The following is a 111,803-nucleotide window of genomic DNA, read 5'->3' as shown; positions in this document are numbered from 1 at the left end:
ATGCAGCGCAAGTATGGAACCACACCTTCTACTGGAACGGCATGAAGCCGGCCGGCGGCGGCGCGCCTGCGGGTGCCGTGGCTGACGCGATCAACGCCAAATGGTCGTCGTTCGACAAGTTCAAGGAAGAATTCACCAAGTCGTGCGTGGGCAACTTCGGTTCGGGCTGGACCTGGCTGGTGCAAAAAGCCGACGGCTCCGTCGACATCGTCAACACCTCGAACGCCGGCTGCCCGCTGACCACCGGCGACAAGCCGCTGCTGACCTGCGACGTGTGGGAACACGCCTACTATATCGACTACCGCAACCTGCGCGCCAAGTACGTGGAAACGTTCTGGGGCCTGGTCAACTGGGACTTCGTTGCCAAGAACTTCGCGTAAGCAGTTCCTGTCAACGTAAGGAGAAAAAGCCTGCGCCGCCCCGCGCGGGCTTTTTTTTGCCTGCTGAAAGGCGAGGCGCTGCGCTACAATCAGCATCTTCCCACCCCACCCTGCCACGATGTCCGTTCGCCTGCTGCGCCGCCTGTCGATTTTGCCCCTGCTGGCGCTGCACCTGCATGCGTGCGCGGCCTCCCCCTCTCCCCTGCTGTCCGACTACACGCATAATGCCTGGGGCGCCCTGCAAGGCGCGCCCGTCGACGTACTGAAATTCGCCCAGGGCCAGGATGGCTGGCTGTGGATCGCCACGGCCACCGGCTTGTATCGCTACGATGGCGTGCGCTTCGACCGCGTCGACAGCGTGTACGGCTACCGTCTGCCGTCGAGCAATGTGCTGGGCCTGGCCACGCCGCCGGATGGCGCCGTGTGGGTCGGCTACCGCTTGGGCGGCGTCACCGTCTTTCGCCAGGGTGGCGCGCGCACCTATGGCGAAGCCGATGGCTTGCCCACGGGCGCCGTATTTCACATCGAGGCAGCGCCCGACGGCAGCATCTGGGTCGGCACGCGCGATGGCGCGGCGCGCCTGGCGCCGGGCGCGGACCGTTTCGAAGCGCAAGCCGCCAACGTGAGCCTGCCCGACAAGCGCGTGTATCAGATCCTGTTCGGGCGCGATGGCACGCAGTGGATGGGGACCATGCATGGCGTGTTCTTCCGCAAGCCGGGCCAGACGCGCTTTTCCCATGCCTGGCCGCGCACCATGCTCACCAGTATGGATGAAGCACCCGATGGCGCCATCTGGGCCGTCGACAACCAGAGCAATTACTACCGCGTGCGCACCAGCGCGCCGCACGGCGATGCGCCCATCCGTCCCGACGCCACGGGCAACGGCATCCGCTTCGACCGCGCCGGCACCATGTGGCTGATGCAGCCCGATGGCCTTGAGCGCAAGTTCGACCCTTCCGGCCCCAGCCTGCCGGCCCAGCGCCTGACGCGCCAGAACGGCATCAGCGGCCCGCTGCCGCAATCGTCGTTCCAGGACCGCGAAGGCAATCTGTGGTTCGGCACGTCGACGGGCCTGGACCGGCTGCGGCCGAACCGCCTGCAGACCCTGCCCGTCGCCGTGCCCTTCGACCATCCCGGCATGCTGCCAGGCCCCGATGGCGACGTGTGGATCGGCGACTATGTGGGCGACGTGCGCAGCTTTACCGCCGACGGGGTGAAAAAGGTGGAGTTGAAAGGAGCGCTGGCGGCCAGCCACTGGGCGCCCGACGGCACGCTGTGGCTGGGGAACGAGCAGGAACTGCACCACCGCGCGCGCAATGGCGCCATGACGCGCGTGGTGCCGCCCGTACTGGGACTCGATCCGCAGGCGCTGCAGCAAGACCGCTCCGGCGCCCTGTGGGCCTCGTTTTCCGGCGGCGGCCTGTTTCGCCTGAGCGAAGGGAAATGGATCGCCAATGGCGGCCTGTCCGGCCTGCCGGCGGTGCTGACCACGGCCATGGCGATCGATGGCGCCGGCACCGTCTGGCTCGGCCATGCCGACAATACAATCAGCCTGGTGGCCGATGGCCAGCGCGCGGGCGCCGTCAGGCGGCTCGGCGCGCCCGACGGCCTGCAGGTGGGCACTGTGCTGCAGCTGTACCGCGATGGCGACATGATGTGGGCCGGCGGCGAAAACGGCGTGGCCCTGTACCGCGCCGGACGCTTCCAGATGCTGCGCGGCGCGCGCGGCGCAGCGTTTCGCGGCGTGTCGGGCATCGTGCGCCTGCCGGACGGCGACCTGTGGCTGCATGGCGCGGACGGCATCGAGCATATCGCCGCCGCCAGCCTGGCCGCGTGGATGCGCGACGGCAGCGCCGTCGTCTCGGAACGCTTCGACGCGCTCGACGGCTTGCAGGGCCATGCCTCGCAGCTGCGCCCCGTGCCGTCGCTGATCCATGCGCCCGATGGCAAGCTGTGGTTCTCCACCTCGGCCACCATCGCCATGCTCGACCCGCTGCATATCCGCCGCAATCGCCTGCCGCCGCCCGTGCAAATCCACAGCTTGCTGGCCGATGGCGTGCGTTACACGCTGGACGACGGCAAGCCGCTGCACCTGCCGCAGGGCAGCCGGAACCTGCAGATCGGCTTCACGGCCCTGAGCCTGTCGATGCCGGAACGCGTGCGCCTGCGCTACCGGCTGGCGGGCGTGGACGCCGGCTGGCAGGAGGCGGTGGGTCGCCGCGAAGCGTACTACACCAACCTGGCGCCCGGCAGCTACCGCTTCGACGTCACGGCCGCCAACGAAGACGGCGTGTGGAACACGCAGGGGACAGGGCTCGACATCGTCATCGCGCCCGCCTTCGTGCAAACGCCGTGGTTCGCGCTGCTGCTGGCGCTGGGCGCCGCGCTGCTGCTGTATGGCGGCTATGTGCTGCGCATCCGCCACCTGACGCGCAATATGCAGGAACGGCTGCAGGAACGCTTGCAGGAGCGCCTGGCCGAACGCTCGCGCATCGCCCGTTCGCTGCACGACACCCTGCTGCAAAGCGTGCAGGGCCTGATCCTGTCGTTCCATGCGCATGCGGACATGCTGCCCAAGGGCACGCGCGAACGGGCGCGCCTCGATGGCACGCTCAACCTGGCCGACCAGTTGCTGATCGAAGGCCGCGACCAGATCATGGACTTGCGCGCCTCGGCCGAACCCGACGAACTGCGGCTGGCGCTGCAGCAATTCGGCAAAGGCCTGGCCGAACACCGCGCGCACGCCTTCACGGTGCATGTCAGCGGCATCTGCCGGCGCCTGCAACCGCGCGTGCATGACGAAATCTACGCCATCGCGCGCGAAGCGCTGTTCAACGCCTCGCGCTATGCCGAGGCGGCAAACATCGTGCTGGAACTCGACTATGCGGAGCAGGCCTTCACCCTGCGCGTGCGCGACGACGGCTGCGGCCTCGATGACGCCGTGGCGCAAACGGGCCAGCGGCCCGGCCACTGGGGCCTGGTCGGCATGCGCGAGCGCGCCGCCGCCATCGATGCCAGCCTGCGTATCGACAGCCGCCCCGGCGCCGGCACGCAGATCGAAGTGAGCGTGCCGGGCCGCCTGGCCTATTGACGGCACGGCGCCGGCGGACGGCAAGCGTCTGCGGCCTCGATGAAAAATGTTGTACGATACGCAAGAGCGCTGCCTGGCTCGCCTATCCCGCCACACCACTTCCTGAAAGCACTCCATGAAAAAATGCCTGCTCGCCCTGCTGCTCTGCGCCTCCGGTTCCGCCTTCGCCAACTCGGCCTGCGACACGCCGCGCAACGACTTCGACGGCCTGTATTGCCTCAACAAGGTGTACCAGGAAGCGGACAAGGAACTCAACGCCAACTACAAGAAACTGAGCTCCCAGCTCGATGCCGGCGGCAAGCAAAAGCTGAAAACGGGCCAGCTGGCGTGGATCAGCGCACGCAACCAGAATTGCTCGAAACGCGAATCGTCGGGCTTCTATGTGAACCTCGATTGCGCCACCCAGACCACCATCGAACGCGCGCAATTCCTGCAGGACCGCGTGCGCGAATGCGTGAGCGCCGGCTGCCAGAACAGCAAACTGTGAGCTGAAGCTGCGCCAGCGCAAACGCGAGCGGGCGGTAATCACCCATACTGGCCACTCGGAGGTCTTTCCGTTTATGCCATGAGCAAACTCATCGATATTTCCCTGGATCAATGGGACGCCAGCGGCAGCGCCACGCAGCAGGCGGCGGCGCTGCAAGCCCTCGAAGACGGGCAAGTACTGCTGCTGCCCCGCCTGGGATTCTCGCTGCACCCGGAAGAGCATGGGCTGCTGAACGGCGCGGCGGGTAACGCCAGCGGCGCCAAGAACATCAGCTGGGAACCGGTACGCGGCGTGCGCGGCCAGGGCGACGCCTGCGATGCGGCCCTGCTGGCGGCGCTGATGCAGCGCTACGCACGCCAGACGCGCAGCCTGCTGGCCGGCTTGCTGCCCAGCTACCAGGCGCATCTGCAGCAAGGCAAGGGCAGCTTTCGCCCCGTGGAAATCGCCGGCAGGGTAACGTCCTGGCGCAAGGACGATACGCGCCTGCATATCGACAGTTTCCCCTCCTCGCCCACGCAGGGCCGGCGCATCCTGCGCGTCTTCACCAACATCCACCCGCGCGACGCGCCCCGCGTGTGGAAACTGGGCCCGCCCTTCGAGCAGGTGGCGCAGCATTTTTTACCCGTCGCGCAGCGTCCGCAACCCGTGCTGGCGGCCCTGCTGCAGTGGCTGCACGTCACCAAGTCGCGGCGCACAGCCTACGATCACTACATGCTGCAGCTGCACGACGCCATGAAGGCCGACCTGGCCTACCAGGCGCAGGTGGAACAGCACACGCATGCCTTCGCGCCGGGCCAGACGTGGATCATCTTCAGCGACGCCGTATCGCACGCGGCCCTGCGGGGACAGCATGCGCTGGAGCAAACCTGGCTGCTGCCCGTGCGCGCCATGGCCGCCCCCGACAAGTCGCCGCTGGCCATCCTCGAGCGCCAGTTGCAACGCCCGCTGGCCTAGCCTGGCCAGGCACTACGCCCCGGCAAAGCCAGGCTCAGGCAAACCGGCTCAGGCAGGCAAACGGGCCGCCTTGAAGCGCCGCCAGGCCTTGTGCATGCGGCCATCGCTGCCCTGCGCCTGCGCGCGCGCCGCCAGGTAGCCGCGCACGAAGGCCGCGTGCTGCCGCAACCCGTCCTGGGCGGACTGGTCAGCCTGGCCAGTCAGAACATCGGGCAATTGCTGCAACAGCCGGTCGGCCACCTGCACATCGTTGAGCCAGCCCAGTTCATCCTGCAGCACCGACAGCCGCCCCACATATGGTTGCACGGCGCGCGAGGCAAACAGCGAGGCAAAAAATTCCGTCGCATAGCGCGTCTTCTTGGCCGCGATGCGCACCCGGTGGCGCTGCAGCGGCGTGGCATGCAGCAGGCGCTTGCCGCGCTTTACCAGGCGGCGCTGATCCTTGCGCAGGGTGGCGCGGGCAAACGGCGAGACGTGCGCGTCCAGGCGCCGCACCTGGCGCGCGGAACAGCTGGCGCGCCAGGCGCGCGCCTGCAGCCAGCGCTGCAAGCCCAGCATGCAAGCCGTGTAGCGCGCCGATGTGACGGCCTGGGCCGCTTGCGCATGCTTGAGGCGCGCCTGCGCGTGCGCCGCCTCTGCCAGCGCCGCCGCATCCGCCTGCGCCTCGCCATCGAGCTGCGCCAGGGTATTGCCAGCCAACACATCCCAGTCGCGCGCCTCGCCCAGCGCGCCGCCCAGCCAGTCGAGTTCAGCCTTCAAGGCGTCCGGCAGCGCCAGCAGGGACTTGAACATGCCCAGCGCCGAGCGCAGACGGCGCAGGCCCACGCGCATCTGGTGCACGCTTTCCACGTCCTCGCCCGCCGCCACGCCATCCTGGTTGCCGCTGACTTGCTCCAGGCAATTGCCGGCGATGGCCAGGAACACTTGCTCCACCGACATCGCCGCGTCCAGCGCCAGGGGCTGCGCCTTGACCGCCTGCAGAGGCTGTGACGCCGCGAGGCGGTAGCCACGTTCCGCCTTGCTCATGTGGCCCAGCTGCAGCGGCACGTCCTGCAGCAGGGCCAGCGCCACGTCGAACAGGCTGGCCGCTTGCCCCTGCTTCAATTCCAGTTCGATCTCGCTGACGGGCACGCTGCGGACGGCGCCACTCGCCCCATCCGTGCCGCTTTCGATGACACCCTGGTCCAGCACGCATTCGATCTCGTCGCCCTGCGGCGTGCGCAGCTGCCATACGGTGCGCTCCATGCGCGTGGTAAACACGGGCTGCAAGGCGTCGCGGACGGCGTCCTGGCGCAACAGCGCGCGGATGGGCTGCTTGCGGCCGATGGCCGAGTCCAGCGCGGCGAGGTCCGGTTGCGGCCCGGAAACTTCGCCCTCCCACTCGTGGCGGCTGTGCAAGCCGCTGTTGACGGTGCCACCGGCCTTCAGGGTTTGCACCCAGCGCCCGTCCACCTGGCGCACGCGCAAGCCCGCCTGGTGGCGGCACAGCTGCAAATCGGGCGTATCGACATAGATATCGTGCATCTGCAGCAACTGCACCTCTCCTTGCGCCTGTTGCGCCAGCAACGGGTGCGCGCGCAGGCGCGCTACATCTTGCTGCGCCAGCAACAATTTCAATTCGATTTCCATGACCGCTCCTCGCGAGACTCCTGAACGCCCATTGTAAGGCGCGTCCGGCCACATACAAGGAGCACGCGCACCGACCTTGATTTTGCGCGAAAATAGGCGCTTCATTCAACCAGGAGATGCCATGACCTACCACGCCGCCGAAAACCGCTACGACACCATGCAATACCGCACGTGCGGGCGCAGCGGGCTGAAACTGCCGCTGTTGTCCCTGGGACTGTGGCACAATTTTGGCGACAGCAACAGCCTGGCCTCGCAGCGCGACATGCTGCGCACGGCCTTCGACCTGGGCATCACGCATTTCGACCTGGCAAATAACTACGGCCCGCCATATGGCAGCGCGGAAAGCAATTTCGGCAAGCTGCTGCGCGACGATTTCTTACCGTACCGCGATGAACTGATCATTTCCACCAAGGCAGGCTGGGACATGTGGCCGGGCCCGTACGGCCAGGGCGGCGGCTCGCGCAAATACGTGCTGGCCAGCCTGGACCAGAGCTTGCAGCGCCTGGGCCTCGACTACGTCGACATCTTTTACTCGCACCGCTACGACGCCGACACGCCGCTGGAAGAAACCATGGGCGCGCTGGCCACCGCCGTGCAGCAGGGCAAGGCGCTGTACGTGGGCCTGTCGTCGTATTCGCCGCAAAAGACGGCTGAGGCGGCCTCCCTGCTGAAAGAGTGGAAAGTGCCGTGTCTGATCCACCAGCCTGCCTACAATATGCTCAACCGCTGGATCGAGGAAGACGGCTTGCTCGATACCCTGCAGCAAGAAGGCATGGGCTGCATCACGTTCACGGCGCTGGCGCAGGGCTTGCTCAGCGACAAATACCTCGATGGCGTGCCGCAGGATGCCCGCGTCAACCGCCCCGGCGGCGGCTCGCTGCTGCAAAAACACCTGAGCGAGGAAAACCTGGCCCGCGTGCGCGCGCTGAACCAGATCGCCGCGCAGCGGGGGCAAACCCTGGCGCAGATGGCGCTGGCCTGGGTGCTGCGCGATCCGCGCGTCACCTCGACCCTGATCGGCGCCAGCAGCAGCGCGCAAATCCGCGAAAACGTGGCCGCGCTGCAGCAATTGTCGTTCACGGCCGACGAGCTGGCCGCCATCGACGTGCAGGCGCGCGAAGGCCATATCAATCTGTGGGAAGGTCCGTCGCGGGCCGTCTGAGCACGCGCTCCCCGGTGCTTGTGAAGCCGGCGGTCTGGCGCTAGACTGCCGGCTTCACAACATCCCTGCCCGCGACCAGACACCATGAAGACCATCACTGCCACGACCCTTTGCCTGCTGCTGTGCGCGGCCAACGCCGGCGCGGCCAATTATTGCGACGCGCCGTCGTGGTCGATTACGCATGGCAAGAGCTACGACGAGGTCATGCAGATCGCCACGAAGCGCGACAAGATCCGCGACGCCGAATGCAGCTTTACGGATGTGATCCTCAGAATCCAGAACGAGGAGGCGGGCATCAGCCGCTATCCGGGCATCCTGCTCATCGCCGACGAGCGCGATGAACGCTTCGTCGTCACCAGCCGCGTCGGCGCCTACACCATCTTCAGCTACCGCTACAACGACAAGCGCCTGCTGCAGTTTGCCATGAAGGATCACAGCTGGAAGGAAGGCGAAGCGTTCCAGGCCGGCGCCTACAAGATCACGGGCGCGAAGGAATTCAAGACGCTCACCGGCTTTCCCACCACCTTGCTGGTGGTACAGACGTTCCAGTTTTACGGCCCGAAGTAAAGGCCAGCTTCCCTCACGGTTCCAGCGGCGGCAGCCAGGCCAGCAACTCCTGCGCCACCTGCCGCCGCCGTTCCGGCGTGGCAAAGGCGCCCACCTCCACATGCGTGCGGCCGCAGCTGATGCATATCAGCTGGCGCGGCCCCTCCGGCACGACGATATGCGTGCACCAGGGACGAAAGCTGCTGCGCTGGCGGCGGCCGGCACTCACCTGCTCGACGACCAGCACGCCGTCGCGCAAGGCCAGATGCTCGTAGTCGCGGGCATGGCGCAGGTAATACAGCAGGGAAATGGCCACCAAGACCAGTTCGGCAAATGAAAAGACGGGGATGTACCAGTAGCCGCGCAGCGCAAAGGCGGCGGCGATGGCGGTGGAAAACAGGCACAGCACACCATAGGCGCGCAGCAACTGGCGCACCGTCAAGGCACTGTGGCGCGTAAACAGCCATTGCGGCTGTTCCCGTGCAGTATCGCGTGGCATCTCGCCTCCCGCAACAGGAAGGACGCCGGCGTCATCGCTGCAGCGGCGCGTCCTTCAGGATATGCTTGCGCCGCTCAGGCGCCCATCCGCACCAGCGCATGGCCCACGTGCTGCCACCAGTGATCGCGCGACTTGACCTGTTTCAGGCAAGACGTGTCGATTTCCGCGGGGAAGACACGATCCTGGCACACCTTCGTTTCCAGCGCGTAACGCTGATTCTCCGCCGCCGCCAGGGCCACGACGAGCCAGAACGCCAGCGCCAGCAAGACCACCAGCGAACTCCAGGCCAGGTGATTGGTGTTACTTTTTTCGCCAAAAAACTCGCGCGGCCGCGTCTCGCGGTACATCGACATCAAGTCTTTTTCTTTCTCTTCCGACATCTGCGTTTGCATCCTCTGACATCCTATCCTGTACCGGCCGGCTGGCCATGGCGGCGCGCACGCCGCCTTGCCTGCATTTTACGCCGATGGCGCAGGAGAGGCGGTAATTCATGGAGGCAATTCGCCACCATCACCCTGCGCCGGCTGCACGGGCGCCACGCTTTCCACATGATCGACGTCGATGTCGCCGCCAGCAGGCGCCGTATTGCGCGGCTCCACGCCGGCCCGCTCGCCCGTGCCGGCCGCATCGCTGTCGTTCTCCAGCGCTTCCGCATCCTGGCCCGGCACGCCCTGCATGTCGCTGCCGCTGTCGGAACTGTCGCTGGGACCGAGCGCCCCCTTGCCATGGCCGCTGCCCAGGACGCGGTCAGGCGTGACGGGCAAATTGTCCGGATCGAGTGTGCTACTGCTCATGGCGGCCTCCCGTTCATAAAAAATCAGCTTACTCCGCTGGCCTAGCCAGCGGCGCACGCCTGCACGGCATTTTCCCAGGAGAAATGCGGCGGCGCACAACTATTTTCAGAAATTACTTCACAAATGTACTATTCATTGCTATAGTTAATTCAAGTAAGCATCTTCTCATCCAGAAACTGCTTCATCGGCGGCACGGCGCCCACCAGCGCCATGCCGCCGAACCGACCGGTACGTGGCGAGCCGGCCCATCCACCCAGCCATCATGCACATATTGGAGTCTTATCATGCAAGCCAAATCACTCATCGCAGCATTGTTTGCCATCACCGCCGCCACGTCGGCTTTCGCCCAGAGCGCCGCGCCTGCCGCTGCCAGCCAGCAACTCACGCGCGCTGACGTCACGGCCGAATACATCCGTGCCCGCAACGCCGGCGAAATCGCCACCAGCGAAGTCGACTACCCGAAAACGCCGGCCACCGCCGCCAGCAAAGTGACGCGCGAAGAAGTCATGGCCGAGTTCTACGCCGCCCGCAAGGCTGGCCTGATCCCGCAAACGGAAGCAGACTTTGACGTCGCGCAAACGACCAAGCACGTCGTGAAATAAGAAACCAGTCAGCCGGTTTCAGTCAGTAACACACCTCAGTTGCGGCGCAGCACTCGGGCCACTCCCGAAGCTCACCGCGGCGAGCTGTCAGCAACACCCCCAACACGATCTTTCCCGGAGTCCCTGCATGTCCCTGCACCGCCGTTTGCTTGCCGCCAGCCTGATCCTTGCCTTGAGCGCCTGTGCCGACATGGGCCATATCGCGCCGCAATCGGCCATGCTCGACGCCAACAAGCTGCAGGCGAGCCAGGCCATGGATGCCGCCGCCAGCGCCGCCATCCAATGGCCGCGCACGCAATGGTGGCAAGACTTGCACGACCCCCAATTGAACCGCCTGATGGAGCAGGCGCTGGCCGACAGCCCCACCCTGCGCGGGGCCCAGGCGCGCGTGCGCCAGGCCGAGGCGCTGGCCGGCGCGGCGGAAGACAAGACCCGCCCGCAGGCCGACGCGAATGTTTCCATCAACCGCGAACTGTATTCGCAGCATGGCAGCACGCCGGCGCCCCTGGCCGGCAATTACGCCTGGCGCAACCAGGCCACCGTCACCGCTTCGTACGACCTGGACCTGTGGGGCCGCAACCGCGCCGCCCTGTCCGCCGCCCTGGGCGACGTGCAGATGGCCTCGGCCGAATCGCAGATGGCCCGCCTGGCCCTGGAAACGGCGCTGGTGCGCACCTATATCCAGCTGTCGTATGAATTCCAGCTGCAGGACGTGATCGAACGCAGCCTGGCGCAGCGCGCCCGCATCCTCGACATCACGCGCCAGCGCAAGCAAGCCGGCATCGGCACCGATATTGATGTAGCGCAAATAGAAACCACCTTGCCCGCCGGCCGGCGCCAGCTGGAACAGTCGGCTGAGTCGCTGGCCCTGCTGCGCAACCAGCTGGCGGCCCTGTCGGGCAAGGGTCCGGCGGCCGGTGCGGCGCTCACGCGGCCCGTGCTGCGCCTGGACCAGCCACTGGCCATTCCCGCCGCTCTGCCGGCCGACCTGATCGGCCGCCGCCCCGACATCGCCGCCCAGCGCTGGAGAGTGGAAGCGGCGGCGCAACGCATCGACGCCGCCAAGGCCGAGTTCTACCCGAACGTCAACCTGGTGGCCTTTGCCGGCTTCCAGGCCTTCGGCTTCAGCCACTTCCTCGATGCCAACTCGGACATCCGCGGCGTCTCGCCCGCGCTGAGCCTGCCGATCTTCGCCGGCGCCCGCCTGCGCGCCCAGCTGGGCAGCCAGACGGCCGTGTACGACGGCGCCGTGGAGCAATACAACGCCACCGTCATCAACGCCATGTCGGACGTGGCCAACGCCGTCACGAAGGCCCAGTCGCTGGCCAAACAGCACCAGCTGACCTTGCAGGCGCTGGCCACGGCGCAGCGCGCGCGCGACCTGGCGGAGAAGGCCTACAAGGCGGGCATGAGCGACGCGATCAACATGCTCAACACGCAAGTGGCGCTGCTGGCGGAAGAACAGCAGCAGGCGCAAAATGGGGCGCGCGAGCTCGATCTGTACGTTTCCTTGATGAATGCACTGGGAGGCGGCATCTGAGCTTGCAATCCTGGCATTGCCCTAGCCCAACAAGATACAATCGGAACTTTATTCACACATGAAGGAATATGACATGACCGCTTTTGACGCCACCTCCAAGCGGCTGCAAAACATCCGCACGCGCATGCCAGGCTTCCCCATGGAACTGATGCGCCTGTTGCGCATGACGTACCACATTCAAAAAGGCATGAAGGATCTGACCAACGCGGCGCTGAAAAAGCACGACCTGGTCGATGCCAGCTACATGGTGCTGGCCGTGCTGTACGGCACGGACGACGAAACCTCGAACGCCTGCACCCTGGGCATGGCGTGCCATGAAAAGCCGGCCAACCTGACGCGCGTGTGCAACGACCTGGAAACGCGCGGCCTGATCCACCGCGGCACGCGCCCCGGCGACCGCCGCTCCGTGATGATCTCGCTGACGGACAAGGGCCGCGCCCTGATCGAGACGGCGCTGCCGGACGTGTACCAGGAAACCTCGGCCCTGTACGAAGGTTTCACGGACGAAGAGCTGCAAGTGCTGGACAAGCTGTACATGCGCCAGTTGCGCAACCTCAACAATCTCAACAACCAGAACTGATAGCCTATCGATGACGCCAGCCACAGCAACAAAACCTATATACGGCCCCCTGACCCGGGCGGCCCACTGGCTGGCGCTGGCGCTGCAGGACTGGCGCTCGACGGAAGGCGAACGCTGGATCTACGTCGGCAAGACCCTCATCGCCTCATTCTGCGCGCTGTGGCTGGCCTACCGCCTGGGCCTCGATTCGCCCAGCACGGCGATGACCACCACCATCATCCTGGCCCTGCCCAGCAGCGGCATGGTGCTGGAAAAAAGCTTTTACCGCCTGTGCGGCACCCTGCTCGGATGCACGGCCGCGCTGACCCTGATCGGCCTGTTCCCGCAGCAACCCGTGCTGCTGTTCGCCGGCCTGGCCCTGTGGGTGGGTCTGTGCACGAGCGGCTCGGCCCTGCACCGCAACGCGCAATCGTATGTGTACGTGCTGGCCGGCTACACGGCCTGCATGATCGTGCTGCCCGCCATCGAGCAGCCGATGCAGGTGTTCGCGCTGGCCGTCACGCGCGTGGCTGAAGTGGGCCTGGGCATCATCTGCTCGGCGGCCGTCTCCAGCGTGCTGCTGCCGCGCCACCAGGGCACGCAGGTGATGCGCACGGTGCAAGCGCGCTACGGCAAATTCCTCGCCTTTTGCCAGGACGTGCTGCAGCAAAAACTCACGCCGGCGCAGGTGGAACTGACGCACCTGCAATTCGCCGCCGACGTGGCGGCGCTGGAGCTGGGCCGCTCGGCCGCCCTGTTCGAAGTCACCAGCAAAGTGAGCCACGTGCGCGCGCAAAACCGCAAGCTGCACGCCTTCAACGCCACCTTCATGACGGCGCTGACCACCTTCTATACCTTCCACCGCCTGTTCGACCGCCTGCAGCGCGACGACGAGACGCAAGTCATGCAGGCGTGCACGCCCCTGTACGCCATCGTCGCCGAAGCGCTGCAAACGACGCCGTCGCAAGACTCGCTCGACACCATGCAGCGGCACCTGCAAACGGCGCTGGGCCAGGCCCGCGCGGACATCGACGGCGCCCCCATCGCGCATGCGCAGCGCATCGATTTCGACACCGTGTGCGAGCTGCTCGAGCGCTTCGCGCGCGACATGAGCCGCTTTCACGAAGTGTATTTCAGCCTGGCGCACGATACGCCGCTGGAAATCAGCACGCCGCAGGCCTACGCGCCGAAGACGCCGCCCGCGCTGGTGATCGCCAGCGGCGCACGCGCGGCCATCAGCCTGGCCTTGCTGGCGCTGGGCGCCTACTTTCTCGCCTGGCCCTATGCCAGCACGGCGATGCTGATGGCGGCCGTGTTCTGCGCGCTGGCCTCGTCCTCGCCGCGCCCCATCCTGATGATCCGGCAAGTGCTGGCGGGCTTCTTGATCGCCATGCCGCTGTCGCTCGTCTGCGTGTACTTCGTGCTGGTGCACGGCGACGGCTTCCCCATGCTGGTACTGAGTTTTGCACCCTTCCTCGCCGTGGGCCTGTATCTGATGACGAATCCGGCCAAGCTGGGCGTGGGCCTGGGCGTGTCGACCTTCATCACGCAGATGGCGCCGACGAATCTGATGCATGTCGACGGCGCTGCTTTTCTCAACACGGGCATGGCGCTGATCGTCGGCCTGATGCTGGCCGCCCTCGTGTTTGCCGTGCTGCTGCCCGAGCACACGATGGGCCACAAGGACCATATCGGCCGCGCCCTGTGGCGCGAAGCGCTGCATGCGTGCACGGCGCCGGCGCGACGCGTGAAACACCGTTTCGACAACCGCGTGCGCGACCTGCTCAGCCAGCTCAACGCGGCGGCCGGCCCGGCGCCTGGCGAGGCCACGCGCGCCGTCGTGCGCCAGGCATTGACCCTGCTGGAAATCGGCCACTCGGTGATCGAATTGCGCGAACTGATCGCGACCGCCCGGCCAGGCGCCACGCGCCACGCGCTGCAGCAATGCGTCGACCACATCGCCGGTTGGCTGCGCACGCGCGGCGACACGGCACTGCAGGCAGCCCTGGCGGCCACCCTGCAGACGGGCGCCGTGGTGCGCGCGGCGCAAAACGAAGCCGGCGTCACGCCCGAGCGCAGCGCGCGCCTGCAGACGGCGCTGGCCGACCTGCATTCGATCTACACCTCTTTACTCGACCACATGGCGCCTGGCGCCGGAGACCACCATGCCGCGTGAATTCGCCCTGTTCGGAATTCTGATTCCTACCCTGCTGCCCCTGTTCATCCTCAGCATCGGCCTGCAAACCCTGCTCGACCGCGTGCTGGGCTGGCTGGGCGTGTACCGCATGGTGTGGCACCCGTCGCTGGCGCGGCTGTGCATCTTCATCGCCATCTTCGGCGCGCTGGCCTTATCGCTTTACAAATAAAAAAAACTGTTCAATCCAATCAAGGAAAGGCTGCCGACATGGTAAGCAAACTGACCCGCTATGCAATCACCCTGCTGCTATTGGCCGCAGCCCTGTGGATAGGCAAGACCGTCTGGGACCGCTACATGGAGTCGCCGTGGACGCGCGACGGCCGCATCAAGGCCGACATCGTCAACATCAGCGCCGACGTGGCCGGCACCGTCACGGACGTGCTGGTGCGCGACAACCAGGTGGTGCAAAAGGGCGACGTGCTGTTCGTCGTCGACAAGGAACGCTACACGAGCGCGCTGGCGCAAGCCGACGCCGTGCTGGCGGCGCAAAAAACGGAGATGGGCCGCCGCGGCAAGGAAGCGCAGCGCCGCGCAGGCCTCGACGCCAGCATCATCTCGACGGAAAGCCGCGAAAGCGCCGCCTTTGCCGCCAGCTCGGCCTCGTCGCAAGTGCAGGCCGCCGTGGCCGCCCGCGCGCTGGCGCAATTGAACCTGGAGCGCACCACCGTGCGCGCCCCCGTCAGCGGCTACGTGACGAACCTGAACGTGCACAAGGGCGATTTCGCCGCCGTCGGCGCAGCCAAGCTGGCCGTCATCGACAGCGCCTCGTACTACGTCGTCGGCTACTTCGAAGAGACCAAGCTGGGCATGCTGGCGCAGGACGACAAGGCGGAAATGAATCTGATGAGCGGCGGCACCCTGCATGGCCACATCGAGAGCATCGCGCGCGGCATCACCGACCGCGACGCCGCCACGGGCCGGGAATTGCTGGCCGACGTCAATCCCACCTTCAACTGGGTGCGCCTGGCGCAGCGCGTGCCCGTGCGCATCCACATCGACGAGCAGCCGAAGGGGCAATTGCTGGTGGCCGGCACCACTTGCACCGTGGTGATCACGCCCCACTCGGCGCATTCCGCACCGGCGCCGAAGCCAGCGGCCGCGCACCCGGCATGAGCCGCGGCGGCGCCGGACGCCTGGCGGAAATCGCCCTGTTCCTCGACGCCGCGGCGCTGGGCAGCTTTTCCGCGGCGGGCCGCAAGCACGGCCTGTCGCCGGCCGCCGCCAGCGCCGCCATCGCGCGCCTGGAAACGGCGCTGGGCGTCACCCTGTTCGAGCGCACCACGCGCCAGCTGCGCCTGACGGAAGAAGGTGTGCACTACCGCCACTACAGCGAGCAGGCGCTGGACTTGCTGGCGCAGGCGGAAGACGGCTTGCCTGCGGGCGCCGCCGCCGTGCGCGGCGTGGTGCGCATCTCGGCGCCGTCCGACATCGGCCGCCAGTTGCTGCTGCCCATGCTCGACCGCTTTGCCGCGCTGCACCCGCAGGTGCGCCATGCGCTGACCCTGACGGACGCCACGGCCAGGCTGGTGCAGGACGATATCGACCTGGCCATCCGCTACGGCGAGCTGCCCGACAGCGACATGGTGGCGCGCCTGTTGCACCCGGGCCGGCGCGTCGTGTGCGTGGCGCCCGCGCTGGCCGCCAAGGTGGGCGTGCCGGCCACGCCGCGCGACCTGGCGCTGCTGCCGACGCTCGTGCTCACGGCGGGCGACGGCGCGCCGCAGGAGTGGCGCTACCGCGAAGACGGCAAGCGCCACAGCCTGCGCCCGCAAGGCGCCTGGCACAGCAACGATGGCGAAATCATCCGCCGCTGGGCCGTGGCCGGCCATGGCTATGCCTACAAATCCCTGCTCGACATCGGCGACGACCTGCGCGCTGGGCGCCTGCTCACGGTGCTCGACGATTACTTTGCCGACAGCGTCCCCCTGAACCTGCTGTACCGGCGCAGCCGCTTCCAGCCGCCGCGCGTGGCCCTGCTGGCCGACTTCCTGCTGCAGCAATTCGCCGCCCTGCCGGCGCAGCGCTAGCGGGCCACGGTCAGGGCGCCAGCACGCCCAACTGGCGCAGCAGGGTCAGATTATCTTCCAGGTGCCAGTTGTCGCTGATGCGCCCCTGCGCATTCACCCGGTACAAATCGAACGCGTAAAAGTCGATGGCCTGCCCCTGCCCCTGCAAGGGGCCCTGCGGCGTGGGGAAGACGCCCGTGAAGCGCCCCGTGAAATGCAGGCGCAAGGAGACACGGTCGCCCGCCACCAGCATGTCCTCGATGGCCACCTGCAAATCCGGCACGGCCGCATGAAACACGTCAGATGCCTGCAGCGGACCGGCCAATCCTTGCGCACGCCCGGCGGGCAAGGTGCGGTCGGTGAAATCGTCGGCCAGCGCCTGGCGCGCCAGGGCCGGGTCGCCGCTCTGCCAGAACGCGGCGTAGCGGCGCGCCGCCAGCACCACCTTGTCGGTGATGGCGGCGCCGGCCAGGTGGGCCGGCATGGGCAGGTGCGTGGCGGATTGGGCGGGCGCTGCGGCCAGCAGAGAAAGGGCCAGGATGGCGGGGGCAAGAACAGGTGCGGGCATAATGAATCCAGATGGGTTGATCGGCGTGCCTGCTGCATAGGGCACCCCGTCATTCTGGACTCGCTTGCCCTATTTGATAATTGGCCCCGCACTTGAATCACTTGCTTGCAGTAGTTGAAAATCAGCGGCCGCCGGCCACGTCGAGGATGCTGCCCGTCACATACGTGGCGCCCGGTCCCAGCAGGTACAGGATGGCGTCGGCGATTTCTTCCGGCTGGCCGCCCCGCTGCATGGGCACGCCGGACGCCAGGCGCGCCACCCGTCCCGGTTCGCCGCCCGACGCGTGGATGTCCGTGTAGATGATGCCGGGGCGCACGCCGTTGACGCGGATGCCCTCGGCCGCCACTTCCTTCGCCAGGCCCAGGGTCAAGGTATCGACGGCGCCTTTCGAGGCCGCGTAATCGATGTATTCGCCCGGGGAACCGAGGCGCGCGGCTGCCGACGAGACGTTCACGATGCGCCCGCCCTGCCCGCCATTGGCCGTCGACATGCGCCGCACGGCTTGCTGGCAGCAGAGGAAATAACTGATCACGTTGGTGCGCAGCACGCGTTCGAGGCGCTGCACGGAAATGTCGGCCAGCCGGCATTTCTGCTCCAGCACGCCCACATTGTTGACCAGCGCCGTCAAGGTCCCCAGGCGCGCGTCGACTTCCGCAAACAAGCGCTGCACGTCCGCTTCATCGCTGACGTCGGCCTGCACGGCGATGGCATCGCCCCCGCCGGCGACGATGCGCGCGCACAGCGCCTCGGCCGCCTGCGCATCGCGCACATAGTTGACGCAGACGGCATAGCCCTGGCGCGCCGCCAGCAGGGCCGTCGCCGCGCCGATGCCGCGGCTGCTACCGGTAATCAAGATCACTTCCTTCATTGTCCCTCCTCGATAGTTGTGGTTCCATCATACGCGGACGAAAAAAAACCCGCGCATGGCGGGTTCTGTATGCAAACACCTTCAGTTCCTGAAGTGCGTCATGGCGTACGTCAAGTGCTGCCACCAGTGTTCGCGCGACTGCACGGACGCCAGGCATTTCGCATCGACCTCGTTCTTGAACGCGGGGTCCACGCACGCCTTGGTGACCAGCGCATTGCGCTGGTTTTCCACATTGACGATGGCAATCGCCAGCCAGGCCACGAGGGCGAGGGCCAATACGCACAAGGTCCAGGGCAGCTGTTTCATGACGTTCTCCGGTTTACTTCTTCGCAGGCGTCGGGGCGCGCTCTTTCAGCACGCGCGCCACCAGTTCATCCATCACGCGCAGGGTCGCTGTCTGGGTTTGCGGCTCGGACTGGCCCGGACGCGACAGCTGCGCCGGCGACGTGACGAAGCGGCCATCGATGACGATGGTCGGCGCGCTGTCGATCTTGCTGGCGGTGATCAGCTGCTCATTGCGTTTCAGCTTGGTCTGCACGCCGAAGGAATTGAACATGTCCAGGTATTTCGCCTTGTCGATGCCGTTCTTGACCAGCAGCTCGAGGATGGCGTCATCGCGGTTCAGGCGGTTGCGCTCGACGTGGATGGCGCGGAAGATCTTGTCGTGGAACTGGTCCAGCTGGCCCATCGCTTCCAGCGTGGCGTAGGCGTGCGCCTGCGCATCTTTCGGGCCATTGAAGGCCAGGTGGATGCGGCGGAAGGCGATCTTGTCGCCCTGCTTCTTGACCCAGTCGTGCATCAGCGGATCGAGCGCATAGCAATGCGGGCAGGAATACATGAAGTACTCCACCACTTCCACCTTCTTGCCCGTGTCCGTGCGCACTGGCGTCGGGAGCGTGGTAAAGCCGGTATCGGCCGCCATGGCGCCGCCGGTGGCCGCCACCAGGGTGACGGCGGCAAACAGGGGACGCAAGAAACGCAGAAAACGCATAATAATCCTTCATCATAAAGTGGTCGTGAACGGGGCGAGATTACCACTTTTTGCGCCTGGCGATGAGGCCCGGGCGGAAAAAAGCCATGTTTATCGCCCCGGTTTGCGCCAGCTTAAGCCGTATTTAAGCCCCGCTGCACCCGCGCCTCAAAAATGGTAGCGCGCCGACACGCGCAGCTGGCGCGCATCCTTGAGGTAAATGCTGGAACGGCAGCCGGGCGCATCGCCGTAATGGCGGCGGTTGGCCAGGTTACTGCCGGCCAGTTCCAGCTCCCAGGCGCCCAGCTTGTGCGCGTAGCGCCCGTCCACGGTGGCAAACGCGGGCACCTGCGCCAGGCAGCTGCCGGCGAAATCGGGGCCATAGCGCAGCGCGCGCAGCCATTGCACGCCCACGTCGGCACTGGCGCCGCCCTGCCCCGTCCAGTACAGGCGCAGGCCGGCCAGGGTTTTCGGCACGAGGGCGATATCCGGGCCGTCATAGGCATAATCGTCGTAGCGCGCATGCACTTGCCGCAGTTGCCCGTCGAGGCGCCAGTCGCGCGCCAGCGCCATGCTGGCCTCGATGGCGATGCCGTCGCGGCGCGAGGGGTCGAGGTTGCCCGCAAAGCCCAGCTGGCCCAGGCTTTGGTCGAAAACGATCTGGTTGCTCAGGCGCTCGCTGAATACGCGCACGGAAGCGCTGCGCGCCGCGTCGCCGACGGTGGCGCCCACTTCCATTTCGCGCCGCAACTGGCCCGCCAGGGGGCGGTAGCCGGCGCGGGTATAGCCATCGTCGTCGATGCGGTAGCTGCGCGCGGCCTTGGCGTAGACGCTCAGTTGCGGGCGCAATTGCAGGCTGCCCTGCAAGTCCCAGGCATTCTGGTTTTCCCAGTCGCTGCCGCCGGCGGGCAGGTCGGCCGGATCGAGCTGGAACTGCTCATGCCGCAGCCCCAGCAGCAGGCGCGGCGCATACGGGCCGCCGAAGGCCAGCTCTTCGCGCAGCAGCAGCGCGCGCGAATACTGGCGGCGCTGCCCGTCGCCGTCGCGGTCCGAGCGCCGCTGCCACTGCATCAGGTCCAGGCCCACTTCCGTATCCGTGCCCACGCCGCCCACCTTGCCGTAATGGCGCAGGCGGGGCGCCAGTTGCCGGCGGCGGCTGCTGTACCTCGATTCGCTGCTGCCGTCCTCGCCCGCATAGTGGGCCGTGGCGCGCTTTTCCCGCTGCGACAGTTCCACGCCCAGCTCGAAACTGCCCACATAGCGCTGCACGAAGGCGCTGGCGCGCCGTACCTCATAGCGGTACAGGTCTTCCGGGCGCGCCGCCAGCAAGGCCAGGAACGGCGCCTCGGGCGCGGGATAGCGGGTCTCCTGGTTCAGCTGGTCGGCGCTGAAGCCGAAGCGGCCCTGGCGCGCCTTCCATTCCGCGCCGCCGTTGATGCCGCGCTGGTGAAACACGCTGCCATCGCGGTAATTGCCATTGCGCAGCCCATCCATGGCCACATCGAGCGTCATGCCGTCCTGCTCGCGCGACAGGGCGCCGCGCACGCTGTGCTGGCCGCCCTGCGCCAGCTCGGCGGACACGTCGCCATGCGTGACGCCGGCCGCGCCGGCATCCACGCCTTCCTGCGCGCACGCCGGCATGGCCAGGGCGCACAGCAGCAAGGCACGCGTGGCGATGGTCAGGACGGGAGGGGCAGGCATCATGGCGGCAGGCTTGAGGCGTCACCGCGGCGCGGATGCGCGCTGGTGGAACGGAGGGATGGCAAAAGCGAATCATTATACGCACGGCGCACGGCGCCGCAAGCGCCAGCCCGGCGGTACTTTCCTTATGCCAATATTTTATTGGTGATTTGGCATTTTTGTAGGTATATTAAGGTGCGCCCGGCGATCCTGGGCGCAGCCGACTGCATTTAAAAATCAACAATAAGAAGTCACTGTGGGAGTCACGCATGGAAAGTCGTAGCACAACGCGCCGGGGGCCGCCAAGTCCCCGCGGCACGCGCCGCAGCATTGGTTTTTTCCCCATCTCGGGCAAGCTCAAAGCCCTTTCCATCACCGCCATGCTGCTGGCCGGCCTTGCTTTGCAGGCCGACCTGTTCGCCCAGCCGGGTCAAGGCAAGCCGGCCGGCGCGCCCACGCCGCTGGCGCCGTCCGCCGACGGCATCGCCCTGGCGTCGCCGCATGCGTCGGCCGTCAGCACGCCCAGCGCCAGCAATGCCTGGGGCGGTGCGCGCACAGGCGCGCAAGCGATCCTGTCGGACCGCGTCGTCGATTACCAGATCGAAGCGACGCTCGATCCCGTCAAGCACACGATCGACGGCCAGCAGAAACTGCGCTGGCGCAACCGCAGCGCGCAAGCCGTCAGCAGCGTCTACCTGCACCTGTACCTGAATGCCTTCGAAGGCGAACATTCGACCTTCTTCACCGAAAAGCGCAAGCTCGACACGGGCTTCCGCTCGGGCGTCGACACGCGCGACGGCGAGTGGGGCTACATCGAACTGCGCAGCATGACGCAGAACGGCGCCAAGGCGCCCTGGCATTTCGTCCAGCCGGACAACGGCCCGGCCACCGACCGCACGGTCGTGCGCGTCGATTTGCCGCAGGCCGTCGCGCCGGGCGCCGAGACGACGCTCGACATCCGCTTCTTCGACCAGTTGCCGCGCGTCATCGCGCGCACCGGCTATTTCGGCAGCTTCCACCTGGTGGGCCAGTGGTTCCCCAAGATCGCCGTGCTGGAACTGCCCGGCGAACGGGGCGCCACCGCGCCGCGCTGGAACGCGCATGAATTCCACCTCAATTCGGAGTTCTACGCCGATTTCGGCAACTACGACGTAAAGCTGACCGTGCCCAAGGAGTACACGGTGGGCGCCACGGGCGAACTGCAGGGCGCGCCGCAGGAAAAGAACGGCATGCTCACGCATCACTATGTGCAGGGCGACGTGCACGATTTCGCCTGGACGGCCGACAAGCGCAGCGCGCAGCCGTTGACGGGCAGTTGGAGCGGCCCGGGCAGCCCGCCGGTGGCCATCAAGGTGCTGTACCCGCCCGAATACGCATCGAACGCGGCGCCCGCGCTGCAGGCGGCGAAGGATTCGCTCACGTATTTCTCGCGCACCCTGGGCCCGTATCCGTACAAGACGCTGACGGTGGTGATTCCGCCGTTTAACGCGGCCGAAGCGGGCGGCATGGAATACCCGACCTTCATCACGGCCTCGAGCTACGCCAACCTGCAGCCGAAGACCATTCCCGAATTCGGCCTCGATTTCGTCACCATCCATGAATTCGGCCATGGCTATTTCTATGGCATCCTGGCGTCGAACGAGTTCGAGGAACCCCTCCTCGACGAAGGCTTGAACGAGTACTGGGACCAGCGCATGCTGCGCGCGCGCGGCCAGGATATCCACGCCACCACGCCCCTGCTCAAGCGCCTGGGCTTCGATCCCGTCTTCAAGGTCTTCGAATTCGAGCGCATGGCCGCGCCGCGCCAGGATGCGGCCGACCCGCTGGGCCAGAACGCGTGGAACCGCCTGCAGGGCGTGGGGCCCGTCTACAGCCGCACGGCCATCACCATGCGCGACCTGGAAGCGCGCATCGGCAGCGACGCCATGGAACGGGGCTTCAAGGCCTATTACGAACAGTGGAAATTCCGCCACCCGAGCGTGGCCGACCTGCGTGAAACGCTGGCCGAGGCGACGGGCCAGCGCCGCATCGTGGAACAGGTCTTCGCGCAGCAAGTCTATGCCAGCGCGAATATCGACGACCGCATCGGCACCTTCACCAGCGAAGAACAGACGCCGCTGGCCGGCATGGCGGTGGTGAACGGCAAGCGCGTGGAACATACGGCCGAAGCGCTGGAAAAAGAGGAGAAAAAGGTACGCGAGGCGTGGGACAAGGCGCATCCGGACGCCAAGCCCGGCACGGGTCCGTATCCTTATCTCACCAGCGTGGTCTTGCGCCGCCGCGGCGCGCCCGTGCCGCAGGTGCTGCTGGTGAAATTCGCCGACGGCAGCTCCGAACGCGTGGTGTGGGATAACGAGCAGCTGTGGCAGCGCTACACCTGGAGCAAGCCCGTGAAGGCCGTCTCGGCCGAACTCGATCCCGACCGCGTGCACTACCTCGACGTCAACAAGCTCGATGACAGCCGCACCCTGAAAGCCGACACCTCGGCCGCGCGGCGCTGGAGCTTCGACCTTGCCGCCGCCTTCCAATACCTCCTTTCCCTGATTGCCACCGTATGAGCGCCACTTCCACGACACGGGCCAGCGGCCTGACCCTGACCACGCGCGCCAGCCGCGCCGCCCTGCAATGGCGCTTGCTGCTGCTGTGGGCGGGCCTGCTGCTGATCCCCGCCATCCTTGCCGTCATACCCCTCTGGCGCACCTTGAGCGCCAGCCTCGATAACGCCGTGCATGCGGCGGCCCTGGCGCACAAGCTCGACCTGATGACCCTGGCCGACCTGGTGGCCAACACGGGACGCAACGGCGCCGCCATCAGCCAGGCCGCCATCACCGGCGTCGTGCTGGCCCTGCTGCTGTCGCCGCTGCTGAGCGGCCTGGTGGTGACGGCCGCGCGCGCGCCAGCGCCACCCGGCTTCGGCCCTCTGCTGACGGGCGCCTTCAGCGAATACGGCCGCATGCTGCGCATGTTGCTGTGGAGCATCGTGCCGCTGGGCGTGGCGCTGGCGATCGGCGCCGGCGCGCTGAAACTGGCCGACAAGCACGCGGCGAAAGCCATCCTGGAAGCGGACGCCGACCTGGCCCGCCACCTGGCCTTGCTGCTCACGGGCTTGCTGTTCCTGCTGGCCTGCGCCACGCTCGACGCCGGCCGCGCGGCGCTGGCCGTCGACCGCCGCCGCACATCGGCCGTCAAGGCCTGGTGGCGGGGACTGGGCATGCTGCGCCGGCGTCCGCTGGCCAGCCTGGCCATCTACCTCGTCATCACCTTGCTGGGACTGGCGCTGTATGCGCTGCTGGGCGTGGCGCGCCTGAACCTGGCCGCGCCCGGCCCGCTGGCCATCGTGGCCGGCCTGCTGGTGACGCAGCTGGCGGCGCTGGTGCTGGCGTGGATGCGCAGCGCGCGCCTGTTCGCCTTGATCGACGTCAAGCGCTCGCTCGCGTAGTCAAGCCCCCAGGCGCCCTTCATCGGCCAGGAAGTCGATGAAGGTGCGCACTTTCGACGACAGGTAGCGGCGGCTCGTGTACACGGCGTACACCTTGCCGCCCGCCAGCTTGAAATCGTCGAAGAGGCGCACCAGGCGCCCCGCCGCCAGGTCCGCATCCGTCTGCCACGACGGCAGCAGCGCGATGCCCATGCCGTCGAGCGCGGCCGCGTGCAGCAGGCTTTCGTTATTGCATTGCAGGACAGGCGAGAACTTCACCGTCTCGCGCCCCTGTGCCCCGTCGAAGGCCAGTTCATTGCCGTTCGCCAGCAAGGAATAGCTGATCATGGCGTGCTGCGCCAGGTCCTGCGGCAGGTGCGGGTGGCCCGCGCGCGCCAGATAGGCGGGCGCGGCCACCAGGTGGAATTCGATGCTGCCGATGGGCCGCGCGATCAGGGCCGGCGATGGGGCCTGGCTCACACGCAGGGCCAGGTCGAAGCCCTCTTCCACCAGGTTCACCACTCGGCCGCTCAGGTCGATGTCGAACGTGACTTCCGGAAAACGTTCACGGTAGACGGCCAGGGTGCGCGTAAAGATGGCGTTGGCGAACCAGACAGGGGCGCTCAGGCGCAGCATGCCGCGCGGCACCACCGTCGTGCGGCCCACGGTCGCCTCCACCTCGTCGAGATTGTCGAGCATCTCGCGGCACTGTTCGAAATACACCTTGCCGATTTCCGTCAGGCTCAGGTGGCGGCTGCTGCGGTTCAGCAAGCGCGCGCCCAGGTGGCGCTCCAGGTGCATCACGTGCTTGCTGACCATGGCCGGCGACAGATCGAGGCGCTCGCTGGCGCGCACGAAACTGTCCAGTTCCACCACGGCGCGAAACACGCGCATGCTGCGCAAAGTATCCATGACTACCCAATCATCAACAAAATGGAAATGATATATCAATAATGGCGATCTTGATCAACTGACCGCGCATGACTATCATCATTCCATCATCAGCCATTCCCACCAGGAGCCGCCATGCAAGAGCACACCTTCCCCACCTATTTCCTGTCGCACGGCGGCGGCCCGTGGCCGTTCATGAAAGACCAGTTCGGCGGCCGCTACGACGTGCTGGAAGCGTCGCTGCAGGCTATCCCGCGCCAGGTCGGCGCGCGTCCCAAGGCCGTGCTGGTCGTCACGGCGCACTGGGAAGGGCCGCAATTCCTCGTTTCGGCCAGCCCCCGTCCGGGCATGATCTACGATTATTCTGGCTTTCCGCCGCATACGTACCAGATCCAGTACCCGGCGCCGGGCGCGCCGGAACTGGCGGCGCAAGTCAAACAATTGCTCGACGCTGCCGGCCATCCGGCGCGCCTGGATCACGAGCGGGGTTTCGACCACGGCACCTTCAGCGCCCTGTTCCCCATCTACCCGCAGGCGGACATGCCGCTGGTGCAACTGTCGCTGAAACACGGCTACGACCCGCTCACGCACGTCGAAGTGGGCCGCGCGCTGGCCAGCCTGCGCCGCCAGGGCGTGCTGATACTCGGCAGCGGCCTCAGTTATCACAACCTGCGCCAGTTCGGCCAGGCGGGCGCCGTCGCTTCGCACCAGTTCGACGCGTGGCTGCGCCAGGCCATGGCCCTGCCGCCGGCGCAAAGGCTGAAACAATTGCTGGCCTGGGACCAGGCGCCGGGCGCGCGCCAGGCCCATCCCCAGGAAGACCATCTGCTGCCGCTGATGGTGGCGCTGGGCGCGGCCGAGCGGGAAGCGGCGCACGTCGTGTACCACGAGGAGGATTTCTTTGGCGCGCTGGCGGTGACCAGCTTCAAATTCGGCTAATCGGCCAGCGCATGCAAAAAGCGCCGCGACATTGCTGTCGCGGCGCTTTTTGCATGGTGAAGCGGTAACTTACGTGCCGCGCTTGCCGCGCGCCGCATTCCTGGCCTTCTCGGCGGCGATTTCCGCCGCCTTGGCCGCTTTTTCCGCCATCTCTGCCGCGTGCTGGGCCAGCAGGGCCGCGCGCGTGTCCGGCGTTTCCAGCGAAATGCGTCCCAGGATGCCGCTGCGGTAGTCGAGCAGCAGGGTATGCGAGGCTTTCTCGAAATCGTAGTCGCCGCCCTTGATGCGGAAGCCGCGCTTGGCGGCGATGCCCTCGACCACGCCGATGGCGTCGACTTCATCGACCTTGGTGCCGTAGCGGGCCGCCAGCAAGTCCGGATAGCGCTTGAGCAATTCCTCGGCCAGGAACACGGCCACTTCCTCTTCGATCAGCGCGTTCGAGCCGATGGCGTGGCTGGCCGCCAGCATCAGGCCGTCGCTGGGGATGGCGATCTTCGGCCACAGCATGCCGGGCGTGTCGACCAAAATCGTGTTCTTGTCCAGGTACAACTTTTGCTGCATCTTGGTGACGGCCGGCTCGTCGCCCACCTTGGCCACGCGCTTTTTCAGCAACGCATTCATCAGGGTCGACTTGCCCACGTTGGGGATGCCCATGATCATGATGCGCAGCGGCTTCGTCGGCACGCCACGGTGCGGCGCCAGCGATTTCGCCAGTTCCGGAATGCGCGCCACGTCGCCCGGCTTCTTGGTCGTCATCGCATACGCGGTCACGCCTTCCTGGGCGTTGAAATAGGCCACCCAAGCGGCGGTGGCGGCAGGATCGGCCAGGTCGGTCTTGTTGAGGATTTTCAGGCAAGGGCGCTGGCGGAACAGGCGCAGCTCGTCCACCATGGGATTGCAGCTGGCTGCCGGCAGGCGCGCGTCCACCACTTCAATCACCAGATCGGTGTTTTCCATGGTCTCGGCCGCTTTCTTGCGGGCCGCGTTCATGTGTCCTGGGTACCATTGTATCGCCATGCTCTTGCTTTCAAAATCGTTCGGTCAATCCGCTATTTTACGTGGTTGCCGCCACGACGTCCCATTTTCCGCCGCCAACACCAGCCGTGCGACACGAACGAGACAATTGGTGATAATTTGGCAGTTACATGAATGATAAGATTCGCAGTCCGTCCATCCTGGACGGTTTCCCATCGCAAGCTTAACCTGGCACGCAATCCATGCACTTTCCCCGCTTTTGCCTCCTCGCCTCCCTTTATGCCAGCCTGCTGCCCGCCATGGCCCAGGAACAAGCGGCGGCGCCGGGCGACGCGGCAAGCCAGGAAATGCAGCAGATTGTCGACGTGCAAAGCACGCGCGATCCCGACCTGCGCCCCTACCGCACCATGCTCAAGGGACTCGATGCGTATGCCGACCACCAGCGCCTGGCGCCGGGCGCGCCGCTGCGCTTCATGCTGATTCCCGTCACGCCGCAGGCCAGGCTCGACGGCGTGACACTGCACCTGTCGGCCGACAACCTGTCGATCCCCGTGCCGCTGGCGGCGGACGGCGGCTTTACCTTGTCGCGCGACAAGACCGCCTACGATGCGAATGCCGACCTGGTCAGCAACAAGAAGCGCGACACCTTGCGCTGGCGCGCCGACATCCACACGCCGGGCCTGCCCCAGAACGTGCGCCGCCTGGGCGACTTGCGCCTGGAATGCGAAATCCGCTGGGCCGTCGAGCAGGATGAGTTGTCCTTTGTCCGGCGCAACCTGTTCCGCCTGGCAGGCGGGCCATGCCACTCGTCGCTGATCCACGTGCCGTTTCCCGTGGTGCACAAGCTGCTTGCCGTGCAGGCGCGCTCGGGCGAGCGCACGCTGGACATCCGCGTCACGCAAGACCGGCAACGTTTCGTGCCGCCGCTGCATGACCTGAACTGGGACGACAATACCCTGCTGACCCTGACCTACGCCGACGACGGGAAAATGGCGGGAGCCGCCCCGGCAGCGCCCTCGCAGGCAGCGCAGCGCCAGTAAAGCGCCGCCCGCGCAGCCAGGTCAAATATTTCCACATGGATTCTTATATTTACTGAAAGAAATAAAGAAGTATGTTCTAATATCGCCTCTTAAATGAAAAGCAATTATTTTCCAGGCTGGCTAGCGCCGGGTGCAGGGAGATAGGCGATAGGGATGGCTCGATATGGTGATGGAACACACTGGCAAGGCGCCAGCGGCACACGTGGAATGCGAACGTGGCAGCGCGCGCCCGGCCAAGACGGCGGCCAAGCGCGTGCCGCGCAATGGCAGCCTGTTGCAGTGGAAGAAGGAATGCCGGCAATTGCAGGGGCAAGTGGCGCAGCTGGAAGAGCGCCTGAAGCGCCAGAGCGCCGACAGCTATGGCTTGCAAGTGCTGTATGACCAATTGGTCAATGAAATCAAGCACCACCGCGACATGTTACAGCTCGACAGTTTTGACGCGGATAAATCATCGCTCGTCTACACGCAAGCCTGGCGCCGCTTCATGGCTGGCGACGCGCTCGACTACCAGACGCACCGCCACACGAATTCCCGCAGCCGCCCCAGCCTGCTGTAGTTCAAGCTCACTCCTTACAGCTCCGCCAGCGCCTTCACGTGCGCGGCCACGCTGCGGCCCAGCGACGACAGGTTGTAGCCCCCTTCGAGGCAGCTGACGATGCGGCCCTTGCCATACTGATGGGCCACGGCCATCATTTGCTGCGTCATCCACGTGTAGTCGGCCTCCACCAGGCCCATGCCGCCCACGTCGTCTTCGCGGTGGGCGTCGAAACCGGCGGAAATGAAAATCATCTGCGGCTGCTGCCGGTGCAGCGCGGGCAGCCAGTGATCGAGCACCAGCTGGCGCACGGCGTCGCCTTTCGAGCGGGCCGGCACGGGCACATTGACGCGCGTGTCCGTGTACGATTCCACGTCGCTGTACGGATAGAACGGGTGCTGGAAAAAGCTGACCATCAGGATGCGCGGATCGTGCGCCACGGACTCGGCCGTGCCATTGCCATGATGTACGTCAAAGTCGACGATGGCGACCCGTTCGAGTCCGCGCACGTCGAGCGCATGCTTGGCGGCGATGGCGACGTTATTGAACAGGCAAAAGCCCATGGGCTCGCTGGGCCGCGCATGGTGGCCGGGCGGGCGGATCGCGCAAAAGGCGTTGCTGATCTCGCCGTCGATGACGGCGTCCGTGGCTGCCACGGCCGAGCCAGCGGCGGCCAGCGCCGCATCGTAACTGTGCGCATTGAGCAGGGTGTCGCCGTCGAGCGGGTAATAGTCGCCCGCGGGCGGCACGTTGTCGCGCACGAGGCCGATGGCCGTGGCGCTGTGGTTGCGCTCGATATCGGACAATTGCGCGCGCACGCCGTCGCGGTGCTCGACCAGGTCGCTGATGTGCGCCAGGATCAATTGATCGTTGATGGCCTGCAAGCGGGCCGGCGATTCGGGATGCCAGTCGCCCATTTCGTGGCGCTGGCAATCGGGATGGGTATAAATGGCTGTGCTCATGCGCTGTACTGGTTACCTCTGTCTCTGCTCTCTATCCATACCGGGAACGCATGCCGGAATCACTGCAGAGCATTCCTGCCTGCCTGGCCCGTTCTCGCATAAAATCACTGGCTGGTCTGTGCCGCCCTTGCCGCCTTTGCTGTCACGCTAATCTACCACGAGCGCGCAGGCGGCGGGCGGCGCGGTTTGACCTGGCCAAAGCGATTGTAAATTAAATAATCCGTCTCACTGTGATAGAAATAGCATGTTTTCGAAAATACACCAGGCCGCACAGCAGATCGGCGAAGTTCTCGTCGGCAAACAGTTACAGATCCGCCAGACCCTCGCCTGCGTGCTGGCCGGCGGCCACCTGCTGATCGAGGACGTGCCCGGCGTGGGCAAGACGACCCTGGCGCATGCGCTGGCCATCTCGCTGGGCCTGCAATGGAAGCGCCAGCAATTCACCAGCGACCTGCTGCCCGCCGACGTGGCCGGCATGAGCGTGTATGACCGGGGCAGTGGCAGTTTCATCTTTCATCCAGGCCCCCTGTTTACCCAGGTGCTGCTGGCCGACGAGATCAACCGCGCCACGCCAAAGACGCAATCGGGCTTGCTGGAAGCGATGGAAGAGCGGCAAGTGACGCTCGATGGCGTCACGCGCGCGCTGCCGCAGCCGTTTTTCGTCATCGCCACGCAAAACTGCGCGCACCAGCTGGGCACCTTCCCGCTGCCCGAATCGCAGCTGGACCGTTTTCTCATGTGCGTCACCCTGGGCTACCCCGATGCGGCCGCCGAACGGGAACTGCTGCTGGGCGCAGACCGCCGCGCCATGCTGCAAACCTTGCCAGCCGTCATGAACGCGGAAGAATTGCTGCAGGCGCAAGCAGGCCTGCGCGCCATCCACGCCTCACCTGCCGTCGTCGACTATGTGCTGTCCCTCGTGCATGCCACCCGCGTGCCGGGCGTGTTTGCCGATGGCCTGAGCCCGCGCGCCGCGCTGGCCTTGCTGCAGGCGGCGCGCGCCTGGGCCGCCCTGGCCGGACGCGACCACGTCACGCCCGACGATGTGCAAGCCGTACTCATTCCCGTCTGCGCCCACCGCCTGCACGCCGCGCAAGGGGTCACGGACAGCCGCATGCTGCTGCAGCAATTGCTGCTGGCGACACCCGTCTGACAGCCGTGCGCCTGCGCACCATCCGCTGGCTGCCGGCGCGCCCCTGGCTGGGCGCGCAGCGCGTGCACATCCGTCCCTCGCGCGCGGGGCTGGCGTTTGCCGCGCTGCTGCTGGCGCTGTGGATCGCGGCCGTCAACTACCGCCTGGGCCTGGGCTACGCGCTGACCTGTTTCGCGGCCGCCTGCGCCATCGCCGACATGCTGTTTGCCAGCCGTAACCTGGCGGGCCTGGCGTTGGCCGCCACCCCGGGCAATCCCGTGTTCGCGGGCAGCCAGGCCACGTTCACCTTGCGCCTGATCAACCGCAGCACGCGCCCGCGCCATGCGATCCACCTGGCCATGCGCGATTCGGCGGCGGCACCCGGCCCGGTCGACATCGCCGCCCACGGGGAAACGGCCGTCACCATCGTCGTTGCGGCGCGGCAACGTGGATGGGTGATTGCCCCGCCGGTGCGCCTGTCCGGCAGTTTCCCGCTGGGCCTGTTTATCGCCTGGTGCCATTGGCAGCCCGAGGCGCGCGTGCTTGTGTATCCTCAGCCAGAGCACAACGCACCGCCGCTGCCCTTGCCGGCCGGCACGGTACAGCAGACACGGCAACAAGCACGGCCACGCATGTCCGATGGCGCCCTGGAACTGACAGTGGAACTGGCGGGCGTGCGCGCCTACCAAGCGGGCGACCCGCTGCGGCGCCTGGCCTGGCGCCAGATCGCCCGCCATGACGGCGAGCATTTATTCAGCAAGCAATTCCAGCCAGCCGCCGACGCGCCAACGGGAGCCGCCCCTGACAGCATCGTGCTCGAGCACGCCGCCCTGCACGCGCTGGCGCCGGAAGCGCGATTGTCGCGCCTGGCCGCCTGGGTGCTGCAGGCGGAACGCACGGGCCTGCCATACGGCTTGCTCCTGGGCACGCTGACCGTGGCGCCGGCCCTGGGCGCCAGCCAGCGCGACGCCTGCCTGCGCGCGCTGGCCCTGCACGATTTGCCACAGGACGAGGCCATGCCATGAGGCAATGGCTAGCCAACTTGCCGCGCGACAAGGCCGACATCCTGCTGCTGTTGCTGGCCGCCGCCATGGTGCTGGCGCCGCACGCGCTGCACCTGCCTGTGTGGCTGTCGGCCGCCGCCGCCGCGCCCCTGCTGTGGCGCGCCTTCATCACCGTGCGGGGCCGGCGCCAGCCGCGGCTGGCCGTGCTCGCGCCGCTGGCCTTGCTCGGCATCGCCGCCGTCTATGTCAGCTACGGCACCGTGCTGGGACGCGATGCGGGCGTGGCCATGCTGGCCTTGCTGCTGGCCTTGAAATCGCTGGAAATGCATGGCCGGCGCGACATCTTCGTCTTAGTCTTCCTCAGTTTTTTCCTCCTGTTGGCGAACTTCTTTCATGCGCAAGGCATCGTCAGCGCCGCCTGGATGCTGGCCACCGTCATCGTCCTGCTGGCCGGCCTGCTGTCGTCCCAGTATGGCGCCGTGCAACCGCGCCTGGCGCACAGGCTGGGCTTGCTGGGGCGCATGCTGGCGCTGGCCATCCCCCTGTCGGCCGTGATGTTTCTTGCCGTGCCACGCGTCGACGGCCCCCTGTGGGGCGCGGCACCAGAAGGCACGCAGGCGCGCACGGGCTTGTCCGACAGCATGCGGCCGGGCGCCATCGCTTCGCTGGCCCTGTCAAGCGAACCCGTCTTCACAGCCCGTTTCAGCACCCCGCTCCCGCCGCAAGACCAGCTGTATTGGCGCGGCGTGGTGCTGGGCGACTTCGACGGCGCAACCTGGACGCGCAGGGGCGCTGGCCAGCGCACGCCTGCCGCCGACAGCCGGATAGACATCGCCCTGGAAGGCCAGCCCAGCCAGTACGAAGTGACGTTGCAAGCGAGCGGCCAGCGGCGCATCTTCGCGCTCGACGTGCCGCGCAGCATCGAACGCTTGCCCGGCAATCCGTACGTCGTGTCGTCCGCGCTGGAAGTGCTGACCATACAGCCCATTACTTCGACCGTACGTTACCGCGTCAGTTCCCAGCCCCGCTACCGCTTGCAGGCCAGCCTGACTTTTGCCCAACAGCAGCCCTGGCTGGCATTGCCTGCCGGCAGCAATCCGCGCAGCGTGGCCTGGGCCCGCGCATTGCGCGGCCATGGCGCGCAGGCGCTGGCGCCCGCCGACGCCATGGCCGCCGTGCTCGAGCACTTCCGCCGCGCACCCTTCCGCTACACCCTGCAGCCGCCGCTGCTGGGCAAGCATGGCGTCGACGACTTCCTGTTTGTCACGCAAGCGGGCTTTTGCGAACATTACGCGGGCAGCTTTGTCGTGCTGATGCGCGCCATGGGCATTCCCGCGCGCGTCGTCACCGGTTACCAGGGTGGCCTGCATGGTGCGGCAGACAACAGCCTGAGCGTGCGCCAGTCCGACGCCCATGCGTGGAGCGAAGTGTGGCTGGCGGGCCGGGGCTGGGTGCGCGTCGATCCCACCAGCGCCGTCGCGCCCCTGCGCACGGAGCGCAACCTCGATGCCGCCCTGCCGCCGGCCCCGTCGCCGCTGACGGCATGGCGCGCCTTGGCCGGCCTCGACGGCGGCGCGCACGGAGCGCTGGCCGCGTGGCGCCAGCAATGGCAGCAAGCCGAGCAAGCCTGGAGCAGCTGGGTGCTCGACACCACGCCGCAACGCCGGCGCGCCATGCTCGATGGCTTGAAAAACGTGCCTGCAAAAAAGCTGGCAGTCGCTTGCGCCTTGCTGGCCCTGCTGTCCGCCTTGGCCGGCGCACTGGTCTGGTGGCGGCAGGCGCGGCAAGGCGATCCGCTCGACGCCCTGTACGCGCAGTTTTGCCACCGGCAGGCGCGGCGCGGCTACAGCCGTGCGCCGCATGAAGGCCCGCACGGTTATGCTGCCCGGTTGGCCGCAGGCAAGGCCACGCCCGAAGCGCACGCCGCCATCGCACAGTTTCTGGCAATCTATGCCGCGATGAAGTATGGTAATGCCAACCCAGACGAACAACTCCGCGCGCGGCGCAGCTTGCGCCGCCTGTTAACCCAATGCCGATGAGACGCTCCTTGTTACCGATCAAAACCTCCGCCCTGTCCCTGCTCCTCTCCCTTCCCCTGTGCCTGTCCACCGCGCACGCAGGCGAAAACAGCAATATTTCCGACGCCGACCGCGCCCGTGCCGTGCGCGCGGCCAAGGCCCAGCCCGTCAAGAAGGTTGCCGGCAAGCCGGCGGCGAAGAAAGTACCGGCGAAATTCGACTTCGAAGGTGAATTTGTCGACTATGCCAACTGGAAAGAAGTACGCGCCTTCCTCGACGACATGTCCGCCAAGCATGGCTTTAACCGCGCCGAACTCGATACCCTGATCGGCAAGGTGCGCTATGTCGAATCGACCGTGCAACTGATGAAGCCGGCCCCGCCGGGCAAGCCGAAGAACTGGCAAGCGTACAGCGCCCGCTTCATCGAGCCGGTGCGCATCAATGCGGGCGTGAAATTCTGGGAAGAAAATGCGGAAGCGCTGGCGCGCGCCGAACGCGAATATGGCGTGCCGGCCGAAATCATCGTCGGCATCATCGGCGTGGAAACGGTGTACGGACGCAACACGGGCCGCTTCCGCGTGCTCGACGCGCTGACCACCCTGGCGTTTTCCTATCCGGAAAGCCCGACCCGCGCCGCGCGCATGGAGTTTTTCAAGGGGGAACTGGAAAACGCGCTGCTGTATGCGCGCAAGGATGGCATCGATCCCTTGACCCTGCTCGGCTCGTATGCGGGCGCCATCGGCTTGCCCCAGTTCATGCCTAGCAGCATCATGAAATATGCGGTGGACTTCGATGGCGATAGTCACATCGACCTGCGCAATTCCACGGCCGACGCCATCGGCAGCGTCGCGCATTTCCTCGTCGAACACGGCTGGCGGCGCGACGATCCGGCCATCAGCACCTATCCCGTCACCGTTTCGGCCAGCCGCGCCTGGGAAAAGTTCATCGGCCAGGGCTTGCAAGCCAAGTACCGGCTGGCGGAATTGCAGGAGGCCGGCGTGAGCGCCGCCCCGTCCACGCCGCAGAACATGTTGTTCGGCCTGATCGATCTGCAAAATGGTTCAGAAGCAACTGAGTATCACTTGGCAACCAATAACTTCTTTGCTATAACTCAGTACAACAGAAGTTATTTTTATGCCATGTCAGTGATCGACTTGGGCAAGGCTATCAGTCAAGTGCGCGCACGCTAACTGAAAGTCGGTGTAAAGTTATAATATTACTTGTAAGAAAGCGTAAGGGATGTTGAAGCGACCAGAAAACAAGTCTATGGTAGGGCCGATAACATGTGCCAGCCTTGCTCGCCAGCCTTTGTGCGGCACGGAATACGGAAATGGTTTTATACTTAACTTTTGTCAAAGTACAATTTTTGTTCTATCATAGAGCATAATAAAGAATAAATAGGTGTTGCAACAAGACAACACCTATTTTGTACAAAGCAAGATTACTGGGCTTTCCGGCCTGAAATTGAATCCTGTTGTACAATTGTGTATATATTATGAAAAACTGTATCCCGGATCGTACCGTGTGTGAATTCGTTCCTTTTAGTAAAGAATGAACATGAACGCAGCAAGAGCGAGCTCCGAGTGTTTTTTACTTTGCAGTGCAACTACAGAAGGAACAATAACATCATGACAAACCAAGTCGGCATTGATATGAACAGCGATTCGGACTCCGACGATCTGCTTCAATACAACCCAAACAGATTGCTCGATACCCTGATCGAAAACCTGCGCCTGAAAAACGACGCAGCCCTGTCCCGCGCGCTGGAAGTAGCGCCGCCAGTCATCAGCAAAATCCGCCACCACCGCCTGCCGGTCGGCGCATCGCTGCTGATCCGCATGCACGAAGTCAGCGACCTGAGCATCCGCGACCTGCGTTACCTGATGGGTGACCGCCGCAACAAATTCCGCATCAGCGACAAGCAATTCAAGCCAAAAGAAGGCGAAACGCCACAAGGCTGATCCTGCCAGTTGCGCAGGTTTTCCCTCCCCGCCATGGGGAGGGGGTATTTCCAGCAGTTCTCAGGCCGTTCTGGCCGATATTATTTTCCCGTATCAACTATCAAGCAGGAAACACGCCGGTCGACAGATAGCGGTCGCCACGGTCGCAGACGACGAACACGATCGTCGCGTTTTCCACCGTTTGCGAGATGCGCAGCGCGATTTCGCACGCGCCGGCAGCCGAGATGCCGCAGAACAAGCCCTCTTCCGCCGCCAGGCTGCGCGCCATGCGTTCGGCCACGCCCTGGCTCACGTATTCCACCTGGTCCACGCGCGACTTGTCATAGATTTTCGGCAAGTACGCTTCCGGCCACTTGCGGATGCCGGGAATCTGCGAACCTTCCTCGGGCTGGGCGCCGATGATCTGGATGGCGGGATTCTGCTCCTTCAAATAGCGCGACACGCCCATGATGGTGCCCGTCGTGCCCATGGCGCTGACGAAATGCGTGACTTGGCCATTGGTATCGCGCCAGATTTCCGGCCCCGTGCTTTCATAGTGGGCGCGCGAATTGTCTTCGTTGGCGAACTGGTCGAGGATCACGCCACGGCCATCCTTCTGCATCTGCTCGGCCAGGTCGCGCGCATATTCCATGCCGCCCGTCTTCGGCGTCAACAGGATGTCGGCGCCGTAGGCGGCCATGCTCTGGCGGCGCTCCACGCTCAGGTTATCCGGCATCAGGAGCAGCATCTTGTAGCCGCGCAAGGCGGCGGCCATGGCCAGCGCGATGCCCGTATTGCCGCTGGTCGCCTCGATCAGGGTATCGCCCGGCTTGATGACGCCGCGCTCTTCAGCGCGCTTGAGCATGGACATGGCGGCGCGATCCTTCACGGAGCCGGCCGGATTATTGCCCTCCAGCTTGCCAAGGATGACGTTGTTGCGCGCAAGCGCATCGGCACCCGGCAAGCGCGTCAGCTGCACCAGCGGGGTATTGCCTATCGTATCTTCAAGTGTCTTGTAAGCCATCGTGTCTGTTTGAGTAGATTCAACAAAGACCCATTCTAATATGAGATGCTGGGTGGCGTATCGCTCATCGGCGCCTGCATCCGGGCCTGCGCGCGCGTCCGGCTGCGCCGCCGCATGCCGCACGGCGCCTGCCGCGCTGCCGTTTCCGGGCGTGTACAAGGGCGATTGCGGCAGGCGCGCGCCGCATGCGCTAGACTCGCCACTGTTAGTTATTTTTGTTATTTGCTTATTCAGCCTCCGAACGGACTCGCCATGGCCAGCAACACACCCGAATTCATTCCCGAAACGACGCAGGACGATCCCGTCCAGTTTGCCACGCTCGACTTGCAGGGCCGCAGCCACCAGATCTCGCCCGTCTTCACTGCACCAGAACTGCAGCGCTTGCAGCGCTATGGCACGCGGCGGCGTTTTGCCGATGGCGATACGCTGTTCGAGGCGGGCAGCAGCAGCTTCGGCATGCTGGTGATATTGTCCGGGCGGGTCAGCATCAAGCGTCACGAAGTGCTGGGGCAGGCGTCGCAGCTGCGCGAAGTGGGCGTCGGCCATTTCATTGCCGAAGTGGCGCAATTGTCCGGCCGCCCCACCCTCGTCAACGGCAGCGCCGTGGGCGCCGTGGAATTGCTCGACATCAGCTCGGAATCCTTGCGCGCGCTGATCGTGGCCGAGGCGGAGATGGGTGAACGCATCGTGCGCGCCCTGATCCTGCGCCGCGTGGCGCTGATCGAATCGAATTCGGGCGGCCCCGTGCTGGTGGGGCCGCGCGGCAACGGCAATCTGTTCCACCTGCAAAGTTTTCTGTCTAGCAATGGCCATCCGCACACGGTGCTCGATCCGGCCACGGATGCGGCCGCCGCCGCGCTGGCCGGGCGTTACCAGCCCACGCCGCAGGAGTGGCCGCTGGTGGTCTGTCCGGACGGCAAGATCATGAAGAATCCCGGCAATGCGGAACTGGGGCGCTGTCTGGGCATGCTGCCCGATTTGTCCGGCGACAAGATTTTTGACGTGCTGGTGGTGGGCGCCGGCCCTGCCGGCCTGGCCACGGCCGTGTATGCGGCGTCCGAAGGTCTCACCGTGCTGGCGCTGGAACAGCGCGCGTACGGCGGCCAGGCGGGCGCCAGCGCGCGCATCGAAAATTATTTGGGATTTCCCACCGGCATCTCTGGCCGCGCCCTGGCGGGACGCGCCTACGTGCAGGCGCAAAAATTCGGCGTCGAAATCGCCACGCCGGCCAGCGCCGCCAACTTGCTGTGCGACACCTGGCCCCTGCGCGTCAACCTGTGCGACGGCACGCAGGTGCGGGCCCGCACGGTGGTGCTGTCGTGCGGCGCGCGCTATCGCCGCCCCTCGCTGGCCAACCTGAAAACGTATGAGGGACGGGGCGTGTATTACTGGGCTTCGCCCATCGAAGCCAAGCTGTGCCGGCAGGAAGAGATCATCCTGGTCGGCGGCGGCAATTCGGCCGGCCAGGCGGCCGTATTTCTCTCCGGCCACGCCGCCAAGGTCCACATGGTGATCCGCGGCGAAGGGCTGGCGGCCAGCATGTCGAGCTATTTGATCGAGCGCATCGCCGCCACACCCAACATCACCTTGCACACGCACACGGAAATCATCGCCCTCGAAGGCGACGACGATGGATTGACGGAGGTGCGCTGGCGCAACAACCGCACGGGCGAGGAAGCCGCTTGCGCCGTGCGCCGCGTGTTTCTCTTCGTCGGCGCCGATCCGAACACGGACTGGCTGCACGACTGCGCCGTGGCCGTCGATGAACAGGGATTCATCCGCACGGGCTTCGACGTCACGCGCGCCGAATGCCGCGCGCATGGCCATGCGTCGCATTTAGCCTACCCGCCGCCGGACTTGCCGGAGCGGGCCGCCCTGGAAACGAGCGTGCCGGGCGTGTTCGCCATCGGCGACGTGCGGGCCGGTTCCACCAAGCGCGTGGCCGCCGCCGTCGGCGAAGGGGCGGCCGTGGTGTCGCAGATTCACGGCTTCCTGGCGCGGCTGCCGGCTGGCTCCGCCTGAAAATCGTGCATTGTAGAAACTGCTACAATCGGCTGTTGCCATCCAGCTGAAAGAGTCCGCATGTCCCACACCGCCAAGCTTTCCTCGCGCCGCAACATGCCCGCGGTCCGCTGACGGTGCGCCGCATGCTCGTCAAACTGTTGCTGCTGGCCACCTTGTTTACCGTGCTCAGCATCGCCGCGCTGTACAGCTACGGGCGTTTCGCCGAGCGGTCGCTGGGTGCGCCAGGAATGGCCTTGCCCGTGGCGGCGGACGCCACCCTGCTCGACCGCGTGCTGGCGCCGCAGCTGGCGCAACGCCCGGGCCACAGCGGCACGGCGCTGATCGACGACAACCTGGAAGCGTTCGCCCTGCGCGCCCTGAGCGCGCGCGACGCGGGCCGCAGCATCGACCTGCAATACTACATCTGGCATAACGACGTCACGGGACGGCTGCTCGTGCGCGAACTGCTGCGCGCGGCCGACCGTGGAGTGCGCGTGCGCGTGTTGCTCGACGATATCAACGCGCGGGGCCAGGACGCCGCCATCCTGGCGCTCGACAGCCACCCGCTGATCGACGTGCGCATCTTCAATCCGGGCCGCAACCGCGACGGCATCTGGTTGCGCGCCATGGAAATGGCCTTGCGCGCCGTCAGCCTGAACCGGCGCATGCACAACAAGGCCTGGATCGTCGACGGCAGGGTCGCCCTCGTCGGCGGGCGCAATATCGGCGATGAATACTTCGATGCCGCAGAACAAGTCAATTTCCAGGATGCGGACTTGCTGCTGGTGGGCCCCGCCGTGCAGCAGACGAGCGACATCTTCGACCGCTTCTGGAACAGCCGCGCTGTCATTCCCATCAGCGCCTTGCACGCTGGCAAGGACGCGGGCGCATCGGAGCTACAGGCCGTGCGCGCCCGCCTCGACGCGCTGACCGGAGAACTGGGCGCCTCGCCCTACCTGCGCCGGCTGACCGATGCGGGCCAGCTGCAAGCCCACCTCGATGGCCGGCTGCGCCTGCACTGGAGCACGCACGTGCAAGTATTGTCGGACCCGCCGGAAAAAGCCGCGCCCGTGGCCAGTTTGCAGCGCAGCGAGCACTGGCTCATGCACAGCTTGCTGCCCCTGCTGACGGACGCGCGCCAGGAAGCGCTGCTGACCTCGCCATACTTCGTGCCCGGCGCGGAACTGACGCAGACCCTGGGTGAAAAGGTTGCCGCCGGCGTCCAGGTCCAGGTGCTGACCAACTCGCTGGCCGCCACCGACGTGGCCCTCGTGCATGCAGGCTATGCGCGCTACCGCCAGGCGCTGCTGGGCGGCGGCATCGAGCTGTATGAATTGAAGACCCTGCACCGCAAGCGCATCAGCCTGATGGGGTCGAGCCGCGCCAGCCTGCATACCAAGGCCGTCGTGGTGGATGGCCAGCGCGGTTTCGTCGGCTCCTTCAACCTCGATCCCCGCTCGGCCCAGCTGAATACGGAGATGGGCGTGCTGTTCGACGATGCCGCCCTGGCGACCGACATGCGCGCGCTGTTCCAGCATTCGACGGCCAGCGACACCAGCTACCGCGTATTCCTCGACAACGGCGCCCTGCGCTGGTCCGACGCTACCGAGGAGCCCGCCAAAGTGTGGACGCACGATCCCGAAGCAGGCTTCTGGCGCCGCACGCTGGTGTCCGTGATGCGCTGGCTGCCGATCGAATCGCAGCTGTAGGCGTGCGCGGCATGTAAAAACTTTAATCCTGGCAAGATTACCATCTAAAAATATTTGTTGTTTTCGAGACATGTTAGATGCCATTTTGCCAAACGCTGCTATAATCGTTACAACAGGACACCACTGCTGTCCCTGAAGTACCCTTCTCGCCCCTTCCGCGATTGAATAAACGTTGGCCAAAAGCTCGCCGACAGACTGCAACACTACCCTGTCACTTTTGGAGCTTTATCATGCGTAAAACATCTACCTTGCTGGTGCTGGCTGTCGCTTCCCTGTGCGTCACCGCCGCCCAGGCCGCAACGACCAACCTGGTCAAGAATGGCGATTTCGAACTGACCAGCAACGGCACCTCGAAACAGTTGAACGAAGGCACGTACGCGCGCGCGGACCGCACCTACCTGAGCGACTGGTCCAGCAAAGGCTATAACTTCGTCTTGAACGGCAACAACATCGACGACACCAACGCCGCGACAGCGCTGGCCTTGTGGGGTCCGAATTCGTACAGCGGCCACGGCCCGCAAAACGGCCTGGGCGCCAGCCCTACGGGCGGCAACGTGCTGGCGGCCGACTGGGATTACTTTCCCGGCCCCGTCACGCAGCAAGTCAGCGGTCTGATCCCCGGCCAGGCCTACACCCTGAGCTTTTCCTACGGCGCGGCCCAGCAGGTGGGCTTCCGTGGCGATAACCTGGTCAATTACTGGGATGTGTCGCTGGGCAACAGCAAACAGCAGACCGCATCCCTGGCCAACGTCAGCCAGGGTTTCACGGGCTGGCACCAGGCCAGCATGACCTTCATGGCCACGGACAGCAGCGAATTGCTGTCGTTCATGGCCAAGGGCAGCCCGTCCGGCGCGCCGCCATTCATGCTGCTCGACGGCGTCTCGCTGGTGTCGGCCGTGCCGGAACCGTCGACCTGGGGCATGCTGATCGGCGGCCTGGGCCTTCTGGGGTTCATGGCACGCCGCCGCAAGGCTGCTGTAGCAGTCTGAGCCGCCAGCGCGCGTGACAGAATCCGGACCAGCCCAGCTTTGTCCGGATTTTTTTGCTTCTTACCTGACGGAATGAAATGAGCCTGCTACACACCCTGCAAACCCACCTGCCCGGCATCGCCATCGATGTGCTGCGCCTGAGCCTGTGGCTGGTGCTGCTGGCCGTGATCTTCGTGCCGCTCGAGCGCTTGTTTGGCGAACGCCACGCGGGACGTTCCCGCACGGAACTGTTCAGCGACCTGGGCTTTTATTTCATCAGCAGCCTGCTGCCGGCCGCCTTGCTGGCCGCGCCGCTGGCCCTGCTCGCCGTCGCCGGCCAGCACCTGCTGCCGGACGCCATCCCCGCCACCTTGTCTACCCTGCCCCTGTGGGGCAAGCTTCTGCTGGGCTTGCTGATCGGCGAAGTCGGCACTTACTGGGGGCATAGGCTCAGCCATGAAATTCCATGGCTGTGGCGCTACCATGCCGTGCACCACAGCACGGAACAGCTATATTTCCTCGCCAATACGCGCACCCATCCCGTCGACATGGTCGTCACGCGCCTGTTCGGCCTGACACCGCTGTATCTGCTGGGCCTGGCCGGCCCCGGTGCGGCAGGCAGCGCGGCACCCGTGCTCTTGCTGCTGATCGGCACCGTCTGGGGTTTCTTCATCCACGCCAACCTGCGTTGGCGCTTCGGCCCGCTGGAATGGCTGGTGGCCACGCCCGCCTTCCACCACTGGCACCACAGCAAGTTCGAGCACATCAACCGCAACTATGCGTCAACCCTGCCCGTGCTGGACCGGGTGTTCGGCACCCATCACTTGCCGCGCACATGGCCCGATGCCTGCGGCATCGAGGCGCACATGCCGAAGACGCTGGCAGGGCAACTGGCTGCGCCATTCCGGCCCACCGACAAGCGGGAAGTTCCGGCCGCGGAATAAAAAAAACCCCGCGCGGCCGGTACCACGCGGGGTTTTCTTCTCGTGCTGCGCGGCACCACCACGCAACACGCTTTACAGCAACACGCTTACTTTTTCTCGGCTTCTGCCTTCTTCGCGTCGGCAGCAGCCAGTTTGGCTTCCTTCTTCGCAGCCGCTTCCGCAGCCTTGGCTTCTTTCTTGGCCGCCGTTGCTGCTTTCTTCGCAGCAGCGGCTTCCTTCTTCGTTTCGGCAGCCGTTTTCACAGGGGCGGCATCGGCCGCTGCAGCAGCGGGAGCCGGCGCGGCAGCAGGCACTGCCTTGGCGGCGGCGGCTTCCTTCTTGGCTGCAGCGGCGGCGGCCTTGGCTTCTTTCTTGGCTGCAGCAGCTTCCTTCTTCGCTTCAGCGGCCGACTTGGCTGGTGCCGCAGCGGTGTCGGTCGCAGCAGCTGGCTTCGGTACGGCTTCTTTCGCTGCAACTTCCTTCACTGCAGCATCCTTTTTTGCCGGGGCAGCTTTCGCCGCCGGAGCGGGTGCCGCTGGCGCGCCGGACTTGGCCTGGCCATTCACTTGCAAGCCCGCTTCCGACAGTTTCACGGAACTTTTCGGGCCGATACCTTTTACGCGGCTTTCGAAATCGGCCCAATCCTTGAAGGCGCCGCCCTTGGCGCGTTCATCGACGATGGCTTTCGACGTGACGGGGCCGATGCCCTTGACGCTGTCGAGTGCCGCCTGGTCCGCCTTGTTAACATCGACCTGGGCAAAGGCAAAGCCCATCGTCGCGATCAGGGTGGCGATGGCCAGCAGTATTTTTTTGAACATGGGTATCTCTCCGTGATGTGGTTTCAAGATGACTCGAACGCAAGGGAGGAACAGCGCCTTAACGGCTTAACGGCTGTAGCGTGATACGGTTGACAAGATGGGACTGCGGAACTGCGGGAAAACCTGCGCCAGATCAAACGGTCCGGCGCAGGCGATACAACATATTACTGCGAAAACAGCTCGTCGCGGGTGACGGTGGCAGTGCCCAGCTTGCCGACGACGATGCCGCCGGCGCGGTTGGCCGTGCGCACGGCGTCGCCCAGGGCCATGCCGGCCCCCAGCATGGCTGCCATGGTGGCGATCACCGTGTCGCCGGCGCCCGAGACGTCGAACACTTCGCGCGCATCGGTCGGCATGTGCAGCACCTCATCGGCCGTGTACAAGCTCATGCCTTCTTCGGAACGGGTCAGCAGCAAGGCGTCCAGGCCCAGTTGCGCGCGCATCTGCTGCGCGCGCTCCGTGAGTTGCTCCTCCGTATTCCAGCTGCCGATCACGCGGCGCAGTTCGGACTTGTTCGGAGTGAGCACTGACGCACCTGAATAGCGGCTGAAATCATCGCCTTTCGGGTCGACCATGACGATCTTGCCGGCGGCCCGGGCCGCCTTGATCATCTCTGCCACGTTCACCAGGCTGCCCTTGGCGTAGTCGGACAGGATCACCACGTCATAATGGGGCAGCAGCGCGTTGAACTGCGCCAGCTTGTCGCGCAGCACCGTATCGCTGGGCGCATCCTCGAAGTCGATGCGCAGCATCTGCTGCTGGCGGCCGATCACGCGCAGCTTGATGATGGTGGAAATGGCTGCGTCGCGCTGCAGATAGCTGTGGATGCCGCCGCCTTCGAGCAGGCGCTCGACCTGGCTGCCGGCCTCGTCATCGCCCACCACGCCGAGCAAGCTCGTCTTCGCGCCCAGCGCGGCCGCGTTGCGCGCCACGTTGGCCGCGCCGCCCAGGCGTTCCTCGCGCTTTTCGATGCGCACGATGGGCACGGGCGCTTCCGGCGAGATGCGGCTGACGTCGCCGAACCAGTAGCGGTCCAGCATCACATCGCCCACCACCAGCAGGCGTACCTGGGCCAATGCGGCCGGCGCCGTCAAGGCGACCACCTCGTGGGCGCTCATGCGCGCGTCAGGATCGAGCGGCCGATCCCGTGGTATTCAATGCCATTCTCGGCCATGACGGCCGGCTCGAACAGGTTGCGCCCGTCAAAGACGACGGCCTGCTTCAGGCGCGCCTTGACCTGCTCGAAGTCGGGGCTGCGGAAGGCTTTCCATTCGGTCACGATGACCAGCGCATCGGCGTCCTGCAGCGCATCCTTCGGGCTGTCGGCAAAGCGTACCTTGGCCAGTTGCTCCGGCGTCAAGTCCAGTTGCAGCACGCGGCGCGCCTCGGCCATGGCGACGGGGTCGTACACGGCCACCGTGGCGCCGCGCCCCAGCAAGTCGGCCAGCAGCACGCGGGCCGACGCTTCGCGCATGTCGTCCGTATTCGGCTTGAAGGCCAGGCCCCACACCGCAAAATGCCGGCCCGTCAAGTCCTCGCCGAAGCGAGCGACCACTTTGCGGCCCAGCACCTGCTTTTGCTGGTCGTTGACGGCTTCGACGGCGCGCAGGATCAGCAATTCCTGGCCGTGGCCGCGCGCCGTGCGCTCGAGCGCCTGCACGTCTTTCGGGAAGCAGGAACCGCCGTAGCCGCAACCGGCATACAGGAAGCTGTGGCCGATGCGCGGGTCGGAACCGATGCCGTGGCGCACGGCTTCGATATCGACGCCCACCTTGTCGGCCAGGTTCGCCAGCTCATTCATGAACGAGATGCGCGTGGCCAGCATGGCGTTGGCCGCATATTTCGTGAATTCGGCCGAGCGCACGTCCATCCAGTAGGTGCGCTCGTGGTTGCGGTTGAACGGCGCGTACAGGCTTTTCAGCAATTCGCGCGCGCGTTCGCCGTCCGGCGTGGCGTCGACGCCGATGACGATGCGGTCAGGGCGCATGAAGTCTTCGACAGCCGCGCCTTCCTTGAGGAACTCCGGATTCGACGCGACGGAGAACGTGGCAGCCACGCCGCGCGCATCGAGTTCGCCCTGGATAGCGGCGCGCACTTTTTCGGCCGTGCCGACGGGCACGGTGGACTTGTCGACGATGACCTTGAAGTCCGTCATGTACTTGCCGATGCCGCGCGCGGCGGCCAGCACGTATTGCAGGTCGGCCGAGCCGTCTTCATCGGGCGGCGTGCCGACGGCGATGAATTGCATCACGCCGTGCGCGGCGGCAGCCTCGACGTCGGTGGAAAAGGTCATGCGGCCGGCGGCGCGGTTGCGCGCCACGACTTCTTCCAGGCCCGGTTCATGGATGGGGATGCCGCCGCTGTTGAGCAAGGCGACCTTCTGTACATCGAGGTCGAGGCAAAAGACGTCATTGCCCAGCTCCGCCAGGCAGGCGCCCGTCACGAGGCCCACATAGCCCGTGCCGATAATGGTGATTTTCATGGTTGTGCCGTATTTGTAATATGGGTTCTGACCTGCAAGTGCACAGCACAGGGTTCAGGGCAAGGCGCTGCAACGCAGCCATGAGCCCTGTGCTGGGCACGACTAATTCATGACGTTGAGTTCTTCCGTGCGTCGTGGCGGATAGGTTTCCCACTTGTTGCAGCCCGGGCAATGCCAATAGAACTGGCGCGCCTTGAAGCCGCAGTGGCTGCACTGGTAGCGGGCCAGCTTCTGCGTATAGCCGTGCACGAGGTTTTTCACCATCGACAGCTCCGACCAGATGGCGGCCGGCGCATCCATCATGCGCGCTTCCAGCAGTTTATCCAGGCCCAGCAGGGTCGGCGTGCGGCGCAGCTCAGCGCTGACCAGCTGTTTCGCCGCTTCCACGCCGTCGAGCTCGATGACGGCCTTGAAGACGACTTCGATCAAGTCGATCGACGACGCCTCTTCCAGGTAGGAGCGCAGCAGGTTGACGCCTTCCTGTGGACGGCCCAGCTTGGTATAACCGTCCATCAGGCGCTGCGCCACCAGGGCCACATGCGGCACGCTTTGCTGCTCCACGCGGCGCCAGGTGGTCAGCGCGCCTTCCACGTCGCCGCGCGCCAGCAGCACGTCGCCCGTCAGGATGGTGGCGCGCACGCTCTTGCGGTCCGTCTGCAAGGCTTTTTCCAGCAGCGGCATGGCTTCGTCCGGCTTCATGTGCACCAGCGCGTCATGCGCCAGTTCGCAATAGAACTGGGCGATTTCCTTCTGGCGCGCGCCGGCGCCCGATTCCTGCAAGCCCACGGCCGCTTCGATGGCGCGTGGCCACTCCTTTTCGCGCTGGTAGATTTCCAGCAGCGCGCGGCGCGCCTGGGCCGCATATTGCGTGTCGACCAGGCTGTTGAAGGTTTCTTCGGCGCGGTCCAGCAGACCCGCCTTCAGGTAATCCATGCCCAGCTCATAGGCGGCATGGCCCTGCTGCTCCAGCGGCAAGTCCGGGCGCGCCAGCAAGTTCTGGTGCACGCGGATGGCGCGCTCCGTCTCGCCGCGGCGGCGGAACAGGTTACCCAGGGCAAAGTGCATATCGGCCGATTCCGGGTCCAGCTTGACGACTTCGATGAAGGCATCGATGGCCTTGTCATGCTGTTCATTGAGCAGGAAATTCAAGCCCTTGAAGTAATTGCGCGGCAGGCTGCGCGATTCGGACACCAGTTGATGAATGTCAACACGCGCGGCAATCCAGCCCAGCGCGAAAAACACGGGGATACCCAAGAGCCACCAGAGTTCAAAATCCATGCGATTGTTTTTATTCGAGTAAGAGAGATAGGAGCGATGGCGCCGCTTACTGCGCGCTCACGCTGTCCGGTTGCGGCTGGACATTGCTGGCCACGCCAACGGTCTGCAGCGCGGCAATGGTGGTTTTTTGCTTGCTCGCTTCGCGGCGGTGACGGAACACGGTCGGCGTCAGGGCCAGTACGCCCAGGCTGGCGCCGGCGACAAAAAAGCCCAGCAGCATCAGGACCAGGGGGCCGCGAATTTCATAATTGAGGAAAACATGCAGGTCGACAACCTGCGCATTCTTCAGCGCAAAACTGAAGAACAGGACGAAGAGAACACAGCCAACGATGGTGGAGATGATTTTCATCGATACGCCCAGAAAGTACAAAAAATGCCCGTATGGCACAACCTTGGAATGCCTGACAGAAGCGTAGCGAGCGTCAGTGAGGCTCGGCGCCCCCTTTGGTCCGAGAAGCGCAACCGTACTGAAGTACGGTGAGCATCGCAGGCCGCAAAGCGCGACGCGCAGTGGCTTATGTCAGGCATTCTCAGCATATTAACAAAAAAAAGCGGCATCCAAGGACGCCGCTCTTTGTGTCGCCTTCCAGCAGACGATTAATCCTCGATGATCGGTTGTCCGACCATCGCGTCCACCCGCTCGCGCAACTGTTTGCCCGGCTTGAAGTGGGGTACCCGTTTCTCGGGAACCATCACCTTGTCGCCGGATTTCGGGTTGCGGCCGATGCGCGGGGGCCTGCTGTTCAGGGCAAAACTGCCAAAACCGCGGATCTCGATACGCTGACCGGTCGCCAGGGCGTTGGTCATCGCATCGAGAATGGTCTTGACGGCATACTCCGCATCTTTCGCCACCAGCTGAGAATAACGCTCAGCGAGGCGGTTGATCAGCTCGGACTTTGTCATCTGCCGTATCCGCAGTCTTAGTTCTTGTTATCGAACTTAGCTTTCAACAAGGCGCCCAGGCTGGTGGTGCCCGAAGCTGCGTTGTTGTCGGTAGCTGCCATCTTCTGCATGGCTTCCTGGGTTTCAACGTTGTCTTTCGCTTTGATCGACAGTTGGATACCACGGGCTTTGCGGTCGATGTTCAACACCATTGCTTCGACGGTGTCGCCGACTTTCAGGTGCGTACCAGCATCTTCAACGCGGTCGCGCGAGATTTCGGAAGCGCGCAGGTAGCCTTCAACTTCTTCGGACAGTTGGATCACGGCGCCTTTAGGCTCAACCGATTTAACGGTACCGGTTACCAGCGAGCCTTTGTCGTTCATGGCTGCGAAGTTGTTGAATGGGTCACCTTCCAGTTGCTTGACGCCCAGGGAAACGCGCTCGCGCTCAACGTCGATGGCCAGAACGATGGCTTCCAGTTCGTCACCTTTCTTGAAGCGACGCACGGCTTCTTCGCCGGTTTCGGTCCAGGACAGGTCGGACAGGTGCACCAGACCGTCGATGTTGCCGGCCAGGCCGATGAACACGCCGAAGTCGGTGATCGATTTGATCGCGCCGCGGACTTTGTCACCTTTCTTATGGGTAACACCGAAGTCGTCCCATGGGTTGGCTTTGCACTGTTTCATGCCCAGCGAAATACGACGACGCTCTTCGTCGATTTCCAGAACCATCACTTCTACTTCGTCGCCCAGTTGGACAACTTTGTTAGGAGCAACGTTTTTGTTCGTCCAGTCCATTTCGGAAACGTGTACCAGACCTTCGATACCCTGTTCCACTTCAACGAACGCGCCGTAGTCGGTCAGGTTCGTTACTTTACCGAACAGACGGGTGCTTTGTGGGTAACGACGGGACAGACCGGTCCAAGGATCGTCGCCCAGTTGTTTCACGCCCAGCGAAACACGGTTTTTCTCTTGATCGTATTTCAGGACTTTGGCGGTGATTTCCTGGCCAACCGTCAGAACTTCCGACGGGTGACGTACACGGCGCCATGCCAGGTCGGTGATGTGCAGCAGGCCATCGATACCGCCCAGATCCACGAACGCGCCGTAGTCGGTGATATTTTTGACGACGCCGGTCACGACCGTGCCTTCTTTCAGCGTTTCCATCAGTTTCTGACGCTCTTCGCCCATCGAAGCTTCGATGACGGCGCGGCGGGACAGAACCACGTTGTTACGCTTGCGATCCAGCTTGATCACTTTGAATTCGAGGGTTTTGCCTTCGAATGGGGTGGTGTCTTTGACAGGACGGGTATCAACCAGCGAGCCCGGCAGGAATGCGCGGATGCCGTTGGTCAACACGGTCAGACCGCCTTTGACTTTACCATTGACGGTACCGACGACGATTTCGCCCGATTCCATCGCTTTTTCCAGAGCCAGCCACGAAGCCAGACGCTTGGCTTTGTCGCGCGACAGGATGGTATCGCCGAAACCGTTTTCCAGCGATTCGATCGCCACGGAAACGAAGTCACCAACTTTGACTTCCAGTTCGCCGTGGTCGTTCTTGAATTCTTCGACAGGGATGAATGCTTCGGATTTGAGGCCAGCGTTCACGATCACGAAATTGTGGTCGAGGCGCACGACTTCAGCGGAAATAACTTCGCCGGAGCGCATATCTTGACGCGACAACGATTCCTCGAAGAGCGCAGCAAAACTTTCCATACCGGTAGATTCGTTAGTTGTAACAGTAGACATAGGGTTCACACAGGTTATCCAGCAGAGATCGCACGATGCGACTTAAACTGGGTTAGGTTTTTGACACACCCGGACAGGCCAGGAGCCGTCAACGGGCACCACATAGCATGCACTACACATCAATACACGCTATTTTGCTGCTTATTTTGCAACTGCGGCATACCATTTCAACACGGTTTCAACGGCATCATCTGCCGTCATGGCCGAGGTATCGAGGACATGCGCCCCTTCCGCAGGAACCAGCGGCGCAATCGCACGGTGAGTATCACGTTCGTCCCGCGCCTGCAAATCCATCAGAAGGTCTTCCATATTAGCAGAAAAACCCTTGTCTATCAATTGCTTGTAGCGCCGTTGCGCGCGCGCCTCGACGCTGGCGGTCAGGAACACCTTCAATGGGGCGTGCGGGAAGATCACCGTGCCCATGTCGCGTCCGTCGGCCACCAGGCCCGGCGTCTTGCGAAAGCCCAGCTGCAAACCGACCAAGGCATGGCGGACAGTTGGCAAAACAGCAATTTTCGACGCCGTATTCCCCACTTCTTCGGCACGGATCTGCTCCGTGACATTTTCATGCGCCAGCAGGATCTCGCCGCCCGCAAAATGACAGGGCAAGTGCTCGGCCAGCTTGGCCAGCGCGTGCTCGTCGCGCAAGTCCGTGCCGCGGCGCAGCGCGCTCAAGGCCGTCAGGCGGTACAGCGCGCCCGAGTCCAGGTAATGAAAGCCCAGCTTGTCGGCCACGCGGTGCGCCACCGTGCCCTTGCCGGAAGCGGTGGGGCCGTCGATGGCGATGACTGGGATGTGGGAGGTCGGCATAGTGTTGGCAATCAATTAAATCAAAGTATCTTTGGCAATCCCCGCGAAGGCGGCGAAATACTCGGGGAAGGTCTTGGCCACGCATTTCGGGTCGTTGATGCGCATCTCGTTGCCGCGGCGCGCGGCGCCGTCCAGCGAAGCCAGCGAAAAGCACATGGCCATGCGGTGGTCGTCATACGTGTCGATGGTGGCGGCAAGAATCTGCGCCGGCGGCGTCACGCGCAGGTAGTCCGCGCCCTCTTTCACTTCCGCGCCCAGCTTGCGCAACTCCGTTGCCATGGCGGCCAGGCGGTCCGTCTCTTTTACGCGCCAGCTGGCGATATTGCGCAAGGTCGAAGTGCCGTCCGCGTACAGGGCGGCCACGGCGATCGTCATGGCCGCGTCGGGAATGTGGTTAAAGTCCATGTCGACGGCTTTCAGCACGCCGTTCGAACGGGCTTCGATCCAGTTCTCGCCCATCGTGATGGTCGCGCCCATCTGCTGCAAGGCTTCGACGAAGCGCACGTCGCCCTGGATGCTGTCGCGCCCCACGCCTTCCACGCGCACGGGACCGCCGCCGATGGCGCCAGCCGCCAGGAAATACGAGGCCGACGAAGCGTCGCCTTCCACGTGGATGGTGCCCGGGCTTTGGTATTGCTGGCCCGGCTGCACGGTGAACGACTGCCAGCCGTCATGTTCGACCGTCACGCCGAAACGGCGCATCAGGTTCAGCGTGATCTCGATGTACGGCTTCGAAATCAGCTCGCCCGTGACATCGATGGTGACGGCATGATCGCGCGCCATCAACGGCGCCACCATCAAGAGGGCCGTCAGGAACTGGCTCGACACGTTGCCGCGCACGGCGATGCGCTGCGCGTGGATGTGGCCGCGGCGGATGCGCAGCGGCGGGAAGCCCTGCTCGCCCGTGTATTCGATCTGCGTGCCGACGGCGTTCAGCGCGTCGACCAGGTCGCCGATCGGGCGCTCGTGCATGCGCGACACGCCATGCAAGGTGTAGTCGCCGCCGATGACGGCCAGCGCCGCCGTCAGCGGGCGGATCGCCGTACCGGCATTGCCCATAAAGAGGTCAGCCTCGTGGTGCGGGAACACGCCGCCGCAGCCTTCCACGTGGTGGATCTGGTGCGCGGTGGCCGGGTCGCCCTGCAACTCGTCCTGCGTCCATTTGACGCCCAGCGACGTCAGGGCCGTCAGCATGACGAAGGTGTCGTCGGAAGCGAGCAGGTCGACGATCTTCGTCGTGCCCTTGGCCAGCGCGGCCAGCAGCAGCACGCGGTTGGAAATGCTTTTCGAGCCGGGCAAGCGCACCGTGCCCTCGGCGTGCATCACCGGTTTCAAGTCGATATGGTGGGGGTAGTGCTTGGTCTGGGTCATGCTGGAATCCTTGAGTATTTATTGTGCGGGCGCGGGAGCTTCCGCCGTCTCGATCGCCTCGATCCATTGCTGCCGCGCGTGCTGGGCGTTCGCGTACACGCCCTCGATGGCGGCGCCGTCGTTCGCGGCCAGGTGGGCGCGCAAGGTCGTCAACTGCGCCAGGTAGGCGTCCAGTTCGTGCAGCAGCGCCGGCTGGTTGGCCAGGCTGATGTCGCGCCACATTTCCGGCGATGAGCCGGCGATGCGCGTAAAGTCGCGAAAGCCGCTGGCCGCGTATTGAAACAGCAGGCCCGCGTGCGGTTTGTTGGCGATGTCGTCGACCAGCGCAAAGGCCAGCAAATGCGGCAGATGGCTGACGGCGGCAAACACCTTGTCATGTTCTTCGGGCGTCAACGTGTGCAGGATGGCGCCGCAGGCACGCCAGGCGGCCGCCACGCGCTCGACGTCGTCCGCGGCGTTTTCCGCCAGCGGCGTGAGCACCACTTTCTTGCCTTGATACAGATCAATGATGGCGGCGTCGGGACCATTCGTCTCGCGCCCCGCGATCGGGTGGCCGGGCACGAACTGGCCGACCTTGCCGCCGAGCGCCGCGCGCGCGGCCGCCACCACGTCGCTCTTCGTGCTGCCCCCATCGGTGACGATGGTGCCGGGCTGCAGGTGCGGCGCGATGGATGCCAGGATGGGACCCGTCTGCGCCACGGGCGCGGCCAGCAGCACCAGGTCGGCGCCATGCAAGGCTTGCGCCATGTCGCCGCCGATTTCGTCGATGATACCCAGTTCGAGCGCGCGCACCATCGACGCGCGTGAGCGGCCCATGCCGACTACGGTTTGAACCGCGCCCGCGTGTTTCAAGGCGCGCGCGAACGAGCCGCCGATCAGGCCTACGCCAAAAATGACGACCTTCTTCAGTGCAGGCGTCGTCATGGCGTCAGGCCAGCGCTTTCGTCAGCGCGGCGATGAAGATGGCGTTTTCCTGCGGCAGGCCGATGGAAATGCGCAGCCATTGCGGCAAGCCATAGCTGCCCACGGGGCGCACGATCACGCCCTGTTTCAGCAGCGCCAGGTTCACGCGCGCGCCCGCTTCATCATCGTCGCCCACCTTCACCAGCACGAAATTGCCGTGCGACGGCACGTATTCCAGGCCCAGTTGCGCAAACGCTTCCGTAAACTGCTGGTAGCCGGCCGCGTTGTTGCGCGCGCTTTGCTCGAGGAAGGCCTTGTCGTTCAGGGCGGCAATCGCGGCCGCCTGCGCCAGCGAATTGACGTTGAACGGCTGGCGGATGCGGTTCATCAGGTCCGTCAGCACCGGCTGGGCGATGGCGAAGCCGATACGCAGGCCGGCCAGGCCGTAGGCCTTCGACAGGGTGCGCGAGACCACCAGGTTCGGATACTGGCGCACCCACGCCGTCGATTCGTACTGGTCGTCGGCCGACAGGAATTCGTTGTAGGCCTCGTCCAGCACGACGACGACATGCGCCGGTACTTTCTGCAGGAAGGCTTCGAGCTGCGCCGCCGTCAGGAAGGTGCCGGTCGGGTTGTTCGGGTTGGCGATGAAAATCAGACGCGTGTCGTCGGCAATCGCCGCCGCCATGGCGTCCAGGTCATGGCCGTAGGCTTGCGCCGGGACGACGATGTGGCGCGCGCCCAGGCCTTGCGTGGCCAGCGCGTACACGGCGAACGAATACTGCGAGTACACGACGGATTCGCCATGCTGCACAAACGCGTGCGCAGCGATTTCCAGGATGTCGTTGCTGCCGTTGCCCAGGGTGATCCAGTCGGCCGGCACGTCATAGCGCTTCGACAGCACGGCTTTCAAGTCAAAGCCGTTGGCGTCCGGGTAGCGGCCCAGGTCATCGATGGCGGCGATCATCGCCTGCTTGGCCGATTCCGGCATGCCGTACGGGTTTTCATTCGACGCCAGCTTGACGATGGCTGCCTCGTCGAGGCCGAATTCGCGCGCGACTTCCGCGATCGGTTTGCCGCTCTGGTAAGGGGCGATGGCGCGGACGTATTCTGGACCGATATTTTTAGACATGGTGTTCTTTAAAAAAGTGGGTGATTGTAAGAATAGCTACAACTTCACAGGCTGACCGGATATGACCCCAGCACCTTGAAAAACGCCGCATTGCTTTGCAACTCGGCCAGCGCCTGGGCGACGGCTGCGTCGTGCACGTGGCCCTCCACGTCGACATAGAAATAATACTCCCAGCTGCCCATGCGCGCCGGGCGCGACTCGAAGCGCGTCATCGACACGCCGTGTTTCGCCAGGGGCGCCAGCAGCTGGTACACGGCGCCCGCCTTGTTCGGCACGGCCAGCACCAGCGAAGTCTGGTCCTTGCCCGACGGCGCCGTCTGCAAGGTGCCCACGACGGCAAAGCGCGTGCGGTTGTGCGGGTCGTCCTGGATATGGCCCTTGACCACGCCCAGCTTGTACTGCGCGCCCGCCAGTTCGCTGGCAATCGCCGCCACCGTGCCGTCTTCGCCGGCCATGCGGGCCGCCTCGGCGTTCGAGGCCACGGCATGGCGCGCGATGTGCGGGTAATTCTGGTTCAGCCACACCTGGCACTGCGCCAGCGCCTGCGAATGGGCGCAGATGGCGGTGACGCCATCCATGTTGCCGCTCTTCGTCATCAGGCTGTGGTGCACGGCGATCGCCACCTCGCCGCTGATGATGAGACTCGTCTGCAGCATCATGTCCAGGGTACGGTTGACGGCGCCTTCCGAGGAATTTTCGATCGGCACCACGCCGAAATCCGCCGTTCCCGCCTCGGCGGAACGGAATACTTCGTCGATGGACGCGCATGGCAAGCCTTCCACGGCGCTGCCGAACTGCTGGTACACGGCCTGTTCGCTGAAAGTGCCGGCCGGGCCAAGGTACGCCACGGTGACCCGTTTTTCCAGCGAGCGGCAGGACGACATGATTTCGCGGAAGATGGTCTGCACTTCGCGGTCGCCCATGGGGCCGGGATTGCGTTCGGCCACGCCGCGCAGCACCTGCGCCTCGCGCTCGGGGCGGAACACGGGCGCCTGCGTTTCAGCCTTCACGTGGCCCACTTGTTGGGCGATTTGCGCGCGGCGGTTCAGCAGTTCGAGGATTTGCGCGTCGATCGCATCGATCTGTTCGCGCAGCGGTTTCAATTTATCGGTCATGGTTGGTTTGTTTCGTCAGCTGTACTTCAATCATGGCCGCGCGGCCTGCGCCGGCGGCGGGCCGGCGCGGTCGTCTAGGCGACTCAGCGTCCGGCAAACTCGTTCAAATAGTTGACCAGGGCTTGCACGCCCTCGATCGGCATCGCGTTATAAATCGATGCACGCATGCCGCCGACGGACTTGTGGCCCTTCAGTTGCAGCAGGCCGCGCTGTTTCGCACCGGCCAGGAATGCGTCGTTCAGACTTTCATCGCGCAGATAGAACGGGATGGTCATGCGCGAGCGGTATTCTGGGGCGACCCGGTTCTGGTAAAAGTCGTCCGCATCGAGCGCCGCGTACAGCAGCGCCGCTTTCTCAATATTACGCTGTTCCATGGCTGCAACGCCACCCTGGCGTTTGAGCCACTGGAAAACCAGGCCGGCGATATAGATGCCGTAGGTGGGCGGCGTGTTGTACATCGACTCATGTTCAGCCACGATGCTCCAGTCGAAGGCCGACGGGCAGATCGGCAGCGCCTTGCCCAGCAAGTCTTCGCGCACGATGACCAGGGTCAGGCCGGCCGGACCGATATTTTTCTGCGCGCCGCCGAAGATGACGCCATATTGCGATACATCAATAACGCGCGACAAAATGTGCGACGACATGTCGGCCACGATGGTGGTCCCTGCCGGCACGTTCGGCGCCTGCTGGAATTCCACGCCGTCGATGGTTTCATTGGTGCAGATGTGCAGGTAGGCGGCTCCCGGCGTCAGCTGCCATTCGGCGACCGGCGGCACGCCCGTGAAACGGGCGGCCTTGGACGACGCGGCCACGTTGACGTTGGCGTACTTGGCCGCTTCCTGGATCGACTTGCCGGACCACGAGCCCGTATGCACGAAGTCTACGGTGGCCGGCTGCTGCGCTGCCAGGCCCACCAGGTTCATGGGAATGATGGCGTTCTCGCCCAGGCCACCGCCCTGCAGGAACAGGATCTTGTAGTTCTCGGGCACGGCCAGCAGCTCGCGCAGGTCGGCCACTGCCTGCTGGTAGATGGAAATGAATTCGGGACCACGGTGGCTCATTTCCATCACCGACATGCCGCTGCCATGCCAGTCCTGCATCTCGGCAGCCGCTTGCGCCAGCACTTCCTTGGGCAGGACGGCGGGGCCGGCGGAAAAATTGTAGATATAGGTCACGATACGGTCCTTGGCAAAATGGAAATCTTATTGGGGCGACTGCGTGGCCGCCCGCATGACCTGGTCCAGCACCGCATTCACGCGCGGGATCAGCACGCGCTGGCTGATGGCCATCGATTCGGCAGACAGTTGCGGCATGGTGGCCAGCATCTTGCGCCCCAGCGGCGTCTTGTAGAAGGTCGTCAGCTGCTCGACTTCGGGCACCGTGTAAAAGCGCGCGTACAGGGGCACCATTTCGGCGGCCAGTTCGTCGATCAGGGTCGGGTCGGCCAGCACCTGCGTCAGGGTGGCGATGGCCAGGGGGATTTCTTCCTCGGCGCTGGCCAGCGCGCGCGCCTTGCGCTGCTCGTCCAGGTTCGGGTTGCTGCTGATTTGCTGCTGCGCCGACTGGCGGATCATGGCCGGCACCGATTGCAGCATCTGGTCGAAGATGTTGCGCGTGAGCTGCGGGAACTGCATCGCGTCGAGCATGCGCCGCACGGCCACCTTCATGGCAGGGCTGGGCGCCGCCTGGCGGGCGGGCGTGGCTTGCGTGCTCTGGGCCAGGGCCGGCAGGGTCGCAAGGAAGGCCAGCGAAAACGCGGCGAAGAAGGTGGCGACGATTTTTCTCATGGCATGCGGGACTTTACAAAAGCGGGGAATATCTGGGGATACGCAGGCTGGCGCCGCAACCGGCACGCCAACAGCAATTGGGGCTCCCGAAAGAGCCCCAATCATCTTACTCCGGCTGCGCCGGGTCGACAGGATCGGCCGGTTCAGCCGCTGCCGGCGCGGCCGCAGCCTCCTGGCCCGCCTCCGTCGTCAGCTCGACTTCGTCGATATCCGTCTCCACCACGCGCTGCAGGCCGGACAGCTTGGTGCCGTCTTCCACGGCGATCAGGGTCACGCCCTGCGTCGCGCGGCCCATCTCGCGGATTTCCGACACGCGGGTGCGGATCAATACGCCACCGGTGGTGATCAGCATGATTTCATCGCTGGTATCGACCAGGGTCGCGGCAACCACTTTACCGTTGCGCTCACTGGTCTGGATGGCGATCATGCCTTTCGTGCCACGGCCATGGCGCGTGTACTCGGTGATCGGCGTACGCTTGCCGTAGCCGTTTTCCGTGGCCGTCAGCACCGACTGCTGCTCGTTCTCGGCCACCAGCAGGGCGATCACGTGCTGGCCTTCTTCCAGGTTCATGCCGCGCACGCCGCGCGCCGTACGGCCCATCGGACGCACGTCGTTTTCGTCGAAGCGCACAGCCTTGCCCGAATCGGAGAACAGCATCACATCGTGCTGGCCGTCGGTCAGCGCCGCGCCGATCAGGAAGTCGCCGTCGTCCAGGTCGACCGCGATGATGCCGGCCTTGCGTGGATTGCTGAAGTCCTTCAGCGGCGTCTTCTTGACGGTACCGAGGCTGGTCGACATGAACACGTAATGGTCTTCCGGGAACGTGCGGTTCTCGCCCGACAGCGGCAGGATCACGGTGATCTTTTCGTTGTCCTGCAGCGGGAACATGTTGACGATCGGCTTGCCGCGCGAATTGCGCGAGCCTTGCGGCACTTCCCACACCTTCAGCCAGTACATGCGGCCACGATCCGAGAAGCACAGGATGTAGTCGTGCGTGTTGGCGATGAACAGCTGGTCGATCCAGTCTTCCTCTTTCGTCGCCATCGCCTGCTTGCCGCGGCCGCCGCGCTTCTGCGCGCGGTATTCGGTGATCGGCTGGGCCTTCATGTAGCCGGTGTGCGACAGGGTCACGACCATGTCCTGCGGCGTGATCAAATCTTCCGTTTCCAGGTCGGTAGCGTTCAATTCGATCTGCGAGCGGCGCACGTCCTTGTTGCCGGCGCCGTATTCGTTCTTCGCCGCCGTCATTTCGTCGGTGATGATGACGGTGACGCGTTCCGGCTTGGCCAGGATGTCGAGCAAGTCGGCGATGTGTTCCATCACGTCCTTGTACTCGTTGACGATCTTGTCCTGTTCCAGGCCGGTCAGGCGCTGCAGACGCATTTGCAGAATTTCCTGCGCCTGGTCGTCCGACAGCTTGTACAGGCCATCGCCCTGCATGCCATAGTGCTTCGGCAGGTTTTCCGGACGGTAGGCATCGATGCCGCCTGGCGTCGAGCCGTCGCCCGTGCGGGCCAGCATTTCGCGCACGACGGACGAATCCCAGGCCTTGGCCATCAGCTCGACCTTGGCGATCGGCGGCGTCGGCGCAGCCTTGATGATGGCGATGAAGTCATCGATGTTGGCCAGCGCGACAGCCAGGCCTTCCAATACGTGACCGCGTTCGCGCGCCTTGCGCAGTTCGAACACGGTGCGACGCGTCACCACTTCGCGGCGGTGCGACAGGAAGCATTGCAGCATCTGCTTGAGGTTCAGCAGCTTCGGCTGACCATCGACCAGGGCCACCATGTTCATGCCGAAGGTGTCTTGCAACTGGGTCTGCTTGTACAGGTTGTTCAGCACCACTTCCGGCACTTCGCCCCGTTTCAGCTCGATCACCACGCGCATGCCCGACTTGTCGGATTCGTCGCGGATGTCGGAAATGCCGTCGAGCTTCTTGTCGCGCACGTTTTCAGCGATGCGTTCCAGCAAGGATTTCTTGTTGACCTGGAATGGCAGCTCGTCGACGATGATGGCGATGCGGCCGCCATCCTTGCCGTATTCTTCGAAGTGGGTCTTGGCGCGCATGACGACGCGGCCGCGGCCCGTGCGGTAGCCGTCGCGCACGCCGGACACGCCATAGATGATGCCGGCCGTCGGGAAGTCCGGCGCCGGGATCAGCTCGATCAATTCATCGATCGTGCACTCGGGGTTGCGCAGCACGTGCAGCGCGCCGTCGATGACTTCGGTAATGTTGTGTGGCGGAATGTTCGTCGCCATGCCGACCGCGATACCGGACGAGCCATTGATCAGCAGGTTCGGGATACGCGTCGGCAAGACCGTCGGTTCCTTTTCCTTGCCATCGTAGTTGGGCTGGAAGTCGACGGTGTCCTTGTCGATATCGGCCAGCAGCTCGCTGGCGATCTTGTCCAGGCGGCACTCGGTGTAACGCATCGCCGCGGCGCCGTCGCCGTCGACGGAACCGAAGTTGCCCTGGCCATCGACGAGCATGTAGCGCAGCGAGAAATCCTGCGCCATGCGCACCAGCGTGTCGTAGATCGAGGCATCGCCGTGGGGATGGTATTTACCCATGGTTTCGCCGACCACGCGGGCGCACTTGACGTAAGGGCGGTTCCACACGTTGTTCATTTCATGCATCGCGAACAAGACGCGGCGGTGCACTGGCTTCAAGCCATCGCGCGCATCGGGCAAGGCGCGACCGACGATCACGCTCATGGCGTAATCGAGGTAGCTCTTGCGCATCTCTTCTTCGAGGGAAATAGGAATTGTTTCTTTTGCGAATTGATCCATTGGCGGTTCGACTGATCTCAGGCTGTGGTTAACTTATCTGTTACGCAATGTATGACGCAATACTGCATATCCTGGGTGGCTGTCGTCGTGGACGCCGCGCCGCGCGCTGCTGGCGCGGCCCGGCTTCCATGTCGCAGAGTGCCGGAACAAATCGGCGGGCTGGCGGCACGGCCAGTACGTGCACCGCAGTGGTACGCGCTGGCCATGCAGTGCCGCCGTGGGCATTTTCCCGACACTCTTAACAGTCAAGCGCACGATTTTAGCATGCGCGCCCAGCTACCTGTACAAATTGGCCATACCAACAAGATTGGCAGTTTGCACGGGAGCCGTGCAGCCTGACCTTTCGATAATGCACAATGGCAATACCAGTTCAAGATACCTGCCCTTAAAAGAGGCAAAAAAAGAGATCAATTGTTACAGACGCGTTACAAATGGGCATTTTCGTTGCGCAAAAACAACGCGCGGTCTAAAATCGGGCAAGCTTTGATTTAACCACGGTCGTGCGCCCCTGATGCGTGTGGCAAAATGACTGGGAAGTTAATTGCTAGTTTCGCAATCTGAAACGAGCGCATATGGTCTACATGATAAAATCTTGGCACGTAGCACCAGTAGCGCAGTGTTGTTCTGCGGATATCACCCCCCGAAAGGAAAAAAGAATGAATAAATTTGTAACGCTGTTTTTCGCTGCATCCGCAGTGATTGCTGGCTCGGCTTCGGCCCAAACCCCAACCTCCCCACCATTCGCGCCAGTTACCACTGACATCAAAGCACCAAGCCCAAAAAGCGCTTACGTGCAAGATGCCCGCGGCGTGATCGTGCGTGACCCATTCGGCCTGTGCTGGCGTACCGGCTACTGGACACCTGCTGACGCAGTGCCAGGTTGCGACGTGCCACTGTGCGTAGAGCCAGAAACCCTGCAAGACGGCAAATGCGTGGCTCCTCCAGCACCAGTCGTACCAGCACCGGCACCAGTCGTTGTCGTACCAGTACCAGTCGTCGTTGCTCCTACCTCGGAAAAAGTCAGCTTCGCTGCTGATGCATTCTTCGATTTCGACAAAGCTACGCTGAAGCCAGAAGGCAAAGCCAAGCTGGACGAGCTGTCCGCACAACTGGGCGGCATCAACCTGGAAGTCATCATCGCTGTGGGTCACACCGACTCCGTCGGCACCGATGCTTACAACCAAAAACTGTCGGTACGTCGTGCTGATGCTGTCAAAGCCTACCTGGTCACCAAAGGCGTTGAAAGCAACCGCGTGTACACCGAAGGCAAAGGCGAAAAACAACCTGTTGCTGATAACAAAACTGCCGAAGGCCGTGCGAAAAACCGTCGCGTGGAAATCGAAGTTGTTGGTACCCGCAACAAGTAATAGCTGAACCCCTGGACTTGCCGCAAGTCATCGCGCAAGTCAAGAACAGCATGAAAAACCCCGCCACGGCGGGGTTTTTTTTCGTCCGTGGCTGCCCAATTGTAAAATTGCCGCTATTATTCGACCTATGAACGCCGACCCTCTCGAAATCCAAAAATTCAGTGAGCTGGCCCACCGCTGGTGGGACCCCACTTCCGAGTTTCGTCCCCTGCACGAAATTAACCCTCTGCGCCTGGAATGGATCAACGCGAAAGTGCCGCTGGCCGGCAAGCGCGTGATCGACATCGGCTGCGGCGGCGGCATCCTGGCCGAATCGATGGCCCGCAAGGGTGCCGACGTGACGGGCATCGACCTGTCCGACAAGGCCTTGAAAGTGGCCGACCTGCACAGCCTGGAATCGGGCGCCAAGGTGCGCTACAAGCTGATCGCCGCCGAAGCCATGGCCGAGGAAGAGGCAGGCCAGTACGACGTCGTGACCTGCATGGAAATGCTCGAGCACGTGCCGGACCCCGCCGCCATCGTCAAGGCTTGCGCCGCGCTGGTGAAGCCGGGCGGCCACGTCTTCCTGTCGACCCTGAACCGCAACCCGAAAGCGTACCTGTTTGCCATCCTGGGCGCCGAATACCTGCTGCGCCTGCTGCCGAAAGGCACGCATGACTATGACAAATTCATCACCCCGTCCGAACTGTCGCAATACGTGCGCAGCGCCGGCCTGGACGTCAACAGCATGCGCGGCATGGGCTACAATCCGCTGACCAAGATTTACTCACTTAATAGCGATACCAGCGTCAATTATCTGGTGGCCTGCACCCGGCCGCTGTAACCATCACGCACAATACAAGGCGGCTGCGGCCGCCATTTTTCATTCCTACTTGACACACTTTGTCCGCCATGATCACTGACCATCTGCCAGCCCCGCGCGCCATCCTGTTCGACCTCGACGGCACCCTGGCCGACACCGCGCCCGACCTGGCGGCGGCCATCAACCTGCTGCGCGCGCGCGCCGGCCTGGCGCCGACCCCGTATGACGTCCTGCGCCCCACGGCCTCGGCCGGCGCGCGCGGCATGATCGGTGTGTCCTACGGCATCGGCCCCGGCGAAAGCGGCTACGAAGCCCTGAAAGACGGCTTTCTGAACAATTACGAAGCGGCCCTGGCCGTGGAAAGCCGCCTGTTCGACGGCATCCCCGCCCTGCTGGAAGGCCTGCAAGCCCTAGGCCTGGCCTGGGGTGTGGTCACCAACAAGGCCGCCCGCTTCACCGACCCGCTGGTGGGCCAGATCGGCCTGGGCGCCGCCGGCTGCGTGATCTCGGGCGACACCATGTCCCACCCGAAACCCCACCCCGCCCCCCTGCTGGAAGCGGCACGCCGCCTGGACCTGGCGCCGCAAGACTGCTGGTACGTGGGCGACGACCTGCGCGACATCCAGGCCGGCCGTGCCGCCGGCATGCGCACGGTGGCCTGCGCCTGGGGCTACTGCGGCCCCGTCGAACCGCAGCACTGGAACGCCGACCACCTGCTGGATACCCCGCATGCGCTGCTCGAGCTGGTCAGCGCGGTGGTGAAGGCGGCGCAGGCGCGGCAATTGGCGGCATAAATCAGCCTGCGCTTGATCTGGCACACCAGCAAGCGAATGCACCATGCAAGAGTGGGCGGATTGCGCTACAATAAAGGTTCTGTGGGGACGACCTGGTTTCGACGTGGGTTGCAAAGCAGCGCAGGGCATACCGAGGGCGGGCTACCTCGTAAATACAACCTGAAAAAACTTAACTGCAAACGATAACTCGTACGCACTGGCAGCTTAATCGCTGTTAGCTCTAGAACACCTCGTCCCTGGGGTGGGCCGTCAAAAGCTCTAGAGTCATTTACAGGGACTCGTCGTATGCTGGGTTACTTAGCGTCCGACTAAATAATAGGTAACTCGCTTGCCCATAACGTGCACATCCGTGCTGGCTGAGTTAAATTAAATGATAGTGCTAAGTATGTAGAACTGTCTGTGGAGTGCTTGCGGACGCGGGTTCGATTCCCGCCGTCTCCACCACTGAATAAATAAAAGGGCTTCCCCGTTTTGGCGGGGAGGCCCTTTTTATTTATTCCATGCATGCAGAACGCGGGCGTCGAATCCGCGTCCGGTACGGGCGCGGGGGTTTTGCGGGGCCTTCGGCGAGCGCAGCTCGGCGCCGCAAAACCGGGTTGCGCTTGCAAGCGCAACCTTTCCGATTCGTCTGGCTAGCTTTTGCGCCGCAGGCGGTTTTTCCTAAAGACAACATTAGCGACTCACGCTGTGTACGAATGGCAGACCTGACGCTCGCCCCCCCCTACTCCAACACGAAAGAGGAGCAGGCGGCGCGATTCTGGCGCAGGCAACTCGTTAGGAGCAGAACCTGCTGCAATTCGCCTTCTGAACTGGCCTACGCACGTCCGAGTTGGTGACATTGGTCTGGGCCGATGTGGACTTCGTGCGAGGCGTTGTGATGGTGCCCCGTGCCCTCACGCAGCATTCCAAAGAGGCAGAGAGCACCAAAACGAACGCTGGTCGCCGCGAAGTCAAGCTTTTGGAGCGCGCGATGCATGCGCTGCAGGAACAAAAGGCATTCACCTGGGCCAAGGGTGAGGAAGTGTTTCAAAATCCTCGCCTAGAGCGGCGCTGGGAAGGGGACCAGCCGATCCGCAAGACTTTATGGACCGGCATTCTGCAAAACGCTGGCGTGCGCTATCGCAACCCTTATCAGACGCGGCACACCTACGCCAGCATGATGCTCTCGGCCGGTGAGCACCCTATGTGGGTGGCAAAACAGATGGGGCATGCTGACTGGACCATGATTGCCAGGGTATATGGACGTTGGATGCCGGATGCAGATCAGGCGGCCGGATTAAAAGCAGAAATTGTGTTCGGTCTTAAGCATTAAATCTATCGGCTGGCTGTCATGCAACATTACCTATCCTGACTGAGGAACTGGAAACGCCCCAAAGCGGAAGTTCAGAGTTGTTAATAACGAAGGGTAATCAAGTTTCTGTGCAGGTCTAATTCTGTTCCTCAAGGAATTTGCATGGGGCGTGATTCTGGAAGAAGCAATCTTGCCGCACGAATAATTAATATTATTTCCGAAACCTCTTTAACGATTAATCGAGCCATTGGAGCGGTAACGCCTCCATTTGTATGAGCAATTTCGTTTCGCACCATCAGATATTTTCGGAGGGCGGCGTGCTGCTTCACGTTAATAATTTCTTTCTTCAGTGAGTAGTCGAGCATTCCTCTTATAGAAGCGCGAGAGGAGAACGAAATTTCATCTAAGCTCGATTGTTCGATTAACTTGCGAAGTTCATGCTCCAATGCCGAAAAAACGGCGATCACTGCGGCTTTATATTCTTTCTTGATCAGCAAGCGGTTTGGCTCGTCTTCAAGGGTTGGAGATATTCTCGCGAAGGCGGACTCGAAAGCCTTTTCAAGTTCACGAATGAATCCCCTCGATTCTTCGTCCAGCGAGACTGGCCGTTTGATCACAATGTGCCCCTTCAGATCAAACGGCAAGGCGGCAGTGTCTCCTGCTATCAGAATTAAAGGCTTTTCCTTCCCTTCTCCTGCCAATACCATTCCTACCTCGAATAGTGTGTTTTGGCTACCAATGTCAGCGACGACTAACGCAGCGCGGTCCAGAAGCGCGTAAGTTTTCGCCATGATATTATCGCCAGGTGCAACCACGTCTGCAGCCATAACAGGGCTGAAACCGTATCGTTCAGCGATCGGGTAAATACGGGATTTGTATATAGCTGCGAATCGCGTCGGCACTGCAAAGAATGCAAGTCGCGTCTGTGCCTCAGGAGGCAGCGTCAACTCAGCCTGAGGCTCTGGTTCAGTTGCGGTACTTAGCGCGATAACCTGTGAGCTCCAATACTCTCGAAGTTCTCGCAATGCCTCTTCTATAGTTTCCGCATAGCTCTTAAGTCCGATCTTCGGAAGATTCACTACTTTTACTCCGCGTCGTTCGTAACGAGCGACGGCATGAGGAGCGGCCGCCACCTGTACTACATAAGCAGGACGGCGCAGAGCCCCGAGACGCTCCTTAACAATCTGCCAAATTTGCCGGAAATCCGGGTCATCCAGGCTGTAACCGATAAATAGCGCGGTGTGACCGATAAGTAGACTGGATAAATGCGTGGCAAGGAGCGGAAACCGTGCAATAAATGCATCATAGTCTTCTTCCGTGACAACAAGGCGATTTGGATGATGCAGGTCGCCGTGAAGTTTTAAAAGTTGAACGGCTGCACTATGGTTACCTACCGAAAGCTGCTCCTCGGAAATCTGAGGGGTACAGTATTTATTAAGACGAGAGTAGGCATTCTCTAATAGGAAGTCAAAGTTCGTTGTGACCACTCGCTCAAATGGTAAACGACAAAACTCCTCATGTGTACGAGAGGGTTGAATGGAGCTTACCAGTAGCGCTTCGGACATAAATTCAACAAGTTTCACCCGCGAATATTCGTGCGTGTATGCTGATAACGCTTCTAATGCGGTGGTGTATTGATACTCGGGTAACGCATCGGCTGCGCTGCGACCCAGACCCTCCCAATCTAGCATTTTTTTACCGGCCGGAACCGATGCGTTTAATGAGAAGCCGGCACCTACGAAGGGTAGACAGCGACCTTGCACGAGGTCTTCCAAAAATGGCTTTGGGAAAAATTTGAGATACTCAGACACGTGGACCTACTTTAAATAAAAAAAACGATTGTTCTTGTTCTTGCCCGGCAGCTTATGGCCGACAGTTGCCGTTGCGGGTGATTGTCTGCATTTTGCCAGCAAAACCTTCAAGATGCCTAAAAAATCTAAGTTTACGGTAGGTTCGATTCCCGCCGTCTCCACCACTGAATAAATAAAAGGGCTTCCCCGTTTTGGCGGGGAGGCCCTTTTTATTAATTCCATGCATGCAGAACGCGGGCGTCGAATCCGCGTCCGGTACGGACGCGGGGGTTTTGCGGGGGACGAGCACTGCTCGTCCGATAGCCGCAAAACCGGGTTGCACTTGCAAGCGCAACCTTTCCGATTCGTCTGGCTAGCTTTTGCGCCGCAGGCGGTTTTTCCTAACGACAACATCAACTGCTCAGGCCGTGTACGAATGGCGAACCTGCCCCTCGCCCTTTAGCCGGTAAAATCATACGCAAAGGTGGCCCGGCAAGCCACGCCGGCGGCGAGAAAAATAACGAGCAAAACTACAAACACGGCCAGCGAGCCATATTCAGCAAAGAGAAGACTATCCAAGTAACAAAACAGAAGCTCCACCTGATCGGGCGTAATATCAAGGCATTGGCAGAGAAACCCCAACCATGAAAATTGCTCGCCTCCTTTCCTCCAGTTTCCTCGTGCTAGCCGTAGCCCTCGTCGCCTATGGTCTTTTCGGCCTCTCCCGTTTTGCCTGGTACACCGGCGCATACTATGATGAGCGCATGATCTTGTTCGACCACGGCTTCTATCCCTTTGCGTGGGGTATCGCGCTGCTGCTGATGGGACAAATCGCCCGCTTGCACCATCGTCGGCCGGCCATGCTGCTCGCCGCAGGTGCCGCACTGATGCTCCTTCTCTGGAAACGAGCAACCGTGCCCGGTGCCGTCTCCAATCAGCAACTTTTCCCTGACCCTGATTTACTGGCGGGACTGATTGTGACCGCTGTCGTGGTCTTCGTTTTGGCGCTGATAGACCACCCCGTCGAACAAGCCATCCGCAAAGCTCTTGCTCGTACCCGGTGACCGGCCGCCCCCACTACTCCCCACACACCGCCCCGCCCACCGCTCCCCCGATACTCAAGCCCGTCGACAAATCGAAACCAAAATCACAGCGATAGCCATCTTTCGGACGGTGTCGGCACAGCAGCATGTCACGATTGCGAATGCGTATTTGCGGATCGGGACAGCCATCGCGCATATCCGGCCCGATGGCGTCGAACATGTCCTTTGCAGCGGCTCCCGTCAAACGAAACGCGACTTTGGTATCGCCCGCAACCGGTGCCACGGCATCGTCGAGATATGCGCCATAGATCGCGTACGCCCCTGAAAAATCCTTTTGCACGAATTCCCATACGGCCCTTGCCTCGTGCGCCAACAGCAAGCACAGTAGCGCGACGAATAGCAGGCTGGCGCGTATCAGCATACGGAGCCGCCGATACTGCGTCCGGTCAGCAGATCAAAACCGAAGTCGCAATGATGGCCGTCACGGGGATGGTAGGAACAGCGCACTTCCGCCCGCTGGCGCAAGCGATACTCGCCGTCCACTCCACAGGCATTGCGCAAGTCCGGGCCCATCGCATCAAATAGCTGTTTCGCCGCCTTGCCGTCGATCCAAAATGCGATGCGCTTGTCTTTACTGGTCGACGGCTGCGGATCGCTCAGGCCTCCGCTATAGATGGCATAGCGGCCTTTGAATGACTGGTAAGAAAATAACCATTTGGGAGCGGACTGAGCCATGACCATAGCCACAACAAGGAGCGGAAAAACAGCGAGAATGCGTTTCATGTCATCCGTCCCGCTATTTAATCGTGATGTGAAAATGGTCGTCGTGATGTATGAGTGGTCTTATCCGGGGGATAGTAGGGTCATTAAAATAAATAACTTGGACAAAGCTGAATTCAAAAAATATGCGGATTAGCTGCGCCGTTGCATCGCGATCATATTGCGTGTCAAACCTTGTCACCGCGCGCTCCATTTTATCTTTGCGAAACAATCGGACGTCGACGTCTTTTCCGCTTCGATGGCTCGCATGGTCATGGTAAACAACGCCATCAGCCAGGCTGATATTTCCAAAACCAATTTTCCGGCTATCGATACCTTGCCATTGATGCTCGACCAAAAATAGTAGCGAAAGTAACTTGGGATGGGCATATTGTCCGGCGCCATTGGGCGGTGTGCCATAGGTGTAATATCCCGCGCCTTCCGGTCGTTGCGAAAGATTAAAGTAGCCGCGTGCATCCCTTGGCTGCAATTCCAGCATGCGTGCTCCTGAATGTAACATCCCAGCGCTCAGTTCAAACCATGGCAACAAACAGTGCTCGCTGCACATCTCGATGCAGGTGTTACGCACCGACGTCCCTAGCAGGAATCCTCGCGCCACGCAAAGAAATCTGCACACTCGACAATTTTTGCCGTTATACATCTTCTGAGCATTGCGAAGGATCAAATCCCTGTACGTTAATGGCGTTATCGCTAATTGCAGCCATGACCTTGAGCCAGCGCAAGATCGCGCAGTGCCACGTTGAGACTAAAGAACCTCTCCCAGCAAATATCCCATCGCCCTCCGATACTTCTCCCCCCTCTCCAAATCCTTCTGCGTCGGCATATCTATCCTCGACAAATCGCTGTTCTCAGCCAGATCCGCCAGCTTGACGGCCTTGCCGACCGGATTCAACGCCGCGCGGGCGATGAAATCCTCGTACGATTCGCCCGCGATCTTGGTCACGGCGCGCACGCCGTCGATGACTCCCCGGGAAAATCCTTCGCGCGCCAGGTCGTCGAAGGTGATTTTTCCATCGCTGTCTTCCACCACATCATGCAGTACGGCGACAATTTGCTGGGCGCCAGGGGCGACGCGCAGCATGACGCGCAAGGGGTGGAGTATGTATGGCGCGCCGCCCTTGTCCTTCTGGCCGGCATGGGTGGCGGCGGCGATTTCAATCGCGCGTTCCAGGGTGCCGCGTCTTGCGTGTTCACTCATGTTTATTCCTTGTTCACTCCACGTTGGTTGCTGACCCCGTTGTGCGCCAGCCGCGGCGCTGCAAATGGCAAACGCTGCTGCACAGCAAGGCTGGCACCAGTAAATTGAACACCGGTATCAGCATCAGCAAGCACAGCAGCAGGCCCAGGGCAGCAATCGCCGGACGCTGCGCGCGGCGCAACGCCGCTTGCTGTTCTGCGCCGAGCACGTCTTCGGCCGCTGCGCCGTAGATCATCCGGACATTCCAAGCCAGCAGGTACGAGACCAGCACGCACATGGCCCACACGGGGATCAGCAGGGAAAGCAGCAGTAACAGGCGCCGCCAGACGGGGCGCGGGGCGGACAGCTCCAGGCCGGCCGGAGGTTGCCACGGAGCATAGCGGCGTGCCGCCACAGCCTTGGCCCGTTCCAGCAACAGCCAGCGCAACGGCAAGCGCGCCGTGCCGATGGCGCCGACGATAAAGACCATGACATAGAACAAGGTGGCCAGCGCCAGCAAGGCCAGGGCGATCTGGCCTATCGACAGCAGGGCCTTGGCGGCGCTGCCCAGGCCGCCGGCGATATTGCCCATCTGCGAGAGCGTGGCAGGCCCGTTGGCCAGTGTCCCGACGCCATCCATCACGCCCAGGCCCAGCAAGCCGGTAACCGACACCAGCGCCAGCATGGCGCTCAGCTCGACAAAAAAACGGCCGAAGCAGCCATACAGTCCCAGCCATAGCGCCACGACCGCCATGCACCACAGCGCGGAGCGCCACCACAGCCCCGCATGACGCGCATCGCGCACTCCCAGGCCGATGCACGTGAAGGCTTCCCGCCAGGCCAGCAGCCAGGTTTGCAATGTTTGTGTCACGCTCAGGCGTACTCCGCAGTGAAGGGGCGGATACGTCGATCCGGATGTTGCCGATTGTACATGGACAAGGCTTGCGCACGCGCCCCCCTCCGCCGTCAGCAATCGCTATCGAAACGCAAAAGCAGTCGCGTCCTGCTCGGCCGGTTCGCAAGGCGAGGCATAACAGACTTGATTTCTGCCGGATGCCTTGGCCTTGTACAGTGCCGTATCAGCGAGTTCAACCAGTTCGACTGCCTGGTTTTCCAGGTGCGTCGGCATGAAAGCCGCCACGCCGACGCTGACCGTCACCACGCCCAGGGGATTGCCCCGATGTTCGACGCCCAGCGATTGCGCTGCCTGGCGAACACCTTCCGCCACCGCCAGGGCGCCCGGCAAATCCGTTCCAGGCAATAAAAAGACCATTTCCTCGCCACCATAGCGTGCCGCCAGGTCGCCCGGCCTGCGCATGCTGTAGCCGACCACTTTGCCGATTTTTCTCAGGCACTCGTCGCCGGCCACATGGCCATAGATATCGTTGTATTGCTTGAAGAAGTCGACATCGATCAACACCAGCGCAAGCGAGCCGTCTTCACGCTGTGCACGGCTGAACTCAGCAAGCAGCGACTGGTCGAAGTGGCGCCGGTTCGCCAGTCCCGTCAAGCCATCCTGGTTGGCAAGGCGGGCCAGGGTTTCATTGATCAATTCCAGCTCATTGCGCGCCTCGAGCAATCCAGCCTCGCTCTTGACCCGCAAATCGATTTGCCGCACCACGCGGTATCCGATGAAGGCAATCAGCAGCACCAGCACGCCACCCACCGCGTTCTGCAAAATCGTGTCGAGACGCCACGAAGCGAGAACTTCATCCTGTGACAGTGCGGCAGAAACCACCAGCGGGTATTCCTCGACCCTTCTATAGCTATTGATACGCGTCACGCCATCGACGCCCGACTTGATCACGGCCGTGCCAACGGGACTTTTGGGCAAATAATCGTGGAACACGGGGAATTGCGAAATATCGCGTCCCAACAGGCTTTCATCGAAGGGCCTTCGCAATAAAAGAATGCCTTTTCCATTCGCAATGAAAATGGCGCCTTTTTCCCCTATCGAAAAACGTTCATAAAACAGCCTGAAATAATTCATGTCGATGGTCGCCAGCGCCACGCCGCCGAAACTTCCGTCGGGCATATTGATTCGCCGCGATACCGTGACTATCCATTGCCCCGTTGATTTGCTGCGCACGGGAGGTCCGACATAGGGCCCCCGGTCCTCATGCGTTCGATGGTAGTTGAAATAATCCCGATCAGAATTATTCAGATTGCTCAACAGCGTTTTCTGCGAATTCACGAGCCAGCTGCCATCCCTCGCATAGATGAAGATGCCGTGCAACTGGCGCAGCTCGGCGACACGGGCGACCAGCAATTTGTGCACACGGGCCAATTCGCTATCGGAAACACCGTCTGTTTCCACCCGCTCCACCAGTCCGACCAGCACCGTATCGGCTTCCTTGATGGTGTCATAGGCATGCTGCGCAACAGATTGCGCCAGATTGGCGCTTTCGCGGGCCGCCTCACTCAGCTGTACTTCCCGTGCGCGCAAGGTCATCCAGAACTGGATCGCCAGGAGCGACAGGCACACCAGCACGACAAATGAGATGGCCAGCGGCAGCAGGGAAAAACCACGGAAACCTGCTCCCAACAAGCGTGGCGGCAAGCTGCGTGACCTGGCCATGGCGACACTCCCGGATTGATATGCAGCAAAGTGTGCACCAAATAGGCAACAACATATTCACATATTGTCACAAGCCATGAAGAACTCATTTGCCGGGTAACAGGTCTTCGCCGTCATGGCATCGAAGAATCCGGTTCCAGCTCGCCATAGTTTGTGATACCGCAATTCCAGAAGGAAAGAAATGCGAAACAATGCCAGCTCCCCCACCGTTGCGCATAGCGGAGTTGACCATGCTTGAAGTTCAGCCCAGGGATAAGGTCTTCTTTAACGATGAGGAGGTGCAAAAGACGATCGCCGGTGGGCGCGTCCGGTCTCTGAAAGGGCACGACGACCATCTTCATATTGAAATCAGGGAGCATCGATGAAACCTCACTTTGCCCGCTGCGCCATGGCGCTCGCGCTCTTTGCAACGGCACAAGCCGCCGACAAGCAGAAGGAATGGACTGGCGAACCACGGCCCTTGCGAGGTGATTACCAGATCCATGGCGGAACACTGTCCGAAATGCTGCCACCCACGCGAAGCGACCGGAAAGTGGCAATCATGGTCATATGACGCCCTCGGCCGGAACGCAATCCCCCACCCCTCGCCGCAACGGCGTACACTGGCCCCTCTTCCATCAACGCATTGGTCCACCGTGAAACTGTCGCGCTTTATTACCGGCCATCTGGAGCCGATCCTGGAAGAGTGGGAACTCTTCGCCAGGTCGCTGCCCATTCCCGGAGCCGCCATCTCGAAAGCGGAATTGCGCGATCATGCAAAGCAGATGCTGCAAACCATCGTGCGCGACATGGACGTCATCGAGAACGCGGCGCAGCGCAAGAAGAAATCGACCACGGGCGTATCGGAAATAACGGGCAAGGAAACGGCAGCGGCCACGCACGGTTCCCTGCGCCAGCAGATTGGCTTCACCCTGCCGCAGCTGACGGCGGAATTTCGCGCCATGCGGGCCAGCGTTCTGCGATTGTGGATGGCGCAGGTGTCGGTGGCGTCGAAAACGGCAACGGACGACATCCTGCGCTTCAATGAAGCGATAGACCAGGCGCTGCAGGAATCGGCCATCCGCTATTCGCAGCAGAGCGACCGCACCCGCAATACCTTTCTCGCCATCCTCAGCCACGATCTGCGCAGCCCGCTGAACACGATGACGATGGCAGGCGCGCTGCTGAGCCGGCCGAGCGCGAGCGCCTCTTCCTCGGTGCAGATCGGCGCACGGGTTGCCCGCAGCGCGGCCGCCATGACCACCATGGTGAACGACTTGCTGGAATTCGCCAGGACGCAGCTGGGAGGACACATGCCCGTTTCGCCAACCTTGGGCGACCTGGGGGAAATCTGCAGGACAGCCGTCGAGGATGCCTCGGCCGCCCACCCGCAATGCAAGTTTGAACTGAGCACCACGGGCGAGATGATCGGCGACTTCGATGCGCCCCGTCTGGCCCAGCTGTTTTCGAATTTGCTCAACAATGCCGCGCAATATCGCACCGACGACCAGCCCGTCACCATCACGGCCAGCGGCGATGCCGATACGGCCGTGGTACAGGTCAAAAATTTCGGCCGCCAGATCCCGGAAGCCTCGCTGAAGAGCATATTCGATCCCCTGGTGCAGCTGGCCGTTTCCGACGATCACAAGGCACCGAATGCCACCAGCATCGGACTGGGGCTGTTCATCGCGCGTGAAATCGCCAGCGCGCACGGCGGCACCATCGGCGCCGAGTCGAGCCTGGAATGCGGCACGGTGTTTACCGTGCGCCTGCCCAGGGTCTCGCTGAACGAGGGCGCGAAAGGCGGCTAGGCGCGCGCTCCGTAGAAGACGCCCCCTGCCATTACCGGCCCGCCCTACCTGCGGCTCAACGGCACGTATTCCCCCGGCAAGCCCGACACCTCCAGCGCATCGGCAAACGCCAGCAAGAACTTCGCCGGGCCATGGTCCGACACCAGCAGGGAGGCGCCCTTGTGGCGCAGCAGTTTCAAGACTTCCTGCTGGTGCGCCTGGTATTCGCTGGAGTGGCCGTAAAACGTTTGATACATCTCAAGGGTTTCCATGGCCTTGGCGGCCAGGATGAATTCGGGTTTGTCCATGATGTCTCCTCGTTGTCAGTACTGCCAAAACCACGAAAAAAACCTGCAAGACGTGCGGCCCATGCCGGTCGCACTGCATTGCGGCAACCACATCCGTATTTCCATCATACGCCTCAACCCGGCCATTGCGCCGTCCTGTCGCGCATCTTTTTCCATTCCACCCGTCCTGCTACGTCACCGTGCATCCAGACCTGCGCCATTCCTCGCGTGCGCGCTAGCCGCACGCTCCCGCACATGGCATCATGCGCGTTACCCATTCACTCTGGCGACACATGGACCAATATCACTTCCTCGTTGGCGAATTCAAGAAAAATACCCCCTTCATTGCCGCCGCGGCCAGCGCGCAGCTGTTCGCCTGGTTCGCGCACATCGGCGAACCCGTCGAGCGCTACGGCAACAAGCGCGGCAAGATCGTCAAGTTCTCACAGCGAAATTACGAGAAAATGCTGTTCGCGCCAGAGACCGACGGCATCGGACTGCTTTCGCCGCGTCTCGTGCCGCCCGACGAAGCTGACGAGGCCGTCAACTGCGACGCGCAAGCCATGTACTCATCGGGCTCGGAGCTGGTTCTGTCCATACGCGCCAGCAAGCTTGCGCTGATGCCGTTGTTCGACGGTGCCCGGGCCATACCCGGCCTGTTTGAGCATTGCGAATATGTGTACTGCTACGCTGAAACGCAGGGCTATGGCACCGGCTACGCACTCGGCTACCGGCAGATCGATGAAGCCCATCCGATGACCTTTGGCACTCCTTGCCCCGCAAATAACTGGGCCGCCATCAAGCGGCGCGGGCTGCAAGATTCGCACCTGCGCGATGTATATCCGATCAATGGTTTCACGCAAGCCAGATTGGACGCGCTGCCGCCCGAGCGCCGGCAAGCGCTGCGCGACGCGATGCAGGCGCATGGCCGCTGCGAAGAGCATGCCGGCTTGACTTTCTGGTATCTGCCGCCCGAGGAACTGGACGCCGCCCGCACCGCCCTGAACGCACACGCCATGCTGGGCGCCTATATCAGCCACCGACACCCATGAGCAAACATTTATCGCTGCACTGCTATCTGCAGGACGCCGCCGCCGAGCGGCCCCTGCCCTGCTCCGACGTGACCATCCACGCCGACCCGGCCACCCTGCGCGCCATCGCCCATTTTCTGCTGGCCAGCGCCGACACCTTTGATCAGGCGCAAGACCGGGCCGGCATGCACGCCCATCTGCAAGACGAATGGGACGGCTGGCAGGACGACTTCCCCGACCTCGTCGTGGTGGCGGCCTAGGTGGCAACCTAGCCCGGCGCCTGCGTCGGCGCGCGTCGGGTAACATACGCCACCTTTGCCATACAGAGAACACCCGATGCCCCATTCCCGATACGCCCTGCCGTCGCTGCGCACGGCCGTGCTGGCCGCCGCGCTGGCCAACCTGTCCGCCTGCGCCAGCCCGCCCGCGCACGAAACGCTGTTCCTCGCCACCACCCTCACGCCCGCGCACTCCTTTACCAAGGGCATCGAAGGCCCGGCCGTGGATGCGGATGGCAATATCTATGCCGTCAACTTTGCGCGCCAGCAAACCATCGGCAAGGTCAGCCCCGGCGGCATGGGCGAGGTGTACCTGACCTTGCCTGGCACCAGCATCGCCAACGGCATCCGCTTCGGCAGCCGTGGGCAGATGTACCTGGCCGACTACATGGAACACACGATTTACCTGGTCGACCCGGCCACGCGCGCGCTCACCATCCACGCGCGCGAACCGCGCATGACGCAGCCGAACGACATCGCCATCACGGCCGACGACGTACTGTATGCGAGCGACCCGAACTGGAAGGAAAACACGGGCCGCGTGTGGCGCATCGCGCAAGACGGCACGGTGACCCTGGCGCTCGACACCATGGGCACGGCCAACGGCATCGAAGTGAGTCCTGACGGCAAGATCTTGTATGTGAATGAAAGCGTGCAACGCAATATCTGGATGTATGACATCGCCGCGGACGGCAGCCTGAGCGGCAAGCGTTTGCTAATCAAGTTCGACGATTTCGGCATGGACGGCATGCGCGTGGACGTCGACGGCAACCTGTACGTGACGCGCTACGGCAAGGGCAGCGTGGTCAAACTGTCGCCGCAGGGCCGCATCTTGCGCGAGATCAGCGTACCCGGCGCCAAGCCGAGTAACATCACCTTCGGCGGTCCCGATGGCCGCACGGCGTACGTGACGGAAGTGGTGCAGGGGCGGCTGCTGCAATTTCGCGTCGACCGCCCGGGCCTGGAATGGCAGCGGGCGCAGCAGCATAAAGTAAATGCGGCAAATGCGGCGGCAGCGGCAGCAGCCGCGACAACCCCGCCACCGGCTGCCGCGGAGTCCGTCAGCGCGGAATGACGCGTTCCGCCTTCAACTTTTCGAACAGGCTGAAGAAGGCGTCTTGCGTATCCTGGTAATCAAGGAAGCCGGCCTTGCGGCTCTTGCCCATGTCCGTCATCACTTCCATCGGCCGGCCCAGGTCGGCATCCGTATGCCACCAGGAAGCGAGGCGGCCGACATCCAGCTCGGCCAGATCATGCTGCTGCGCGATGGCGCGCCACTGGGCGGGGGCATCCTGCATGCGCCCGGCCAGCGGCGCCATCACCTCGGGCAAACCGGCCGCCGCGACGCCGAAATAGGCGGCCAGGCGCGGCCACAGCCACTTCCAGCGGAAGACGTCGCCATTGACGATATTGAAGTCTTCGTTGCGCGCGGCGGGGCTGTCGGCCGCCCACGCCAGGTGGCGCGCGATCTGGCCCGCGTCCGTCATGTCGGACAAGCCGTGCCATTGCGCGGGCGAACCAGGAAACACGAAGGGCTGGCCGCCGGCCTTGCACAAATTCGCATACACGGCCAGGGTCAGGCCCATGTTCATGGCATTGCCCAGCGCGTAGCCGATGATGGTGTGCGGGCGGTGCACGCTCCACGTAAATCCGTACTGCGCGGCCGCTTCAAACAGCCGGTCTTCCTGAGCATAGTAGAAATTCTCGACCGCCTGCCGGCCCTGCTCTTCGCGAAATGGCGTGACGGGCACGCTGCCCTTGCCATACGCGTCGAACGGTCCCAGATAATGCTTGAGGCCAGTGACCAGCGCCGCATGGCGCAAGTGGCCGGCCGGTCCCAGCGCGGCCAGCACATTGGCCACCATGGCGCCATTGACGCGGATGTTTTCCTGCTCGTTTGCCTGGCGTGCCCAGGCCGTGAAAAAGACGTGGCTGGCGTCCAGGCCCGCCAGGGCGGCGCTGACGGCCGCGCCATCCGTGGCATCCAATTGCAGGGAAGTGCAGCCTGCCGGCACGGGCGTGCGGCCGCGCGAAACGCCCGTCACCTGCCAGCCCTGCGCCAGCAAGTGCGTGGCCAGGTTGCTGCCGATGATGCCGCTGGCGCCGATGATGAGAGCGTGTTTTTGCATGAGAGAAAGCCTCCGAAAGAAAAAAACATCATATCCGCGACATCAATTCTTATCCGCGATACTATTTCCCCCTATTCATGAATAAAATTCGCGGATCATGTTTTCATCGGAACATCTCAAGGGCCTCACACCGTTTCTCGCCACGGCCGACGCGGGCAGTTTTACCAAGGCGGCCGAGCGCCTGCACCTGAGCAGCTCGGCCGTCAGCAAGAGCGTGGCGCGGCTGGAAGAACGGCTGGGCGTGCTGCTGTTCGAGCGCAGCACGCGCCGGCTGAAACTGAGCGACGCGGGCCGCGCCTACTACGCCACCTGCAAGCGCGTGCTGCAGGAACTGATGGATGCGGAAGACGTGCTGGCCGAACACGCGACGGAGCTGGCGGGCAAGGTGCGCATCGGCGTACCCGCCTCGTACGGGCGCCTGCGCGTGATGCCTGCGCTGCTGGAGCTGTGCGCGCAGTATCCGCGCCTGCAGCCGTCGATCGCCTTCAGCGACCGCTTCGTCGACCTGTTCGAGGAGCGCATCGACATCGCCGTGCGCATCGGCGCGCCCTCGCACTGGCCCGCCGCGCTGGGCCAGATGCACCTGGGCGACGAACAGCTGATCCTGTGCGCGGCGCCCAGCTACCTGGCGCGGCGCGGCACGCCCGCGTCCATCGCGCAGCTCGACGACCACGACTGCATCGCCTACGGACGCGGCGACGGTTCGCCCATGCCGTGGGTCTTCCCTGACGTCGCCACGGGCGGTCAGGTCGAGCACCGCCTGGCCTCTCCCCGCATGACGGTGGGCGACGCGGAAGCGCGCACGGCCGCCGTACTGGCCGGCCTGGGCGTGGCGCAGCTGGCCACGTGGCTGGTGCACGAGCACCTGGCCACGGGCGCCATCGTGGCGGTGCTGCCGGCACTGGCCACGCAAGGCTTGCCCCTGTACCTGGCGTGGCCGCTGGCGCGCCAGCTGACGCCGAAAACAGGCACCCTGCTGCAGGAACTGCGGCAGCGGCTGACGATCAGTTGATTCAGTTAATTCAGTTGAAAATTCCGCTTGACCCTGACGTTACGTCAGGTGCGATTCTGCTTGCACGCACCCGGAAAGGAGTACCCCATGCTGTTGAAAATCGGTGAACTGGCCAAGATGACAGGCTTGAGCATCCGCACCCTGCACCACTACGACAGCATCGGTCTGCTCTCGCCCTCGGCGCGCACGCAAGCTGGCTACCGCCTGTACCAGCACGGCGACATGGACCGGCTGCACCGGATCATGGCGCTGCGCAAGTTCGGGTTGTCGCTGGCCGATATCGCCAACGCCCTCGCCGGCCCGGCCCTGCCTTTGCATTCCATCGTGGCGCAGCAGATCGCCATGTTGGAACGCCAGATCGCGCAAGCTTCCACCTTGCGCGAACGCCTGCGCACCCTGCAGGCGCAACTGGCGCAGGGGCAGGCGCCGGAACTGGCCGAGTGGCTCACCACTATGGAGTTAATGACCATGTACGATAAATACTTTAGTCCCGAAGAACTGCAACAGCTGCCGCTGCTGACAGATAGCGCCGTGGAACAGGAATGGAAAGCACTGGTAGCGAGGGTGCGCGCCGTCAAGGAGGCGGGCGCCGGCCCCGGCGATGCGCAAGCACAAGCGCTGGCCACGGAATGGATGGTCAAGCTGGTGCGCGACACGGGCGCCCACCCGGGCCTGTTCGCGCGTCTGAACAGCATGCACGAGCAGGAACCATCGATGCAAGCGACGACCAGCGTCGATGCGGACGTGATGCAATTCATCATCGCCGCCTTCAATGCCTCGCGCATTGCGCTGTATCGACCTTTCCTCGATGAGCAGGAATACGCGTATTTACTCGCCAACTACGGCAGGCGTTCGGGCGAGTGGCCGGCCCTGATCGCCGCCGTGCGCGCCGCCATGGATGCGCGCACGCCGCCCACCGACCCGGCCGTGCTGCAGCTGGCGCGGCAGTGGCTGGACCTGTTCCGCTCGTATGCGGGCACGAACCCGGCCACGCAGCTGAAATTCCGCCAGGCGCACCAGCAGGAACCGCGTCTGATGGAAGGCAGCTTCGTCGACGGGGCCATGCTGCAATACCTGGGCGCGGCGATGGCCGTGGTGGCGCAGGAGCGTCCCGCCAAATAAGTTGACGTGTGGCATCTCGTGGGCGGCGCCATGTAGAATCGGCCTTCGCCCACGAGAGGAACAACCGATGCGCCGCTTTCTGTTTGCTTGCCTGACCCTGCCCGCCCTGCATGCCGCCATGGCGGCCGAGCCGCCCGTGCAAGGGGTGTGGCAGGGCACCGTGGGCAAGGCCAATATCGTGGCTTGCTTCAACCAGCCCAGCCCCACGCAAGGGTCTGACCGCAGCGGCAACTATTACTACACGCGCTACAAGACGCCGATCATGCTGGCCAAGCCGAACGGCAAGACGCTGTGGCAGGAACTCGACGCCAAGGGCGACACGACGGGCACCTGGTCCCTGAATGCGCCGCAAGACGGCAAAGTCACCGGCACCTGGGCAGACCCGAAAAGCGGCAAGACCCTGCCCCTGGCCCTGACCCTGCTGGAAGCGGCGGGCGACCGCGAGCATCCATCCTGCGCCAGCGATGCCTACAACCTGGCGCTGGAAGATTTTCCCAATACCAAGACGAGCAAGCCGATCGCCTTCGAAGGCAAGCAATACCGCAACCTGCAAGTGGGCGACACCATCACCGTGGAATTGATCGCACCCGGCGATGGCGTGACAAAAATCAATGCTCAGCTGCGCGCCGTGCTGGCAAAAAATAAAAAAGACCTGGCCGACTTCTATGCCACGCGCCGCGAATACCTGGGCCGCAACGGTTTCACAACGGAAGACGAAGTGTATGCGGAGCCGACCTACTGGTCGCCGCGCTGGGTGACGGTCAAGTTCTACCGCTGGGCGACAGGCTATGGCGCCAACGGCATCTCCATCAAATTCCGTACCTGGGACGTCAAAACGGGCCAGGAAACGGACGTGTGGAACTGGTTTGGCGCCAGCGCCAGCGATGGCGACGACAAGGCCGAATTGCCGGACCGCTTGCGCCAGGCCCTGTTCAAGGACGTGAAAATCGATGCCGAATGCAAGGGCACGGATTACGACGGCCGAGGCCGCTTCCACCTGTCCCTGAAGCCGGAAGGCGTGTCGTTCTGGGAAGACTCGAACGGCAGCGGCTGCGAAAACGATTTTTTACTGCCGTACAGCAAGGTCGGCCCCTTCCTCACCGTCAAGGGCCGCGCCGCGCTCAGCGATTTGCTGCCGAAGAACTAAGCAGCACCTCTGCCACCATCTCCGCCGTGGCGGCCGCCAGGGTCCAGCCCAGGTGGCCGTGGCCCGTGTTGTAGTACACGCCCGGCGCCTTGCCCGGCCCCACTTTCGGCAGCATGTCCGGGAGCATGGGGCGCAAGCCCGCCCACGGGATCACCTTGCGCGTATTGACGCCCGGAAAACACTGCTCCACCCAGCGCACCAGCGGGCGGATGCGGTCGGCGCGGATGTCGTCATTGAAGCCATTGAATTCCGCCGTGCCCGCCACTCTGAGCCGGTCTTCGCCCAGGCGGCTGCTGACCAGCTTGGTCGCGTCGTCGAGCAGGCTGACCTTCGGCGCCGCCGCGCGGCTGGCTGCGTCGTCGAGCTGCACCGTGATCGAATAGCCTTTCACGGGATACACATTCACATGGTCGCCCAGCATTGCCGCCATGGCGCGGCTGGCCGTGCCCGCGCAGATGACGACGGCGTCGAACAGGGTGCTGTCCTCGCCCGCGCCCACGCTGATGCGCACCTTGCCGTGTTCGCGCGCCAGCGCGGTGACCTGCGCACCGTAGCGGCAAGCCACGCCCAGGCGGACGCAGGCGTCGGCCAGGCCGCTGGTGAATTTGTGGATGTCGCCCGTGGAATCGCTGTCCGTGTAGTAGCCGCCATAAAAGTCGCCCTGCAAGGCCGGCTCGATGACGCGCATTTCCTGCCGCGTGACGGCGCGCCGCTCCAGCCCGCCCTGCGCCAGCAGGCGCGACACGCCCGCCGCCCGCTCGAAGCCGCGCCGGTCACGGTAGACGTGCAGGATGCCGGCGCGGCGATGATCGAAATCAATATGCTCTTCCTGCGCCCAGGCAAACAAGTGTGCGCGCGCGGCGATCGCCAGGCGCGCCGTGGCGATGGTGTTGCGCTCGTAGGCGGGCATGGCGGCAAGGAATTGCGCAAACCAGCTCAGCTTGTGCCAGCTGGGCCATGGATGCAGCAGCAGGGGCGCATCGCGCCGCGCCATCCATTTCAGGGCGTTCAAAATCGTTGCCTTGTGGTTCCACACTTCCGCGTGCGAGGCCGACAATTGCCCGCCGTTCGCATACGACGTTTCCATGGCGGCATAACGGTGACGCTCGATCAGGGTGACATTGACGCCCCGTTTCGCCAGCGCGTAAGCGGTGGTGACGCCCGTGATGCCCCCGCCCAGCACGGCCACGCGCTTCATGCCTCAGACTCCATTTTCTGCTCCACCTTGTGCACGACGGTATCGCCCGCCTGCAGTACGCGGCCATCCTCGGCCAGCACGTCCATGCGGCGCACGGGCAAGCCTGAACCGCGCTGCAGCAAGGTCGAATGCGCCTCGCCCGCCGCGAACAATTGCGCCTCGCTCCACTGGCGCAAGCCGACGACGACGGGAAACAGCGCCAGCCCCTTGAGCGTCAGCACGTACTCCTGGTAGGCCGTGCCGTCCGATGCGGGCGCGACCGTAAAGATGCCCTCTTCCACCAGCGTGTGCAGGCGGTCGGCCAGGATGTTCTTCGCCACGCCCAGGCTTTTCTGGAACTCGCCGAACCGGCGCATGCCGTCGAAGGCGTCGCGCACGATCAGGAGCGACCAGCGCTCGCCGATCGCGTCGAGCGCGCGCGCCACGGGACAGGGGTCGGTTTTCAGGCTCTTGCGCTTGGCCACGGGCATTCTCCAGGATTGAGTGGTTGCATTTTAAAACTTCCCGGCGTAGACTCCAACTGGTTTTAATTTGAAACCACTTACATACAGACCCATGCGCGATACCAACCCATCCATCACGACAGCACTTCCCCCTTCCCTCGTCTGGCTGTTTGCCACGGCGGCCGGCCTCAGCGTGGCCAATGTGTATTACGCCCAGCCCTTGCTCGCCACCCTGGCGCAGGAATTCGGCATGACGGAAGCGGCCAGCGGCATGGTCATCACGGCCACGCAGCTCGGCTGCGCGCTGGCCCTGCTGCTGCTGGTGCCCCTGGGCGATATGCTGAACCGGCGCCGCCTGACCCTGTTCCAGCTGGGCTTGCTGGCCATCTCCCTGGCGGCGCTGGGCTGCGCCCGCTCCACGGCCGCCTTGCTGGGCGGCATGCTGCTGGTGGGTCTGCTGGGCACGGCCATGACGCAGGGTTTGATCGCGTATGCAGCCAGCGCGGCAGCCAGCCACGAGCGGGGCCGCGTGGTCGGCATGGCGCAGGGCGGCGTGGTGATCGGCTTGCTGTTGGCGCGCACCCTGTCCGGCGTGGTGGCCGATGTGGCCGACTGGCGCGCCGTGTACTTTGTTTCGGCGGCCATCGCCTGCGCCCTGCTGTTGCTGCTGTGGCGCAAGCTGCCGCCGGCGCAGCCGGCCAGCGAACGGCTGGCGTATGGCGCCCTGCTCGCCTCGATGGTGGAGATGTTGATGCACAACAAGGTCTTGCGCGTGCGGGGCACGCTGGCCCTGCTGATGTTTGCCGTGTTCAATATTTTCTGGAGCGCCCTGGTGCTGCCCTTGACGGCGCAAGGCTACAGCCATGCGGCCATCGGCGCGTTTGGTCTGGTGGGCGTGGTGGGGGCGCTGGGGGCGGCGCGCGCCGGGGCGCTGGCCGATAATGGCCGCGCGCAGTGGACGACGGGCGCAGCCCTGTTGCTGCTGCTGGCCGCGTGGCTGCCGCTCGGCTTTGCGGGCGCGGCCCTGTGGCCCTTGCTCGTCGGCATCATCGCGCTGGACCTGGCGGGCCAGGCCATCCACGTGACGAACCAGAGCCTGATTTTCAAGCAGGACAGCGACGCGCACAGCCGCCTGGTGGCGTGCTACATGCTGTTTTATGCGGTGGGAAGCGGACTCGGTGCGATTGCCGCCACCAGCGTGTATGCGCTGGCGGGCTGGCATGGGGTATGCGCGCTGGGCGCGGCGGTCAGCTTGCTCGCCCTGCTGTTCTGGCGACTGACCTTGCCTGCTGAAAAAGCTTAGTTCAGCATGGCCGCGGTAGAACCATGGCGGTAGGTTTTCAAGGCGTCCGGCTGGATCTGGATCAGCGAACCGCTGACTTTAATCAAATGCAAGTCCGTCAACTGGTGCAGCACGCGCGACAGGGTGGCGGGCGCCAGGTTCAGGAACGATGCCAACAGACTTTTCTTCAAGTCCAGCTTGACCTCGTTCGAACGCTGCTGGTCCGAAGCTTGCAGCAGATACTCGACCACGCGCTGGGTGGCGTTCTGCACGGAGCAGCGCTCCACGTTGCGGATAAAACCCATCAGGTGATGCGACAGGCTGTTCATCATCTGGCGCGCGATACGGGGCGACTGGTCCAGCAGGCGCAGCAGCGCGTGCGGCGGAATGCGCAGCAGCAGGCAGTGCTCGAGCGCTTCGGCGCAGAACGGATACGGTTCATCGAGGAAAATCATGGCTTCGCCGAAACTCTGGCCCGGACGGATCAGTTCCAGTACCTTGTCGGTACCTTCCATGGAAAACACGCTCAGCTTGACGAGGCCGAAGACCACCACATAGGCGCCTTCCGCCACTTCGCCCTTGCGGAACAGTACTTTGCCTTTTTCCACTTCGACGCGCACGACATCCTGGCGCAATTGCTCTAATTGCGAAGGGGAAATATGGCGAAACAGAGCCTGGCTCGATAGCAAGCCATCGACGTTGACCTTATGCATGACACTCTCTTATTAGATTAGCGAATGACTAAGAGTGTAATGCGCAGGCACGGTCAAGGCCATACGTCAAAGGAACTAGGGTTGTCTAGGCCGGAACGCCATGCAGATCAAACAATCGCGCATTCCTTGCGCACTATTTGCACTTTGTTTGATCTTTATTTGCTCAACTCGCGCTCGACGGCATACACGGCGATCTGCACGCGGCTGCTGAGCTTAAGCTTTTTGAGGATGTTTTGCACGTGGATTTTCACCGTGCTTTCGGCCACATCGAGCTGGCGCGCGATTTCCTTGTTGCTCAATCCTTGCGCCAGGCATGCCATGGCTTCGCGTTCGCGCGGCGTCAGTTTGTCATAGTCGGCCTGGGGCGCGTTCTGCCCCGCGCGGAACTGCGACACCAGCTTGGCCGTCATGGCGTCGGCGATCACGGATTCGCCGGCGGCGGCGCGGCAAATGGCCTGGCCCAGCTGCTCGGCTTCGATATTTTTCAGCAGGTAGCCGCGCGCGCCCGCGCGCAGGGCCGCGCCCAGGTCGGCCGCGTTTTCCGACACGGTCAGCATCAGCACGACCATCTGCGGCAAGTCCTGCAAGATCAGCTGCAGCGCCTCGACGCCGGACACGCCGGGCATGTTCAAGTCCATCAGCACCACGTCGGGCCGCAGTTCGGCCGTCAGGCGCACGCCGTCCAGCCCGTTCGATGCCTCGCCCACCACCTGGAATTGAGGATTGCGCTGCAGCAGCAGCTTGACGCCGCTGCGCAGCAAGGTGTGGTCGTCGACCAGCAGGATTTTGATTGGTGCGTTCACTATGTTTGTGGCCTGATAGGGATAAGTCATCTGTTACGCGGCCTGGCGCCGGGCTGCCGGCAAGGCCAGCGAGATCGTCGTGCCGCCGCCGGGCGTGCTGTCGATGGCAAATTGCGCACCGAGCCGCTCGGCTCTTTCCTGCATGATACGCAAGCCGATCTGCAATTCCGTTTTCTTGTCGCGCAGGTTGGCGGCGAAGCCTTCGCCATCGTCGCGCACCTGCAGCGCGAAATCGCGCCCGTTGACCACGCGCAGCGCCACGTTGCTCGCTTGCGCGTGCTTGCGGATATTCGACAGCGCTTCCTGCACGATGAACAGGATCTGCAACTGCTGCTCGGGCGCCAGCGGCGCGCCATTGCCGCTCATGTCCAGGGTGCCGACGACGCCCGTCTGCAGCTCGAACTTGGCCAGCACTTCCGACAGCTTGCTTTCCAGGTCACTGCCATGCCAGCGCGTGCGGAAATTGACCAGCAATTCGCGCACGTCCTGGTAGCTTTGCTCGACGCCCATGCGCATCAGCGGCAACACTTCGGCCGCTTCGTCGAGCTGGCCCCGGCGCACGGAATCGTCGAGCATCTGCACTTGCAGGCTGATGAAGTTGAGGCTTTGCGCAATGCTGTCATGCAAGCCTTCAGCCAGCAGGCTGCGTTCGCGCGCCACGGCGAATTCCTTTTCGCGCGCGATCAGGCGCTGGTTTTCGATGGCGATGCCCAGGCTCTGGCCCAGCGTTTCCAGCCAGCCCTGCTGCTGCGCATGCACGGCTTGCGGGCGCGCAAAGTGCAGCGAAAAACTGCCCACCACCTGGTCGCGCGCGAGGATGGGGAAGACGGCGATGGCGATAAATCCTTCATCCTGGCAACGGTAGCGCTGCAAGGCATCGACCTGGCGGAAATCGCGGATCTGGATCACACCCTGCGCCACGGCCGCGCCGCACAGGCAATCGTTGTTGCGGATGCAGTGTTCCTCTTCCACCATGGCGTCGGAAATGCCCTCGTGCACGATGATGTGCACGGTATCGTGCTGCGGATCGAGGATGCGCACGGTGCCCCCTTCCGCCTGCGCGAACTGCATCACGTGGCGCAGGAAGCCGCGGCACAGCGCATCGATGGCGTGCTGTCCCGCCAGCAAGGTGGAAATCTCGTGCAGGGTGGCCAGCTGGCGTTCCTGCGCGGCGCTCAGGCCCGACTCGGCTTGCGCCAGGCGGCGCTGGCGCCAGCGCGACGCTGGAAGTTGTTTGCGGGAAGATTGACTGCGCGGCGCATGCATGAAGAACTCGAATCTGAAAAGTAGTGCGCCCGGCAAGCGCTGCGGCTTGCCGGGCTGGTAAAGGTTACAAACGGATCTCGGTACCGAGCAGCTTGACAAACTGCGCCAGCCAGGCCGGGTGCGCGGGCCACGCGGGCGCCGTGACGAACTGGCCATCCGTAACGGCGTCCGTGACGGCGATGTCGGCATACGTGCCGCCCGCCAGCTTCACTTCCGGCGCGCAGGCGGGATAGGCGGAAATGCGCTTGCCGCGGATGACGTCGGCGGCGGCCAGCAATTGCGCGCCGTGGCAGACGGCCGCGACAGGCTTGCCCGCGTCGGCGAAATGACGCACGGCGGCGATGACTTTCTCGTTCAGGCGCAGGTATTCGGGGGCACGGCCGCCGGCGATCATCACGGCGTCATAGTGGGCCGGGTCGATGTCGTCGAAGCTGGCGTTCAGGGTGAACAAATGGCCCGGCTTTTCCGTGTAGGTCTGGTCGCCCTCGAAATCGTGGATGGCCGTCTTGATCGTCTCGCCGCTCTTCTTGCCGGGGCACACGGCATGCACGGTATGGCCGAGCATCAGCAGGGCCTGGAACGGTACCATCGTTTCATAATCTTCTGCAAAATCGCCGGTCAAAAACAGAATTTTCTTCGCTGCCATTTAGTTCTCCTATGAAAGATTGATCCCGCATCCCTGCCAGCAAGACGCACCGCAAGGCGTATCTTAGCGCGACTTGGCAACCATACTGGATATTTATCAAACTTTTGCGCCTTGATCGAGGATTTTACAGGCTGAGGCAGAATTTTTTACAGGCTGGCAGGTCAAACTCGGACGCCCCCACTCGAAAGCCTGGCCATGCACACCGCCACCAGCCCCCTTGCTGCGCCTGCCCTGATCCGCATCTTCGACCATTTTGCCGATGCGCAGCAGGCCCGCAGCGCCCTGCTCGACGATGGTTTCCCCGCGCACGCCGTGCAGCTCGACACGGTCGACGACGAGGCCGTCCCCACCGTCCCCATACAGGGCAAGGCCGCGTGGCGCGGCATGTTCCGCCTCGTCGTGGCCATCGGCAATGCGCAGGAACGGGAACGGGCGCACGCCATCGTGCAGACGCATCACGGCTGCGATATCGAACAACGCACGGCCAGCCACGTGGGCGGCCGGCGCGCAGGCGTCGCTACGCTCGCTGGCTGAGGCGCTCTCCCCCGCGCGGCCGAATTATGGCAAGATCAAGCTTCCTTCATTCCTCAGTGGAACTTGCCATGATTTTTGAAATTGCCCACATCCAGATCAAATCGGCCACGCACGCTGCCTTCGAAGCGGCCGTGACGAAAGCCATCCCCCTGTTCCAGCGCGCGCGCGGCTGCGAGTCGATGCGCCTGGAGCGCTCGATCGAAAACGGCGACGCCTACCGCCTCGTCGTGGGCTGGACGACGCTGGAAGACCACACCGTGCATTTCCGCGGCAGCGACGACTTCCAGGCCTGGCGCGGCCTGGTGGGCGAATTCTTCGCCGCCCCGCCCCAGGTCGAGCACATGAACACGGTGGTGACCGGTTTTTAATATCGGCAGGCGGCACGGGCTGTCAATGTCCGTGCCGGCGCCTTAAACGGCAGGGTGGTGAAACACTTGCCGCAAATACGCAAGGAAAGTTTCATCCTTGCACAGGGTCTTGCCCGGCGAATCCGACAATTTCGCCACGGACTGGCCATTGCAGCGCACCAGTTTCATGACGATGTTGAGCGGCGTCAAACCGACATCGTTGGTGAGATTGGTGCCGATGCCGAAGCCCGTCATGATGCGGTCGGCGAAGTGCTGGTACAGGGCAAACGCCTTGTCCAGGTCCAGGCCGTCGGAAAACACGAGGCGCTTGGTATTGGCGTCGATGCGCAGGGCCGCGTAGTGGGCCAGCGCCTTCTCGCCCCACTCGACGGGGTCGCCCGAATCGTGGCGCAAGCCGTCGAACAGCTTGGCAAAATACAGGTCGAAGTCGGCCAGGAAGGCGTCCATGCCGACCACGTCTGTCAGGGCGATGCCCAGGTCGCCCCGGTATTCCTGCACCCAGTCTTCCAGTGCCGCCTTTTGAAAGTCGCGCAGGCGCACGCCAAACGACTGGAACGATTGCATGTATTCATGGGCCATGGTGCCGATCGGCACGATGCCGAGCTTTTTCGCCAGGTAGACATTCGACGTGCCCTTGAAATATTCGGGCACCTCGCGCGCCAGGCGCTGCACCACCTCATCATGCCAGGCGCCGGAAAAGCGCCGGCGCACGCCGAAATCGGAAAACTCGAATGGATGCTTGCGCCTTGGCAGCTTGCCGAACTCCTTCACGGCCGCCACTTTCAATCCCAGGCGGTGGCGCCCTTCGCGCATGGCCGCGTCCAGGTCGAAACGGCGGAAATACAGTTCGTTGATGATGTACAACACGAAAATCTCGAAGCCCATCACATGCACTTGCGGCCCGGCCGCGTGCACGAGCAAGGTGTCGCCATCCGTGCTCACTTCGATGAACTTGCGCTGGAAGCGGAACACCGTCAAAAAGTCGACGAAATCGCTCTTCATGAAGCGCAGGGTGCGTAAATAGGCCAGCTCGTCGTCGGCAAACGACATCGAGCATAAATGGTCGAGCTGCTCTTCCAGCTCGCCCTTCAGTTCGGCCAGGGGAAAGGCCGTGGCGTTGCGGCAGACAAATTCGTATTCGGTATGGGTATTCGGATGACCGTGCAGCAATGCTTGCCACATTGTAAATTTATACAGATCGGTTTCCAGCAAACTGCGCACTATCGGGGTCATGTGTGTTTTCTCCAACTTCCTGAAGCCAGAATAGTACGCCACTGCAAGCATTTCAGCAGGACACAATCGACAATGGTTCAGGCAATCGCGTTCGCCTGCAGTTCGGGCAGGACGTCGGCGGATGTCGCCAGCCGCGCGCCGCGCGCATGCATGGCGGCCAGGAAGTCGTGCTGCTGCGCTTCAAAGCCCGTGACAGGGCTCATGCAGTCCGTCAGCAAGACCAGGCGCGCCAGCGCCTGCGGTCCCTGCTGCGCTTGCAGGTAGTCGGCGATGTGCTCGGTGCTGGCTTTCACGCAATGGCTGCCCGCTTCGCCGGTGACATAAATCTGCTGCGCCGGCAGCAAGGTATCGAGGAAGGCGCGGTTGAGCTGGGTGGCCGCATCCTGCGGATCGGGCACTTCCGCCATGACGGCCGAGTAATGCTCGGTCCATGGATTCGAACCCTTGCTCAACTTGGCCACCACTTGCAGCCGCTCCACTTCCCACGCGTTGTAGGCGGCGCGCACGGCCGCGTGGACATTCTGCCCCCAGCTGCCGATCTCGCAATGCACGGGCCACACCATCAATTGATAGCGCCCCGCTTGCTGCAAGGCATCCAGATAGGCCAGCGCGCGCGGCAAGGCGCCGCTGGCGGCGGGCAGGAACAGGCGGTCGCGCACCTGCTGCGCGCTGATCTGGGTAAATGGCGGCACGGCGCCGCCATCGCCCGTGCGCCAGAAGGCGGGGTGGGCGATGTCGTAGCGGTGGTGCGCATCGAGCGTGATGCTGATCTGCGTCAAACCGCCGCCTCCTTCGCGGATCAATTGCGCCACGCGCAGCATATCCTGGTGGGCGCCGGGCACGGCCAGCGCCGGTGCGGCGTCTGGCGGCAGCCATGCGGCGGGCAAGTCGCAAAAATCGTTTTGCGGATCGATGACGAGCAGGTGCAACTGGCGTTTCATGGCGGTCCTCTGGCGTGGCAATACTTCGCATGATACGGGCAACTGCGCCGGCGCGCCTGCACCGGCTACGTGTGCTCATTCGTAATAACTTGCGCAGAAACAAGCCACTCGACGCTTCAGGGATGGAAGACATAGCGGCGCTGGCGCCGCTCGACCAGCTTGACGGCCACCTCGCCCGCCTCCGCCACGGCGTCCGCTTCCGTTGTAAACTGGTGGTCGGCCGACACCCGGCGCTTTTTCACCAGGTTGACCCGGTGCATGGGGTTGCGCGACGGGGCATAGATGGCAACGTAGGCGCCCCATAGCTTGCAGCCCCGCAAGGGTTCCGCCGTGTAATTCACCTCATAAAAATCAACATACTTTATCGGCACGATGTTCGCTCCAAAAATGACATGGCCGGACAGCTTGTCTCTACGGACTGACGCGGTAAAAAGGTAAAACCATGCGTTCACGCCTGCTCGGGATACCCGATGCGGCTTTGTTTTTATAACGCGGCACAGGAGAAAATGGATGAATGACTACCTCATCTTCATGCACGACGACACGGAAACACCGGTGGACGTCGCCACGCCGGCCTGGGAAGATTACTTCGCCATGCTCAGGGCCAGCGGCCGCTTCTGCGGCGGCAGTTCCATCGGTCCCGGTATCTGCGTGCACCGGTCCGGCCAGGCCAAACCGGTCACGCCACACTTGTCAGGTTATATACGTGTACAAGCTGAAAGTATAGACGATGCAAAAAAATTGTTAATCGGAAACCCCGTACTGAACGCAGGGGGGACGGTGGAAATTCGCGAGCTGCCGCGCGACTGACACGGCGTCGCCGGCCCCCTACTTCCCGGCCTCGGCCGCGGAATGCATGGACCACACGACGCTGAGGATTTTCCATTCGCCATCGCGCTTAACCATTTGCCACGCTTCCACGCCATAGTTGGACAATTTATTGCCGACGAGGAATTCGTAGTCGAAGTTGACCCACGCGACATGGCGGTCCTGGGTGATCTTGACGTTGTAGAATTTTTCTTCCGTGCGCTGCGGTTCGCGCTTGATGAAGTTGGCGAAACCGACATAGCCGGCCGCCCCGACGCCGTCGAAGTGGACGTCCGTCGTGTCGCGCATTTTCTTGATGAAATCGTCGTCGGCAGGCGAGGCGAACAGGATGTTCGTATGCAGCAGCAGCGACGACAGCAGCTTGACATCCTTGGCGATCAGGGCCGCCTGGAAGTCGGCGACGACTTTTTCGATGGCGCGGATATCTTCGGGCGTGGAAGCGTGGCGCCCCACGTGGGACGGCGCCACGGGCGCAGTTTGCGCCAGCGCAATGCCTGCTGAAAACAAACAACATCCGAACAATACCGCGCTTGCCAACTTGTGCATGAGGGACTTTCATGGCGAACCGCTCGCCGGGCCGGCACGGGGCGTGCCGCCGGCAAGCTTATGTCAACCATGGCAGATTGGCAATCCCCCTTTGGAACTAGAGGCGAGCCTGATTCAGGCAGCCAGGGCTTCGATCGAGGCGCGGCCCTTGGCGATTGCGCTGCTGACGGCTTCCTCGCCCATGGCCACGCCTTCGGCTTGCACGAACTCGATGTCGGTGATGCCGATGAAGCCCAGCGCCGTGCGCAGATAAGTGCTCAGGTAGTCATACGCGGCGCCGGGGCCTTCGCTGTAGACGCCGCCGCTGGCCGTGAAAATGACCGCTTTCTTGCCCGTTGCCAAGCCAACGGGGCCCGTCGCCGTGTACTGGAACGTGCGGCCCGCGCGCGCCACGTGGTCGATCCACGCCTTCAGGGTCGAGGGCACGGAAAAGTTGTACATGGGCGCGGCCAGCACCAGCACGTCGGCCGCCAGCAATTCGTCAACCAGGGTATCGGACAATTGCACGGCCGCTGCCGCCTGCGCGCTGCGCTGGTCGGCCGGGGTGAAGAAGGCGCCCATCACCTCTTCCGTCAAGTGCGGCACGGGCTGCGCCGCCAGGTCGCGTTCGACGACGCTGGCCCCTTGCGCGGCCAGTTTGGCGACGAATTCGCCGGACAATTGACGAGAAAGGGAACCGCTGTTGCGCACACTGCTATTAATGTATAAGACCTTGCTCATGAAGTGCTCCTGTGAAGATGGGTGACGGGAATGGCCGCATCGCAGCCCTTGCACACAGCATAGTTCGGGTCTACCATCGAGAAAACCGTGTAAATATAAATGATTAGCATCGAATTTCTAGATATGGAGTCAGCATGAGAGAACCGGGCCAGCCTTCGCTCGACCAGTTGCGCGTGTTTGTCGCCGTCATCGACGCGGGCGGTTTCGCCCACGCGGCGCGCCAGTTGCACCGCACGCAGTCGGTGATCAGCTACACCATCGCCAACCTGGAAGAACAACTGAACGTGGTGCTGCTCGACCGCGGCAAGCGCAAGCCCACCCTGACGGACGCGGGCAAGGCCCTGCTGGCCGACGCGCGCGCCGTGGCCCTGAAGGTCGACGGCATGCGCGCGCGTGCCAAAGCCTTGGCCGGCGGGCTGGAGGCGGAAGTGTCGGTGGTGGTCGACGTGATGTTTCCCACCTGCGTGCTGGTGCGCGTGCTCGAAGCGTTCCAGGCGCAGTTCCCCACCGTCGCCCTGCGCCTGCGCATCGAGGCGATGGGCGCCGTGGCGCAACTGGTGATGGATGGCAGCTGCCATATCGGCCTCGGTGGCTGGATGACGGCCACGGCCAGCGTCTTCGAGCGCCTGGCCGTGGGCCACGTGCGCCTGATTCCCGTGGCCGCGCCCAGCCACGCGCTGGCGCAGCTGGCAGGCCCGATTTCCTCCAACGTGGCGCGCGAACACGTGCAGCTGGTGCTCAGCGACCGCAGCGTGCTGACGGAAGGCCAGGATTTCGGCGTGCTGGGATTGCGCAACTGGCGCCTGGGCGACCTCGGTTCCAAGCACGCACTGCTGCGCGCGGGCCTGGGCTGGGGCAACATGCCCGAAGCGATGGTGCGCGACGACCTGGCGGAAGGCCGCCTGGTGCACCTGCCGCTGGCCGTCGACAATGGCGAGAATTACCCGATTTATCTGATCCAGCGCGCCGACACGCCGCCGGGCCAGGCGGGCAAGTGGCTGACGGAGCGGTTCGCGGAGCAGTTGCCGCTGCTGGCCCAAGGGTTTTAAACGCCAAACAAAACCTACTGCGCGTCGCGCTTTGCGGCCTGCGATGCTCACCGTACTAAAGTACGGTTGCGCTTCTTAGCCACAAATCGCTGCCGCTCGCTACGGTTTTGTTAGGCGTTGTGAGTTCACAATTGACACAGGTATGATGCGGGTAACACTTTAATAAGGAACCACATGGCCGGCATCGACGACTTCGTCAACAAACAAAAACCTGGCGCGCGCTTCGTCATCACGGCGCAGATGCTGCGCATGACGCCGCAGCAATTCGACTCGCTGGCGCAGGAATGGATGGAAGACGGCGGCCCCGGCTTCGACGTGGCCGGCATCCCGCACCGGGTGGTCGTCGACGGGCAGTTCTATATTGCCCGGCTCACCGTGCAACGGCACGGCGAGCCGGCATAAGGTCTAATCGACGCCCAGCACGTGCAGGCGGCGCCGCAGGCGCGCCACTTCTTCCGACAAGTCGACCACCAGCGCGGCCAGTTCGGCGTTCGCGTCGAACACGGATTCGATTTCGTGCAGGCGGCGCGCGCGCACCAGGTCCAGGCTGGTGAAGCGCCAGGCCGTGAGTTGCCCCGCCGGCGGGCCATTTTGCAGCAGCACGCCCGTCTGCACGTGCTGCACCACCCAGTCCGGCTCCACGGCGCAGGCGCGCGCCAGTTCTTCCAGGCTCAGGGCACGGTCTTCCAGCAATTCGCCAATTACCTTGTTTGTCATGATTTACCCTCCCAGCTTCTGGCGCGGATTGAAAGCCATCTCGCGCGCCATGGTTGCATACAGTTCGCGCGCCTTGTCATCGTTCGCCGGCGGCAGCACCACTTCCAGCAGCAGATACAGGTCGCCCGGCTGGGCGGCGGGGATGCCGCGTCCCTTCAGGCGCAGCTTGCGCCCCGTCTGCGAATTGGGCGGCACGCTGACGGACACCGTGCCCGATGGCGTGGGCACGTCGATCTCGCCGCCCAGCGCCGCTTCCCACGGCGTGACGGGCACCGTCTCGAAGACGTCGCGCCCTTCCACCTTGTAGCGCGCATCGGGCCGGAAGCGGATTTCCAGGTACAAGTCGCCGGCGGGCGCGCCGCCGCTGCCCGGATTGCCCTGCCCCTTCATGCGCAACTGCTGCCCTTCCGTGACGCCTTTCGGTATCGTCACTTCCAGCGTGCGTTCGCGCGTCACCACGTGGCCTTGCGCATCCGCCTCGGGCACGCGCATGACGATATGGCGCTTGGCGCCCTGGTAGCTGTCCTGCAAATCGATGGTGATGGCGGCGTGGCTGTCCTCGCCCTGCATCTGGAACGTGCTGTTGGCGCGGCGCCGCCCGCCCACGTGGGCGAACAGGTCGGCAAAGAAGTCGCTGTCGTCGGCGCCCGACGATTCGTAGCCGGCACCCCAGTCCGGCGGCGGGCGGAAGGGCTCTCCCTTGGGATGGCCCTGCGCGCTGCGACCCAGTTCATCGTAGGCGGCGCGCTTTTCCGCGTCGCCCAGCACGCCGTAGGCTTCGTTGAGGGCCTTGGTGCGCTTGTCGGCGTCCGGCTCCTTGCTCACGTCGGGATGGTATTTGCGTACCAGCTTGCGGTACGCCTTCTTGATCTCGGCCTCGGTCGCCGTCTTTTCGACGCCAAGTTCCTTGTAATAATCCTTGTATTCCACCGTGCCTGCTCCCCATGGTTGAAGTGCCTGTAGGAAGAGTACACGAATTGGCCGGAGGACAGCGGACGCACAAACCAAACCGCCCGCGGGACACGGGTCGCGCGGGCGGTGCAAGGGCAGCGGAAAAGGTCTAGCGCACGCGGCGCAGCGAGGAAATGCGGCGGTCCAGGCCATGGTGCAGGCGCCCGTAGCTGCCTGGCCCCATCACCACGCAGCGGCCGCGGAAGTTGGCGTCGACGCAGAATTCCCAGCGGCCGTAGTTGACGACGATCGATTCGGCGCGGTCGTTGAAGCCATAGCGGCTCAAGTCATGCACTTCGCGGTCCAGGCGCACGGGCCGGCCGCGCATGCCCGCATCGGGGAACATCAGCACGGCGCCATTCATGTCGGGACGGTGGCCGCCGCCATGGCCGTGGCCAGGGTATGGGCGTTCCGGCTCCGGATACGGACGGTTCGGCCGCGGCGGGTAGGGACGGTGATCGCCGCCGCCGTGACCCGGCCGGCCCACTTCGCGCACGGAGGAAACGGCGTCGTTCATGCCCGGCATGGTGTCGTAGCGGCCCGGTCCCAGGGTGCGGCAGTTGCCACGGTAATTGGCGTCCTTGCACACTTCCCAGGTGCCCGAGCGCACGATGATGCTGGAGGTCTTGTCGTTAAAGCCCATGCGCGACAGATCGCCCGCATCGGAACGCAGGGTGACCGGACGGCCGCGGAAACCGGCATCCTCGAACAGGGTGATTTCGCCCGCCGATGCGGCAAGGGGGGCGAGGAGGGTGGCGGCGCACAGCAGCGCGGGCCGGAAAGATCGAACCATGACAACTCCAATACTGAGACATTTTCGCCAGTGTAGTCCAGGCGGCAGGCGGCGAGTGTAACAAAGGGCAAGCAAATGTCAGCACACGGCAGGGAATGTAAAAACCGCCTGGCGGGATCAACCCGGCAGGCGGCCTGTCAGTACCGCGTCAAGACGCGATCAGCGCACGCGGCGCAGCGAGGAAATCTGGTTTTCCATGCCATTCAGGCGGCCGTATTCTCCCGGCCCGATCACTTCGCAGCGGCCGCGGAAGTTCGAATCGCTGCACACTTCCCACTGCCCCTCGTTGACGACGATGGACGAGGCGCGGTCGTTGAAGTTGTAGCGCACCAGGTCTTCCGCATTGCGGTCCAGCGCCAGCGGTTCGCCGCGCATGCCCGCTTCGGGGAACAGCAGGACGGCGCCGCGCTGCTGGTACTGCTGTTGCGGATACTGCTGTTGCGGATACTGCTGCTCGTATTGCGGCCGCTGGTACTGCTGCTCATACTGCTGCTGGCGGCGCGCTTCGCGCTCGTCCACCATGCGCGCCGACGAGACGCGCCCATCGAGGCCGCGCCCCAGGTCGTCGTGGCGGCCGGGGCCGAAGATGCGGCACACGCCGTTGTAGTTCGAATCGCTGCACAGCTGCCAGTAGCCGTTGTAGATGACGATGCTCGTGGTGCGGTCGTTGAAGCCGATACTGACGAAATCGTCCGTATCGCGGTTCAGGCGCGCCGAGCCGCCATTCTGCCCCGCGCCCGAATACACTTCCAGGGTGCCGCCACGGCCATAACCGCCATGGCCGCGGTCCGGATCGCGCCCGGGGCGTCCCGGATTGTAGCCGTCGCCGCGCCCCGATTCGCGCACCGAACTGATGGCGTCGTTCATGCCCGGCATCGAGCGGTACTCGCCCGGCCCCAGGGTCTTGCAATTGCCGCGGAAGCCGGCATCGGTACACACATCCCAGGTTCCTGAACGCACCAGGATGCTCGACGTCTTGTCGTTGAAGCCAAAGCGCGACAAATCGTCCGTCGTCTCGCGCAGGTTCACGGCGCGGCCCCGGAAATTATCATCCTCGAACAAGGTGATATCGCCCGCATGGGCGGTTGCATGCGCCCCCAGCGAGAGCAGCAAGGTCGCCGCGCATGCCTGCGCGTGTTTGAAAGGGCCAGTCATGATTAACTCCATTCTTCATTCTTTGGTGATGATTCGCCTGGCCAAAACGCCAGGGTGTTAGTGTAACAAATACAAGGCCTCGGCGAAGGCCCGGTCGCGCATTCAATACAGGCGGCGCAGCGAGGAAATGCGCTTTTCCAGCGTCGCGCCCAGGGTTTCATACTTGCCCGGTCCCATGCGTTCGCAGGTGCCGCTGAACTGCGAGTCCGTGCACACTTCCCAGGTGCCTTCGTGGATGGTCATGGAGGCCGCCTGGTCGTTGAAGTTCAGGCGCACCAGGTCGCTGACGTCGCGGTTCACCTGCAGCCCGGGGCCATTCAGGAACGCGCGGCCGTACAGCACCACCAGTCCCTCGTTATTCTGCGGACGGTTCTCTTCGCGCGGATCGACGAGGCGCGCCGACGACACGCGCCCGCTCAGGCTGCCCAAGTCATCGTGACTGCCAGGTCCGAACACGCGGCAGCTGCCGCGGTAGTTGGAATCGCTGCACAGCTGCCAGTAGCCATATTCGATGCGCGCGCTGCTGGCGCGGTCGTTGAAGCGGATGTCGACCAGGTCGTCGCGGTCCGCGTTGATGCCGGCAGACGCGCCGCGCTGGCCGCCGTCCGCATACAGTTCCAGCGCCGCGCGGCGGCCGCCGCTGCTGCTGCCGCTGCCGCCGACATCGCGCACGGATGAAATCTTGTCGTTCATGCCCGGCATCGAGCGGTAGTCGCCGCGTTCCAGCGTCTTGCAATCGCCCTTGAAATCGGAATTCGTGCACACTTCCCAGCTGCCCGACTCGACCTGGATGCTCGACGCGGCGTCATTGAAATTGACGCGCGACAGGTCATCGGTCGTATCGCGCAAGACCACCACCCTGCCCTTGAAATTATCGTCGGTGTACAGGCGGATCTCGCCGGCCTGCGCCGCGAGGTGGACAAACAGCGAACTGGCGCACAGCAGGGCAAAAGCGAACGGGCGATTCATGGGGCGGTCTCCGGTGGCGGCAAAGGCAAGTGATCGACATGACAACTGATGTCAGTGTAGCCATCCGTAGAAAAAACGGTGTAACAAAGTATGAGAAAAGGACAACAAATTGTTACCAAAAGCAATAACCGGCCCTGCGGGAGCCGGTTATTGCCATTTCGCCGACGCGCTGCCCCGCGTCAGCGCACTTCGCGCACCGACGAGATGCGGTTGCTCAGGCGCTCCAGGCTCGCGTATTCACCGGGTTCCAGGGTGCGGCAGCGGCCGCGGAAATCCACGTCCTCGCACACTTCCCAATAGCCGGAGCGCACGCGCACGCTTTGCACCGTGTCGTTGAAATCGCGCTCGCGCAAATCGGCCGAGGCATTGCGCACGGTCAAGCTGCGGCCGGCGAAATCGTCGCGCGTATAGAAGGTCAGTTCGCCGCCCAGCGAGCGCCCCGGCAAATGGCCGCGCTCGCGGTCGCGGTCGCGGCGGCCGTCCCAGTCGCGCCCCCGGTCGCGGTCGCGACCCGGATAACCGTCCCAGCCGCCGCGCACTTCGCGCAGCGAGGTGATCTTGTTGGCATGGCCGTCCAGCGACGGATACTCGCCCGCCTCGAGCAGGAAACAGGCGCCGCGGAAATCGGCTTCCTCGCACGCTTCCCAGCGGCCCGAGCGCACGCGGATGCTTTGCGTCGTGTCGTTGAAACGGACCTCTTCCAGGTCGGCCACGGCGTCGCGCACGGTGTGCGAGCGGCCGTGATAATCGTCGCGCGAATACAGGGTCAGTTCGCCGGCGCCGGCCAGTTCGGCCGTCATGGCGGCGCCCAGCAGCAGGGCGCAGTTCAAAGCTTTCTTCAACATGGTCTTACTCCATAGTCAAGGTACTGCGGTTGACTATTTGGTCATTTTGCCAAATAGAGCGCGCAGTCTATCCGCGACTGGCCCACTTAGCTGTAACAAATGATTACCGTGCCCAGGCGCCAGGGATGCCACGGCGGACAAGCACGGTGAATGCCGGTAGAATCTTGTGTTTAGTCAAGCTTGCCGACCATGCCACACACTACCTCGTTTACCCTGCCCGCCGTCCGTACTGAAATTTCTTCGCTGTGGAAGCTGGCATGGCCCATCCTGATCGGCCAGCTGGCCACCGTCGGCATGGGCGCGGCCGACGTGGCGATGACGGGCCATACGAATCCCGAGGAACTGGCCGCCGTCTCGCTGGGCGCGGCCATCTGGTCCATCGTACTCGTCACCGTGAGCGGCATCATGATGGCGATCAATACGCTGGTGGCGCATGAAATCGGCGCCGCGCGCCACGACCGGGTGCCGCACATCGTGCGCCAGTCGCTGTGGAAGGCGCTGCTCGTGGGCCTCGTGGCTTGCCTGCTGACGAACATGGCGGCGCTGGTATTCGACCACCTGATGCTCGAACCCCATGTCGCGGCCAAGGCCAAGCTGTTCGTGCACATCATCAGCTGCGCGCTGCCGCCGTTCGCCGCTTACCGCGCGCTGTACGGCTACAGCACCAGCATCAACCAGACCAAGCCCGTGATGGTCATCGCGCTGGCCGCGCTGGGCCTGAACATCCTCGTCAACTACCTGCTGATCTACGGCCACTGGGGCATGCCGAAGATGGGCGGCGTGGGCTGCGCCGTGGCCACCACCTGCTGCGTGTGGATGATGCTGCTGGCCATGCTGGCCTGGATCAAGATCGCGCCCGCCTACCGCGCTACGTACCCGTTCACGCACTGGGAAGGGCCGCAGCTGTCGTCCATCGGCCCCATGCTGCGCCTGGGCCTGCCCATCGGCGTGACCTACTTTGCCGAAGTGAGCGCGTTTGGCGTCATCAGCCTGCTGGTGGCGCGCTTCGGCGTGATCCAGGTGTCGGCGCACCAGATCGCCCTGAATTTCTCGTCCGTCGTCTTCATGGTGCCGCTCACGTTCGGCATCGCGCTGGTCACGCGCGTGGGCCACGCCGTGGGCGAAGCCAACCTGCGCCGCGCGCGCTTCATTTCGTGGGTGGGCGTCGCCATGTCGCTGACGGCGGCCATCGTCTCGGCCACCGTCATCACCGTGTTCCGCCACCAGATCGCGCAAGCCTACACGTCCGACCCGCAGGTGCAGGCCCTGTGCGCGCAGCTGCTGCTGTTCGCCGCCCTGTTCCAGCTGTCCGACGCGACGCAGGTGGCCACGTCCTGCGCCATCCGCGGCTACAAGGTGACGCGCCAGCCGATGCTGATCCAGCTGCTGGCCTTCTGGGGCTTCTCGCTGCCGATCGGCTACGTGCTGGGCCTCGCGCCAGCCGGTTTCCCCTGGTCGCCGGCCGAGCCGATGGGCGCCGCCGGTTTCTGGATCGGCCTCGTCACGGGCTTGACGGTCGCCGCCGTGCTGCTGACCTGGTACTTGAACCGGCTGTCGCAGCAGCGCCTGCGCGCGGCGCATTGAAACAATGCATGGAACACAGGGCGGCGCGCAATTTATGCGTGCCGCCCTCCCTGCTTCGCCATACAAAGCCCCAGCGCCGCACTCTTTCCGCCAAAGTAAAGAAGGCAATTTCCGGATTATTCCGTGGCTGGCCCTATCGCATTAAACGCCGTGCTCTGGTATCGTTTGCTGTCAAGCATCTTCTTGACATCCCTTTACAATCACCGAGACATCCATGCGTTTTATTCTTTGTTTTCTGGCCGCGGTGGCCAGCGTTCCCGCATCGGCTGAAAAGCTGACCCTGGAACGCATCCACGCCGATCCGGCGCTGGCCGGCCCCGGCGTGCGCAACCTGAAGGTCTCGCCCGACGGCGAGCGCGTCACGTTCCTGCGCGGCCGCGCGGACAACCAGTTCCAGCTCGACCTGTGGGAATTCAAGCTGAAGGACAAGAGCACGCACCGCCTGGTCGACTCGAAGGCGCTGGTGCCGAATGAAACGATTTCGCCCGAAGAGCAGGCGCGCCGCGAACGCGAGCGCACGGCCAGCCTGAACGGCATTCTCAGCTACAGCTGGTCGCCGGACGGCAAGCAGCTGCTGGTGCCGCTGGCCGGCAATCTGTACCTGGTCGACGCGGCCCACCCGGACAAGGCGCGCCTGGTCGCCAAGGGCAATGTGCTCGACCCGAAAATCTCGCCGAAAGGCCGCTACGTATCGTTTGTGCGCGATCAAAACATCTATGTGATCGACCTCAAGACGAACAAGGAACGCCAGCTGACCACCGATGGCAAGGGCACCATCCGCAACGGCGAAGCCGAATTCGTGGCGCAGGAAGAAATGGGGCAGCGCACCGGCTACTACTGGGCTCCCGACGATTCCGCCATCGCCTATAAACGCTATGACGAAGCGCCCGTGCCCGTCGTGCGCCGCTTCGAAATCTTTGCCGACCGCACCGACGTCGTCGAGCAGCGCTACCCTGCCGCGGGCGACCCGAACGTGCTGGTGCAGCTGCTGATCGTCTCCCCGGAAACAGGCGCGCAGCGCCAGGTGGACCTGGGCACGAACCCGGACATCTACCTGGTGCGCGCCGACTGGAGCGCGGACGGCAAGTCGCTCGTGTACCAGCGCCAGTCGCGCGACCAGAAGACCCTCGACCTGGTCGCCGTCGATGCGGCCACCCTGGCGCAGCGCACCCTGCTGACGGAAACATCGAAGACCTGGGTCAGCATCCATGACGACCTGCGCTTCCTGCCGAACGGCCAGTTCCTGTGGTCGTCCGAGCGCACGGGCCGCAACCACCTGTACCTGTACGACATGGGCGGCAAGCTGCTGCACCCGGTCACTTCCGGCGAGTGGGGCATCGACAGCGTGCTGGCCGTGAACCAGAAGACGGGCAAGGTCTACGTATCCTCGAACCGCGACGCCGTCATCGACAAGCAGACCTACGCCCTTGCGCTGGACGGCAGCACGGCCGACAAGCCGCAGCGCGTCACCAAGGCCGATGGCTGGCACGACACGACGTTCTCGCGCAATGGCGAAGTGTTCGTCGACACGTATTCCGACCCGGCCACGCCGCCGCAAGTGAGCATCCGCCGTCCGGACGGCGCCATGGTGGGCTGGCTGGAAGAAAACGCGCTCAACGCCAGCCACCCGTACTACAAGTACAAGGCGGACCACCTGCCGACGGAATACGGCACCCTGAAGGCCAACGATGGCCAGACCTTGCACTATTCGATCGTCAAGCCGTCGAACTTCGACGCGGGCAAGCGCTATCCCGTCTACCTGTCGACGTATGGCGGCCCGCACTCGCAGCACGTGGCTCGCCGCTGGGGCAACAACTTCGACCAGTACATGGCGCAGCAGGGCTTTGTCGTCTTCCGCCTCGATAACCGCGGCTCGTCGCGCCGCGAGCGCGCGTTCACGGACGCCATCTATCACAACCTGGGCGCAGCGGAAGTGGCGGACCAGCTGGTGGGCATCGACTGGCTGGGCAAGCAAAGCTTCGTCGATGCAAAACGCATCGGCGTGTTCGGCTGGAGCTACGGCGGCTTCATGACGCTGCGCTTGCTGTCGGCAGCGTCCGACAAGATCGCCATGGGCGTTTCCGTGGCGCCCGTGACCGACTGGTCGCTGTACGACACCCACTACACGGAGCAATTCCTCGGCATGCCGAAGGAAAACGTGGACGGCTACAAGGCCAGCACGGTGTTCGCCCACCTGGACGGCCTGAAGTCGCCGCTGCTGCTGGTGCACGGCATGGCCGACGACAACGTCTTGTTCAGCAACAGCACGCGCCTGATCGACGCGCTGGTGAACCGCGGCGTGCAATTCGACCTGATGACGTATCCGGGCGCCAAGCACGGCATCTCGTCGCGCGCGGGCCAACGCCACGTGTACAAGAAAATCGAGATGTTCTTCAAGCAGAACCTGGCCAATCCAGTGAAATAAGTTTGATCGGCATCAAATAAAAAACCGCCGCCTGTCTCGCGACAGGCGGCGGTTTTTTTATGCGTGCGTCAGATTACGGCTTACGGGTAACGGTTTCCACCGCGTCCTTGACGTCGCCGACTTTCTTCTGCACTTTGCCTTCGACCTGGTTTGCCAGGCCCTTGGCTTGCTGTTCTTCGCTGCCGACGATCTTGCCAGCGGCTTCCTGGATTTTACCGCCGACTTCCTTCAGTTTACCTTCGACTTGATCTTTGTTCATGATGGATCCTCACTGTAGTTGGTACATCTGTTGTCCGGCCCCGAAGGGCCGGTACTGCGGCTCACACGCTGTTGCAAACTGCTTGCTGCGTGTCGATGTGTCCATACTACGGGGCGGGGGATCAATGCTCTGTACGGTTCCTAACACATGCTCAATTTGCGTCAATATCGGCGATCACGCAGGCTTGCGCCACACGGTGGCCAGCCACGGCTGCTGTTCGCGCGGCAAGCCCGGCGGGCGGTAATACTGGTCGAGCAGGCTGAAACCGGCCGCCTGCACGTAGGCGGCCCACGTCTCCTCGTCGTGATAGCTGCAGTAGCGGGCGCCATTCCAGCCTTCCTGGTTCTGGCCGCGCGGATTCGAGCTGAACAGCACGCCACCAAGCTTCAGGCAAGCGTGCAAGGCGCGCAGCACGCCGGGCAAGACGGCGCTGGGCACGTGGAACAGCACGGCATTGGCGAACACGCCGTCGAAGTGCGCGGCCGGCAAATCGAGGTCGACGAAATCCTGCTGCCACACGGTGCAGCCGCTGTAGGCGCGCGCCATCTCGACGAAGCGGGGGCAGCCATCGACGCCAGTGGCATGATGCCCCATGGCCGTGAACGCCTTCAGGTCGCGGCCCGGGCCGCAACCGAGGTCGAGGATGGCCAGCGGCGCCGGCTTGCCGATGGCGTCCAGCAGCGCGGCGATGTTCTGGCTGACGTCGTGGTCGCGCGTGCCTTCGAAAAACTGCTCGGCGCTGGCGTCGTAATGGGCCAGGGTGCGGCCCGTGATGGCGTGGATGGGGTCTTGCGGTGGGCTTGGCTGCATGGCGGTCCTGTCGATATGTTCCGCCATTTTACGCTGCCGACCAGCTCCCCGGCCGGCAGCGTCAGCACTCTTACCAGACGCGCACGCGCTGCTCCGGCGCCAGGTACAGCTGCTGGCCCGGCTGGACGTCGAAGGCCGGGTACCAGGCATCGAGATTGCGCACGGTGGCGGCACGGTATTGCGCCGGCGCATGGCCATCCGTGAGGATCTGCTGGCGCGCCGCCGCTTCGCGCGCCTTGCTGCGCCAGCTGACGCCATAGCCCGTGAAGAAATCGCGGTCCGCGCCCGCCTGCAGCGGCTTGCCCTGCTGCGACAGGGTGAACGCATCATGCGCGGCCGCCACGCCGGCCAGGTCGGCCAGGTTTTCGCTCAGGGTCAGCTGGCCATTCACGGCCAGGTCGGGGAACGGTTTATAGGCCGCGAACTGCGCCACCAATTGCTTGGATGCCGTCTGGAAATGCGCCAGGTCGGCCGGCGTCCACCAGTCGCGCAGCTTGCCCTGGGCGTCGAACTGCGCGCCCTGATCATCGAAACTGTGGCTGATCTCGTGGCCGATGGTGGCGCCGATGCCGCCATAATTGGCCGCATCGGATGCCTGCGGGTCGAAGAATGGCGGCTGCAGGATGGCGGCCGGGAAGTTCAGCGCATTTTGCAGCGGCAGGTTGACGGCATTGACCAGCTGCGCCGGCATGGCCCAGGCCTTGCGGTCGGGCGACTGGCCCAGCTTGGCCAGCTCCTGGCGATAGTGGAACTGTTCCGCCCGCTGCACATTGCCCAGCGCGTCGCCGCGCACCACGCGCAAGCCAGCGTAACTGTCCCAGCGTTCCGGATAGCCCACGCCCACGTACAGGGTTTGCAGTTTTTCCTGCGCCTGCGCCTTGGTGGCCGGCGCCATCCAGTCCAGCTTGTCGATGCGGCGCGAGAAGGCGGCGACGATATTCGTCACCATCTCCTGCACGCGGGCTTTCGATTCCGGCGGGAAATAGCGTTCCACGTACAGCTTGCCGACGGCGTCGCTGAGGGCCGCATTCGTCGCGGCCAGCGCGCGCTTGCTGCGCGGCGACTGCTGCGGCGTACCGCTCAGAGCGCTGCCATAGAAGGCGAAGCGCTGGTCGGCGGCCGCCTTCGGCAAGGTGGTGCTGAAATGGTTGATGACGTGGAAGGCCAGGAAATCCTTCCACGTGGCCAGCGGCACACTCGCCACCAGCGCGGCACTGCCCGTCATGGCCGACGGATGCCAGACGATGAAATCCATCTGCTTGCCCAGGCCCGCCGCCTGGAAGAAAGCTTGCCAGTCCAGGCCCGGCGCCTTGCTGGCGAAGTCGGCGGCGCGCCACGCGTTATTGCCCTTGGCGACATCGGCCGAATCCTCGCGGCTGGCGTGGCTGGCGGCAATTTGCTGTTCCAGCGCAAACACGCGCGCGGCGCGGGCCGGCGCATCGCCGTAGCCGGCCTGCTTGAGCATGGCGGCGATATGCGCCTTGTAGCCGGCGCGCAAGCCCTGCATGCGGGCGCTGTCGTCCTGGTAGAAGGCACGGTCAGGCAAGCCCAGTCCGCCCTGCAGCAGGTAGGCGACATTGCGCGTGGTGTCGTTCAAGTCTTGCGCCACCCACAGGCCGAACAGGTTTTCCGTATAAAAATTGGTGGAATTGAGCGGGTCGACATCGGCGCGCAAGCTTTCGCCCAGCGCGCGGGCCAGCCCGGCCTGGTCGCGTATGCCATTGATCTTGCTCAACAAGGGCTTGATCGGGGCCCAGCCTTTCGCTTCGATAGCCGATTCATCCATCCAGGAACGGTAAAAATCGCTGACCTGGCGCGCGGAGGCATCGGTCTGCGGCGCCGCTGCCAGGCCCTCGACGAGGGCGATGATGCGCTCGTTGGTCGCATTGGCGAGGATGGCGAACGAACCCCAGCTGCTGCGGTCGGCGGGAATCTCCGTGCCGCGCAGCCAGTCGCCATTCACGTAGTCATAGAAGTCGTCGCCGGGCAAGGCAGCGGGGGCTACGGCGCTGGCGGCCGCCGACTGGCCGTGCGCCCGGGCGGGCAATCCGGTCAGCGAAACGCCGGCCAGGGCGAGGACGATGGCGGCCTGGACAGGCGTCCGGGACCAGGAAAAACGCAAACCGTGCATGGCGATCCTTTCGATGGAATAGTCAAAATCATAGCCTGTTTCCCATGCAAAAAGCATCCCGGAACTTTTTTGCATGCGGACAAAAAATCGGCCTATAGTTTCACGACCCCGTGCCGCGCGTACGCCAAGGAGATTGCCATGCAACTGGAAGCGCTGTTCCAGCAACCCCACGCCCTGCCTGCCGCCCCGAAGATCGTCGATGAACTGGTGCGCAGTTTCGACAACCCCGCCATCGCCACCGAAGACATCGCGCGCCAGCTGGGAGCGGACCCGGCCTTGAGCGCCAAGCTGCTGCGGCTGGCCAATTCAGCCTATTACCACGTCTCGCGCAGCATCGGCACGGTGGAAGACGCCGTGCTCATGCTCGGCTTTGTTACCGTGCGCACCCTCGTCATCAGCTCGGGCCTGGTCAGCGGCTTCAAGGCCGTGCCCGGCCTGAACCTGCCGCAGTTCTGGCGCTACAGCCTGCACAGCGCCGTGTCGGCCCGCTGGATCGCCAGGCAGACGGGCGACAACCAGGACCTGGCGTTCACCATCGGCATGATGCATGCGATCGGACAACTGGTGATCCATGCCGCCATGCCCGAGCAAGCCATGCAGCTCGACAAGATCGCCCCGCCCCTCGATGCGCGCCGGCTCGACGCGGAGCGGGTCTCGCTGGGCTATGACTATGCACAGGTGGGCGCCGAACTGGCGCGCCGCTGGAAGTTCCCCGGCGCCTTTGCCGACGCCATCGCCGCCTTTCCCGACCCGCTGGCCAAGGCGCCGCTGAACCGCCTGGCCGCCATCATCCACCTGGCCGCCTGGCGCGCCCGCATCGATGAAAACGCCCTGAGCAATGAAGAAATCATCGCTTGCTACCCCGGCAACGTGGCCGAAGCGCTGGGTTTGCCGCCCTCGGTACTGGTCGACAAGATGCCGCCGCCAGCCGAACTGAGCGCGGGATTGGAAGAACTCGTCAAATAAATCCCCCACCGCCGGCATCGCCGACCCTGCATCCATGCGGGTTTGCGGACGATTCCGGCGGATCGCCAAAATCATCCAAATTATTTTCACTTTTTTTTCAAAAACACCCTCAAGTTCCCGTTAAGCACGCCGTTAATCTAGACAAGCGGTAATCCATTCACTAGTTACGGGTGTGCTCATGACCTCCAACGACGTTCTCTCGATGTATGAAAATATTGCAGGAATGACCAATAAAATGGTCGTGGCCGCACGTTCGAGCGACTGGAATGACTTGGATGCCCTGGAAAACCAGTGCGCCAGCGCCGCCAGCACGGTCATGACGGGCAAGGTGCCCGCCCAGGCCGGCGCCTCGCGCCTGCGCAAAATCGACTTGCTCAAGCAAATCCTGGCCAACGACCGCGAAATCCGCACCATCACGGAACCGTGGATGACACAGCTGCCGAACGCCATGCAAGGTTCGCGCGCCCACATGTAAGCCATATGGCAGCGCCAGAAACGACAAAAGCACCCGCGGGTGCTTTTTTTACGTCTGCCGCCTTGCCGGGGAGCGCGCCATCTGTGGCGTCGGGAAGCAAGGAGGGGAATTTGGAAGGCGAGCCCCAGGTATCTCCTGGCGTCGCCTCGCTGCCGGTTGCATCCGGCGTTCGCGAGCACATCGTCGGCATCGCGAACCGCTTCCAGACCCAGGCGTTTATGCAACGCTACACCTGTTTGCCGCGCCACACTATCGTTGGTGACTGCGCCAGGCTGGGGCTGTTTTGTCGTAGAGCAAGTCCACTGAATTAATCATATCACCATATTTAAGAAACAGGCAACACGCGATACAAGCATTTTTCTGTCTTTTTTCAATATCTTTTTTTATATCAAATTCCGGCACCGCCTTGTCGCAGCCATTGCAACATCATCAACGCGAGAACGGCTCCGGCTCCGGCTCGTCCGCCGCGCCCTCTTCCACCGCTTCCGTCAGCACGGACGCCTCCTTCTTCTTGGGGCCGAATGGCTTGCGCAGCAAGACCCAGTATTTCGACGGCGCACTAGGCCCCGCCGCCTGCTTGCGCTTGCGCACGACATACACGATGAGGGCCGTCAGCAACAGGAAGGCCAGGGTGCCGATACCCAGCCACAGCAAGCCGTTGCCGCCCGCCTTCTTCTCGGCTGCGGGCGCCGCGTGCAGGGGCTTGGGCTTGGCATGCGGCGCCTGCGCCTCGGCCGGCGCGGCAGCTGGCGCAGCGGCGGCGACAGCGGCGGCGACAGCGGCGGCAGGCTGAGCCAGCGCCTGCTGCAAGGCGCCGATCTTGCCTTCCAATTCGCCGAGCTTGTCATTCAGGGCCGCGTTTTTCTCATCCAGCGCCACGCACGCTTGCGCCTGCTCAATATTGGCCTGCGGCGCGCAAGCGGCGACGGGCGCCGTGGCGCGGCGCAACGGCGCAGGACGCAGCGCGGCAGCGGCCGGCGCGGGCGCGGCGGGCGGCGGCACGAACACGCGCGCCGGGCGCACCAGGCCCTCGGCGCGCGCGCGGGCCGCCAAGGCGGCGGCATCGGGCGACGGTGCGGCGGACGCGGCGCGCGGCAATGGCAACGGTTGCGGCACGGGCGCGGGCGCGGGCGCCGGAACGGCGGGCCTGGCTGGCGCGCTGACAGGGGCGACGGCGGCGGGCGGCGCCGGCGTCAGCCACAAGGTGCCCAGGCGCACGACGGCGCCATTGCCACTGCCCAGCAACAAATACAGATGCACGTGGCCTGCCTGGATCGCTTGCCGCGTTGTCACACGCACATAGTGGCGTCCACCGCGCTCCAGCGGGCTGATGGTCAAGGTTTGCAGGGCCGGATCCATGCCGATGCCGCCGCCGCGGTACACATCGGGCGAAGCCAGGCGCACGGCCACGCCGCCGGCTTCCTCGGGCGCCAGGGCCGTCAGTTCTATCTCGGCCAGCAAGGGCTGGCCCACGTGCGACAGCACGGCCATGTCACCCAGTTCGGCCGCCATGACGGGCGGCAAGGCCAGGCTGGCGGCGGCGCACGCGATCAGGGACCAACGGGGAAAAATGCTGCTCTGCATGGACTGATCGCTTTGATAACAGGATAGGAAGGGGAACTCGCCTGTCTTTAACGGCAGGAAATCGCAAAAATATAGATGGGTCAGGGCAAAAATGATGCAATACAGCATCATCCTGTGCTTTTTTGACGCCTGGAGTACACTCGATCCACCTCCATCGATGAAAGGGATGCCATGAGTAGCAGAATCGAACGCGACAGTTTCGGCCCGATCGACGTACCCGCCGACCGGCTGTGGGGAGCGCAAACGCAGCGCTCGCTCGAGCACTTCCATATCTCCACGGAAAAGATGCCGCCCGAACTGATCGCCGCCCTGGCCACCGTCAAGCGCGCGGCCGCCCACGTCAACCTGGACCTGGGTCTGTTGGATGGCAAGAAAGCCATCGCCATCACGCAGGCAGCCGACGAAGTACTGGCCGACAAGCACGAAGCAGAATTCCCGCTGGCCGTCTGGCAGACGGGTTCTGGCACGCAAAGCAATATGAACATGAATGAAGTGCTGGCCAACCGCGGCTCCGAGCTGATCGGCGGCTTGCGGGGCGAGGGGCGCCTGCTGCACCCGAACGACGACGTCAACCTGGGCCAGTCCTCGAACGACATCTTTCCCACCGCCATCCATGTGGCGGCCGCCCTGGCCGTCGCCAACACGGTCTTGCCGCCGCTGCGCCAGCTGCGCGCCACCCTGGACGCGAAGGCGACGGAGTTTGCCGACATCGTCAAGATCGGCCGCACCCATTTGCAGGATGCGACGCCGCTGACCCTGGGCCAGGAATTTTCCGGCTACGTGGCGCAGCTGGACTTTGCCGAGCACATCATCACGGCATCGCTGCCGCCGCTGCTGCAGCTGGCCGCCGGCGGCACGGCCGTCGGCACGGGATTGAATGCCCACGTGGAATTTGCCGGCCGCATCGCGACGGAACTGGCGCGCCTGACGGGCCAGCCGTTCGAGACGGCCAGCAACAAGTTTGCCGCGCTGGCGGCCCACGACGCGCTGGTGGCCGCCCATGGCGCGCTGAAAACCCTGGCCACGGCCCTGATGAAGATCGCCAACGACGTGCGCTGGATGGCGTCCGGCCCCCGCTCGGGCCTCGGTGAAATCACCATCCCCGAAAACGAGCCGGGCAGCTCCATCATGCCGGGCAAGGTCAACCCCACCCAATGCGAAGCGCTGACCATGCTGTGCTGCCAGGTATTCGGCAACGATGTCGCCATCACGGTGGGCGGCGCCTCGGGCAATTTCGAGCTGAACGTCTTCAAGCCCTTGATTGCGCACAACTTCCTGCAAAGCGCGCGCCTGCTGGGCGACGGCATGCGCAGCTTCGACGAGCATTGCGCGCACGCCATCGCGCCGAACCGTGAGCGCATCGCCGAACTGATGGAGCGCTCCCTGATGCTGGTCACGGCGCTGGCGCCGCACATCGGCTACGACAAGGCGGCGCAAATCGCCAAGCAGGCCCAGCATGAAGGCACGACCCTGAAGGAAGCGGCGCTGGCCCTGGGCTTTGTGACGGAAGAGCAATTCGGTGCGTGGATCGTGCCCCTGGACATGACGCGGCCCAACAAAAGTTAAGGCTCAGCCTGCATTCCTCCTGGCTTCATGTAAACTATGACCTTAGTTGACACCGTCATTAAGTGTTTAAAACACATCGTTGCAATAAGGGATACAATGCAAAAAGTAAGCTTTGATTTAACATCCGAGTTCGTCGAGCTGAACCAGCTGCTGAAGCTGGTCGGCCTGTGCGACAGCGGTGGCGCAGGCAAGGTCATGGTCGATAGCGGCGTGGTGAAGGTCGATGGCAAGAAGGAATTGCGCAAGACCGCCAAGATCCGCGCCGGCCAGGTCGTCAGCGTGGGCGATATCCGTATCACGGTCGTCGCTCCCGCTTGATGCCGGCATGGGGCGCGAAAGCAGCCCCATGCGTCCAGCCGGCGCCCTGCCAGCCGGCTGCCTGGATCAAGCTGCAAACACGTCGTTATTGTCAGATAAATATCGATTGCAGAGGGGAAGCGCCATGGACCATCCCGAACAAGGTACGCGCAGCCAGGAACGCCTGATCGGCGACTTGCGCCAGGTAATAGAAAACGCGGAAGAATTGCTGCGTAACACAGACAAATACACCAGCAGCCTGTACCAGAGCGCGCGCGCCAGGCTGGAACTGGCCCTCGTCGCGGCCACTGCCGAGCTCGCCCGCTTTGAAGAAGAGCAAGTCACGCGCATGATGGACGCCACCCTGGCCGCGAACGCCCTGTACCGCGATCAGACGGGCGAAGCGCGTCTGCTGCGGGCCTTCGAATAAACAGTCAGGTCGTCAACACCGCACGCGCCAGCCACTGGCGCAAGTGCGCGGCCAGGTCGAATGCGGGGTCCAGCTCGAACGCCGCATCGAGCGCGGCGCCAAACGTCTGCCCCTGCCTTAACGCCAGCAAGGCGGCATGCGCAGCCGCATCCAGTAGCAGCACCTGCGCCTTCCAGCGCGTCCGGCATACGAGCGCGCAGCTCGCCACCTGCATATCCTGCGGAAACCTCCCCTGCCCCTCTCCCTCCTGATGCGCCTGCCACAGGGCCGCCACTTGCCAATCCGATGCCAGCAAGGCGCAGGCGGGATGCAAGCTGAAACGCCGCGCTTCCAGCTGGTCGGGATGCAAGGCGGCCAGCGACTCGGGCGCCAGGCCCTGCGCATCGGGCGCGTAATGGGCCAGGTGCACGGCCCATTCCAGGCGCGCCATGTCCGGCAGATAGGGCAAGTCGGAGATATGCGGGAAAGTGGCCAGAAAATCGGCGAAACGGGCGCCAAACTGGTTCAAATCGGCGCTATCGGATGGCATCTGCCGCCCATACGCGCGCGCCAAGCCGCCCAGGAATTCCTCGCCTACCAGCGCCAGCACGACGGGATAGGCGTGCGCCAGGGTGCGGCGCCAGGTGGCACTCATATTGCCACGGTACAGTGCAAAACGCTGCGGCACCGCTTCTCCCGCGAACGGTGGCAATGTTGCCTCGGCATCCAGCAAGGCCGTGGCAAACGCTTGCTGGCCGGCCGCCAGCGCATCAAGCGACGCGGGCGGCGGCGGGGACGGCAGCGCTACTCCCTGCCGTGACGTTGGCGGCGCATGGCGCGCCAGCATGGCTTGCGCCTTGTCCGCCTCGCCCAGCAAGACATCGAGGGCGGGCAAGTCCGTATCCCATTCGACCAGCGTGGGAATGGCGCCAAAGCGCTGCAAGGCGGCCGCATACAAGTCCCAGACGGGATCGGCCACGGCGGCGCCGTGATGGTCGATCACGGCATGCGGCGTTACCAGATGGCCGCCCAGGTGCAGCTCGCCCACGCTGCCCGGCGCGATGGACAGCATGGCCGTCAAGGCGTCTTCGCCGTGGTTGCACTGGTTCACATACAGGTTATTGATATCGAGCAGCAGCCCGCAGCCGCTGCGGCGCGCCAGCTCCGCCAGGAATTGCGCCTCGCTCATGGCATCGTCGGCAAAACGCAGGTAAGTGGAGACATTCTCCAGCAAGATCGGCCTTTTCAGCGCATCCTGTACGCGCCCCACCCTGGTGCACAGCAAATCGAGGGCGGCGCCATTCAAGGCCAGCGGCAACAGATCATTGAGTTGCTGCTGCGCCACGGCACCCCAGCTCAGGTGTTCCGACACGAGGACCGGCTCGATGCGCTCGACCACGGCGCGCACGCGCTGCAGGTGCGCGTCGGAAAAACCGCGCGCGGATCCCAGGCCCAGGCCCACGCCATGCAGGCTGATGGGGTAATCCTGGCGCAGGGTGTCTAATACATGGTTATCCCAGCCCGACGGCTGCAGATAATTTTCGGTGTGTACTTCCAGCCAGCCCACCCTGGGGCGGCGCGCCAGAAAGTCGCGGTAGTGCGCGGCGCGCAAGCCGACGCCGGCAAGCGCTTGAACTGGCGGCGGCATGGGCAGGCGACGGATGCTTACGGCTGCGTGGCCGGTTTTGCCGCCGTGCCGGCCTTGATGGGCTTGACGGAACCGCCCGCCTGTTCGCACGTGCCCTTGGCAACATACGTCCATTCCG

At 63.7% G+C, this 111,803-nt stretch carries 113 protein-coding genes and 1 other RNA gene (2 of these 114 cut by a window edge); 54 read left to right on the top strand and 60 right to left on the bottom strand.

Annotated elements, in window-relative coordinates:
* The 4 genes from NCG91_RS12995 to kdoO form a co-directional block, all read left to right on the top strand.
* Positions 1-380, top strand: the 3' portion of a protein-coding gene (locus tag NCG91_RS12995) for a superoxide dismutase (RefSeq protein WP_099665109.1). 199 nt of this gene lie to the left of the window's left edge; 380 of the gene's 579 nt are visible here — the last part of the coding sequence; the start codon falls outside the window, past its left edge; it ends in the stop codon at positions 378-380.
* Between the two features lie 118 nt (positions 381-498).
* The gene (locus NCG91_RS12990; protein ID WP_251349982.1) at positions 499-3,471 is read left to right on the top strand and encodes a sensor histidine kinase; all 2,973 of its coding nucleotides are present in this window, start codon (positions 499-501) and stop codon (positions 3,469-3,471) included.
* A 115-nt stretch (positions 3,472-3,586) separates the two neighbouring features.
* The gene (locus tag NCG91_RS12985; RefSeq protein WP_251349981.1) at positions 3,587-3,958 is read left to right on the top strand and encodes a lysozyme inhibitor LprI family protein; all 372 of its coding nucleotides are present in this window, start codon (positions 3,587-3,589) and stop codon (positions 3,956-3,958) included.
* Between the two features lie 78 nt (positions 3,959-4,036).
* Positions 4,037-4,912, top strand: a complete 876-nt coding sequence (gene kdoO, locus NCG91_RS12980) for a Kdo hydroxylase KdoO (RefSeq protein ID WP_251349980.1) — start codon at positions 4,037-4,039, stop codon at positions 4,910-4,912.
* 48 nt (positions 4,913-4,960) lie between these two features.
* On the opposite strand, the gene NCG91_RS12975 is transcribed toward kdoO, so the two are convergent.
* Positions 4,961-6,541, bottom strand: coding sequence for a CYTH and CHAD domain-containing protein (locus tag NCG91_RS12975; protein ID WP_251349979.1), 1,581 nt, complete (start codon positions 6,539-6,541; stop codon positions 4,961-4,963).
* Between the two features lie 121 nt (positions 6,542-6,662).
* Between NCG91_RS12975 and mgrA the strand changes: the two genes are divergently transcribed.
* Together mgrA and NCG91_RS12965 are read left to right on the top strand one after the other, a co-directional pair.
* Positions 6,663-7,703, top strand: coding sequence for an L-glyceraldehyde 3-phosphate reductase (gene mgrA / locus NCG91_RS12970; protein WP_251349978.1), 1,041 nt, complete (start codon positions 6,663-6,665; stop codon positions 7,701-7,703).
* Positions 7,704-7,787: 84 nt separating this feature from the next.
* Positions 7,788-8,270: a hypothetical protein gene (locus NCG91_RS12965; protein WP_099665115.1), complete on the top strand. Its 483-nt coding sequence runs from the start codon at positions 7,788-7,790 to the stop codon at positions 8,268-8,270.
* 13 nt (positions 8,271-8,283) lie between these two features.
* On the opposite strand, the gene NCG91_RS12960 is transcribed toward NCG91_RS12965, so the two are convergent.
* The 3 genes from NCG91_RS12960 to NCG91_RS12950 all read right to left on the bottom strand — a co-directional run bounded on the left by NCG91_RS12960 (position 8,284) and on the right by NCG91_RS12950 (position 9,542).
* Positions 8,284-8,748, bottom strand: coding sequence for a DUF2244 domain-containing protein (locus NCG91_RS12960; protein ID WP_251349977.1), 465 nt, complete (start codon positions 8,746-8,748; stop codon positions 8,284-8,286).
* Positions 8,749-8,822: 74 nt separating this feature from the next.
* Positions 8,823-9,140 carry a hypothetical protein gene (locus NCG91_RS12955; RefSeq protein WP_077400845.1) on the bottom strand — a complete coding sequence of 106 codons (318 nt, stop codon included), beginning with the start codon at positions 9,138-9,140 and terminating at the stop codon, positions 8,823-8,825.
* Between the two features lie 96 nt (positions 9,141-9,236).
* Complete coding sequence (locus NCG91_RS12950) at positions 9,237-9,542, bottom strand: hypothetical protein (RefSeq protein ID WP_251349976.1); 306 nt, start codon at positions 9,540-9,542, stop codon at positions 9,237-9,239.
* 284 nt (positions 9,543-9,826) lie between these two features.
* Between NCG91_RS12950 and NCG91_RS12945 the strand changes: the two genes are divergently transcribed.
* From NCG91_RS12945 to NCG91_RS12915, 7 genes are all read left to right on the top strand, one after another.
* On the top strand, positions 9,827-10,144 hold the full coding sequence (locus tag NCG91_RS12945; RefSeq protein ID WP_180278609.1) for a DUF4148 domain-containing protein: 318 nt from the start codon (positions 9,827-9,829) through the stop codon (positions 10,142-10,144).
* A 127-nt stretch (positions 10,145-10,271) separates the two neighbouring features.
* Complete coding sequence (locus NCG91_RS12940) at positions 10,272-11,684, top strand: efflux transporter outer membrane subunit (RefSeq protein WP_251349975.1); 1,413 nt, start codon at positions 10,272-10,274, stop codon at positions 11,682-11,684.
* Between the two features lie 73 nt (positions 11,685-11,757).
* The gene (locus NCG91_RS12935; RefSeq protein WP_034782299.1) at positions 11,758-12,264 is read left to right on the top strand and encodes a MarR family winged helix-turn-helix transcriptional regulator; all 507 of its coding nucleotides are present in this window, start codon (positions 11,758-11,760) and stop codon (positions 12,262-12,264) included.
* Between the two features lie 10 nt (positions 12,265-12,274).
* Positions 12,275-14,419, top strand: coding sequence for an FUSC family protein (locus NCG91_RS12930; protein WP_251349974.1), 2,145 nt, complete (start codon positions 12,275-12,277; stop codon positions 14,417-14,419).
* Positions 14,409-14,609, top strand: a complete 201-nt coding sequence (locus tag NCG91_RS12925) for a DUF1656 domain-containing protein (protein ID WP_070224633.1) — start codon at positions 14,409-14,411, stop codon at positions 14,607-14,609. Before NCG91_RS12930 ends, NCG91_RS12925 begins: the two co-directional genes overlap by 11 nt.
* 38 nt (positions 14,610-14,647) lie before the next feature.
* A complete protein-coding gene (locus NCG91_RS12920; protein ID WP_251349973.1) occupies positions 14,648-15,553 on the top strand; it encodes an efflux RND transporter periplasmic adaptor subunit in 906 nt (301 codons plus the stop codon).
* Positions 15,550-16,467: a LysR family transcriptional regulator gene (locus tag NCG91_RS12915; RefSeq protein WP_251349972.1), complete on the top strand. Its 918-nt coding sequence runs from the start codon at positions 15,550-15,552 to the stop codon at positions 16,465-16,467. The genes NCG91_RS12920 and NCG91_RS12915 overlap by 4 nt, the downstream gene beginning before the upstream one ends.
* Positions 16,468-16,477: 10 nt before the next feature.
* Here NCG91_RS12915 and NCG91_RS12910 read toward each other — a convergent pair whose 3' ends face one another.
* The 5 genes from NCG91_RS12910 to NCG91_RS12890 form a co-directional block, all read right to left on the bottom strand.
* Complete coding sequence (locus NCG91_RS12910) at positions 16,478-17,014, bottom strand: ester cyclase (RefSeq protein ID WP_251349971.1); 537 nt, start codon at positions 17,012-17,014, stop codon at positions 16,478-16,480.
* A 121-nt stretch (positions 17,015-17,135) separates the two neighbouring features.
* Entirely contained in the window at positions 17,136-17,882 is a 747-nt protein-coding gene (locus NCG91_RS12905; RefSeq protein WP_251349970.1) for an SDR family oxidoreductase, read from the bottom strand.
* Positions 17,883-17,963: 81 nt separating this feature from the next.
* Positions 17,964-18,188 carry a hypothetical protein gene (locus NCG91_RS12900; protein ID WP_034751769.1) on the bottom strand — a complete coding sequence of 75 codons (225 nt, stop codon included), beginning with the start codon at positions 18,186-18,188 and terminating at the stop codon, positions 17,964-17,966.
* Positions 18,189-18,201: 13 nt separating this feature from the next.
* Positions 18,202-18,873, bottom strand: a complete 672-nt coding sequence (locus NCG91_RS12895; protein ID WP_251349969.1) for a thiol:disulfide interchange protein DsbA/DsbL — start codon at positions 18,871-18,873, stop codon at positions 18,202-18,204.
* A gap of 147 nt (positions 18,874-19,020) precedes the next feature.
* Positions 19,021-20,556 carry a TonB-dependent receptor domain-containing protein gene (locus NCG91_RS12890; protein ID WP_251349968.1) on the bottom strand — a complete coding sequence of 512 codons (1,536 nt, stop codon included), beginning with the start codon at positions 20,554-20,556 and terminating at the stop codon, positions 19,021-19,023.
* 245 nt (positions 20,557-20,801) lie between these two features.
* Between NCG91_RS12890 and NCG91_RS12885 the strand changes: the two genes are divergently transcribed.
* Together NCG91_RS12885 and NCG91_RS12880 are read left to right on the top strand one after the other, a co-directional pair.
* Complete coding sequence (locus NCG91_RS12885; protein ID WP_251349967.1) at positions 20,802-23,090, top strand: M1 family metallopeptidase; 2,289 nt, start codon at positions 20,802-20,804, stop codon at positions 23,088-23,090.
* A complete protein-coding gene (locus NCG91_RS12880) occupies positions 23,087-23,971 on the top strand; it encodes a hypothetical protein (RefSeq protein ID WP_099665129.1) in 885 nt (294 codons plus the stop codon). Before NCG91_RS12885 ends, NCG91_RS12880 begins: the two co-directional genes overlap by 4 nt.
* Here NCG91_RS12880 and NCG91_RS12875 read toward each other — a convergent pair whose 3' ends face one another.
* Complete coding sequence (locus NCG91_RS12875) at positions 23,972-24,862, bottom strand: LysR family transcriptional regulator (RefSeq protein WP_251349966.1); 891 nt, start codon at positions 24,860-24,862, stop codon at positions 23,972-23,974. It lies immediately after the preceding gene.
* A 114-nt stretch (positions 24,863-24,976) separates the two neighbouring features.
* On the opposite strand from NCG91_RS12875, the gene NCG91_RS12870 reads away from it, so the two are divergent.
* Entirely contained in the window at positions 24,977-25,780 is an 804-nt protein-coding gene (locus tag NCG91_RS12870; RefSeq protein WP_251349965.1) for a DODA-type extradiol aromatic ring-opening family dioxygenase, read from the top strand.
* Between the two features lie 69 nt (positions 25,781-25,849).
* Here NCG91_RS12870 and ylqF read toward each other — a convergent pair whose 3' ends face one another.
* Entirely contained in the window at positions 25,850-26,770 is a 921-nt protein-coding gene (ylqF, locus tag NCG91_RS12865; protein ID WP_071324898.1) for a ribosome biogenesis GTPase YlqF, read from the bottom strand.
* A 227-nt stretch (positions 26,771-26,997) separates the two neighbouring features.
* On the opposite strand from ylqF, the gene NCG91_RS12860 reads away from it, so the two are divergent.
* Positions 26,998-27,795: a hypothetical protein gene (locus NCG91_RS12860; protein ID WP_251349964.1), complete on the top strand. Its 798-nt coding sequence runs from the start codon at positions 26,998-27,000 to the stop codon at positions 27,793-27,795.
* A gap of 169 nt (positions 27,796-27,964) precedes the next feature.
* Positions 27,965-28,351 carry a hypothetical protein gene (locus NCG91_RS12855; RefSeq protein ID WP_251349963.1) on the top strand — a complete coding sequence of 129 codons (387 nt, stop codon included), beginning with the start codon at positions 27,965-27,967 and terminating at the stop codon, positions 28,349-28,351.
* A 14-nt stretch (positions 28,352-28,365) separates the two neighbouring features.
* Here NCG91_RS12855 and NCG91_RS12850 read toward each other — a convergent pair whose 3' ends face one another.
* The gene (locus NCG91_RS12850; protein ID WP_251349962.1) at positions 28,366-29,292 is read right to left on the bottom strand and encodes a histone deacetylase family protein; all 927 of its coding nucleotides are present in this window, start codon (positions 29,290-29,292) and stop codon (positions 28,366-28,368) included.
* A gap of 244 nt (positions 29,293-29,536) precedes the next feature.
* On the opposite strand from NCG91_RS12850, the gene NCG91_RS12845 reads away from it, so the two are divergent.
* The 5 genes from NCG91_RS12845 to NCG91_RS12825 all read left to right on the top strand — a co-directional run bounded on the left by NCG91_RS12845 (position 29,537) and on the right by NCG91_RS12825 (position 35,407).
* Positions 29,537-30,445: an AAA family ATPase gene (locus tag NCG91_RS12845; RefSeq protein WP_251349961.1), complete on the top strand. Its 909-nt coding sequence runs from the start codon at positions 29,537-29,539 to the stop codon at positions 30,443-30,445.
* Between the two features lie 5 nt (positions 30,446-30,450).
* Positions 30,451-31,449, top strand: a complete 999-nt coding sequence (locus tag NCG91_RS12840) for a DUF58 domain-containing protein (RefSeq protein WP_251349960.1) — start codon at positions 30,451-30,453, stop codon at positions 31,447-31,449.
* Positions 31,446-33,467: a transglutaminase TgpA family protein gene (locus NCG91_RS12835; protein ID WP_251349959.1), complete on the top strand. Its 2,022-nt coding sequence runs from the start codon at positions 31,446-31,448 to the stop codon at positions 33,465-33,467. Before NCG91_RS12840 ends, NCG91_RS12835 begins: the two co-directional genes overlap by 4 nt.
* Positions 33,458-34,636 carry a lytic murein transglycosylase B gene (gene mltB, locus NCG91_RS12830; RefSeq protein ID WP_435526483.1) on the top strand — a complete coding sequence of 393 codons (1,179 nt, stop codon included), beginning with the start codon at positions 33,458-33,460 and terminating at the stop codon, positions 34,634-34,636. Before NCG91_RS12835 ends, mltB begins: the two co-directional genes overlap by 10 nt.
* Before the next feature lie 438 nt (positions 34,637-35,074).
* Positions 35,075-35,407, top strand: coding sequence for a hypothetical protein (locus tag NCG91_RS12825; protein WP_034751784.1), 333 nt, complete (start codon positions 35,075-35,077; stop codon positions 35,405-35,407).
* 100 nt (positions 35,408-35,507) lie between these two features.
* Here the strand turns inward: NCG91_RS12825 and cysM are convergent, their stop codons facing one another.
* Complete coding sequence (gene cysM / locus NCG91_RS12820) at positions 35,508-36,410, bottom strand: cysteine synthase CysM (protein ID WP_035825682.1); 903 nt, start codon at positions 36,408-36,410, stop codon at positions 35,508-35,510.
* 252 nt (positions 36,411-36,662) lie between these two features.
* On the opposite strand from cysM, the gene NCG91_RS12815 reads away from it, so the two are divergent.
* From NCG91_RS12815 to NCG91_RS12800, 4 genes are all read left to right on the top strand, one after another.
* A complete protein-coding gene (locus NCG91_RS12815) occupies positions 36,663-38,432 on the top strand; it encodes an FAD-dependent oxidoreductase (RefSeq protein ID WP_251349957.1) in 1,770 nt (589 codons plus the stop codon).
* A 125-nt stretch (positions 38,433-38,557) separates the two neighbouring features.
* Positions 38,558-40,123, top strand: coding sequence for a phospholipase D family protein (locus NCG91_RS12810; protein WP_251349956.1), 1,566 nt, complete (start codon positions 38,558-38,560; stop codon positions 40,121-40,123).
* A gap of 230 nt (positions 40,124-40,353) precedes the next feature.
* Positions 40,354-41,112: a PEPxxWA-CTERM sorting domain-containing protein gene (locus tag NCG91_RS12805; RefSeq protein ID WP_251349955.1), complete on the top strand. Its 759-nt coding sequence runs from the start codon at positions 40,354-40,356 to the stop codon at positions 41,110-41,112.
* A gap of 77 nt (positions 41,113-41,189) precedes the next feature.
* On the top strand, positions 41,190-42,035 hold the full coding sequence (locus NCG91_RS12800; RefSeq protein ID WP_251349954.1) for a sterol desaturase family protein: 846 nt from the start codon (positions 41,190-41,192) through the stop codon (positions 42,033-42,035).
* Between the two features lie 86 nt (positions 42,036-42,121).
* Here NCG91_RS12800 and NCG91_RS12795 read toward each other — a convergent pair whose 3' ends face one another.
* The 15 genes from NCG91_RS12795 to gyrA all read right to left on the bottom strand — a co-directional run bounded on the left by NCG91_RS12795 (position 42,122) and on the right by gyrA (position 59,134).
* The gene (locus NCG91_RS12795) at positions 42,122-42,832 is read right to left on the bottom strand and encodes a ComEA family DNA-binding protein (protein WP_251349953.1); all 711 of its coding nucleotides are present in this window, start codon (positions 42,830-42,832) and stop codon (positions 42,122-42,124) included.
* A 164-nt stretch (positions 42,833-42,996) separates the two neighbouring features.
* Complete coding sequence (gene rfaE1, locus NCG91_RS12790) at positions 42,997-43,950, bottom strand: D-glycero-beta-D-manno-heptose-7-phosphate kinase (RefSeq protein ID WP_251349952.1); 954 nt, start codon at positions 43,948-43,950, stop codon at positions 42,997-42,999.
* A complete protein-coding gene (locus tag NCG91_RS12785) occupies positions 43,947-45,314 on the bottom strand; it encodes a UDP-glucose dehydrogenase family protein (RefSeq protein ID WP_099665144.1) in 1,368 nt (455 codons plus the stop codon). The genes rfaE1 and NCG91_RS12785 overlap by 4 nt, the downstream gene beginning before the upstream one ends.
* Positions 45,315-45,416: 102 nt before the next feature.
* Complete coding sequence (gene lapB, locus NCG91_RS12780) at positions 45,417-46,592, bottom strand: lipopolysaccharide assembly protein LapB (protein ID WP_077400762.1); 1,176 nt, start codon at positions 46,590-46,592, stop codon at positions 45,417-45,419.
* A gap of 46 nt (positions 46,593-46,638) precedes the next feature.
* Entirely contained in the window at positions 46,639-46,941 is a 303-nt protein-coding gene (locus NCG91_RS12775; RefSeq protein WP_077400759.1) for a LapA family protein, read from the bottom strand.
* A gap of 248 nt (positions 46,942-47,189) precedes the next feature.
* Positions 47,190-47,495, bottom strand: coding sequence for an integration host factor subunit beta (locus tag NCG91_RS12770; RefSeq protein WP_008446215.1), 306 nt, complete (start codon positions 47,493-47,495; stop codon positions 47,190-47,192).
* A 17-nt stretch (positions 47,496-47,512) separates the two neighbouring features.
* Entirely contained in the window at positions 47,513-49,225 is a 1,713-nt protein-coding gene (gene rpsA / locus NCG91_RS12765; RefSeq protein ID WP_071650172.1) for a 30S ribosomal protein S1, read from the bottom strand.
* Between the two features lie 141 nt (positions 49,226-49,366).
* The gene (gene cmk, locus NCG91_RS12760; protein WP_251349951.1) at positions 49,367-50,035 is read right to left on the bottom strand and encodes a (d)CMP kinase; all 669 of its coding nucleotides are present in this window, start codon (positions 50,033-50,035) and stop codon (positions 49,367-49,369) included.
* Between the two features lie 15 nt (positions 50,036-50,050).
* Entirely contained in the window at positions 50,051-51,406 is a 1,356-nt protein-coding gene (aroA, locus tag NCG91_RS12755; protein ID WP_251349950.1) for a 3-phosphoshikimate 1-carboxyvinyltransferase, read from the bottom strand.
* Positions 51,407-51,424: 18 nt separating this feature from the next.
* On the bottom strand, positions 51,425-52,330 hold the full coding sequence (locus NCG91_RS12750) for a prephenate dehydrogenase (protein ID WP_251349949.1): 906 nt from the start codon (positions 52,328-52,330) through the stop codon (positions 51,425-51,427).
* Positions 52,331-52,334: 4 nt separating this feature from the next.
* Entirely contained in the window at positions 52,335-53,441 is a 1,107-nt protein-coding gene (hisC, locus tag NCG91_RS12745; RefSeq protein WP_251349948.1) for a histidinol-phosphate transaminase, read from the bottom strand.
* 44 nt (positions 53,442-53,485) lie between these two features.
* Positions 53,486-54,556: a prephenate dehydratase gene (gene pheA, locus NCG91_RS12740; protein ID WP_077400751.1), complete on the bottom strand. Its 1,071-nt coding sequence runs from the start codon at positions 54,554-54,556 to the stop codon at positions 53,486-53,488.
* Positions 54,557-54,639: 83 nt separating this feature from the next.
* Positions 54,640-55,731 (bottom strand): 3-phosphoserine/phosphohydroxythreonine transaminase, encoded by a 1,092-nt coding sequence (gene serC / locus NCG91_RS12735; RefSeq protein WP_251349947.1) that lies wholly within the window; start codon positions 55,729-55,731, stop codon positions 54,640-54,642.
* 27 nt (positions 55,732-55,758) lie between these two features.
* Positions 55,759-56,343 (bottom strand): DUF2059 domain-containing protein, encoded by a 585-nt coding sequence (locus NCG91_RS12730; protein ID WP_251349946.1) that lies wholly within the window; start codon positions 56,341-56,343, stop codon positions 55,759-55,761.
* Positions 56,344-56,449: 106 nt separating this feature from the next.
* Entirely contained in the window at positions 56,450-59,134 is a 2,685-nt protein-coding gene (gene gyrA, locus NCG91_RS12725) for a DNA gyrase subunit A (RefSeq protein ID WP_251349945.1), read from the bottom strand.
* A 656-nt stretch (positions 59,135-59,790) separates the two neighbouring features.
* Here gyrA and ompA point away from each other — a divergent pair.
* From ompA to NCG91_RS12700, 5 genes are all read left to right on the top strand, one after another.
* On the top strand, positions 59,791-60,501 hold the full coding sequence (ompA, locus tag NCG91_RS12720) for an outer membrane protein OmpA (protein ID WP_034782001.1): 711 nt from the start codon (positions 59,791-59,793) through the stop codon (positions 60,499-60,501).
* A 127-nt stretch (positions 60,502-60,628) separates the two neighbouring features.
* Positions 60,629-61,324, top strand: a complete 696-nt coding sequence (ubiG, locus tag NCG91_RS12715; RefSeq protein ID WP_077400739.1) for a bifunctional 2-polyprenyl-6-hydroxyphenol methylase/3-demethylubiquinol 3-O-methyltransferase UbiG — start codon at positions 60,629-60,631, stop codon at positions 61,322-61,324.
* Positions 61,325-61,392: 68 nt separating this feature from the next.
* Positions 61,393-62,097: an HAD family hydrolase gene (locus tag NCG91_RS12710; RefSeq protein WP_251349944.1), complete on the top strand. Its 705-nt coding sequence runs from the start codon at positions 61,393-61,395 to the stop codon at positions 62,095-62,097.
* A gap of 83 nt (positions 62,098-62,180) precedes the next feature.
* Positions 62,181-62,541, top strand: a transfer-messenger RNA (tmRNA) gene (ssrA, locus tag NCG91_RS12705).
* Between the two features lie 388 nt (positions 62,542-62,929).
* Positions 62,930-63,409, top strand: a complete 480-nt coding sequence (locus tag NCG91_RS12700) for a site-specific integrase (protein ID WP_435526485.1) — start codon at positions 62,930-62,932, stop codon at positions 63,407-63,409.
* Positions 63,410-63,537: 128 nt separating this feature from the next.
* Here the strand turns inward: NCG91_RS12700 and NCG91_RS12695 are convergent, their stop codons facing one another.
* Complete coding sequence (locus NCG91_RS12695) at positions 63,538-65,199, bottom strand: SIR2 family NAD-dependent protein deacylase (protein ID WP_251349943.1); 1,662 nt, start codon at positions 65,197-65,199, stop codon at positions 63,538-63,540.
* A 623-nt stretch (positions 65,200-65,822) separates the two neighbouring features.
* Here NCG91_RS12695 and NCG91_RS12690 point away from each other — a divergent pair.
* Positions 65,823-66,242 carry a hypothetical protein gene (locus tag NCG91_RS12690; protein WP_251349942.1) on the top strand — a complete coding sequence of 140 codons (420 nt, stop codon included), beginning with the start codon at positions 65,823-65,825 and terminating at the stop codon, positions 66,240-66,242.
* A gap of 13 nt (positions 66,243-66,255) precedes the next feature.
* Here the strand turns inward: NCG91_RS12690 and NCG91_RS12685 are convergent, their stop codons facing one another.
* The 6 genes from NCG91_RS12685 to NCG91_RS12660 all read right to left on the bottom strand — a co-directional run bounded on the left by NCG91_RS12685 (position 66,256) and on the right by NCG91_RS12660 (position 70,756).
* Positions 66,256-66,642: a hypothetical protein gene (locus NCG91_RS12685; protein ID WP_251349941.1), complete on the bottom strand. Its 387-nt coding sequence runs from the start codon at positions 66,640-66,642 to the stop codon at positions 66,256-66,258.
* Entirely contained in the window at positions 66,636-67,004 is a 369-nt protein-coding gene (locus tag NCG91_RS12680) for a hypothetical protein (protein WP_251349940.1), read from the bottom strand. The genes NCG91_RS12685 and NCG91_RS12680 overlap by 7 nt, the downstream gene beginning before the upstream one ends.
* 13 nt (positions 67,005-67,017) lie before the next feature.
* Positions 67,018-67,479, bottom strand: coding sequence for a penicillin-insensitive murein endopeptidase (locus NCG91_RS12675; RefSeq protein WP_251349939.1), 462 nt, complete (start codon positions 67,477-67,479; stop codon positions 67,018-67,020).
* A 267-nt stretch (positions 67,480-67,746) separates the two neighbouring features.
* On the bottom strand, positions 67,747-68,199 hold the full coding sequence (locus NCG91_RS12670; RefSeq protein ID WP_251349938.1) for a GTP pyrophosphokinase: 453 nt from the start codon (positions 68,197-68,199) through the stop codon (positions 67,747-67,749).
* Positions 68,200-68,212: 13 nt separating this feature from the next.
* Positions 68,213-69,049 carry a hypothetical protein gene (locus NCG91_RS12665; RefSeq protein WP_143451368.1) on the bottom strand — a complete coding sequence of 279 codons (837 nt, stop codon included), beginning with the start codon at positions 69,047-69,049 and terminating at the stop codon, positions 68,213-68,215.
* 105 nt (positions 69,050-69,154) lie between these two features.
* Positions 69,155-70,756, bottom strand: a complete 1,602-nt coding sequence (locus NCG91_RS12660; RefSeq protein WP_251349937.1) for a sensor domain-containing diguanylate cyclase — start codon at positions 70,754-70,756, stop codon at positions 69,155-69,157.
* 361 nt (positions 70,757-71,117) lie between these two features.
* Here NCG91_RS12660 and NCG91_RS12655 point away from each other — a divergent pair, with 361 nt between their 5' ends.
* Complete coding sequence (locus NCG91_RS12655; RefSeq protein WP_251349936.1) at positions 71,118-71,309, top strand: hypothetical protein; 192 nt, start codon at positions 71,118-71,120, stop codon at positions 71,307-71,309.
* A gap of 82 nt (positions 71,310-71,391) precedes the next feature.
* Entirely contained in the window at positions 71,392-72,546 is a 1,155-nt protein-coding gene (locus NCG91_RS12650; RefSeq protein WP_251349935.1) for a sensor histidine kinase, read from the top strand.
* 44 nt (positions 72,547-72,590) lie between these two features.
* Here NCG91_RS12650 and NCG91_RS12645 read toward each other — a convergent pair whose 3' ends face one another.
* On the bottom strand, positions 72,591-72,833 hold the full coding sequence (locus NCG91_RS12645; RefSeq protein WP_251349934.1) for a hypothetical protein: 243 nt from the start codon (positions 72,831-72,833) through the stop codon (positions 72,591-72,593).
* Positions 72,834-73,105: 272 nt separating this feature from the next.
* Between NCG91_RS12645 and NCG91_RS12640 the strand changes: the two genes are divergently transcribed.
* From NCG91_RS12640 to NCG91_RS12630, 3 genes are all read left to right on the top strand, one after another.
* Positions 73,106-73,864 carry a hypothetical protein gene (locus NCG91_RS12640; RefSeq protein ID WP_251349933.1) on the top strand — a complete coding sequence of 253 codons (759 nt, stop codon included), beginning with the start codon at positions 73,106-73,108 and terminating at the stop codon, positions 73,862-73,864.
* On the top strand, positions 73,861-74,103 hold the full coding sequence (locus tag NCG91_RS12635) for an Imm32 family immunity protein (RefSeq protein WP_251349932.1): 243 nt from the start codon (positions 73,861-73,863) through the stop codon (positions 74,101-74,103). The genes NCG91_RS12640 and NCG91_RS12635 overlap by 4 nt, the downstream gene beginning before the upstream one ends.
* A gap of 76 nt (positions 74,104-74,179) precedes the next feature.
* Positions 74,180-75,196, top strand: a complete 1,017-nt coding sequence (locus tag NCG91_RS12630; protein WP_251349931.1) for an SMP-30/gluconolactonase/LRE family protein — start codon at positions 74,180-74,182, stop codon at positions 75,194-75,196.
* On the opposite strand, the gene NCG91_RS12625 is transcribed toward NCG91_RS12630, so the two are convergent.
* Positions 75,183-76,250: an SDR family oxidoreductase gene (locus NCG91_RS12625; protein ID WP_099665164.1), complete on the bottom strand. Its 1,068-nt coding sequence runs from the start codon at positions 76,248-76,250 to the stop codon at positions 75,183-75,185. The genes NCG91_RS12630 and NCG91_RS12625 overlap by 14 nt on opposite strands.
* Positions 76,251-76,347: 97 nt before the next feature.
* Here NCG91_RS12625 and NCG91_RS12620 point away from each other — a divergent pair, with 97 nt between their 5' ends.
* The 3 genes from NCG91_RS12620 (at position 76,348) to NCG91_RS12610 (ending at position 79,531) form a co-directional block, all read left to right on the top strand.
* Positions 76,348-77,262, top strand: coding sequence for a LysR family transcriptional regulator (locus NCG91_RS12620; protein WP_251349930.1), 915 nt, complete (start codon positions 76,348-76,350; stop codon positions 77,260-77,262).
* 87 nt (positions 77,263-77,349) lie between these two features.
* Complete coding sequence (locus tag NCG91_RS12615; protein ID WP_251349929.1) at positions 77,350-78,384, top strand: MerR family transcriptional regulator; 1,035 nt, start codon at positions 77,350-77,352, stop codon at positions 78,382-78,384.
* Positions 78,385-78,451: 67 nt separating this feature from the next.
* On the top strand, positions 78,452-79,531 hold the full coding sequence (locus NCG91_RS12610) for a hypothetical protein (RefSeq protein WP_251349928.1): 1,080 nt from the start codon (positions 78,452-78,454) through the stop codon (positions 79,529-79,531).
* Here NCG91_RS12610 and NCG91_RS12605 read toward each other — a convergent pair.
* Positions 79,506-80,729 (bottom strand): D-amino acid dehydrogenase, encoded by a 1,224-nt coding sequence (locus NCG91_RS12605; RefSeq protein ID WP_251349927.1) that lies wholly within the window; start codon positions 80,727-80,729, stop codon positions 79,506-79,508. The genes NCG91_RS12610 and NCG91_RS12605 overlap by 26 nt on opposite strands.
* On the bottom strand, positions 80,726-81,193 hold the full coding sequence (locus NCG91_RS12600; protein ID WP_251349926.1) for a winged helix-turn-helix transcriptional regulator: 468 nt from the start codon (positions 81,191-81,193) through the stop codon (positions 80,726-80,728). Before NCG91_RS12600 ends, NCG91_RS12605 begins: the two co-directional genes overlap by 4 nt.
* Before the next feature lie 91 nt (positions 81,194-81,284).
* Here NCG91_RS12600 and NCG91_RS12595 point away from each other — a divergent pair, with 91 nt between their 5' ends.
* A complete protein-coding gene (locus NCG91_RS12595) occupies positions 81,285-82,475 on the top strand; it encodes an MFS transporter (protein WP_251349925.1) in 1,191 nt (396 codons plus the stop codon).
* Here the strand turns inward: NCG91_RS12595 and NCG91_RS12590 are convergent.
* The 4 genes from NCG91_RS12590 to NCG91_RS12575 form a co-directional block, all read right to left on the bottom strand.
* Positions 82,472-83,167: a Crp/Fnr family transcriptional regulator gene (locus NCG91_RS12590; protein WP_034781930.1), complete on the bottom strand. Its 696-nt coding sequence runs from the start codon at positions 83,165-83,167 to the stop codon at positions 82,472-82,474. The two genes, NCG91_RS12595 and NCG91_RS12590, sit on opposite strands and share 4 nt — an antisense overlap.
* A gap of 155 nt (positions 83,168-83,322) precedes the next feature.
* Complete coding sequence (locus NCG91_RS12585; RefSeq protein WP_170846465.1) at positions 83,323-84,000, bottom strand: response regulator; 678 nt, start codon at positions 83,998-84,000, stop codon at positions 83,323-83,325.
* Positions 84,001-84,003: 3 nt separating this feature from the next.
* The gene (locus NCG91_RS12580) at positions 84,004-85,236 is read right to left on the bottom strand and encodes a GAF domain-containing sensor histidine kinase (RefSeq protein ID WP_099665170.1); all 1,233 of its coding nucleotides are present in this window, start codon (positions 85,234-85,236) and stop codon (positions 84,004-84,006) included.
* Positions 85,237-85,300: 64 nt separating this feature from the next.
* Positions 85,301-85,882 carry a DJ-1/PfpI family protein gene (locus tag NCG91_RS12575; RefSeq protein ID WP_099665171.1) on the bottom strand — a complete coding sequence of 194 codons (582 nt, stop codon included), beginning with the start codon at positions 85,880-85,882 and terminating at the stop codon, positions 85,301-85,303.
* A 195-nt stretch (positions 85,883-86,077) separates the two neighbouring features.
* Here NCG91_RS12575 and NCG91_RS12570 point away from each other — a divergent pair, with 195 nt between their 5' ends.
* Both NCG91_RS12570 and NCG91_RS12565 read left to right on the top strand, forming a co-directional pair.
* A complete protein-coding gene (locus NCG91_RS12570; RefSeq protein WP_251349924.1) occupies positions 86,078-86,416 on the top strand; it encodes a hypothetical protein in 339 nt (112 codons plus the stop codon).
* A 68-nt stretch (positions 86,417-86,484) separates the two neighbouring features.
* Positions 86,485-86,784: an antibiotic biosynthesis monooxygenase family protein gene (locus NCG91_RS12565; protein ID WP_034781921.1), complete on the top strand. Its 300-nt coding sequence runs from the start codon at positions 86,485-86,487 to the stop codon at positions 86,782-86,784.
* A gap of 42 nt (positions 86,785-86,826) precedes the next feature.
* On the opposite strand, the gene pncB is transcribed toward NCG91_RS12565, so the two are convergent.
* The 3 genes from pncB to NCG91_RS12550 form a co-directional block, all read right to left on the bottom strand.
* On the bottom strand, positions 86,827-88,017 hold the full coding sequence (pncB, locus tag NCG91_RS12560; RefSeq protein ID WP_099665174.1) for a nicotinate phosphoribosyltransferase: 1,191 nt from the start codon (positions 88,015-88,017) through the stop codon (positions 86,827-86,829).
* A 77-nt stretch (positions 88,018-88,094) separates the two neighbouring features.
* Positions 88,095-88,958 (bottom strand): cysteine hydrolase family protein, encoded by an 864-nt coding sequence (locus NCG91_RS12555; protein ID WP_251349923.1) that lies wholly within the window; start codon positions 88,956-88,958, stop codon positions 88,095-88,097.
* A 116-nt stretch (positions 88,959-89,074) separates the two neighbouring features.
* Positions 89,075-89,329 (bottom strand): hypothetical protein, encoded by a 255-nt coding sequence (locus NCG91_RS12550; RefSeq protein WP_099665176.1) that lies wholly within the window; start codon positions 89,327-89,329, stop codon positions 89,075-89,077.
* 139 nt (positions 89,330-89,468) lie between these two features.
* Between NCG91_RS12550 and NCG91_RS12545 the strand changes: the two genes are divergently transcribed.
* The gene (locus NCG91_RS12545) at positions 89,469-89,768 is read left to right on the top strand and encodes a YciI family protein (protein WP_099665177.1); all 300 of its coding nucleotides are present in this window, start codon (positions 89,469-89,471) and stop codon (positions 89,766-89,768) included.
* Positions 89,769-89,786: 18 nt separating this feature from the next.
* Here the strand turns inward: NCG91_RS12545 and NCG91_RS12540 are convergent, their stop codons facing one another.
* Both NCG91_RS12540 and NCG91_RS12535 read right to left on the bottom strand, forming a co-directional pair.
* Positions 89,787-90,293 (bottom strand): Cif family virulence factor, encoded by a 507-nt coding sequence (locus tag NCG91_RS12540; RefSeq protein WP_251349922.1) that lies wholly within the window; start codon positions 90,291-90,293, stop codon positions 89,787-89,789.
* Positions 90,294-90,446: 153 nt separating this feature from the next.
* Entirely contained in the window at positions 90,447-91,052 is a 606-nt protein-coding gene (locus NCG91_RS12535; RefSeq protein WP_099665179.1) for an FMN-dependent NADH-azoreductase, read from the bottom strand.
* Positions 91,053-91,186: 134 nt separating this feature from the next.
* Here NCG91_RS12535 and NCG91_RS12530 point away from each other — a divergent pair, with 134 nt between their 5' ends.
* Both NCG91_RS12530 and NCG91_RS12525 read left to right on the top strand, forming a co-directional pair.
* Positions 91,187-92,101 carry a LysR family transcriptional regulator gene (locus NCG91_RS12530; RefSeq protein WP_251349921.1) on the top strand — a complete coding sequence of 305 codons (915 nt, stop codon included), beginning with the start codon at positions 91,187-91,189 and terminating at the stop codon, positions 92,099-92,101.
* 174 nt (positions 92,102-92,275) lie between these two features.
* Complete coding sequence (locus NCG91_RS12525; RefSeq protein WP_099665181.1) at positions 92,276-92,503, top strand: hypothetical protein; 228 nt, start codon at positions 92,276-92,278, stop codon at positions 92,501-92,503.
* Positions 92,504-92,506: 3 nt separating this feature from the next.
* Here the strand turns inward: NCG91_RS12525 and NCG91_RS12520 are convergent, their stop codons facing one another.
* The 6 genes from NCG91_RS12520 to NCG91_RS12495 form a co-directional block, all read right to left on the bottom strand.
* Positions 92,507-92,818 (bottom strand): chaperone modulator CbpM, encoded by a 312-nt coding sequence (locus tag NCG91_RS12520; protein WP_099665182.1) that lies wholly within the window; start codon positions 92,816-92,818, stop codon positions 92,507-92,509.
* A gap of 3 nt (positions 92,819-92,821) precedes the next feature.
* Entirely contained in the window at positions 92,822-93,748 is a 927-nt protein-coding gene (locus NCG91_RS12515; RefSeq protein WP_099665183.1) for a DnaJ C-terminal domain-containing protein, read from the bottom strand.
* Between the two features lie 130 nt (positions 93,749-93,878).
* The gene (locus tag NCG91_RS12510; protein ID WP_251349920.1) at positions 93,879-94,562 is read right to left on the bottom strand and encodes a beta/gamma crystallin-related protein; all 684 of its coding nucleotides are present in this window, start codon (positions 94,560-94,562) and stop codon (positions 93,879-93,881) included.
* 159 nt (positions 94,563-94,721) lie between these two features.
* Positions 94,722-95,717, bottom strand: a complete 996-nt coding sequence (locus NCG91_RS12505) for a beta/gamma crystallin family protein (protein ID WP_251349919.1) — start codon at positions 95,715-95,717, stop codon at positions 94,722-94,724.
* Positions 95,718-95,819: 102 nt separating this feature from the next.
* Positions 95,820-96,686, bottom strand: a complete 867-nt coding sequence (locus tag NCG91_RS12500) for a beta/gamma crystallin-related protein (protein ID WP_251349918.1) — start codon at positions 96,684-96,686, stop codon at positions 95,820-95,822.
* 179 nt (positions 96,687-96,865) lie between these two features.
* The gene (locus NCG91_RS12495; RefSeq protein WP_099665187.1) at positions 96,866-97,531 is read right to left on the bottom strand and encodes a beta/gamma-crystallin; all 666 of its coding nucleotides are present in this window, start codon (positions 97,529-97,531) and stop codon (positions 96,866-96,868) included.
* 189 nt (positions 97,532-97,720) lie between these two features.
* On the opposite strand from NCG91_RS12495, the gene NCG91_RS12490 reads away from it, so the two are divergent.
* Positions 97,721-99,115 carry an MATE family efflux transporter gene (locus NCG91_RS12490; RefSeq protein WP_251349917.1) on the top strand — a complete coding sequence of 465 codons (1,395 nt, stop codon included), beginning with the start codon at positions 97,721-97,723 and terminating at the stop codon, positions 99,113-99,115.
* Between the two features lie 214 nt (positions 99,116-99,329).
* Complete coding sequence (locus tag NCG91_RS12485; RefSeq protein WP_251349916.1) at positions 99,330-101,540, top strand: S9 family peptidase; 2,211 nt, start codon at positions 99,330-99,332, stop codon at positions 101,538-101,540.
* Positions 101,541-101,613: 73 nt separating this feature from the next.
* On the opposite strand, the gene NCG91_RS12480 is transcribed toward NCG91_RS12485, so the two are convergent.
* The 3 genes from NCG91_RS12480 to NCG91_RS12470 form a co-directional block, all read right to left on the bottom strand.
* A complete protein-coding gene (locus tag NCG91_RS12480) occupies positions 101,614-101,799 on the bottom strand; it encodes a CsbD family protein (protein WP_077400637.1) in 186 nt (61 codons plus the stop codon).
* 174 nt (positions 101,800-101,973) lie between these two features.
* Positions 101,974-102,609 (bottom strand): class I SAM-dependent methyltransferase, encoded by a 636-nt coding sequence (locus NCG91_RS12475; RefSeq protein WP_251349915.1) that lies wholly within the window; start codon positions 102,607-102,609, stop codon positions 101,974-101,976.
* Positions 102,610-102,679: 70 nt separating this feature from the next.
* Positions 102,680-104,740, bottom strand: a complete 2,061-nt coding sequence (locus tag NCG91_RS12470; RefSeq protein WP_251349914.1) for a M13 family metallopeptidase — start codon at positions 104,738-104,740, stop codon at positions 102,680-102,682.
* A gap of 138 nt (positions 104,741-104,878) precedes the next feature.
* On the opposite strand from NCG91_RS12470, the gene NCG91_RS12465 reads away from it, so the two are divergent.
* On the top strand, positions 104,879-105,706 hold the full coding sequence (locus NCG91_RS12465) for an HDOD domain-containing protein (protein ID WP_099668200.1): 828 nt from the start codon (positions 104,879-104,881) through the stop codon (positions 105,704-105,706).
* Between the two features lie 178 nt (positions 105,707-105,884).
* Positions 105,885-106,181 (top strand): flagellar protein FliT, encoded by a 297-nt coding sequence (locus tag NCG91_RS12460; RefSeq protein ID WP_494337256.1) that lies wholly within the window; start codon positions 105,885-105,887, stop codon positions 106,179-106,181.
* Positions 106,182-106,610: 429 nt separating this feature from the next.
* On the opposite strand, the gene NCG91_RS12455 is transcribed toward NCG91_RS12460, so the two are convergent.
* Positions 106,611-107,765 carry a FimV/HubP-related protein gene (locus NCG91_RS12455; protein WP_251349912.1) on the bottom strand — a complete coding sequence of 385 codons (1,155 nt, stop codon included), beginning with the start codon at positions 107,763-107,765 and terminating at the stop codon, positions 106,611-106,613.
* Positions 107,766-107,936: 171 nt separating this feature from the next.
* Between NCG91_RS12455 and fumC the strand changes: the two genes are divergently transcribed.
* The 3 genes from fumC to NCG91_RS12440 all read left to right on the top strand — a co-directional run bounded on the left by fumC (position 107,937) and on the right by NCG91_RS12440 (position 110,058).
* Positions 107,937-109,331, top strand: coding sequence for a class II fumarate hydratase (gene fumC, locus NCG91_RS12450; protein ID WP_251349911.1), 1,395 nt, complete (start codon positions 107,937-107,939; stop codon positions 109,329-109,331).
* Positions 109,332-109,427: 96 nt separating this feature from the next.
* Positions 109,428-109,649, top strand: a complete 222-nt coding sequence (locus NCG91_RS12445; protein ID WP_071079051.1) for an RNA-binding S4 domain-containing protein — start codon at positions 109,428-109,430, stop codon at positions 109,647-109,649.
* A 124-nt stretch (positions 109,650-109,773) separates the two neighbouring features.
* Positions 109,774-110,058 (top strand): hypothetical protein, encoded by a 285-nt coding sequence (locus tag NCG91_RS12440; protein ID WP_034759786.1) that lies wholly within the window; start codon positions 109,774-109,776, stop codon positions 110,056-110,058.
* A gap of 4 nt (positions 110,059-110,062) precedes the next feature.
* On the opposite strand, the gene bufB is transcribed toward NCG91_RS12440, so the two are convergent.
* Both bufB and NCG91_RS12430 read right to left on the bottom strand, forming a co-directional pair.
* The gene (bufB, locus tag NCG91_RS12435) at positions 110,063-111,685 is read right to left on the bottom strand and encodes an MNIO family bufferin maturase (RefSeq protein ID WP_251349910.1); all 1,623 of its coding nucleotides are present in this window, start codon (positions 111,683-111,685) and stop codon (positions 110,063-110,065) included.
* A gap of 17 nt (positions 111,686-111,702) precedes the next feature.
* Positions 111,703-111,803, bottom strand: the end of a protein-coding gene (locus NCG91_RS12430; protein ID WP_251349909.1) for a BufA1 family periplasmic bufferin-type metallophore. Its footprint extends 202 nt past the window's final position; only the last 101 of its 303 coding nucleotides appear in the window; the start codon falls outside the window, past its right edge; the stop codon is at positions 111,703-111,705.

It is taken from the genome of Janthinobacterium kumbetense (assembly GCF_023703445.1).
Taxonomy (GTDB): domain Bacteria; phylum Pseudomonadota; class Gammaproteobacteria; order Burkholderiales; family Burkholderiaceae_D; genus Janthinobacterium; species Janthinobacterium kumbetense.
This window is presented reverse-complemented; position numbering and strand designations above follow the sequence as displayed.

Bases quoted from the DNA above. Each gene is read 5' to 3' on its own strand.
- NCG91_RS12535 (WP_099665179.1), bottom strand. From the start codon at position 91,052: ATGAGCAAGGTCTTATACATTAATAGCAGTGTGCGCAACAGCGGTTCC.
- NCG91_RS12990 (WP_251349982.1), top strand. From the start codon at position 499: ATGTCCGTTCGCCTGCTGCGCCGCCTGTCGATTTTGCCCCTGCTGGCG.
- NCG91_RS12520 (WP_099665182.1), bottom strand. From the start codon at position 92,818: ATGACAAACAAGGTAATTGGCGAATTGCTGGAAGACCGTGCCCTGAGC.
- NCG91_RS12915 (WP_251349972.1), top strand. From the start codon at position 15,550: ATGAGCCGCGGCGGCGCCGGACGCCTGGCGGAAATCGCCCTGTTCCTC.
- rfaE1 (WP_251349952.1), bottom strand. From the start codon at position 43,950: ATGAGCGCCCACGAGGTGGTCGCCTTGACGGCGCCGGCCGCATTGGCC.
- NCG91_RS12630 (WP_251349931.1), top strand. From the start codon at position 74,180: ATGCCCCATTCCCGATACGCCCTGCCGTCGCTGCGCACGGCCGTGCTG.
- NCG91_RS12605 (WP_251349927.1), bottom strand. From the start codon at position 80,729: ATGAAGCGCGTGGCCGTGCTGGGCGGGGGCATCACGGGCGTCACCACC.
- NCG91_RS12795 (WP_251349953.1), bottom strand. From the start codon at position 42,832: ATGTTCAAAAAAATACTGCTGGCCATCGCCACCCTGATCGCGACGATG.
- pheA (WP_077400751.1), bottom strand. From the start codon at position 54,556: ATGACCGATAAATTGAAACCGCTGCGCGAACAGATCGATGCGATCGAC.
- NCG91_RS12615 (WP_251349929.1), top strand. From the start codon at position 77,350: ATGCTGTTGAAAATCGGTGAACTGGCCAAGATGACAGGCTTGAGCATC.
- NCG91_RS12870 (WP_251349965.1), top strand. From the start codon at position 24,977: ATGCAAGAGCACACCTTCCCCACCTATTTCCTGTCGCACGGCGGCGGC.
- NCG91_RS12890 (WP_251349968.1), bottom strand. From the start codon at position 20,556: ATGATGCCTGCCCCTCCCGTCCTGACCATCGCCACGCGTGCCTTGCTG.
- gyrA (WP_251349945.1), bottom strand. From the start codon at position 59,134: ATGGATCAATTCGCAAAAGAAACAATTCCTATTTCCCTCGAAGAAGAG.
- NCG91_RS12440 (WP_034759786.1), top strand. From the start codon at position 109,774: ATGGACCATCCCGAACAAGGTACGCGCAGCCAGGAACGCCTGATCGGC.
- NCG91_RS12785 (WP_099665144.1), bottom strand. From the start codon at position 45,314: ATGAAAATCACCATTATCGGCACGGGCTATGTGGGCCTCGTGACGGGC.
- NCG91_RS12930 (WP_251349974.1), top strand. From the start codon at position 12,275: ATGACGCCAGCCACAGCAACAAAACCTATATACGGCCCCCTGACCCGG.
- NCG91_RS12810 (WP_251349956.1), top strand. From the start codon at position 38,558: ATGCTCGTCAAACTGTTGCTGCTGGCCACCTTGTTTACCGTGCTCAGC.
- NCG91_RS12680 (WP_251349940.1), bottom strand. From the start codon at position 67,004: ATGAAACGCATTCTCGCTGTTTTTCCGCTCCTTGTTGTGGCTATGGTC.
- NCG91_RS12580 (WP_099665170.1), bottom strand. From the start codon at position 85,236: ATGCATGCGCCGCGCAGTCAATCTTCCCGCAAACAACTTCCAGCGTCG.
- NCG91_RS12625 (WP_099665164.1), bottom strand. From the start codon at position 76,250: ATGCAAAAACACGCTCTCATCATCGGCGCCAGCGGCATCATCGGCAGC.
- NCG91_RS12585 (WP_170846465.1), bottom strand. From the start codon at position 84,000: ATGACTTATCCCTATCAGGCCACAAACATAGTGAACGCACCAATCAAA.
- pncB (WP_099665174.1), bottom strand. From the start codon at position 88,017: ATGACCCCGATAGTGCGCAGTTTGCTGGAAACCGATCTGTATAAATTT.
- NCG91_RS12660 (WP_251349937.1), bottom strand. From the start codon at position 70,756: ATGGCCAGGTCACGCAGCTTGCCGCCACGCTTGTTGGGAGCAGGTTTC.
- cysM (WP_035825682.1), bottom strand. From the start codon at position 36,410: ATGGCTTACAAGACACTTGAAGATACGATAGGCAATACCCCGCTGGTG.
- NCG91_RS12950 (WP_251349976.1), bottom strand. From the start codon at position 9,542: ATGAGCAGTAGCACACTCGATCCGGACAATTTGCCCGTCACGCCTGAC.
- NCG91_RS12900 (WP_034751769.1), bottom strand. From the start codon at position 18,188: ATGAAACAGCTGCCCTGGACCTTGTGCGTATTGGCCCTCGCCCTCGTG.
- NCG91_RS12690 (WP_251349942.1), top strand. From the start codon at position 65,823: ATGAAAATTGCTCGCCTCCTTTCCTCCAGTTTCCTCGTGCTAGCCGTA.
- NCG91_RS12910 (WP_251349971.1), bottom strand. From the start codon at position 17,014: ATGCCCGCACCTGTTCTTGCCCCCGCCATCCTGGCCCTTTCTCTGCTG.
- NCG91_RS12770 (WP_008446215.1), bottom strand. From the start codon at position 47,495: ATGACAAAGTCCGAGCTGATCAACCGCCTCGCTGAGCGTTATTCTCAG.
- NCG91_RS12850 (WP_251349962.1), bottom strand. From the start codon at position 29,292: ATGAGCACAGCCATTTATACCCATCCCGATTGCCAGCGCCACGAAATG.
- NCG91_RS12895 (WP_251349969.1), bottom strand. From the start codon at position 18,873: ATGCGTTTTCTGCGTTTCTTGCGTCCCCTGTTTGCCGCCGTCACCCTG.
- ompA (WP_034782001.1), top strand. From the start codon at position 59,791: ATGAATAAATTTGTAACGCTGTTTTTCGCTGCATCCGCAGTGATTGCT.
- hisC (WP_251349948.1), bottom strand. From the start codon at position 53,441: ATGTCTAAAAATATCGGTCCAGAATACGTCCGCGCCATCGCCCCTTAC.
- ylqF (WP_071324898.1), bottom strand. From the start codon at position 26,770: ATGAACGCGGCCCGCAAGAAAGCGGCCGAGACCATGGAAAACACCGAT.
- NCG91_RS12960 (WP_251349977.1), bottom strand. From the start codon at position 8,748: ATGCCACGCGATACTGCACGGGAACAGCCGCAATGGCTGTTTACGCGC.
- NCG91_RS12985 (WP_251349981.1), top strand. From the start codon at position 3,587: ATGAAAAAATGCCTGCTCGCCCTGCTGCTCTGCGCCTCCGGTTCCGCC.
- NCG91_RS12635 (WP_251349932.1), top strand. From the start codon at position 73,861: ATGAGCAAACATTTATCGCTGCACTGCTATCTGCAGGACGCCGCCGCC.
- NCG91_RS12750 (WP_251349949.1), bottom strand. From the start codon at position 52,330: ATGACGACGCCTGCACTGAAGAAGGTCGTCATTTTTGGCGTAGGCCTG.
- ubiG (WP_077400739.1), top strand. From the start codon at position 60,629: ATGAACGCCGACCCTCTCGAAATCCAAAAATTCAGTGAGCTGGCCCAC.
- NCG91_RS12610 (WP_251349928.1), top strand. From the start codon at position 78,452: ATGCGCCGCTTTCTGTTTGCTTGCCTGACCCTGCCCGCCCTGCATGCC.
- NCG91_RS12710 (WP_251349944.1), top strand. From the start codon at position 61,393: ATGATCACTGACCATCTGCCAGCCCCGCGCGCCATCCTGTTCGACCTC.
- NCG91_RS12730 (WP_251349946.1), bottom strand. From the start codon at position 56,343: ATGAGAAAAATCGTCGCCACCTTCTTCGCCGCGTTTTCGCTGGCCTTC.
- bufB (WP_251349910.1), bottom strand. From the start codon at position 111,685: ATGCCGCCGCCAGTTCAAGCGCTTGCCGGCGTCGGCTTGCGCGCCGCG.
- cmk (WP_251349951.1), bottom strand. From the start codon at position 50,035: ATGCCGACCTCCCACATCCCAGTCATCGCCATCGACGGCCCCACCGCT.
- NCG91_RS12620 (WP_251349930.1), top strand. From the start codon at position 76,348: ATGTTTTCATCGGAACATCTCAAGGGCCTCACACCGTTTCTCGCCACG.
- NCG91_RS12455 (WP_251349912.1), bottom strand. From the start codon at position 107,765: ATGCAGAGCAGCATTTTTCCCCGTTGGTCCCTGATCGCGTGCGCCGCC.
- NCG91_RS12525 (WP_099665181.1), top strand. From the start codon at position 92,276: ATGGCCGGCATCGACGACTTCGTCAACAAACAAAAACCTGGCGCGCGC.
- NCG91_RS12640 (WP_251349933.1), top strand. From the start codon at position 73,106: ATGGACCAATATCACTTCCTCGTTGGCGAATTCAAGAAAAATACCCCC.
- NCG91_RS12445 (WP_071079051.1), top strand. From the start codon at position 109,428: ATGCAAAAAGTAAGCTTTGATTTAACATCCGAGTTCGTCGAGCTGAAC.
- NCG91_RS12505 (WP_251349919.1), bottom strand. From the start codon at position 95,717: ATGACTGGCCCTTTCAAACACGCGCAGGCATGCGCGGCGACCTTGCTG.
- NCG91_RS12595 (WP_251349925.1), top strand. From the start codon at position 81,285: ATGCGCGATACCAACCCATCCATCACGACAGCACTTCCCCCTTCCCTC.
- mgrA (WP_251349978.1), top strand. From the start codon at position 6,663: ATGACCTACCACGCCGCCGAAAACCGCTACGACACCATGCAATACCGC.
- NCG91_RS12530 (WP_251349921.1), top strand. From the start codon at position 91,187: ATGAGAGAACCGGGCCAGCCTTCGCTCGACCAGTTGCGCGTGTTTGTC.
- NCG91_RS12675 (WP_251349939.1), bottom strand. From the start codon at position 67,479: ATGCTGGAATTGCAGCCAAGGGATGCACGCGGCTACTTTAATCTTTCG.
- NCG91_RS12860 (WP_251349964.1), top strand. From the start codon at position 26,998: ATGCACTTTCCCCGCTTTTGCCTCCTCGCCTCCCTTTATGCCAGCCTG.
- NCG91_RS12590 (WP_034781930.1), bottom strand. From the start codon at position 83,167: ATGCATAAGGTCAACGTCGATGGCTTGCTATCGAGCCAGGCTCTGTTT.
- NCG91_RS12955 (WP_077400845.1), bottom strand. From the start codon at position 9,140: ATGCAAACGCAGATGTCGGAAGAGAAAGAAAAAGACTTGATGTCGATG.
- NCG91_RS12475 (WP_251349915.1), bottom strand. From the start codon at position 102,609: ATGCAGCCAAGCCCACCGCAAGACCCCATCCACGCCATCACGGGCCGC.
- NCG91_RS12825 (WP_034751784.1), top strand. From the start codon at position 35,075: ATGACAAACCAAGTCGGCATTGATATGAACAGCGATTCGGACTCCGAC.
- NCG91_RS12925 (WP_070224633.1), top strand. From the start codon at position 14,409: ATGCCGCGTGAATTCGCCCTGTTCGGAATTCTGATTCCTACCCTGCTG.
- NCG91_RS12510 (WP_251349920.1), bottom strand. From the start codon at position 94,562: ATGGTTCGATCTTTCCGGCCCGCGCTGCTGTGCGCCGCCACCCTCCTC.
- lapB (WP_077400762.1), bottom strand. From the start codon at position 46,592: ATGGATTTTGAACTCTGGTGGCTCTTGGGTATCCCCGTGTTTTTCGCG.
- NCG91_RS12815 (WP_251349957.1), top strand. From the start codon at position 36,663: ATGGCCAGCAACACACCCGAATTCATTCCCGAAACGACGCAGGACGAT.
- NCG91_RS12835 (WP_251349959.1), top strand. From the start codon at position 31,446: ATGAGGCAATGGCTAGCCAACTTGCCGCGCGACAAGGCCGACATCCTG.
- NCG91_RS12500 (WP_251349918.1), bottom strand. From the start codon at position 96,686: ATGAATCGCCCGTTCGCTTTTGCCCTGCTGTGCGCCAGTTCGCTGTTT.
- NCG91_RS12920 (WP_251349973.1), top strand. From the start codon at position 14,648: ATGGTAAGCAAACTGACCCGCTATGCAATCACCCTGCTGCTATTGGCC.
- NCG91_RS12940 (WP_251349975.1), top strand. From the start codon at position 10,272: ATGTCCCTGCACCGCCGTTTGCTTGCCGCCAGCCTGATCCTTGCCTTG.
- NCG91_RS12875 (WP_251349966.1), bottom strand. From the start codon at position 24,862: ATGGATACTTTGCGCAGCATGCGCGTGTTTCGCGCCGTGGTGGAACTG.
- NCG91_RS12565 (WP_034781921.1), top strand. From the start codon at position 86,485: ATGATTTTTGAAATTGCCCACATCCAGATCAAATCGGCCACGCACGCT.
- NCG91_RS12855 (WP_251349963.1), top strand. From the start codon at position 27,965: ATGGAACACACTGGCAAGGCGCCAGCGGCACACGTGGAATGCGAACGT.
- NCG91_RS12800 (WP_251349954.1), top strand. From the start codon at position 41,190: ATGAGCCTGCTACACACCCTGCAAACCCACCTGCCCGGCATCGCCATC.
- NCG91_RS12965 (WP_099665115.1), top strand. From the start codon at position 7,788: ATGAAGACCATCACTGCCACGACCCTTTGCCTGCTGCTGTGCGCGGCC.
- NCG91_RS12490 (WP_251349917.1), top strand. From the start codon at position 97,721: ATGCCACACACTACCTCGTTTACCCTGCCCGCCGTCCGTACTGAAATT.
- NCG91_RS12845 (WP_251349961.1), top strand. From the start codon at position 29,537: ATGTTTTCGAAAATACACCAGGCCGCACAGCAGATCGGCGAAGTTCTC.
- fumC (WP_251349911.1), top strand. From the start codon at position 107,937: ATGAGTAGCAGAATCGAACGCGACAGTTTCGGCCCGATCGACGTACCC.
- NCG91_RS12805 (WP_251349955.1), top strand. From the start codon at position 40,354: ATGCGTAAAACATCTACCTTGCTGGTGCTGGCTGTCGCTTCCCTGTGC.
- NCG91_RS12935 (WP_034782299.1), top strand. From the start codon at position 11,758: ATGACCGCTTTTGACGCCACCTCCAAGCGGCTGCAAAACATCCGCACG.
- NCG91_RS12480 (WP_077400637.1), bottom strand. From the start codon at position 101,799: ATGAACAAAGATCAAGTCGAAGGTAAACTGAAGGAAGTCGGCGGTAAA.
- NCG91_RS12880 (WP_099665129.1), top strand. From the start codon at position 23,087: ATGAGCGCCACTTCCACGACACGGGCCAGCGGCCTGACCCTGACCACG.
- aroA (WP_251349950.1), bottom strand. From the start codon at position 51,406: ATGACCCAGACCAAGCACTACCCCCACCATATCGACTTGAAACCGGTG.
- NCG91_RS12460 (WP_494337256.1), top strand. From the start codon at position 105,885: ATGACCTCCAACGACGTTCTCTCGATGTATGAAAATATTGCAGGAATG.
- NCG91_RS12945 (WP_180278609.1), top strand. From the start codon at position 9,827: ATGCAAGCCAAATCACTCATCGCAGCATTGTTTGCCATCACCGCCGCC.
- NCG91_RS12545 (WP_099665177.1), top strand. From the start codon at position 89,469: ATGAATGACTACCTCATCTTCATGCACGACGACACGGAAACACCGGTG.
- NCG91_RS12655 (WP_251349936.1), top strand. From the start codon at position 71,118: ATGAAACCTCACTTTGCCCGCTGCGCCATGGCGCTCGCGCTCTTTGCA.
- NCG91_RS12575 (WP_099665171.1), bottom strand. From the start codon at position 85,882: ATGGCAGCGAAGAAAATTCTGTTTTTGACCGGCGATTTTGCAGAAGAT.
- NCG91_RS12465 (WP_099668200.1), top strand. From the start codon at position 104,879: ATGCAACTGGAAGCGCTGTTCCAGCAACCCCACGCCCTGCCTGCCGCC.
- NCG91_RS12555 (WP_251349923.1), bottom strand. From the start codon at position 88,958: ATGAAACGCCAGTTGCACCTGCTCGTCATCGATCCGCAAAACGATTTT.
- NCG91_RS12685 (WP_251349941.1), bottom strand. From the start codon at position 66,642: ATGCTGATACGCGCCAGCCTGCTATTCGTCGCGCTACTGTGCTTGCTG.
- kdoO (WP_251349980.1), top strand. From the start codon at position 4,037: ATGAGCAAACTCATCGATATTTCCCTGGATCAATGGGACGCCAGCGGC.
- NCG91_RS12775 (WP_077400759.1), bottom strand. From the start codon at position 46,941: ATGAAAATCATCTCCACCATCGTTGGCTGTGTTCTCTTCGTCCTGTTC.
- NCG91_RS12670 (WP_251349938.1), bottom strand. From the start codon at position 68,199: ATGAGTGAACACGCAAGACGCGGCACCCTGGAACGCGCGATTGAAATC.
- NCG91_RS12905 (WP_251349970.1), bottom strand. From the start codon at position 17,882: ATGAAGGAAGTGATCTTGATTACCGGTAGCAGCCGCGGCATCGGCGCG.
- NCG91_RS12570 (WP_251349924.1), top strand. From the start codon at position 86,078: ATGCACACCGCCACCAGCCCCCTTGCTGCGCCTGCCCTGATCCGCATC.
- NCG91_RS12495 (WP_099665187.1), bottom strand. From the start codon at position 97,531: ATGTTGAAGAAAGCTTTGAACTGCGCCCTGCTGCTGGGCGCCGCCATG.
- rpsA (WP_071650172.1), bottom strand. From the start codon at position 49,225: ATGTCTACTGTTACAACTAACGAATCTACCGGTATGGAAAGTTTTGCT.
- NCG91_RS12645 (WP_251349934.1), bottom strand. From the start codon at position 72,833: ATGGACAAACCCGAATTCATCCTGGCCGCCAAGGCCATGGAAACCCTT.
- NCG91_RS12485 (WP_251349916.1), top strand. From the start codon at position 99,330: ATGCGTTTTATTCTTTGTTTTCTGGCCGCGGTGGCCAGCGTTCCCGCA.
- mltB (WP_435526483.1), top strand. From the start codon at position 33,458: ATGCCGATGAGACGCTCCTTGTTACCGATCAAAACCTCCGCCCTGTCC.
- NCG91_RS12885 (WP_251349967.1), top strand. From the start codon at position 20,802: ATGGAAAGTCGTAGCACAACGCGCCGGGGGCCGCCAAGTCCCCGCGGC.
- NCG91_RS12470 (WP_251349914.1), bottom strand. From the start codon at position 104,740: ATGCACGGTTTGCGTTTTTCCTGGTCCCGGACGCCTGTCCAGGCCGCC.
- NCG91_RS12975 (WP_251349979.1), bottom strand. From the start codon at position 6,541: ATGGAAATCGAATTGAAATTGTTGCTGGCGCAGCAAGATGTAGCGCGC.